We start from the raw sequence: 115,343 nt of genomic DNA on the forward strand, positions 1-115,343 counted from the left end.
TAAATTTTTATTAGATCACTGGAGGGAGGTTCCAGGAGTGAATCCGGAATTTCGCTTACAAGCACCGGCTCTTCGCCGAGATTAAAATGGACATTTTTATAGGTTATACCCTCTTTATTTTCAACAGCCATTAACGAAACCGAATCATTTCGGAATACGATAGCCAGTTCATTATCCCTGGTTTGTAGCTGTTCAGGGAAAAATAATTTCGGGGCCTCATCTGTCTTGAAATTATAATAAAACAAGTCAAAATTCCCCTGCTCAATCCGGTCTGATGAGAAAAACAAAATTGAATCGTTGTATACATACGGATACCTGTCATCTGCCGGACTGTTATATTTAAATGGATTAGCATGACCGGTTTTGGCATCCCACAAAAACAGATCAAACCCGTTTCCAACACCTTCAAAAATCATTCTGCTATATGCCTGAATATAAGCCGGTGAGTTTACATATGCACCAAACGAATTTCCTTCCCAGGGACGAATAATGCGCAGAGAGTTTCCTCTAAGATCCACATAATACAGCTGACTCTTTTTAAGCGAATAACTTAATTCAGGCATCAGGCCCGATTTTGAATTTCGCCTTAAAACAAGTCCACCATTTTGCGTTGCGGAATTTACATCACCGTCCAGCAAAATCGTTTTATGGCTCTTTTCATTTAAAAAGCCGGTTACCATTATCAGGCGACTCTCTTTAAATTTTTCACGAAGCATATCATTTTCACCTGCTTCCATATCCGACTCGTCAAGTTCCGGAAGATACTTTGCAGAATAAAAAAGTGAATCCCCATCCAGGGTCATTCCTAAAAAGATATCTGTATGCAGCCACGGACAATCGCTCACTTTCACACCTTTTACCGGACGCAATCCAAACACATCTTTCACAAGGATGGTGTCTGATGCGGAAGCATTGATGAAACCGAACAATAGCAATATGTATATCAGATGTCTTTTCATTTCTGTTCTGCGAGGTTATTATTCCTGTTTCTCTCCGGGATAGTAAAATGCAGTTGTATTTCGTGGCTTGAACCGGCAAAATTTGCCAATTCACCCACACCCATCGCATAACTGTATCCTATCCTTATAAAATCCGACAATTTTACATCAACCATAGCAATGGCTGCACTCTTCCATCGGTACGACAAACCAAGCCATGCAATATCCTTGTAAAGGAAAAAAGTTCCACCCTCATATATTGACGAATAATCTCCACGTGTTTTATAAAGCCCTGCCAGTTTCAAACGCCATGCATCATCAAGAGTGAACCAATATGATAGATTGGAATAAAGTGTCAGTTGGTTGGTAAGTTCAGAACCCGTTTCATTAGGAGCTATCTGATAGTACCCGCTTGCGCCAAAATGCAGACGCTGCACAAACAGGTTCACACCGGTTCCCACAATGGTGGAATTATAATTGTAGATATCGCTGATATGATCGACGTAAGCCGTTGTTGCATCTTCAATATTGTAATCTATCAACTGATATCCTCCCATTATTCCCAACGTAATATACGATGATGCCCCAATTCTGATATCGGCATCTACCGTAAGTCCACCGGTTCTTAAGTCACGATGTCCAAGTGATTCATTGGTTAATAATGCCCCAAATCCCAGATGTTTTGCTTTTAACGGCACATGAAAATTTACAACTGCTGTTGAAGGAGATCCTGGAAATCCGTTCCATTGGTTGGTATAAATGATGGTACTGCTGATATTTTTCTGAATGGCGTTGTATCCAGGATTAATAAATTCTATTGACTTTATCAGCTGGTTAAACTGCAACTCATATTGCCCTTTCGCAAGGGTAAAGGCACAAAAAAATATCAGGGTGATCAGTATCTTTCTCATGCGCTACTTTTTAATAACCTCCACATAATTCCTGTACTCTTTCCTCACACCCTCGTCAGTATAACTAACCGTATAATAGTAAGTGCCGGCCGGATAATTTGCAAAATCGAATTCATTCTGATAATTATCAACCTCATATATCATGTCACCCCAGCGGGTAAATATTCTGATCTTATTATCGGGGAAATACTGCAAACCACCAATAATTAACCGACTGTCGTGCATACCATCTACAACTATCAGGTCAATCAACTGGGCATCCAGTTTAAAATTCAGGTTCCCGGACGGTACGGATCTGAAACTACTACTGGTAGCAGCAAGCCGGACAAGTATCTCGCGGTCACCACCAATTTCTATGATCGTATTGTCATCTATCGGTGTCCAGTCGCCAATATCAATCTTATATTCCAGGTTATCCGAAGCCGTAGCTTTCCTGCTGTTGACATAAATTGCACCTTTATCACTAACAACATGTTGTAATTTAACAAATGGAAGTTCCGGCCTTGAAGGAATGACCACAAACTGGGATTCCGAAGCAAAATGCGTCTCGCCGTCTGATTCAATCCGGGCCTCAATCGTTACAATTGAATTATCCTGAATGATATCTGTCAGGTTGAACCAGTCTTGGTCAAGCTGATATACATCTTCTCCTACAACGACCTGCATCTCAGTTGTCAAACCTGTCAGTAATTCATTCTCATAATCAATAACCGGCCTATCCGGCTTATCCGGACGAATAGGTACCTCCAGCATATAACTCGGACTGCTGTAACTGGTATCTGTAGCTTCGTAAGCAAACCATGTATCCTTACCGGGAGACAAAGGAATAACATCATTACCAGCCTTGTTTTTCACAGTAAATCCGGCATCCAAAGACCAGATTACGGCATCTGATGCAATTTCCATTGTAGTCTCGTTATAAAAATCAATGGTAAATACAGGAGCTTCCGGACGTGCAGGAGCTATTAACGTATCTACATACGATTTAAACGACGTATCGGTTGCATATTGCAGGAACCATATTTTATCTTCCGGTTCAACCGGGATAACAACATTTTCACCCTTCAGGGAATCGGACTGATCCGGTTTGGTCCACCAGATCATTACATCCGGAATCATTCGTGATGTAACTTCATTTTCAAAATCAATTCCCATATTCAGATCCGGACGGGCGGGAATAATCAGTTCAGATATATGAGACGCTAAAGTGGTTTGCGTAGCCATCGTTCTGAAATACAGTACTGAATCGGTGTGATCCGGTTCAAGCGCCAGAACTGTAACATCATCTCCGGCAACGGCATCTCCCATATCAGATTGGGTAGCATATTCATCACTGCTACTCACCGGTTCAGCAAGCTGTTCATTATAAAAATCAATCCGATATTTGGGTCCGGAGGCCGGTGGATCAACATACAGGATCATATCCTGATTAAATTCTTTACCGATCTGCCGCATCAGGATTCCGAAATCTCCATCGGAAGAATACTCAAATTCAGTGGTTGCATCGTTACAGTTCACCCAAATCGTATCATTACTTCCTTTCGGCAAAATACTATATTGCATCAACTGTGATGTTCCGGATAAAGTGTTAGTGAGCAAATCAACGTTGACAACTTCGAAGGACAAAATGTCGGTATACGTATATGCCTGGGTTGAACTGGCGGCTTCACCATTAAACCGCTCATTATCATCATCGGCTTTTACACGCAATTTAATAACCCCGGCATCAAGGTTAATATTCCCGACTTCTACCGTAAAATCTTCAGCTACAGACCAGGTTACACCATTATCCAACGAATACTCATATGATCCGGCTTCTCCAATTCCGGTCAGTGGATCAAAAGTAAATGTATCAAACACATCATTATATGCAGTGAACGAAGGAGCTTGTGACCTTGGCTTTATCGTAACGGAATTTGGAAGTGATGCAAATGTTGAACTGGTAGATAGAATTTTAAAAACAGCAACAACTTCATTCTCATTCGAAGCCGGAATATAATCAACCAAACTCAGGCTATCTGCCACGGGTTCAAAGTTTCCGCTTATATCCCACTGGCAGCCAGTTGGAACATCGTAAATTATTTCTTTGACATAATTGATTCCAACATCCGGAGTAACCGGCCTTGCCGGAAGAATCAACAAAAGTTTATCCGATGCAAATGACGTATCTGTCGGTACTAATCTGAAATACAACGAATCAATCTTATCCTGTGGATTGAGAGCCAGTCTTGTACCTTCGCCCGCCTTTGCATTCGTCATATCACTGTTATCAGCCCATTCTATTGAATCGTTAAGAATTTCATTGGTTGCTTCATCCGGGAAGTTTATGGTGAACTGTGGCGCATCAGGTCTGGCCGGAATATATAGTTGCTGTATCTCTGAAGGAACCCGCAATGAATCGGCCACTACACGCAGATAAATGAATGAATCCTTTTTGCCCGGAATAATTCTGTAAGCATTATTCTGACCTGCTATTACGTCTTCCATATCTGATTTAGCGGATATCTGAATGGTATCAGCAACGGCTTGATCCAGATATTCCGTATAGAAATCAATGGAAAAATCAGGAGCCGGCCTTGGTGTTTCAACATCAAAAACCTCACTGAAATTCAGCGTCTTATTCTTCTGCCGTATAAACACTTTATAACCGCCATCAATTGGATAATCAACAAAAGTGGTATCGTCCAATGCAGTGATCCAGTCCCCGTTTTCACCATCTGTAGAGGTGAGACTGTATTCCATTTCAGTACTTGTTCCGGTTAATAATCCTTTTACAATATTGACATAAACCGAATCCAAGCCAATTAATGCAATGGCAGTAAATGCAACATCATTAGTCGCCGCATCGCTGGCAAAATGTTCACTACCTGCAGTATTATTTCCTTTCAGTCTGAGTTTGAAACTTCCAACAGGAATAATTATATCACCCACAAAAATTGTAGATGAATCGCATTGATTCCATGTACTACCATTATTCACAGAATATTGATATAAACCTGGGGCGGCATAGCCGGATATTGTACTCCAGGTTAAGGAATCACCTTCATCATCTATTGTCAGAATAGCAGGTGCCTGAATTCTTGGATTCAAAGTCACAGTTTTGTCAGGGGACGCAAATGAATTATCCGTAGCTTTATACCTGACCTGCAACTCATTTGCCGGTTCAACGGACGAAGGCACAAATGCTGATATATTTTCACCTTCACTTATCGGCTCATAAGAACTGTTCATATACCACTCACAGGCTTCCTCAATATTTATCAATGCCTCATTTACATAATCTATGCCCGGATCAGGTGCAGCGGGAGGATATGGAGCTGCCAGTTCAAATATAGCAGAGGCAAATTTATTGACTGATGCTTTGGTCCTGAAGAACAACGAAGTTCCCGGAGTAACAGCCACTTTTGCGCCTGTACCCTGAACAGCACTGCTCATGTCAGACATGGTACTGTATACAACAGTATCTGCTATATTTTCTGCTGTTGTTTTATTGGCAAAATCTATTGTGAATGAAGGTATCGGAGTTCTTCTTGCAGGCACAACCAGCTCATAAACTGCCGATTCAAACTGATCAATATGTGCCCTGCGTTTGAACCACATATTCTGGGATGGCGTAACCGGGATAACCGTTCCGGCACCAACATTGTAATTGGTAAACCCTGAATTCAAAGCCCATTCAACATCCGAATCAATGGTTTGATTGGTTGTTTCATTGATAAAATTAATAGTATAAGACAGAACTTCTCTGGCCGGAATAGTCAATGACTGAACTTTTGATGCTACGACATACTGAGACAATGCCGTCCTGATATATGCCGTTGTTCCGCTCGTTGTGATATTCAGTGCAGGTTCTGTAACACCATCTCCTTTTACAAAACCTGTCAAATTACTGTTCCAGGTCATCTCGTCCCCGGAATCCAATGGATCATTCAATGTTTCGTTGATATAATCTATACTGTAAGAAGGTGCATCTGCCTGCACGGCCACATTATATATCAACCGTTTATTTCCTGTGAGATCTGTCTGTCGGACGTATACTTTAAACCCTCCCAAAATATCATAGCTTATACTTGTATTGCCATTTGAACAGGTTGTCCATGTACCATTTGTTCCATTGGTTGAGTTAAGACTATACTCCATTTGATTTGTGGTGCCCGTAATTTGTGAAGCAATAAGATCCAGATCAACAGTGCTCAAATCCAAAGGAGGTGTCCCGGTAAACGTAACTGTCGATGCATAAGATTCACCTGCAAATCTTGGTTCATCATTATCGGCTGCCAATCTCAACAACAAATCACCTGCAAGAATCTGCAGATCAGAAGGAACTTCCTGCGTGATATTAGTTGTTGGCTCCCAGCTTGTATTATTAATATTGTACTCGTAATCTGAGTACTGTATATATCCAAATATAAAGCTGTAAGTAAATGAATTCGGATCGGTGGCATCATTATAAAACACAATTGTTGGTGCCTGTTTCCGTGCCGGAATAGTTAAGACCTGTGCACCTGATACAAAGGACGAAGCGGTAGCTTTAACCTTGAACACAATATTTTTAACCGGATTTCCATAACCAGGAATATAAGCTGTCAATGACGCATTGGTGAACACATCTGTAAACGGTCCTGTCACATCCCACTGACAATAGCCAGGTACATTATAAATGGTTTCATCTATGTAATTGACCTGAACCGAAGGCACATCGGGCCGTGGTGGGACAATAAGATGAAAGATCTGAGACGAGTATCTGTCCACGGATGCTTTTTTCCTGAACCAGATATCCTGTCCCGGAGTAAGTGGAAGAACAGCACCGTTTCCCTGGGTAGCACCTATCATATTTTCATTATCTGCCCAATATACATCTGTTTCCACAACTTCGTTCGTACGTTCATTAAAATAATCAATTGTAAAATTCAGATCCGGACGGGAAGGCACAGCTAATGCAGGAGATACTGCTGAAGCAAATGTAGTGCTGGTTGCCTTTGTTCTGAAATAGTAACTGGTTGACGGATCGAGAGTGATCTTTGCATCTGTTCCAGTGGTTGATCCGGTCATATCGGGTTGGGTTGACCACTCTACCGTTGTCGGAACAGGAGCAGTAGTAGTTTCATTTGTATAATCGATAGAGAATGTCGGGGAAACTGGTCTTCCACTCACATCAAGATATACCGTATTTGATTTTAAGGACACGTCAGGAACAGGAGGTTTAATAAACCACATATCCTGACCAGGTGTAATGGGAACTACCGTACCTGTTCCGGTTGTAGGATTGCTTAAATCGGATGATTTTGACCAGATAGTATTACTGTATACGATCTGATTTGTCTGTTCCTGCACATAATCTATCGTTACATTTAATGAAGGCCGCAAAGGCACATATAATTCCGGAGAAGTCTCAGATACAAAATTTGCATTTGTGGATTTTACCCGGAAGAAATAATTTGTGTCTGGCGTTAAGGGCAACTCCTGTCCGGTTCCACTCTGGGGACTGGTCATATTAGACTGATTAGACCATTCCACAGTAGTAGGCACAATTGACTTGGTTTTTTCTGTAACATAATTCGTTTCATACGAAACAGAAGCCGGTCTGTCCGGTACGTTTAATTGAAATATATTCGATTTATAGGCTACACCATCCTGTGCTTTTTTCCTGAAATAAACATCCACTCCAGGCGAAAGTGCAAGATAAGTGCCTGAACCTGATGTTGCCCCGGACATGTCTGAGTTGTATGACCATGAGTAAGCATTTGTCACAAGTTCCGAAGTATGCTCATTAGTATAATTAACCGTAAAACTGATATCCTCTCTTGCCGGGACTTCCAATGGTGCCGACACCTCCGATTCAAACTTTGTTGGTGTCGCTTTTTCCCTGAAATAATATTTTGTGGCAGGAAGAATTGAAATAACGCTTCCGGTTCCGGTATTGGGATCTGTCATTCCAGCAGAAAGAGACCACTGAACCGTTGATGGGATCAATTCATTTGTAGTTTCATTAAAATAATCAATAGTGTAAGCTGTCGGTATCGGTCTGGCAGGTACAACCAATTCATAGGGATCAGATGCATATGACGTGAACGGCAGAGCCTCCTGCATAAACCATAAATTTACACCCGGAGTTACTACAATGGACGAACCGGTTCCATGTTGAGATGAACTAAATCCACTGTTATAGGCATAAATAACCGTTGATGGTACCGCAGCATTTGTACGTTCCAGAGGATAATTAATGCCAATCGTAAATACTGGTCTGGCCGGGACAGTAAAATTAGTTGCTAAAGACGCAAATGTAGTAATTGTAGCTTTTCTCCTGAAATAATATGTTTTCTCAGGATCCAGATTAACATACGTACCGGAACCTGGTATTGAAGTTGAAAAGTCCGGTTGATTGGACCACTCAACCGTTGAAGGAACAGTAGTAGTTGTTTTTTCATTGACATAATCTATGCTATAGCTCACGGAGGAAGGTCTACCGGAAACAGTAAGAGTGAAAGGTGAAGATGCCAACGAAACATCAGCAACAGCAACCTGCTTTAAATACATATTTGTGCCTGGTGTAACCGGCACTTTAATACCAGTACCGTTTTGGGGTGAACCAAAGCTGATATTATCATCATAAATTACACCAGCAGGAACAGGCTCATTTGTTGTTTCATTGATGTAGTCAACGGAAAAATTAATGGTTGGCCTTGACGGAACAGCAACCTGATCCACCAACGATTTAAAACTGTTATCTGTGGCCTTTATTCTGAAATAATACGTTGTACCCGGGCTTAAACCCACATTACTACCGTCGCCAATTGCGGGACTGCTAAATACTGCATTATTGTCCCACTCAACCGTTGACGGAACGGTTTGTTTGGTTTTTTCATTCACATAATCCAGCGTATAATCAGTTACCACAGGACGCGTTTTTATTCGTAAACTTTGAACTGAAGACGCAACGGCAGTTGAGGTGGCGGAAGTCCTGATATACAATGTATCAGCAACTGAACCTGGATTTAATGCTACCGTTGCTCCGGTTCCCTGAACCAGACTGCTAAAATCGGCATTCCAGGAATATTCATCGGTGGCTGCTATTCCGGTTTTTGTCCTCTCGGTGTAATAATCCACTTCATACGTTGGAGCAGGCAACTGTGCAACCACAGAATAAACCAACCTGTAATTTTCCTGCAATGCAATTTGTCTGATATAAACAGGATAACCTCCTGCAGCATCAAAGCTAACAACTGTATTTCCGTTCTCAGCAGGGCTCCAGTTACCATCCGTTCCATCCGTGGAATCAAAACTGTATTCCATGGCAGTGGTAGTATTGGTAATTAGTCCTGCAGAAATATCAATACCTACACTGTTCAGATCGGTAGCAACAATACTTGAATAAGCCTTGGTTGATGCAAACTCCATTCCGGCAAACCTTAATGCTGAACTGCTTGCTTTTAAACGTACTTTTAAATCACCAATGGGAATTGCTACATCAGACTGTATTGTTGGTGAAAATGTTGTACACGGCATCCATGCAGAACTGTTGTATTTGTATTCATAATCGGATGGATTTGCAAAACCGCTCACCGGAGTAAATGTGAATGTATTGGGTTCGCTTACATCGTTGTACGAAGTAATAACAGGAGCTGCACTCCTTGGATTAAGGGTTAGTGTTTGTTGCTCAGAGCGAAACGAACCTGCTGTTGTGTCAATTTCAACGTTAATAGTTTTTACCAACTCTCCATTTGCAGGAATATAAGCTGTTAATGAAGCACCATCTGCAAGCCCCGTCATAGATCCTGAAGCATTCCATTGCGTATTGGATGCAACTCCGCTGACTGTTTCTGTCTCATAATCAATACTAACAGATGGTGTTGCAGGTCTGTCAGGTACTGCAAACGGAACTGTATCTGACGCAAACAGACTTCCATCATTTTCTTTCCAGAACCATAAATCTGTTCCCGGTGTCACACTAATAGGTACATTATTTCCCTGAACAGACGAACTCATTGCGGCATTATCTGCATACCACACATCCGTCGGAATATTTTCTTTGGTTTCTTCCAGATCATAATCAATACTATAACCTATCACTGCACGAGCCGGTGTTGTTAAGGCAGCCGAAGTATCAGATTTAAAATGTGTTACTCCGCTTTTATACCTAAAATAATAAGATGTTGAAGGATCAAGCGGTAAAGCAATATTTCCGCCAACCTGTGCACCCGACATATTACTTTGACTATCCCACTCAACTGTATCCGGAACAATTTCATTTGTAGTTTCAGCGGCATAATTTAACGTATAAGCGGGTGCCGTTGGACGGACATCGACTTCTAAATGAAAAGTATCGGAGGCAAACAAGCCGCCACCACTTTCTTTCAGGAACCATACATCTGATCCCGGCGTCACGCTAATAGGTACATTATTTCCCTGCACAGACGAACTCATTGCGGCATTATTAGCATACCACACATCCGTCGGAATATTTTCTTTGGTTTCTTCCAGATCATAATCAATACCATAACTTATCAATGCACGAGCCGGTGTTGTTAAGGCAACCGATGTTACGGATTTAAAATGATAGGCGGTGCTTTTATACCTGAAATAATACGATGTTGAAGGATCAAGCGGTAAAGCAATATTTCCGCCAACCTGTGCAGAAGCCATACTGCTTTGCGTATCCCATTCAACTGTATCCGGAACAATTTCATTTGTAGTTTCGACCGAATAATTTAACGTATAAGCGGGTGCCGTTGGACGGACATCGACCACTAACCGAAAAGTATCGGAGGCAAACAATCCGCCACCACTTTCTTTCCGGAACCATACATCTGATCCCGGCGTCACGCTAATAGGTACATTATTTCCCTGCACAGACGAACTCATTGCGGCATTATCTGCATACCACACATCCGTCGGAATATTTTCTTTGGTTTCTTCCAGATCGTAATCAGTTCCATAACTTATCACTGCACGGGCCGGCGTAGTTAATGCGGCAGATGTTTCGGATTTAAAATGATAAGCGGTGCTTTTATACCTGAAATAATACGATGTTGAAGGATCAAGCGGTAAAGCAATATTTCCGCCAACCTGTGCACCAGCCATATTACTTTGACTATCCCACTCAACTGTATCCGGGATAACCTCAACGGTCGTTTCTGCTGCATAATTTATGATATATACCGGAGCTGCCGGACGAGACGTTACAACCAAATGAAAAATCTGAGATGAGAAGTTACTACCATCTGCATCTTTTTGTAGCCAATAATCTGTTCCCGGAGTTACACTTAATGAGTCCCCAAGCCCAGGATTTGAAGCTGACATATCCGACATTTCTGAATATTTCACATCCGACGGAACAATTTCGTTAGTCTTTTCTCTGTTATAATTTACCGTATAACTTATAGTTGGTCTTGATGAAATCGGCAAGCTCTGTGATAGCGAAGCAACAGTATATTGTGTGGCCTTTATTCTGAAGTATACAGCGGTATCCTTAGTCCCAACGGCAGAAGATAAATCAAATACTGTCCCGGGACCATCGGTTTTATCGCTCCAATCCGTATGCCAGGCAAATTCTGCTGTTGCAGGAATTATTTCAGCTGTTGTTTCATTTACATAGTTAATTGTATAATCCGGAGCCGGAGCCGCAACTAGAATAGCCCTAACAAGTTGGTTGTTTGTTGTATCAGCAGCCTGACGAACGTACACATTAAATCCTCCGGCTGAATCAATAAGTAGGGTTGTTTCAGGATCACCACATATAGTCCAATTTCCATCCTTCCCATCCGTGGAATTCAGACTGTATTCCATTTCTGTTGTCGTACCCGTTAATTTGGCACTGTCAATGTGCACATCTACCCCAGAAAGGGGCAAAGCACCAACGGCTGTGAATGCAATTGTTGACGCATCGGCTTCACCGGCAAAATAATCTACACCTGATTTCAGTCGTACCAATAACTGGCCAGCTGCAAGATCTATTGCTCCTAAACTTTCAGGATTTGTACTACAAGGACCGTAGCCGGTTCCTCCATTTGTGGAATATTCATATTCTGTCGGATCAGTAAACGAACCCACATATGTCCATGAAAACTCATCGTTTACATCATCTTCAGTGATAGATGGCGCAGGATAACGTTTTGGAATTATCAACTTCTGCGTATCTGATCTGAAATGTGAATTTGCCACTGCAGAAACATAAATTAATGCAGTATCATTACCTAAAGATGAAGCCGGAATGATACCGGTTATGGATTCATTGTTTGTCAATGGCGAAAATACAGATCCCGTAGTCCATTCAACACTTCCTGTCACGTTAGTAAGCGTTTCAGAATTATAATTTATAACTACGTCAGGCGTATCCGGTCGCGAGGATATAATCAGGAAAGAGGTATCAGATTTAAAATTATAAGATGTAGAATTATAAAAAAACCATAGTGTATCTGAAGGCACCAACGTGATATAACCATAGCTATCTGACTGCATATCAGAAAACAGACTGTCATGTGCATACCTTAGCGTATCTCCATATAAGTCAGCAGTTGATTCATTGATATAATCAATATTAAGCACAGGCGCCAAAGGTCTGCCTTTTACAAGTAGAGTATCTGCTTTTGAAATCACCGTTGTATCGGTTGGCATGGTAAACAGATAAAGTGATTTAGCAACACCGACCACATCGAGACTGACTGGATTGATGTCATTTCCTGCTATAGAAGCACTTAAATCCACATTCCAGGAATAGGCATCCGTGGAAGCTAAAACTTCGTTGGTCTGCTCGAGACCATAATTAATACTATATAAAGGAGCTTCAGCTTTTGCAGGAATAAAAAATCTGGTCGTATCTGCCAGTATCGTATCACATACTATAAGTTCATAGTTACCTGTATCTGGAAATAAAAACGGGGTAGAGCCATCCTCACATACAGTCCATCCTTCGTTAATAGTATCTATACTGTATTTCATCTGAACAGTTGTCCCGCTGATCAAGCTATTCTTTATACTTATAGATACAGCAAAAGAATTTTGAATAGTTATCCAAAACAAACAAAACAGAAACAGTATTACGACAACAGACCTTTTCATAAGCGATTTACCAAGACTACCTCAATTCCTGTTAAAAACTTGTTGACAAGATACGGATATTTATCCACCTAAACCGAAAAGCCAATTTAAATTTTCAGCAAGAAAACTTTAGGGATTTGGTTACATCACCCAAGCACATGCACTTTCCAAGGTTAAAGTAATGGAATTAATAACCATTTCTTAAAACGTTCCACTTTATACAACAACTCAGAACCTTTTGTTTGTTCATTCCACACAAGCCATTTAACATTGATACAATGTAAAAATACATAAAAAGCAGGGCGCGTATAATCTTCGCCCTGCTTTAATACTACGTTATATCTCTATAATAACTACCTGTAAAATTCTTTAATACTGAAGATTTATCTTATTGACCGTAACCGAATCACCAACAGTGGTCTTCACCAGATATACGCCCTGTGGTCTTCCTGTAAGATCAAACGATTCCGCAGAATAATTAAGATTGCGGCGCTCGATAATTTTACCGGTAACATCATATATATCCACCATACAGCTTTCGTTTTGAGCAGCTTTTATATTTACAGTAAAGATACCGCTTGTTGGATTCGGGAAGGCACTTACTCCAAAGGCTGAATCTTCCGGCTTGTCATTAAGGACTACATTAAGTTTTACAAAGGAACTTTCAAGTTTTACAAACTTATCAGAGCCTTTTAAATATATCGGATTAACACTTCTGACCACCTTCTCACCTGCCTTATATATTTTGTAAGTTATATAGTCACCTTCTTCAAAACCAGGATCTTCTGCAAATGCTGATGCTGCATTAATGACAGCTGCATTTTTAGAGATATGATCCTCGGTTATTTTTACCGCACCCACACAGTTTTCGCCATCGTACACTGCGATTTCGTCATTTATCTGCAGTTCTGAGGCATCCAGTGCCAGAATATTGATGTTCATATGATCCAAACCATTACCTTCGTAGACTGTCATGAAATATGTCGGATCAGCGCTTAAGCTGTAAATTTCCTGAGACTTGTTAAACTGAGTTGAGATCGTAAGGGTTACATCAGCGTTGACATATACTTCATAACCTTCTCCAGGCCTGCAATTGCCAATATTATTGACCCAGCCACCGTAAATACCCCAGTCTTCGAGAGAATTGCCACGCTCATCCTTAACTTTCTCAAGCGTTCCATTATCAATAAGCGACTGAAATACGTTCTTAGCATCCACCTGATAATTGACCGGGAATGATATGATATTCCATCCTGCATTCAGATTGATATCCACAGGAACAGTAACCGGCAAACCCCTTAACGCCAGATTGCAGTCATTCAATACCTTTATCTTGTATCCCTCGGTACTTTTCATATTACCAATATTGTTTTTCCAGCCTCCTAAAGCCCCGAGATCTTCAAGCGTTTTACCTGATTCATCCTGAACCTTTATCAAATCACCTTCGCTAATAAGGCTGTCCAGTACATGTTTCATATCAGGATTTTCATCTAAGACGTATCCAGAAAACAGGTTCCATCCTGAAGAGAGTTCGATATTCTGATAAAAATCGGATTGAATAACGAGGTCAACAAACGATGACTCATTAAATCCATAGTGTCCATCTGTCATCCAGGTTGATACATCCTGTCGATAGTTAACCCTGGTCACAAACTTTTCGGCCTGGTCACTGATATCCCACACTTTGAAAATGATGGAATCGCCATTGACAAAACCATTCCCTGTTCCATCATCAAGTGATGCAACCAGATTGATAAGATCGTTATTCGAGGCTGCTGCCAGAGTAGTCGCACCTACACACAAATCGCCACTGAAAACAGCTATTTCATCTCCTGCCTGAAGCGGTGATTTATCCAGTGTCGCAGTCACAATATAAATATTCATATGACCAAAACCATTTTCACCATCCCAGACCGTGACAAAATGATTACCTCCTGCAGAATTTTCTGATGCCGCCATCAGATCTCCAAAACTTCCAACAAAAACCAGATTAAGAATAAATAAACTCCATGTTATCCTTCTCTTCAATAATCGTCCCATCATTTACATTTAAAACCAATATTTAACATTAATTTACCTTAACTCGTGGTCAAAGTTACAATTTATTAACAATAAATCAAATTTTGATAAATGGAATATTTGCGACACTAAATTACATATTGCTTAAAAGCCTTATTTTAAGGATATATTAGAGTATAGTTTAGATTTAATATAAATATAACATTAAAGCACAGCCAAGACTTGAAATAAATCAATCCTGACTAAGTTATATGTAAATTTTATTCGGAAGGTACTCGTAATAGTTAACCTATTTTTTACACGTTTAGAATACTATCTTTCTCCCTCATTTTCAACCACATAAACACACATCTATCCGTCAAATCAAAATCAATCAACTTGAAAACGATATTTTCAGGTTACTATTTTGTTTTAATTCTTAAAAAGTCTTAATTTTGTTCTTCTGTTGACCTACAGTATTGTTGTTGTAAGAACAATCGGAAACCTGCAACTTGCATCCATTAATAACATTTGTTCTTCTTCCCAATGAGCGATAGATTAATTAAGCTATGTTATGAATTTATTTGTACTTTTAGCCCAGCATTCTTGCTGAGAGTGAAAAGTGCCTTAACATTTTTGTTAATAAAATTCTATCCTGATGAGTAGTAAAAAGAAGATTCTGGTAATAGAAGATGATGCGGACATAGGAATGCTAATGACAACAGTACTTAACAGTAACGGGTATCATTGCGTATACACAAAAAATGGTGCCGAGGGTATTCAAAAAGCATTCGAACAAATTCCGGATCTGATATTGTGTGATATCTGCATGTCTCCAATGGATGGCTACCAGGTATTCAATATTCTTTCTGAAAGTTCATTAACCAAACATATCCCTTTTATTTTTATCAGTGGAAGAGCTGCTGCAGAAGATATCAGTCTTGGACTAAAACTTGGTGTGGATGACTATATTATCAAGCCCTTCCATAACAAAAGCCTGGTTAAAACGGTACAGACTAGACTTGAGAAACACGACAGACTGATTAGCGTGGGAAGAACACAGTTAAGAACGCTACTTGATATGATGCCTAATGCAGTCTTTTTAACTGACTGTAATTCAATCACCCAGGTTAATGAATCCTTTAAAAGGATATTTGGATATGAAGACAAGGATATTCCAAATCTGAAAATCAACTTATTATTTGACAACAGGAGCCTTAAAAACCTGCAGAATATATTACAGGACTGTAACAATAACGTACTCGATTCCTATAGTGGAGAGATAAACATTCAGTTACGGGACGGCTCAGTGCAAAAAGCTTTACTTTCACTTTCAAAAACAGACAGACATCCTACAGGAGGGAAATTTATTGGACTTATAACCCCCTTAAAAGCTAATATAAGTACCGGGTTTACCCCTAAACACATTGAGGCAATATCAAAGGTATTGAAGGATGAAAACATAGATGTAACTGACAGCCTGGTCCAGAAACTGAGCTATGTTACTACAGACAAAGAGATTAAACACAAACCGGAGCCGGATGTCATCTTTTCAAAACGGGAAAAGGAAGTTCTGAAACTATCCTGCGATGGACTGCCGATCAAACTTATTGCGGACAAACTTTGCATCTCGGATCGAACCGTAGAAAAATACAGAGCAAGTCTTATGACCAAGACCGGATCAAAAAACATTGTGGAAGTATTGGTTTACGCCATTAAGAGCAGTCTGATTGAGATTTAACTTACATCAGCAAACTACACATAATCAGTGGGTGGTGCATATTTTTTACACTATAATTCATGCATTGCATCACTGATCACTTTTTTCCTGCGATCGGAAAGTTTTAAATCATTATTTTTTTCTGTCGATTCAATATAAGTTTTAACTGCATGATCAATAAACGTATTCTGAGAATCGAATTTACGACAGGCATGACAAACCGTATGATGCATTTTCAACTGCAACTTTTCCGTGAAAGATAACTTACGAAATGACTTTTGAACTGTTAGCTTTGTTGCTTCAAGGCAGGTCAACATTATTTTATTCATCCATTCCCCCATGCCCTAACTATTAAACCAGTTTTTTTCAATACATCCACGAAGCTGCAATTTAGCCCTGTGAATTATTACCCAAAGATTAGACGATGTAATTCCCAAATCCTTACATATTTCATCCGTTGTTTTATCGTCCATATTTTTTAAAGAAAATACAGATGACCACAAATTGGGCAACCGCTCCATACAAAACGCAAGAATTTTCAAAAATTCCTCATTGCTCAGGTCCTGATCAGCATCCATACTCCAGGGCTTGGGCATCACACTTTCATCCCAGAATCCATCAGATTTGAAATAGCCTGCATAAAACTCCTGATCATCCGTACTCTCAGCAACCTTGCTTTTCACAGCCTTTTTTCTGTAGAAATCAATAATTCTGTTTTTAAGGATATTATACAGCCAGGTTTTCTCACTGCAATCCCTGCGAAAATTATTCAGGTTTTTCAGGGCTGACAAAAAAGTTTCCTGCACTAAATCTTCAGCCTCTTCCCTGTCTCCAATCCGGGCATATGCAAACCTGAACAGTTCATCACCGTACGCCTCTACCCAACACATCGGATCACAACTATATGTTTTCTGATTGCTCATTTAATGAAGGTCCACCGGTGATTTTTCGGAATGATTAATTAAATTACAAATTCAACTTCTTTGAACCAAAACGTTTTTTCACCGTCGTTTGTTGCAAGCACTAACTGACCTGACGGAAGTATTTCCTTTATCTCAGCTTCAAAAACGGCTTCACCAATTTTAAAAGGCCATTTTCCATTTTTTCGGTACAACGATTCTGTATATGCCTCATCAATCAACTCAAACTGTCTGTCCTGCAATATATTAAACCAATGAATCAGATCGAGTTGTAATTCCTTAACCAGGTTCTGAAGATTGTATGTTTCTCCGGTAATCATATTAAGACTCACAGGATTTGGCAGATTATCACCGAATACTGACTGATTGACATTTAATCCAATGCCCACTATGGTATTTGAAACTGCATTCCCGATTATACTGTTTTCAATCAGAATTCCCCCGGCTTTTTTGTCACCAATATAAATATCATTAGGCCATTTCAGCGCCACAGATGTTTCTAAAAAGCTAAGCAATTCCTTACAGGCAATAGCTGCAGCTTTTGAAATGTAAAACTGATTTGCAGGTTCCAGAAATTCAAATGAGAACCAGGTGGAACACAAAATATTCAGACCTCTCTCAGACTCCCATCTGTTTTCGGCCTGACCTCTGCCTCCCGTCTGAAAATCAGTAACCACCATAAATCCTTCAGGCAGATTATCATTGTTGGGTAAATGCGCCAGGTAATGATTCGTTGAAATTACTTCGTCAATGTAGTGAATGTGCATCCTTGAAATTGTGTTTAAAAACAAATTTATTCAGAATATTCCTTACAAAAAGGATTTTAAAGATTTAAAAAACATATTATTAGACATACTTTTAAAAAAGTTTTCACAAAAACCATTATTATGAGCATATTCTCATTAAATTTGTAATAAATATAACATATGCCAAGAAGAAGACGTTTACGAAATATAACAGCACCTCCGGGTTTCAGAGGTTATAAACCTTATGGATGTACGAGACCGAATGATTCTGTCAACTTAAACTACGAAGAATATGAAGCCATAAAACTGGCTGATTATGACCTGATGAATCATGAGGAAGCTGCTCTTAAGATGGATGTCTCCAGAGCTACATTCGCCCGGATTTACGAAAGTGCCAGAAGGAAAATAGCAGACGCCCTTGTAAATGTAAAGGAGATCAGAACCGTTTTCGGGAATGCCAACCTTAATGACAACTGGTACAGCTGCAAGGAATGCTTTACCCGCTTTACTGTTCCGGAAACCCTGGCTGAACACAACTGTCCGGTTTGCAAGTCGGATCAGGTACTTAAAATCAATAAGGAAAACTTTTCAAAATGACCTTCATGAAGACACAAGAATCAAGACAGAGGACACAAGACAATCGTTGTACGAATGTTTTTCATTATTTAAACCCGTTTCTAATATTCATTTTAATTCTGTTCGTATCGTGTAACAGAACTTATAAACCAACGGATACGGAATTGGTTTTTGCCGAACAGCCTAATATTAATATAGATGGTCAGTTTGATGACTGGAACAAAGTGGACCACGTCCGCATTTTTTCTGATGAGTTTGGAAACGTACCCAACCCAAAAGATTTAAAAGCCCAAATAAGTGCCGCATGGGCAGGAGAAGGAATTTATCTCTTCTTTGAAATTAATGATGACATAAACTATATTCATCCTGATTCCTGTTGCAAGAGCGATGCCATTGACATTTTCATATCACCTGACAAAGGGAAAGATGATATAGTGCAGTACTCCATCCCACTGACTTTTCACCCCAATGGTGATGGAATTATTTATGTGACAGATCACCGAAAGAAATGTTATCTACGATCTGTAGGACCTTCTCAAAAAGCAATGGGACACACAGAAAACGGTACAACCAAACTGGAAGTCTTTATAGCCACCGAAGCCATTGGAAAAAAGCCACAGGTTGGCTCAACGCTCTCTTTACAGATTTATGTAAATGATCCTGATAGGAAAAATGATCCCGACATGAACAGTCTTAAACTGTATGCCGGAAATTTCAGTAACGAGACTTCATTTACCCATTATCCGGTCAGGCTGGGCAAAGCAGAATCGAAACTGTATGAAACAACCAGTAAAACTACCATTACCGATGATAAGGATATTACCCTTTCAATAACAGGCTTTACAGGGAAAGGTGATCTTGCAATTTACAAAGGTGATCAGCTTGTTAAGGAGCTGCCCATAGAAAACAATGATGCCGACAAAACAGTTGAAGTCGATCCCGGAACCGGATTTGATGCTATGAACGACACATTATCCGTTGTTCTTAATGGCCAAACCATTGGTTTTCATAATCTGATAGTGTCACCACGAAAATATGTCCATATTCCGGCTCCACGGTTTTATGAATCGTTTAATATATTCCATTTAAAGGACAGGATCAGTTTCCCGGAACCTGACGGAGCTCTGTTTATCGGCAGTTCGAGTATGCGTTTATGGGGTTCGGTTCATGAAGATTTTCCTGAATTGAATGTGATTCATCGTGGATTTGGCGGATCCAACTCCAAAGATGTGCTTCTGCACATGAATGATATTGTTCTGCCCTATAATCCGGCGATGATCGTTTATTACGAAGGTGACAACGACATTGTTGACAAGTTCCCTCTGGATACCATTATCAACAATATGGAACGGTTTATCAGCGAAGCACAAGCGAACAAGGCAGATACAAAAATATACTTTTTGTCACCCAAACCATCCATAGCTCGTATGGCTTTGTGGGATCAGTACAAGGAGCTGCATCAAAAAATGAAGGACATGACAAATGCCTATAATAATGTATTTTATGTGGACGTCTCAACTCCGATGTTTAATGCTGACGGGACTTTAAAGAATGACATCTTCTGCAAGGATAACCTGCATATGGTACATAAAGGCTATATTATCTGGAAACACACCTTACGTGAAGCACTGGGGCTTTAACTACAGCATATTAACCCTTTAACGGACAGTTCCGGCATATGGATAAATACTCTCCCTCCGCTACCCTTTGCCGGAATTGTCTCATTTTATGGCCTTGCCAAATCCGATCTGTACTCCCATCCTGAATTTTCCCTGGTGAGAATGATGCGTTTTTATCCATGCAACACAGAGCTGTTTCACCCCCTGAACATACCACCATACTGGTCCACATCTTTTTACATCCCGATGCAGCACTGTTTTTAATCCTTGAGTTATCACTGCTGCGATACCGTGCATACCTGCTTTCCAGCGGCATCCAGTCTTTGGCTCTCTCTGCATCGTAAAACTGGGCGGTTTTAAGAAAGAACCGGTCTACTCCCAAATCGTATACTTTTTTTCGGGCTTCCGGAATTTCATGTTCATTGAACCGGAATACTATGAACTGAACCTCAATTAGCGGAAACACACTCTTATACTTTTTTCTGGCTTCCACCAGATTGGCAATGCCATCAAGAACATGTTGCAGTTTTCCCCGTACCCTGTACTTCGCATACGTTTCCTGGGTCAACCCGTCCATTGAAACCACAATTTTATTCAATCCATTTTCAACCAGTTGTTCTGCTTTTTCAGGTGTCAGATTCTGGGCATTGGTAGAAATAATGGAATAGATGCCGGCATCCGATGTTTCTGCAATGATCTTAAAAAGATCCGGATTCAGCAGAGGTTCACCCTGAAAATACAGATTAGCTACAATAGCATGGGCCTTTGTCTGCGCTATCACCTTTGCAGCATCCCCGGCTGACATCCAGGATGTGGCCCGTTTCAAACCGTTCATCCCGGTGACACATTCCGGACAGGACAGATTACAGCTATTTGTTGTTTCCAGGGTCAAATAGGCCGGTTTGCCACGGTGCAAATTTCGTTTCAGCAGTTTTGAAAGGCCATGTGATCCATACAAAAGAAAGAGGTTCGAAAGCCTCTTCGCAGTCAAACTGCCAAGCAAAGCCCGAACCTCTTTATGATATCCTTTCAGTAACGGCATGTATCAGGATGCGCTTTTCAGACCACTGCGCATCAACAGTGCATCGATAGAAGGTTCCTGACCACGAAAACGTTTATAAAGTACCATTGCGTTCTCGGTACCCCCTTTTTCCAGAATATTTTTTCTGAATGACGTGGCAACATCCTTATTGAATATTCCTTTTTCACGGAACAGTGAAAATGCATCGGCATCCAGCACCTCTGCCCATTTATAACCATAGTATCCGGCAGCATAACCACCTGCGAACAAATGGCCAAATTGTGTACTCATGCATACGCCGTCTATTTCAGGAAAAAGTCGTGTCGGTGCCCAGGCTTGTTCCTCGAACTCTTTCACATTGCCGTCATAAGGTTGTTCCAATGTATGCCAGGCCATATCAAGCAAACCAAAGCTTAGCTGACGTACGGATTGATAACCGGCATTAAAGTTTCGTGAATCCACGATCTTCTGAACCAGTTCTGCAGGAATGGGCTCACCAGTTTTATAATGAACTGCAAATTTATCAAGGAACTGTTTTTCAGGGCCCCAGTTCTCCATGATCTGGGAAGGTAATTCCACAAAATCCTGGAACACACTGGTTCCGGAAAGTCCCGGATAAGTTGTAGCGGCAAACATACCATGCAAAGAATGGCCAAATTCATGCAGAAAGGTCTCCACTTCGTCATACGTCAGCAGCGAAGGGGCATCTTCTGTGCTTGGCGTAAAGTTCATCACAATGGTAATATGCGGCCTGCTGTCTTTTCCGTCTTTTTTCCACTGTCCTTTAAAATTGCTCATCCAGGCACCGCCTCTCTTCCCCTTTCTGGGATGGAAATCGGCATACAACACGGCAAGAAAAGAACCATCCTGATCGTATACCTCATAGGGAATGACTTCAGGATTGTAAACCTGAATATCCCTGTTTTCTTTAAATGTTATTCCATACAGATCAGTTGCCAGGCCGAATACACCACTGATTACATTTTCAAGCTTGAAATAGGGCTTCAGCATTTCATCATCCAGATCGAACTTTTCGCTTTTCAGTTCTTCAGAATAATACGACCAGTCCCAGGGCATCAGTTCGCCCTTAAATCCAAGCACTTTAGCTTTGGCAGCAACTTCTGCTTTTTCTTTTTCAGCAGCAGGCAAGGATGCAGCAAGAAGCTTGTTCAACAATTCATAAACATTATCCGGATTTTCTGCCATGCGGCGTACCAGCACATAATCAGCATAGGTATCATAACCCAGAAGATGGGCTCGTTCAAGGCGTAACCGGGTCAGCCGTTTAACAATAGCTTCATTGTTATTTTCATTGTCCTGAAACCCTTTTTGACCGTATGCCATGTACAGCTCGTGGCGCAGATCACGGTTATCTGCATATTTCATCACGCTCACATATACCGGCATGGTAATATCCACAAGCCACCCCTCTTTGCCTTCTTTTTTAGCCTTGGAAGCCAGAATCGATTTCATACCTTCAGGTATTCCTTTCAGGTCTTCCTCGTTCGTAACCAGCTTTGTCCAGGCATTGGTTTCAGCCAGTACATGATTATTGAAATCCAGTGAAAGTTTTGACAACTCCTCGTTTATGGCTCGCAGTTTTGTTTTATCGGCTTCATCCAGATTGGCTCCGTTACGGGCAAAACCGGAGTAGGTATCTTCCAGCAATTTCGTTTGTTCCGTGGTCAGTTCCAGCTCATTTCGCTTATCATATACAGCCTTCACACGTCCGAATAATGCATCGTCCAGCGTGATATCGTTATGATACGCTGTCATTTTAGGCGACAGGATCTGAGCTATTTCCTGCAATGTGTCCGATGTTTCAGAACTCAACAGGTTATAGAACACACCCGATGTTCTTGACAACAAGCTCCCGGCATAATCCAATGCCGCAATGGTATTCTCAAACGTCGGTTCTTCTGCATTGTTTTTTATGGCATCAATTTCTTCACGCCCCTGTTTAAAAGCCTCCTCGAAGGCGGGCATAAAATCTTCATTCTTAATCTCATTAAACGGTGCGGTTTGATGAGGGGTCTTAAATTCTTTAACTAATAATGGATTCATTTCTTTTTCTTTACAAGACCATACTGCCAAAACCAGCAGTAGTAATAGTGTTTGCTTTTTCATGTTGGTGATTGTTGTGTTCAATCACAAATATACATAACAGAATGCATGCGATTTCGTTTAATCCTGTTTTTTTTGATTTTACATCCGCGAATGTTTATTCCGACCTTCCTCTGTATCGTAGTTCAACCTTTAACACGTCTATATTGTTATCAAAAATAAAATCGTATGCGGCAACACCTGATCATAGTATTACTGGCATTAAGCCTGCCCATCCTGGCCCAGGATTATCCTGACCTGTATGCTAAATCGTTGAATATAAACCAGACCGGCATGTATGTTTTGGGAGGCTGGGCATTGGCCAACATAGCCACCGGGGCCTATGGCTGGAGTAAATATGATGGCAATCAAAAATACTTTCACCAGATGAACCTCTTCTGGAATACGGTCAATCTGACCATTGCCGGCATCGGGCTTTACAGTGCCATCCATACAGATCCTTCTGTGATGAACACAAACAGCATTCTATCTGCACAACAAAAAACAGAAAATACGTTTCTGATCAATGCGGGTCTTGATGTACTCTACATGGCAGGTGGTTATTATATGATGCATCTTTCACAGAAAAAGGAAAAATACAGGGATCTGCTAAATGGTTACGGAAAGTCGGTAATGCTTCAGGGTGCATTTTTGTTTGTGTTCGACCTTGTTATGTATGGCATCCAGCACCACCACGGCAATTCATTTGGCGGTGCATTATCGCAGGTAGCTTTGTCTCCGAATGCTTTAACATTGCGGTTTGTGTTTTAACTTCTATGTTGTTTTTCAGGACCTTAATCCTTAAAAAGGGTTATAGTTACAATTTATTAGCTAAATAGTGGGGTTTAACACCCACGCCCAGTTGTTTCTTTTGAGACATCAAAAGAAACCAAAAATGTCAGCTGCAAAGAACCGCTATTATTTGCCCGTTACTATTATTTAACCAGATTTCCTTCGCTCAAAGCCGCACCCTTTGCAGCGGCCTGCACACAATCCCAATCCATTTAAAAGCAGTCAATTAACCTGTATGATTTAAATCTTTATCTCACTTTAATTATTGTTCCATTTATATTTCACAGGTACATCCGGAATGCCGTTGCCATCTACATCTTTAAATGATCCGGCATATTCTATCAGACTTTTCCACACTTTGATTTCCTGAACTCCCGGTTTTATTTTATCGCCATCAATTATGGTTGCATTAATATCCACAACAGACATACCGTCTTCCATTTTGGGAATTACTTTGAGTAATCCAAAGCTTTTCTTTTTAATCAGCGAAAGATTCCGCATCATGTAGGTATCCGCCGTTACCGCATATAATTTCTTATTCTTTTTTGAAAGATCAATTGCTTTAAATATTCCGTTTTGATCCGGCATTTTTATGGCAGCAATCTTCTTAAAGAACCCTCCATCCTCATTCCTAACGATCTTCATCCCACTTGTATGAATAAAATAGGTGGGATCATTCTTTGCCATCATCTCCAGCATTTCCAGTACCGTTTTAATTTCGTGTGCCGTAAAATACATGCGGGATAAGGCATAGCCCGGAACCTTGTCATTCCCTTCTCCCAGCGATGCCACGCTGAAAATCTGCGGCAGGGCATAGCTGCCCGGATCGAGTCCCGAACGAATCATCCCCTGGGCAATGAGCGAAATATCGGTTCCTGTCCCGTCTTTTCGATTCACATTATATTGAATAGCATCGGCAATCAGCGGCGCAATATTGCTTTTGGCTGGTTCTTCATCCATATACTGCAAAGGAAAAGCTGTTTCCAGTATTTTTTTGTTGTAATCAATACCAACGTATTTTTGCAAAGTATCTTTCAAATGCGTAAACTGTGACTCAATCTTTGTTTCCACCATACCATTTTCCCCTCTTTCACCAGTCACCGGAATCAGTTCATATTTTAGTTCAGACGGATTGTTCTTAACAAGCGTTAGCTTCCCTATACCCTTACCATAAGCTCCGGTTTGCACGATGGGTGTCCCATTATATATCAATGGCTGATCCAAACGCGTATGGGTGTGTCCGCTGATAATGGCATCAATGCCTTCGGTTTTCGTGGCCAGCTCAATATCTTCTGACATGTCCCACTCCCCTTTTTCATTTTTATAAACGCCACTGTGCGAAAGGCAGATGATAAAATCCACCTGATGCTCTTCCTTCAGAATTTTAACGATCTTTTTGGCAGTCTTAATCCGGTTCTGCAGTTTGTAGGCATATAGGTTCGGTGTATAATCGTAGGCAATATCTCCCAGAATACCAAAAAATCCGACTTTTACTCCATCCTTTTCCACAATGGTATATGGGGTTACAATGGAATCCCTGTAAAGTCCGGCCAGACCTTCATCATTTTTATTTGCTGCATAATCTATATTGGCAAGTACTAAAGACGGGCAACCTAAGGCACTGGCTTTCCTTGCATAATCTACAAAGGGTTTTACACCAAAATCAAATTCATGATTCCCGACGCTAACGGCATCATAACCCATTACTTTCATCAGGTTCAACTGAAAACCCGATTCCATCTCAATCATCTGAAACAGAGTTCCCATAAGGAAATCACCGGCATCGGCCACAAAAACCGGGTGATCTGTGTTATGCTTTTCTTTCTCTATCAATGCGGAAATCTGTGCAAAGCCACCGGTTAATGTTCCGTCTGGTGATTTTTCTTCCAGAATATGCGCATGCATATCGTTGGTATGCAAAATAGTAATGGTCTGAGAAAAAAGAGGGAAGCATATCAGACTGAACAGCACAATTATCGTGCATAGATACCTGAATTTCATAAACTATATCAATTTAAACCAAACACTAAAGTAAGTGATTTCTGTTTCTCTGGTATTTCAAATCGTTTAAATAGATTATAAAAATTATAACCATTCGATCTGAAAAAATCCCCCGTCCCGATCTAAATCGGTACACCCCCTTTTAAAAAAGGGGGACTTTCCAAACAACCAAAATGCTCTTACCTAAAACACCGGTTGCAATCCTTCCCATTTCACTTTCCAGTCTTTGGGGAATCCCGGATTATTTGTTGTATTCCCCTCATAACCGGCACACATCATGGCAACAGCTGTGAGCAGTCCGCCATTACCCGGCAGATAAATGCGCAGACGTGTACCCTGATAATTATGTCCATTGGGCAGATAGGTATTTTTCAGTACATCTTTCATCAGCAGATCAATGGCTTTATCTGGTTTTCCAAGGCGTGTAGCACTCATAGCTGCCATCGGATAATCCCAGCCCCAGGTTCTGTCCCAGTTCCAGTGCTCCTCTATATAATCAAAAGTTTTTGCCATCACAGCTGTATCCACACCAACGGTATTTGGCAGGATACCAAACGCGCCCAGTACCATCGGATGATCCGAATAGTGCTCCTCGTTGGTATAAGAATCCGGCGCACTTTCAGCCGCCAGGTATAATCCATCCTTCCGGGCGAAAGTCGGCAGGCCTTCGATCACTTTCTGCCATTCCGGATTCGGTTCCTTACCCATGCGTTCTTTCCATTGTTGTGCAATACTAAGGCCCCAGTACCAGTAGCCCAGTTCAAAAGGCGGATTCACAGTCACCTCGCGTTGTAGGCTTTCCTGAGCCGGGATCAATGGAGGCCCCAGATAATAGCGGTTATTTTCTGCATCGTAACGGGCAAAGTCAGCCATAAAATCTGCCGTGGCAAAAACGACTTTGGCATATTTATCCAGGGTGGCCTGATCAGGATGTGCACGATAGCACAACTCTGCATAATAAATGATGTGCGGCTCCTGCCAGATCAGAAATTCGCCCACACCAGACGGACTGTCATCGCCCTGATGATCAGTCATTTTGGGCCAGCGTACACCGGCATACCCCTGAATCTCTGCCTTGGTTTTGGCTTTATCATAGATGTGGTTATAATAATCCAGACTTTTTTCCAACAGATCGGTCCGGTTCCAGTAAGCCCAGTGCACACCATGCCACCAGTGCATTTCCAGATGCGGTTTGCCATACCAGCTGTTAAACGTCAGTCCCGTTTCCTGCGGTGGAAAATCCGAAGCACATTGCAGGCGTGTAAGGTATTGCGACAACACAATGCGACGTTCCAGTTCTGCAGCACGTGTATCTTTGGTTCCTGAAAAATCCACGACACCAGTGGTCGTCCAGTAATTTCCCCACATGCCAGCTGATGCCGATTCCACATCGGTGTATGCCACGGCTGTTTCAAAATTGTTGTGAGCATTAAATTCAACAGTAGCTTCAAACGTTGTATTTTCAGCATCCGGCATCAAAACAAAATAATGTGCCTTTTTCTTATTCAGGTCTGCTTTACCGGTCCATACAAGCCTTGCAAAATATACCGTAGTATCAATGGTATGTTTAAAAATCACACTGTTTTCGTCCTCAGATACGATCTCAGATTTATGTCTATCATCGTGTCCGAAGTCGCAGGCATCATCCACATGACCACCTGTCGGATAGGGGAAAATAACTTTTATACCGCTTTCTCCCTTTACAATCTTATTGGCTTCCAAACGAATTCCAATCAGGTCCTTTTCAGGGTGACAAACGGTTTGAACCATAATATTCTCACCGTTCACATCGAATGAACTGGAGATCAGACCTGACCACATATCCAGTTTCTGGTCAATATTCTTTAGCGTTTCAATCTGAACCGGTGATTTATCGTCGTTGAGTAATTCAAGGCCGACAATACCCAGATGCAGGCGGTGTGGGTTTTCGCGCAGATAATTTGCTGCGTCCCTTTTTCTTCCTGGTTCACGCCACTGTACTGCATAAGGAATCTCCCGTCCTTCCACATCGTAATATTTGTAGGTATCGCTCAGCTTGTAATCACCCGTATTCGGGAAGCTGTGCCAGCCCCACTCCGACATGGTCCCCAGGCAAACACCTTTTTCATATACCTCAGGAAAAGTCTGAAGTCCGGTAACATCTACGGTATAGGCAAAACTGCCATTCCCGACGGAAAGCGATGCCAGTGTGTCGACAGCGGTCAGTTCCACATTATGGCGAGTGACCAATGCCTTGCGGTCAATTTTAGAAGCCGTTTGTACTTTTGTGCCACACGAAGAAACCAGTACAGCCATAACCAGCAGCACCAGCATCAGGATTGAATTGGATTTTAAGGTCATATTATTGTGTTTTTAATTTTCGTTTTTCTCACACCCAAACTTTAAATGGAGCTGGTTATAAAAGAACGTCATTGCGAGGAAAGAAGCAATCTTTAGCATTTTATCAGAATCATGAGATTACTTCTACCGTCTTCAACGGTATCGTAATGACGGCGAGACAACTTTTATTTCACCCGCTGTAATGTTGCTGCCATGAGTCCGATCACCACATCGGTGGTATTGGTCATAAGGGTCAGCGATTTAAGTTCCTTATCAGGATTCAACGGCAGATCCAGAAGTGTGGCCGCACCGCCTTCAATCTTATTGGTGCCATTCTTTCTCAACACATCGTACGAATCCATGTGCCATTCGCCGCTTTTCAGATAAAGTCGTGGTGGACGTGGCGCATGCACCTCAAAGGCATAGCCATCCTCATAATAATCCTGCTCGATGGGCCACCAGTTTTCTGGACTGTTCAGCGGCAACACGGCATTTGAACCATCGGCATATTCCACCCGAACCCGGCCATTCATCATGTTCACCTGCATATGATGCATTGATCCGGCCATCAACAAATAGATATGCGATGCCTTACCGGACAAATCAACCTGTGCTGAATCCGGATAATTATCCCATTGTGATGTAAAGAGGATATTTTCACCCTCTTCTGGTGAAATGGCAAAGGGGACGCCCTGCGGTGAAGTGATTTTACCCTGTGCACCAGCTTTTTCACGAATTCCTGCATCATCAATCTCTTCTGTCTCGCGGTAGGAACACCAGTCGCCAATGCCCTGAACCGGGATGCTCAGTGTTGGATACGGTGAGCGCGGATGGTAATACTGCTCCTCAAAAATGTTGCTTACCCTGTTATTAAATGCTGTCCCCAGTGAAACAGTTTCAAATTCTGCTCCGATTGCCTTTTTTACATTCCAGTTGATGACTTCTTCCACTGTAACACTTTCTCCGGATGTCACCAATATGGTATTTGTTCCGGGAACCAGGTATTCAACAGGGACAGATTGCAACGGGGTTTCCTGACGGGGCTGTAATGTCAGTTCCTGCCTGAACGAGCCGATACTGTAAAACCCTTCAAATTCATTTTCAGAATTATTCCGGATTACAAACTCAATTTTATCTTCCGGCTGTGATTTATCATAGACAATATCAACCGGAGCCCGAAGTTCAAAGGTCAGGGGCTGCCACCAGGTCATATCGCCCTGACTGAGCCTGACAAACATAGTCCGCCAGCCTTTTTCACCACCCAGTTTTAATGCAACACCATCTTTCGATCTGTTGATTTCCCGTAATATCTTCTGCGGGTCGTTGTAATCTTTTACGGTCCACTCCTCAGAGTTTAAGCGAAGATGATCGCCAAGCGCATAAACCGGTAAAATTTCAGGTTTATTTATGGGTTTTCCGGACCATTCAACGTTAATATTAAATTCTGTAGCCTCCGGTGTTTCAATGCGTATTTCGGGTGATCCGATGGCATCCTCGTCAACCTTATAATCAAGAGGTTCTCCGTTCAACGTCACTGATTTCACCTGATCAGATGAAGCTCGTAATTTTAATAGCAGCTTCACTTTCTTCCGAAAATGAGATACAATGGTATAACTGTCTGTTTTCCCGTTACGGCTGTAATCAATTTTTATATCCGGTGTTTCCAGTTTGGCATGATCCCAGTCTTCCGGCCAACCGGGATTAACGGTAAGCTTCCCGTTCAGCATATCCGGTTCAACACCGAAAAGCCCTTCCACCAAGGCACGTGATGCCATGCCAATAGGATCAGCAAAATCGCGGTAGAGTTCACCCCGGAAGGCATCGTAATACGACAGCTGTCCGAAATTTCCAGGACTTGCTCCCATGAACATGTAATCGAGGAATGAACTTTTGGTCAGTTTGAAAGCCTTGTCCGAACGTCCTGACTGCCAGTAAGCAAGAGCAGTATGCAGCACCTCAGCCAAAGCTACGTTATTTATGGACCAGGTATACGGCATCCAGTTGGTGGTTGAAATGGTATAGTATTTTCCTGACTCCAGACCTTTTGCTTCTACAGGAATATGCGGAATATAATGGTCTATATAGTCGGTTGACTGCCAGGCCTGAAACGGATCAGCCACACCTTCATCCACCGCATGGTACACGGTCCAGACAGCGGCATCCGGATGGACCAGCTGATTACCCAGAAGATCTTTATATTCGGCAAAGCGGCCTAAATCAGACAGCCAGAGCTTTTCGTTGACAGCCCTTTTTATTTTTTCAGCCTCCGCAGCATAGGGTGCAGGATCTTTCCCAATCAGTGGTGCGAGTTGAGCTGCTATTTTGTTGGCGCGGTAGTTATATGCCGAAGAATGCGTGACATCACCACCACGGTATTGCAGGGCATCGCTGGCCCAGATACAGGCGTATGCATTGTAAAGTCCATCGTCATCCGGATCAAAACATCTTTTTTCCCATGCCAGATGACGTTCCAGTACCGGCCAGCTCTCACGCAGAAAATCCATATCGCCGGTCCAGTTAAAATGCGATAACAATTGCGATATAAACACCAGGTTCATGTCGTAGTGGTGTGGTTTATTAATACCTCCGGGTCTTCTGCTGATATACCCACTGGTAAACAAAGCGGTTCCCACCTCCTCTTTCTGGCGTGCCAGGTGTGTTTTCGGATCCGGCACACTTGGGCCGGAAAGAGGTTCTGTATACTGAGACTTAAAATAGCCGCGAAAATGCGTTTCCGCCCTGTCGTGCCAGCCCAGCCAATCTGCAGCATATGCACCACGCCAGCCGTTTAGCGGCATGCGCCAGGCTATCGCGCCATGCATGAATGATTTCCCGTCCCATACGGCATCGGCAGCTGTTGCCAGTGTGGCTCCAACAGCATTGATGTACGGATCCGGCGTTTCAATCTTTATGCGATCCTCCAGTGCCTTTCTGGCCTGATCGGCTTGAGTAAACAGTTCCGGCAGCTCATTATAATCCGGTCGGATCCTTGTATCAGGATTCACCAGGAGGAAGAAGTTTTCCTCGTCTCTGTTAAGTTTCAGTATACCTGAGATTGCAGGCAGATCTGATTTTCCGGACCTGTAAAAATCCAGTGGATTATTCTGTGACCCAGCATCACCAATCTTTATTTCCGATTGAACCGGAACAAGTCCAAAAATCCGCTTTTTCTGAAGTAGTTCAGGATGTTTCAGTTCCTCCGGGGAGGGTTTATAGTCGCTTACCTGATTATCCGAGGGTGTTCTGCCTGAGGCATAATAGAGATTGAAGCTGTTATCTTTCGTAAAGTACTCATCACCTTTACAATATTCCGGTTTCAGATAAAAACTTGATTCCGGATCAGCACCCAGATCGCCGTCCCTTGAGAACCGTTTACCGCTGGCCCCACCAAATGCCCAGAAGAGGTCCACATCACCCGGGACCTTTTCCCCAGAAACCTTCAGTATCATGCCATCAGCATCTTCCAGAGCCAGTACCTGAATATGGATCAATCCGCCTTTTAAAAGCGGATCCCCAATGATATAGGTCATTGTTCCGGCTTCATACCGGGCCTTTATGGATTCAGCCGTTATAAGCCATTTCGACGTTTCTCCTGATATCAGACCGAATTTCAGGTTTCCACCCATGCGGGGCATGTACATGGCAAATTCCGGCAGATCCCCGGCTTCAACACGAAAACCGGTATTAGATCCGTAAAGTGCCCTGTTAAACCGGTGCGTGCCATTATGGATTACAAAACCGTTCCCATCCGGCTGGTAGCGCAGCTCCCTGGTCTGATTGTGCCATTTACCTGAAGGTTTTGCTTCCTGCTCAACAGAAGCACAGGAGGCAAATAAAAAAATCAAAAAGACACTGATGGAATATTTCATCACTTTCTTAATAAAATCCTCCGATTCCGACTTATCAGTCGGAACCACCTCCTTTTGAAGGAGGACAAACGTTCTCAGAGAACGTATATAATGATACAACTTTTTCACAATATTATTTTATTTTGAACACAAAGCCACTGGATGTCTGATATTTCCCACCCTGGGATGTTGTAAAAAGATATTTTGGGAAGCCGTTTTTCATGAGCAGCTGTGGCCTTTCGAACCGTCCGTAACGACTTAAATGTTTTGGGGCCGGAGGTTGGTTGATATAATGAGCGGCTTCGTAATATGCCACTTCAGGATCGTTCCAACGAAGTCCATCGGATGATTCAAAGATCAGACCATAGTCGTGATTAAAAAAGCCCATATCCCGTGCAATCAGTTTGAAAGTATTTTTTTCGTACCACACAAATGCATCTTCCAGTTGCTCGTTGTTTCCTCTTGATGAAAAATCAATCACCGGATTACCCTCGAACTTTTTGTAGGGCCCTTCAATATTTTTAGCGATGGCCAGTCCGTACTTCCGGTTTCCCCGGATTCGTTTACCTTTGGCAGCTTCATATTCTTCGGTATTCCACGATTTATAATACAGCCAGTACTCTCCGTTCGGATGAACTAAAAGCGCAGGGTTTGTGGTACAGTGATCATCCCAGGCACCCTCCTGTCCGGCCTCCAGAAGTGGTTCATCCGTTCTTTTCCACGGACCATTCAGTGAATCTGCAACAGCCAGGCCAATGCGTTTGGTATTGGTCTTACCATTGGAGTTTCCCATATAAAACAAATAATAATTCCCGTTGACATGCTGTATGTGCGGATTATGGCAGGTTGTCGCATCAAAATAACCCGCTCTTGATGCCAAAACAGTTTCCACATGTCTGAATTCCGATTCCGGTGAATCGGCAATGGCATGTGCGATCTCACTTTTATGAATCCAGCCGCCCATTCCGTATTTGTCCGGCCAGCGGGAATAAAACACATGCACCTTTCCGTCCTCACCATAAATCGGTGTATTGCACCATACGTAGTACCCTTCTTCTTCCAGTATACGGCCGACAGGTTTCAGATGCTGACTGAAATCAGAGGCCCTGGCTTCCAATCCTGTAAAGTCATTATCCGACCAACCATATAATGCATTCCGAAAACCGGCTATCATTCCGGGAACTAAAATGGCGCCTTTTATGAAGGTTCTTCTGGTAGTCATAATTTAATGCCCTAAAAATAGCAAAAACGCAAGAGAAAGAAAACGTTTTCATGAAGACATTGGGAGGAATTTTAATTGAGAAGCTATTATTATAATATAAGGATTAAGATTATCAATGAATCATTTATTTTCATCTTGATAACTCAGGTATAATGTTATAGACTGCCCCGATAGGGCGAAGAACGTTACTTTAACTTTATAGCCCAAAGCGCCACTTTGTTTGCTTTGGGCTGAATTAAATTGGGCTTTCAGCCCGGATCAAAATGAAACATCAATAAATTTATTCCAGACCCATCAGACAAGATGATGTTATTTATCTGATTGGAAGAGTGAATACATATTTTACGGGTAACAAAAGGATACTTATTATAAATCCCTCATTATTAGCATAAAAATCCTTAAATTTACCAGAAGAAACGCCACAGAGTGGCAGATTAATTCAACCCAATGCATATTTGAGCTAGCGAAAATATCGCATTGGGCATCCATACCCTTAGATCAAACCGCCCTGATAGGGCAACTTAAACTTAAATACTATGTCACAGTCATTATCAAAACTTTATGTTCATATTGTATTTCGCATTAAAAAAGAAGGAATTAAAATACAACCAGAAATTGAGAAGGAACTATATGCTTATATAGGTTCTATTATAAAGGAGAATGAGTCTATCCCAACCATAATCAACGGAGTGCAGGATCATTTACATGTCTTTTGCATCATGTCAAAGAATATTGCACTGTCAAAACTGGTAGAAGAGATTAAACGTCATAGTAGCAGATGGATAAAAACAAAAGGTGCTAAATATAAAGCGTTTGCATGGCAAGGTGGTTATGGAGGATTTTCCGTAAGTCCTTCTCTTCACGAGAAAACAAAGAAATATATTCAAAATCAGAAATCACATCATCATAAAATGACTTTTAAAGAGGAGTATATTTTGTTTTTAAATGAATATGGAATTGAATATGATGACAGGTATGCTTGGACAGATTGAGTTAACCTGCCCTTTCAGGACGAAAAAAATTGGATCACCTGATACCCCAAAGCGCCACTTTGTTTGCTTTGGGCTTAAATTAGCTGGGCTTTCAGCCCGGAATTTAATTTCATCCATTATACAAAATACGGACTGCAAATGCAATCCGTATTTTGTAAAATAATCTACACGATTTACCTTTTTAATTCATTTAATTCTATTTTCTTTAATACCTTTCCCGACAATAACTTCTTATAATCAATATTCCACTCATTGCTATTGTCTTCTACATCCCAATACAATTCTTTAATTGAATCCAACTCTTCAACTGAATAATATTGATTAAATTCAATCCTCCATAAATAAGCCCTTTTAATTCTGTGAAAAAGAATCTCATCTGTTGTTTTAGGGAAGAAATCAATCCATTTATAAAGCAAGGCCTCATTATAGTCTATTTCTCTTTGAAATGCATTTATATCAATATCATAAGTATTAAAATCCTGAAATAATACTGAGAGTGGATGATTAATATACTTACCCTTCCGATTAATAATTACAGTATTTAAATAAGCCATTTCATCTTCAAATGATTGAAACTCCCCATTTTCTAGTTGGTAATATGAAACTGTCAATGATGAAGTATCCATTTCGGGATTTATAAATTCAATTTTTGCGTATGCAGTTCCGTTAAGGGTTTTAAAAATATACTCAGTACTATCCTGCCATTCCATGGGTTCATCTCTTCCATTAATGTAAAAACTCAATGAATCGTTTACTCCCAAATGTCTGACAAACAACTTTACAGCAATATCTTTCCCTTTTTCTCCTTCAATATTTAGTAAGGCCTTTTTATCATTCCCTGATTTGATAATTACCTCCTTACCAGGAGTATTTAGGGTAACAATTCTGGTATTATTTTCATTTATAATGTCTCTTTGAGCAACAACAAACGAAGAGCACAACGTCAAGAAATATAATAATAAAATTATTTCAGGCTTTTTCATGATAACAGGATAAAATTGTATAAATCAAATATAATACTTATTTAATTATATCACCTGTCAATATAATAAGCCTGTTGCCCTTACGGGGCGCTTTAACCGTTCCGGCTGGCAACACAGGATGGCATCCTGTGTTACAGCAGTACGTCCTTCGGACTTTTTTACATTTGATATCCCGCATTGGAAAAATTACGCCAACGGCGTAACAACACTAACCCAGGCCACTACCTTATAATTTAATAAAGATGAGAATCAAGTCGCCCTGTAAGGGCATGAGTCTAACAATAAAAAAGAAAAAACAATTCAAATATATTCTTAAATTACTCCTTCAACACATAACCCTGGTAGCTAAAATCATCTATTTTCAGCACACCGTCGCCTTTGCAGAAGACTCCGACTTTAAGATTTTTGAAACCGCGAAGTACATTATGCTGGTAACCCGAAACCTCACGGCTGGTTGGATAATAGATCCAGGATTCGCCATCTTTGCTGAAAGCCATTTGAAGGTCGTTCATTCTCCGTATCAACCTGAAAAACGTACAACCGTCTTTATTCAGGACCGGCCCCTTCCCTTTCTCTGCCCAATCCAGTGCATACATGTTTTTACCGTTTATGGCAATACCTGTATAATTCTCTTTATCGTAGTACAGAACAAAGCCATATTCCAGTGAATCATTATCTTCGTCGGCAATTAATTTTATAGTAGCATCAAAATTTACATCCGGGGTATTTGCAACCATGGCCTTAACCTTATCCTTTACCGAAGAAATATTCAGTTCACCATCAACAACAACTATTTCACCAAGATCTTTGATTCCGGCAAACTGCCACTGTGGTTTTAAAACAACGGTATTGAAAGAATCATCCTTTAGTTTAATATTTTCAAAAAACACTGTAGACGGTTCTTCTGTTGGTTTCCGTTTTAGTCTGAACCATCCATCATCCGTCCACTTTACAGGTTCAATTAAAACCTGTCGCCCTCTGTTGAGTTCATTATTTCTATAGGCATGATAGACGATATACCAATTCCCTTTAGGATCATCAAAAATGGTTCCGTGACCTTTTGACCACCACTCCTCTTTAGGAGACCAGGTTCGCAACACGGGATTATAAGCACTGTTTTCCCAGGGGCCCATCACATTTTCGGATCTGGCAGAAACAACCATATGACTTGTAGAAGGACCAGCAGTACCTCCCTGAGCGGAGGTCATAAAGTAGAGCCCGTCCTTATAAATCAGTTTTGGCGATTCCAGACAGAAACATTCAATAATCCAGTCGTTTGGGATTGGCCAACCATCATAAACTTTTGTCTTTTTTCCTACGATAGAAAGGCCATCTGGTGCCAGTTTGGCGACCCAGCCATTATTGAAATAGAGGTATCTGTCTCCTTCCGGCGTAACAATATGTCCCGGATCGATACCATTCGTCTTTAAATCTACCGGATCACTCCAGGGCCCTTCAGGATTGTCTGCTGTTACTACATAATTGGTGCCGTTTGCAGGGAAATAGATATAAAATTTCTGATCGAAGTATACCAGTTCAGGGGACCAAATATCACCAACATATTTTGTCAGGGCATACCCAATCATGGTCCAGTCCTTCAGATTTTCTGAGTGATAAATCTGTAATCCCGGAACATAATTATATGAGCAAAAGGTCATATAATAATCCTTGTCAACACGTACAATTGTTGGATCAGCATGGTCTCCACCGAAGATGTGCCAGATCTTTTGTGACCGGACCATCGGAATGATAAAAATCAACAGAAATAGTATAATACGTATCCTCTTCATAGCACCATCATTAATTGTTCCCCGCTAACAAATATAAGTTTTTAAAGGGATATTCGTAATAACCTTAACAGGATTCCATTGGAAACATTATTCTCAAACCACTTTTTTACCCAATAATTTTATGGTAAAATAAATGACAATTATCCCTGCTATCATTAACGGCAAAACAGGTATTCCTATTGCAGAAGGTATGGTTCCGAATAAAATTGCAATTAACCCAACGGTCAACGCATAAGGCATTTGTGACTTTACATGGTTAATATGATGACATCCGCTTGCAAGCGAACTCATAATGGTCGTATCAGAAATCGGGGAACAATGGTCCCCCATAACAGAACCGGCCAAAACAACAGAAACTACATTGGTAAAGATTGCCATGGTATGAACCGGATCAAGGCCGTCGTTGTGGCAGATCAGCCAGGTAGCCGGAAGGATTAACGGATACAAAATGGCCATGGTTCCCCAGGATGAACCGGTTGAAAAGGCAACCAGAGCAGCCATTATAAATGTGATGGCAGGCATCAGCCAGGGTGCCAGTTTAAAATTGATGAGTACTTTAGAAATAAAAGTTGCAGTATGCAACTGAGTTGTTATTTCGGCCAGTGACCATGCCAGAACCAAAACGGTAATAGCCGGCAACATGCTTTTGAATCCATCCAACAGGGCATCCATGGTTTTCTGAAGGGTAAGTATGCGCTGCCCAACCGAGAGAATTACAGCTACGATTACGCCCGCCAATGAAGACCACAAAAGTGCCACAAAGGAATCGGCCTCGCCGATAATTTCTGCAACCCGCTTAAAAAGAGACAGGTCGCTATGCCATATATCAGGATCAAAACCGGTTACAATCAATCCTGCTATGGTCCCAAGAATAATTACCATAACCGGAACGATACCGTTGATCCAATGGGTAGAATTTATGTGCTCCTTTTGATGACGAGATGTTTCAGTGTCCTTTCTGGCCATCTGCTCATACAGATGCATCACACCAAAATCTTTTCGCATTAAGATGATCATCAGAACAAAAATTACCGTGAACACAGGATAAAAAGAATATTTCAGTGAACTTAGAAAAATACTGTAGGCACTCTGGTCAATTCCAACCTGAATGAGCCCTTCTTTAATGTAGCTCAGTTCTGCACCTATCCAGGTAGTTACAAAGGCAATACTGGCAATTGGCGCTGCAGTAGAATCCACAATATAAGCCAGTTTTTCACGCGACACCTTTAGCCTGTCTGTAACCGGTCGCATGGTATTCCCAACCACAAGCGTGTTGGCATAATCATCAAAAAATATGAATACACCCAAAAACCAGGTTATGAGCTGACCCGAACGCGGACTTTTTGCATATTTTGCCAGCCGGTCCACCAGTCCCTGCATACCTCCATTTTTATGGATAATGCTGACCATGCCGCCGATCAGCATCGAAAAAATTATAATAGAAACATGGCCGCTATCTTTCAGAGCATCCACAAAATAAGTGTCAGCTGTAGAAAACAACCCTCTTTGCAAACCTGTCCACAAAGACATATCAGAATAATAATTGATAATAAAGGCTCCGGAAAAAATTCCGAAAAACAGCGAAATATAAACCTCCTTGAATACCAGTGCCAAAAGAATGGCGATCAACGGAGGCAGTACAGAAAGCCATAACGGCACCGGATTTACATCCACCAAAAAGCTTTGTGAGTGTGTCCGCAACCAAACTTTTTCATCTTCCTCAAAAACAATATCCCCTTTTGCTGTATTTCCTTCTACCTTCCAAGCTTCTTCAGCATCATTTATCCTGACAAGAATCGTAGTACCATCCAACGAATCATCCGAGAGTTTAAGTTTAACCGTTGCAGGAATTCCCTCAATTACCGGCCATGGTTTATGAACGTCAACAATGTTTGTCGCGACCCCGGAAAATGAAAAAACGAAAAGAAAAAAGACCGCAAAAAGGTTCCTCATAGCAAGCGTACATCAGGTTGATTATTGACTTTTTCGAGGTCTTCGGGCGTATCAATGCCCATGCTTTGATGGTGGGTTATCCCGGCTTTAATTCTAAAGCCATATTCCAGCCAGCGAAGTTGCTCCAGTGACTCAGCAATTTCAAGCGGTGTTTGTTGCAAACGTGTTATTTTTTCAAGAATATCAGTTCTATACGCATACATTCCTATGTGCATGTAATAGGTATGATTAAACAACCATTCTTTCCTGTCTAATCCACGTTGATATGGCACAACAGAACGACTGAAATAAAGGGCATTCCCATTTTCACCCCGTACCAGCTTAACTTTATTCGGATCGAATAACACCTCATATCCTTCATCTACATTAAATGGTTTGGCCAATGTCGCAATCTCGCATTCCGGATCCTTAAAAAAACCTACCAAAGTCAAAATCTGTTCTTCCTCAATAAACGGCTCATCACCCTGAATATTTATCACCACATCCACCACCTCTCCTTCGCGCTGCATGTATTTACGAACAGCTTCCTGACACCGGTCTGTACCACTTTTATGCCGTTCTGATGTCATCACCACACGTCCACCAAAATCCTCTACCGCCTCAAAAATGCGCATATCGTCTGTAGCAACCACAGCAGGAAAACCGGACTCAACAGCTTTTTCATATACCCGTTGTACCATCGGCTTACCGGCAATAAGCGCCAAAGGTTTACCCGGAAATCGGGTTGATGCGTATCTGGATGGAATAACGATAAGAATATTCATGTTTATCTGGATTATTATTTCAAAAATACGCAGATTTAGTGACTTTTCAATTTTTGCTTCAGGTATTTGTCACTTCCGCAATACACACTGATTCCTTTGGGTATAAGGGATATGGTAAAATTAGATTCCCCCAGCTGCTCGCCATCCACCTCTCCGGGTATCATACGGCGCGATTCAATGCGTACCTCTCTACCGCAAGTAGTCAGCACATGCGGATCTTTTAAAAACGATCCATTATATAATCCGCGGAGGTTTTTCAGAATGCCCCAGACTCCAATCTTCCGAATCAGTGTCATGTTAAATTCACCGTTGTCGGGAACTGCATCCGGAGCCTGCATCATTCCGCCTCCATTAAATTTACCAATGCCAATACTGACGGTAAAGATTGTTTCATTAAAACGCTGCCCGTCAACCTCGAACCGCATCATACATGTTTTATATTTGAGGTAACTGAAAGCCAGGCTCCATAAATACAACCATTTCCCCGACCAACCTTTATCCTTCATGGAATTTACCTTGTCTGCCACAACTGCATCATAACCAAATCCGGCCATGTTGGCAAAAAACCTGGTTTCTGTCGACCCGTTTTTACCCCACGTTACCATCCCTACATCCTGAAGAACAAGATTATCCTGCCGGATCACCTCAATAGATTTTTTGTAATCGTTGGGAATGTCAAATGTCCTGATCCAGTCGTTTCCTGTTCCAACCGGAATCATTGCGAGGCTAACATCATGGGCGCCTTTCACATTTACGCTCATAATACCATTTAATGCCTCATTCAATGATCCGTCGCCACCGATAATTATAAACCTTTTTTGACCCGACTTTACTGCATCACGGGCCAGTTCAATTGTATGTCCCCTATAGTTGGATTCGGCATATTCAAAATCAAAATTATACCTTTTAAGGAGGTTTAAAATCTTTTCTTTATCCTTTTCGCCACGGCGGGCGCCTGCATGAGGATTAAGAATGACAAACCACTTATGGTGTAATGGGGTTGACATAAGGCTTAAAAATATAATTTAATTATGAATTAGAAATGTCCAATGACGAATTATTTTACCACACATAATATTATCTGTTTTTTGTACTTTTGAAATATCGTGAAAACAAAAACTGAAATATTGAAATTTTTAACTGATAATGAAAGGTATTTTTCAGAGACCTTTGGCATAGTCAGAATTGGTTTATTTGGATCTTATCAAAGAGGAGATCAAACTGAAACCAGTGATATTGATTTACTTGTTGAATTTGAACATAATACCCCTGATCTGTTTGACAAAAAAATAGAACTTAAAGAGTTTATAAAACAAAGTCTGGAATTGAATGCAGACATCTGCCGCGAAAAGTATATAAAAAAAAACATTCAGACTTCAGTTTTACAAGAGACGCAATATGCATATAAAAGATCGTCATAAACTTGAAAATATTCTTGATGCCATTGAGTAAATCGAAGCTTATTCTTTAAAATTCAGAGATGCGGATGAATTTAATGCGCAAAATTTAGAATTTGATGCCACTATGATGAATTTTGTTGTTATTGGGGAAATGGTTTCAAAATTATCTGATAAGTTTATTGAAGCTCATGCCCAATTAGAGTGGCATAATATCAAAAGCTTTAGAAATATTGCAGCCCATAATTATTTTGGTATTGATGCTGAAGAAGTTTGGCAAATAATACACAATAAGATACCGGACCTTAAAAACTATATTAAAAGTACGATATAAGAAAAAAACGGACCGCAAATGCGATCCGTTCTTATATATCTGAGATATTAATTCTCTCTAATTCCTAATTGTACATTCACAACTGATTATTTGTGCCCGAAGGCAAATACTGTTTCTCTGAAAATCTCAGAAACAGTTGGATGTGGGAAAATAACTTCTTCCAGTTCTTTCAGGGTCAGTTCAGTTTCAATAGCCATACATGCGCCGTAAATCATTTCAGAACTCGGATTACCAATCATATGAACACCAAGCACTTCACCATATTTCTTTCCTACTAATACTTTGCATAAACCGTTAAAACCTTCGTTTTCCACAATAAAACGACCGGCATACGTCATCGGAAGCTTTTTCACATCATATTCAATCCCTTTCTTCTTGGCTTCGTCTTCTGTAAGACCAACAGCAGAAATTTCCGGATCGGTATAAACAACCGCAGGAATCGCGTTATAACGCATTACATCTTCCCTTCCACTCAGGTTATTTACAACCACCTCTCCTTCGCGGTAAGCGGTATGAGCCAATTGTGAAAATCCGGTTACATCGCCAGCAGCAAATACACCCGGCACGTTGGTACGCATTTTATTATCTACCTTAATACCGCCACGTTCAACTTCTACGCCAAGATTCTCCAGGCCAAATCCCTGAACATTGGCTTTACGGCCAACAGAAAGCAAAATCTTATCCGCAGATACTTTCTGCTCTTTTCCGTCTTTATCTGTAAAAATGACTTCGTTGCCCTTAACCTCCGTCACCTTGCTTTCCAGATGGAATTCAATGCCATTCTTTTCGTATTCTTTCTGCAACATGCTGCTCAGTTCTCCATCCATCGGACCCAGAATTTTGGGTAACATCTCAATGACTGTTACTTTTGTACCAATGGTATTAAAGAAACAACCGAACTCCATCCCAATAACGCCACCACCGATGATCACCAGAGATTCCGGACGTTCCTGAAGTTCAAGAATTTCGCGGTTGGTAAGGATAATATCAGATACGCCATCCACACCTTTGATTGGCGGAATAAAAGCCTCTGATCCTGTACTGATCATAATATTTTTTGCCTGATAATCCGTGCCGTCAGATTCAATATTAAAGGCATCGCCGCTTTTCCCTTTTATGTTGGCAAATGCTTTAATCACGTCAACTTTATTGGCTTTCATTTTGAACCCAACTCCGCCAACAAGTTTCTTTACAACTTTCTGCTTTCTTTTGTAAAGCGTTTCATAATTAAAGCTCACCTCACTGGTCTCAATGCCGAATTTCTTACCTTCCAGCGCTTTATGATAAAGCTTTGCACTGTAAAGCATTGTTTTGGTGGGGATACATCCTTCATTCAGACAGACACCACCTAATTCACGTTTTTCAAACAGAATAACTTTAAGGCCTTTTTCTCCGGCTCTTTCAGCGGCATCATAACCGGCCGGACCACCTCCGATAATTGCTAAATCGTACATATAAAATTTTTTATCTTAAAAACAGAACCATTAATGTATTGTTCAATGAAATATAAGCTATTGCACTTAAAAATTACCTTATCTAAAATTAGTTACCTGATAGCTACAGGAACGTAATTATTTAGAAAATTCGCCTCCTCTGAAACTAACATAAAGTTCGATGAGTGCCGTAAGCAAAACAAAAACGCTCCAACTGTTACTGCCGCGATACATTAAAACTGCCGAAAAGATGAGTGACATACCGCTAAAGATCTGAATCTGCAATAAACGACCACGTATTTTTGTCCGGTTCAGAATAAAACTGAAAACCCGGGACAACGTAAATAAACACGCACCTGCAAGGTACGCATAACTCGCGGTCTGATAATTCGAAATCTTTAGTAAGATGCCGGCTAAAACTAAAAGTGTTGAAAAATAAAAGAGGTTATTGTTGAGCTTTTGCTTGTTCATACGCCATATTAATCTTCAATTACCAGGTAAATATCCTCATTTTTCTTCTTCATCAGATATTGTTCCCTGGCAAATTTTTCCAGTGTTTCCTTATCGCCTTTCAACTCATTCAACATTCGTGTGTTCTCATCAATTTCATTAATGTAATGTTGCTTTTCCTTCTCAAGCTGATTCAGCTTTTGGTTATTTTTAACCCTGCTGACAAGATTGTATTGATCAAAAAACACAATCCAGACAATAAAAAAAGCAGTTGTAAGAACAAATTTATTCTTTACAAACGGAAATATGCGTATAAAAAAATCTTTTACACTCATGGTAATCATTTCATCACTCATGCAAATTTATTTTAATCGTTATGTAATACCATATATAACGACCGGAACTTATAAACAATTTTTCCTACTTTTGTGAAAATTTTTCAACAACACTTCAATGGATGATGTTTTTGAACATATTGTTTATTCAAAGGATGTAGTAGAGTTTGTTACAGTCGCAAACCAGTTCTGTTTGTTCGTGGAACAATCGTCTACACAATCGGCAGATGAGTTTGTGGATAAAGTCGTAAAAATACTTCCATTACTCTATCTTAAGGGCACAATGCTGCCAAAGGTTGATCGCGAATTTGAGGATCCGCTTGAACGCATTGTAACGGAAGAGGACTATATGGCTATCCGCGACTTTATTGAATATTTACTGGGAAAAAGCGATGTCTACCTCGAGGTTTTTCATCCTGAAATAAAATACAGCGATGCCCCGGTTAGGGTAAATATTTCGGAAGATATTGCCGATATTTACCAGGATATTAAAGATTTCATATCGTTGTACCAGATGGGATCAACAGAAATAATGAACGACGCACTGGCCGAAGTTGTTGATAATTTCAGAGAATACTGGGGACAGAAACTGGTAAATGTACTCCGGGCCCTCCACAACCTGAACTATAGTGAAGAACGCATTGAATCGATAGAAGAAGAGGACGACTTTTATAAACGTACTGACGTTAGCAGAAGCTTCGTCGCCAAACGACAGAACGAGTGGCGAAATGAAGAGGAGGATTTTTAACAGATGACTTATCCTGATAGTATTACAAAAGAAGAGTTAAGCAACCTGCCATTATGTGGCTTTGAAGGGAAAGTAGTTGTTGTAGATAACCAGTATCAGATTACTGAAGCACTGGAGCATCTTCAGCGGCACGATTTTATAGGTTTCGATTCTGAAACCAAACCATCGTTTAAAAAAGGTGTGATTAATGATGTCAGCCTGATCCAGTTATCAACACACAATACGTGTTATCTTTTCCGGCTCAATATGACAGGCCTCACAGACGAGCTTCGTGCGCTGATAGAAAATGATCATATCACCAAGATCGGATTATCGTTAAAAGATGATATTCGGGGATTACGCCGTCTGACGGATTTAAAGCCACGGGGATTTATCGATCTTCAGGAAAAAGTTGCAGACTATGGAATTGATGACCGCAGTCTGAAAAAAATAGCGGGTATCGTGCTTAACAAGCGTATCTCAAAAAAACAACGTCTTACCAACTGGGAAAGCGAAATACTAACAGAGGCTCAACAAAGGTATGCAGCTACCGATGCCTGGATCTGCCTCGAAATCTACAAAGAACTCATCAGCACCGAAGAATATGAGCAATTACGCTAAAGTCATTCTTAAGTCCGGCAAGGACCAATCCATAAGACGCTTTCATCCCTGGATTTTTTCCGGAGCCATCAAAAAAATTCTTGGCGAAGTGAAAGAAGGTGATGTGGTTCATGTATACGACAATAAAGATGAATTTCTTGGCATGGGTCACTACCAGCCAGGCTCCATTATGGTGCGCATTTTATCGTTCACTGAAAAAGAACCGGATGATAAATTCTGGTTCAACAAACTGCAACAGGCCTGGGAACTGCGCAAGTCTCTCGGTCTGATTTCTGAAAGCAACAATACGTACCGTTTGGTTCATGCAGAAGGCGATGGACTATCAGGTCTGATCATTGATATGTACAACGGCATTGCGGTTATGCAGTCTCATTCTCTAGGCATGTGGTTGATCCGTGAAAAACTGGCTGCCATGCTTAAAGAGCTGATGGGCGACAATCTGAAAGCCATTTACGATAAATCGGAAAACACACTCCCGTTTATGGCGGGTGCTGATCCGAACAACGCATTTCTGCTGGGTGACAGCACCGAAGATATTGCCATGGAATACGGTCTGAAATTTAAGGTTGACTGGTTAAAAGGGCAAAAAACAGGTTTTTTTGTGGATCAGCGCGAAAACCGGAAATTGCTGGAGAAATATTCTAAAGACCGAGATGTGTTGAACATGTTTTGTTACACCGGAGGCTTCTCTTTTTATGCCATGCGTGGTGGAGCCAACCTGGTGCATTCTGTTGACAGTTCGGCACGTGCCATAGATCTGACCAGGGAGAATGTGGAACTTAATTTCCCGGGTGACAAGAGGCATGATGCTTTTGCGGTGGACGCCTTTAAGTATCTGGAAGATATCAAAGATAAATATGATCTGATTATTCTGGATCCTCCGGCCTTTGCCAAACATAAAAATGTATTACACAATGCACTTCAGGGCTATAAAAAGCTGAACGCCAAAGCATTTGAACAGATCCGCAAAGGAGGTATCATCTTTACTTTTTCGTGTTCGCAGGTTGTAACCCGCGACATGTTCCGCAAAACGGTTTTCACTGCTGCGGCTCAATCAGGTCGCTTTGTACGCATTCTTCATCAACTGGAACAACCTGCTGATCACCCTGTGAATATTTACCATCCCGAAAGCGAGTACCTGAAAGGTCTCGTGCTTTATGTGGAATAAAAACAAATTATTTTGAGATTTGACGAACTGAAATTTGACGATTCTGTACTTGAAGGCATCGACGCCATGGGCTTCGAAACCATGACTCCTGTTCAGGAACAAGCCATGCCTTTTATTATGGATGGACGCGATATGATTGCCTGTGCACAAACAGGAACAGGTAAAACGGCGGCATTTATGTTGCCGGTACTGAATGCTCTGCATAAAAGTCATTCCGACACTAAAGTAAAGGCATTGGTACTGGTCCCCACGCGGGAGCTGGCCATACAGATTGATCAGCAAATCCAGGGATTTGCCTATTTTCTGAACGTATCGGCCCTTGCCATTTATGGTGGAAATGACTCCATGAACTGGGATGTACAGCGTAAAGCCATTACTTCGGGCGTGGATGTTATTGTGGCCACGCCGGGCCGTTTAATACAGCATCTGAACCTGAAATATGTGGACCTTACAGGTGTGGAACACTTTATTCTTGATGAGGCCGACCGTATGCTCGACATGGGATTTTACGACGATATCGTAAAGATCCACAAATACATGCCACAGAAAAAGCAAACGCTCATGTTTTCGGCAACTATGCCTAAAAAGATCCGTGATCTGGCCAAAACAATTTTGTATAACCCGCATGAGATAAATATTGCGATTTCGAAACCTGCTGAAAAGATCATGCAGGTGGCCTACATGCTTTACCCGAACCAAAAAATTCCGTTAGTCAGGCATTTGCTAACCAATAAGGAAATGACGAGTGTTCTGATTTTTTCATCTACCAAGTCAGCTGTAAAAGAGATGGCAATGGATCTTAAACGTCAGAAGCTTAATGCTCAGGCCATCCATTCTGATCTTGAACAAAAAGAACGGGAAGCAATACTCAGGGAATTCAGAAACCGTAAAGTACAAATTCTCGTTGCCACGGATATCCTGGCACGGGGCATTGATATTGAAAATATCGATCTGGTAATGAATTTCGATGTACCATCTGATCCGGAAGATTATGTACACCGTATTGGACGTACAGCAAGGGCTGAAAAAGAAGGCTTGGCCATAACATTTATCACCGAAAAGGACCAGGATAAATTTGCCCGGATTGAACAACTGATTGAACGGGAAATCTACAAAGCTCCGGTCCCTCCTGAATTCGGAGATACACCGGAATATAACCCCAGAAAACGCAGTGGTGGCGGGAACAGAAACTACCGTAAGAAATTTAACAAACCAGGCAACAAAGGCAAGAAACATTTTCATAAAAAGGATAATAAACCAACGCATCCTAATGCCCATCATGGTGACAAAAAACACCAGGGCAAACATCACAAGCCGGATCAGGGAAAAAAGGATTAATGCGGAAATCGGTATAATAAGTCCGGGCTGTAAGCCCAGCTTGATTAAGCCAAAGCAAAACGAGGTGGCGCTTTGGGTATCAGGTGATCCAAATTTTCATCCGCGCTGCCCCGCCTTCGCGGAGCTATGGCAGAGCAAGGAAGGGTAGGTTAACATCTAGGAAATCATGCCCCAGTTAATGCGTTTATATGAAAGTTTAGTGAGCTGTTTGGAGAAAATAATATTGGACTCCTTCTCAAGCAGAGGATCATCATCAAGCACCTTTCCTGCCTCATCACGGGCCAGTTGTAAAATCTGCCCATCCTTTGCCAGGTTGGCAATTTTCAGATCGAATGGCAGTCCGCTTTGCTGCGTTCCTTCCAGATCACCCGGTCCGCGAAGTTTCAGGTCAGCCTCCGCAATTTCAAAACCATCGGTCGTTGCCACCATTGTTTCCAGGCGCTTTCGTCCATCTTCAGAAAGTTTCGGCGATGACACCAGAATACAATAGGACTGCTCTCCCCCACGACCAACTCGACCACGCAGCTGATGCAGCTGGCTGAGGCCAAACCGTTCTGCACTTTCAATCACCATCACAGTGGCATTCGGCACGTCCACACCGACTTCAATCACCGTTGTAGCCACCATTATATGTGTTTCGCCCTTTTTAAACCGCATCATTTCCGCATCTTTTTCCGACGGTTTCATCTTTCCGTGTACCATGCTGATTTTTAAATGCGGAAAATGCTTTTTCATGTATTCATAGCCTTCTTCCAGGTTCTTGTAATCGAGCGCTTCAGACTCCTGGATCAATGGATAAACCATGTAAACCTGCTGCCCCAACGCCACCTGCTTATCAATAAATTCATTAATGGCTTTGCGTTTCTTTTCGTAAAAATGAGCCGTCTTTATGGGCTTGCGACCGGGCGGTAATTCATCAATCACCGACACATCCAGATCGCCGTAAAGAGTCATAGCCAGCGTCCGCGGAATTGGCGTAGCTGTCATCACCAGCACATGTGGCGGAACCGTATTTTTTTTCCATAAGCGTGCCCGCTGAGCCACACCAAACCGGTGCTGCTCATCAATAATTACCAGGCCCAGATTATGAAACTTCACTGTATCTTCTATCAGGGCATGTGTACCAACCAGTATCTGCATCCCGCCGTTCTGAAGTTGTTCATGCAGTATGGTCCGGTCCGATTTTTTAGTACTCCCGGTCAGCAGTCCTACTTTAACATCCATGCCATCCAACATTCCGACCAGCGTATTATAGTGTTGATTTGCCAGTATTTCGGTCGGCGCCATCATGGTGGCCTGATAACCGTTATCCAGTGCGATCAGCATCACCATAAGAGCCACCAGGGTTTTACCACTCCCCACATCACCCTGCAACAGACGGTTCATCTGTTTTCCGGATCCTGCATCCTGCCGAATTTCACGGATTACACGTTTTTGGGCATCTGTCAGTTCGAAAGGGAGACAGGTTTTATAAAAGGTGTTCAGCAGATGACCGACCGTGCTGAAAACATGCCCTTTCATACCTGCAGAGCGCCTGTTTTTTAAGCGCAGAATATTCAACTGAATATAGAACAGTTCCTCAAACTTTAAGCGTTCAGTTGCTTTTGCCAGCTTCTGATGACCCGTTGGAAAGTGAACCTCACGCAGTGCCTCGGTTAAGGTTGGGAAATGATGCTTTTGAATTAACCAGGCCGGTAACGTTTCCGTCAACCTGCTATTCATGGTTTCAAATGCGTTGATCACCAATCCGAGCATGGCTTTGGAATTCAGGAAGCTGCTTTTCATTTTTTCCGTGGTGGGATAAGCTGCCTGCAAGCCTGATGTATAAGCTTTCTTTTCTGCTTCGTCGTATTTTTCCAGTTCAGGATGAACCACATTTACCCTGCCGTTAAAAAGTGAAGGCTTCCCGAACAGAATATAATCCACATCCGTTTTCAATGATTTGGCGATATATTTTATCCCTTTGAACCAGACGAGTTCTATGGATCCGGTATCATCCGAAAAAATGGCATTTAAACGTTGTTTGTATCCTTTTCCGGTTGTATCCATTGTTTTAATCCGGCCAATCAACTGCACATAAGGCATTCCGGCTGTAATTTCCCGGACCTTAAAAAACCGGGAACGGTCAATATATTTATAGGGGAAATAATACAGCAGGTCTTCGATGGTTCCGATTCCGGCTTCCTGTTTCAGGATGATAGCCCGCTTTGGCCCAACTCCTTTTAAATAGGTTATATCTGTTTCGTGCAACTCTGCCATGGTCATGCAAAAAACAAAAATAATTAAAAGACACAAGAATCAAGTCCCGAAAAATACAAATCTATGATTTGATATTTTACGAGGATCCTCGAAAATTGAAGCAATTAAAAATTGCGAATTTTAGGGAACACAAGATTCACAAGAGTACTATCAATATGCAGAGAGTCTTCTGCGAAACTCTGCGCTTTACTCTGCAATCATCTGCGAGAAACAAAATATCTGTTACATCCTTACATCGTCAGGTTCAATAATCCTTTTCATGATGGCGTATAGGTAAACTGTATAGATCGACGGTTATTCTTTGTTCCCGAATCGGTATCGAATTCCCCAGGCCCCCTGGAGCAAACCAAATTCAGCATCCACATCATACGTGGGTTGAAGTTCAACATGCATTGAAAACCGTTTGTATTTTTCCAGTGGAATGAACTGTACGCCAACGGGAAATACTACACCTGTTAACACATTCATGTTTCCGCCAAAACCTACATATACATTATGAAACTCCTTATTAACAACATTAAAGCAGATTACCAGTTCAGGTGTAATATCGTCAAATCCGGTATTACTGTATAATCTGAGTTCAGACCAGAATCTTTCTGAGAAGTTATATGCAAGTCCTGCCTTTGACAGAGAAGAGTTGTAATATGATAAGCTTAACTGAGAATATCCTTTAGCTGAACAGAATAAAACAAAAATAAGTAAGATCAGGATTTTTTTTGAGGTTCTCATACAAACAGTATTATTCAATTGTCACCTACAAATAAAATAATACGAAACCACAAAAACATCACTGAAAACCATTAAAGTATATGTCACTGAAATCAGTGAAAAATCAGATACAAGACTTAAAATATGAATGACAGGATTATATCAATCTTTAATTAACACTTTGCGAAACTCTGCGTTTTACTCTGCGATCATCTGCGAGAAACAAAATATCCGTTACATCCTCACATCGTCAGGTTCAATAATTTTTTTCATGATGGCGTATACTGTCAATCCGGCAATGGTCTTGATGCCAAGTTTTTCGGTAATATTTTTTCGGTGGGTAATCACGGTATTGGCACTTATAAAAAGCTTTTCTGCAATTTCCTTATTGGAATAGCCCTGAGCCACGGCTCTCAACACATCAACTTCGCGGTCACTCAACACATCCGGCATCTCAGAATCTGCAGCAGATTCAGACGCATTAAAAAAGTCCTGCAATTCCTCCAGAACCTCTTTCTGATTATCTGCATTCAACACCTGATATGGTAGTGACTTATCCTTTTTAAGGTCTACACCAATCACCATAATTTTAACCTCAGAATCCAGTTTACGAAGCTTATTTACGCTTTCAGCTTTGGGTTCCGGTAAAATATCATCACTCATGATGAGATAATTCACCGGGTTTTCATGGGAAAGACTTTGAATGATACTTTTAAAATCATTCATCTCTATAATATCCGGTTCATTGCCCAGCACGCTCAGCATGGTTTTAATTCCAAACCGGCACATAAACTGTCCGGAAGCAATAATAAGCGTGTCTTTTTTGTCAGTGTGAACCATTGATCTCCAAAGCGATTTTTTCGAGTAGTTTAACTTTCGGTATCAGAACTTTATCCTCAATACGGGAATGGTCTTCCAGATCCGCTTCCAGTCGAAAGAGTTCTGTCAGCAGTTTCTGACACAGCTCCTTGCATAACAAGGGCGGAAGATACTTAATGATCAGATTCTTCAGATCGCTGAGCTTAACCTCCAGATCTTCATGATTGCGCTCATATTCCTCTATGGGCTCATGATCCAGTTCATTCTTCAGGTGAGGCGGAATCTGTGCATGTTCCACGGCTTCCTCCAGCTCGAGCACATAGGGGAATATATTCTTATCCTCCTCTTCAAGGTGTTTGACGAGTTCTGTCCTGTAGTCCCTGAAAAAATCATTTAACAGTTTAATGTTTTTATGGTTTTCCTCATTGACTGTTTCCTGCATTTTGTCAATATATCCCTGAATCTCAGGAATCTTATCTTTCAGATACCACCGGTGTGTATTGGACAAATATTTAATTATCAGCTTTGCCGGATAATTCTGCAGCTGTTCCTGCGGGAAATACTGATGGTTATGAAAAGAGTTGATGATCTCCAGAAAAAACAGCGCATTGATCCTGTTATCGTGACACACTTCAGAGATCGTTTTATTCCCAAATCCATATTCGATACCAAAGCGGCCAATGATGGGAATTAAGCGGTAATCTCTGTGGATCACATCCGCCATCTTTGTATGTTCTGTAAAAGGTAAAACCGAATTCATTATGTCAACACATTATCAGATTCATAATTAAAACGCTTTGAACTCAAATAAGTTGATCTCAAATGCAAAAGTCATATAAAAAGGATGCTGCCTGAACGAAATTTATCGGGGTGACTACAGCACATTTCCGAATTTTACGCCCACATAAACAGTTCGTGGCGTAACAGGCCCGTACATATAGGCCGGATCGCGGTCTTTTCCCTGGTCAAAATCAGACTGGTATTCATTGAACACATTCTTCACCCCACACAACCATTCCATCCGGGCATTTTTAAGCTGAATCGTATAGCTTATCTTTGCCCCAAAATCGAAAAAAGTCGGCGAAATTCTTAATTCACCAAGATCAGGATCAGTATCCGGACCGAAATACGGCACCAACATTTTCCCTGTGTAATTTCCTGTGGCTGATAAACAAATATTCTTAGCAAAGTCCCAGTCCAGGGCAAAAAATCCGTACTGGTTTGGTGTTCTGAAAAAGCGTGTTTCATTAAATTCCTGTGGTACGTCGTATTCACTTTTCTGAATTGTAAACCCGGATGTCAGTGAAATATCTTCTGCCGGTCTCAACTGGAACTCTACATTTAATCCCGCAACAACAGCGCCATCCTCTGCATTTTTACGCGTATATACCACACGACCTGTTTCATCAGGAATTCCAATTTCATTCACAAACGGATCCTGCAAACGGGTATAAAATCCTTCGAGCAGCAATCCGGTGAATACCTTGCCGACCATCCCGTTATAATCGAGCGATGCCATTACACTGTGGCTTGTTTCCTGCTTCAGATTCGGATCATTAACATTAATGACCTGACGAGAACCGGATGTTTCAATATGCAGGTCTTCATCGAATATCTGTGGCGCACGGTAGCCCTGTGAATAGCTCATGCGTGCCTGCAGATCATTTACAATTTTATACATCAGGCTCAGACGCGGACTGATGACATTGCCGCTTTTCACTTCAGAATCAGCCTTGGCATGATCCTGAATCCTGTAATGATCAAAACGGGTACCAACAGCCACCGTGGCCCTGTTAAGCTTCAATTCGTACTGTGCAAAAGCACCGGTTGTAACGGATGACTGATCCGACACAGTTGTATTTTCGGTATGAGGCACGCTCACGATTGAATCACCCGAAACAACTGCATTGGCATAATCCGGATACCCGAGTTTCTGATCTACCAGGTAACTACCGGTGTTTTCAATACCTGTTACCAAAGATGAATGATCGAAAACGGCCTTATACTGAGCACCAATATTGTACGTACGGTCTTTTGATTTACCATAATCACTTAACGAATAGTTCGCACCATAATACGAATCCCTGTTCAGAAACTGTCCGGATGCAAAGACAGATAGTATATCATACTGCCTGAAATACTGTTCGTATGTAATCGCTGCTGTTTTCAGATCGTGTGAAACTGCTTCGGCCACATCACGCTCATGCAGCGGATAATCCTGTTTGTTTCCACCTTCGCGGTTTTCATTGATGGTAAAAAAATCGAGGGCTACTTTGTTACGGAATCCCAGCTTTTGGAACAGACGTGCACCCAATGTGAGGTTTTTCATAGGAGCCAGCTCGGAATATCCGTCCCCGTTGGCATCAAACATCTGGCGATCGCGTGAAAAACCATAAATGGCCAGTCCGGTTCTCTGATCTTCTGAAACCAGTGAAGAATTGAAATTTATGGAATACTCCTGCGCTGCACCGCCGGATCCGTTTATCCCTACACCGGTCATGGTATAGTTTGAACCGACTTCATAAGCGTTACGAACCGGATCTTTCAGAATCAGGTTTATGGTTCCGGCAATGGCATTACTGCCAAACAGTGCTGAACCACCTCCACGCACCACCTCAACTTTTTCGATCATGTTCGACGGAATCAGCTCCAGACCATAAACTCCGGCCAGTCCGCTGAATATAGGACGACTATTTATCAGTATCTGTGAATACGGCCCTTCCATTCCATTCATGCGAACCTGTGTAAAACCACAGTTCTGACAGTTGTTTTCCAGACGTAATCCGGGACAGAAATTAAGGGATTCGCTCAGCGTAACAGATTGCGTGGTATTGAATAGTTTTGGCGAAAGGGTATTTACAATGACCGGTGCGTCGGTCCGTTTCATCGCGCTGCGGTCAGCCGATACCACCAGTTCATGTAAGTCCAGAACATCTTCTTCAAGATCAAACCTGATCTCAGTTTTTTCGTTGGGCCTCGTTATCACCGTTCTTTCCTGAGGCTTATAACCCACAATGCGTGTTACTATGGTCAATTCACCAACAGGCAAATCCTCCAGTTCATAAAATCCGGTTGCATCGGTAAGTGTGCCAACTGTACTCCCTTTCACAGCCACTGATGCAAAAGGTATTTCGTTTTCTCCTGAGGTTACCCGGCCTTCGATACTGGCAGATGCTTTAGTATTTTCAGCCATAGCCATATTTAATCCGACTGACAATACAGCCAGTAATACAATACGTTTCATGATTACATTTAAATCGTTAGTAATAAATTAGGATCAGCATAAATGCTGAAAAAGAGAATATGTCAGGTAAAGCTTGGAGGAGCTCTGCCCAATACGGAAGCAGAAAATGGTGTCATTACATTTCTGAACAGATCGGCTAAACGAATCAGATGCGTTTTCGCAATCTGTGCAAATGCAAAGCTTAGAAGCACAAAGAATAAAAGGTGAAGGTGATGCAGCATCATAAAATCTACCGATGTATGATGATGTGTTTTAAACGGTGTTTGTTCTGTTGTTTTATTGTATGGATGAGCATGTGTGATTACAGTTCCGTCAGGCAACTTATGTGTATGCAGGTATACCGTTTGGGTTACCACATACATGGTAAATGCTGCAAGCAAAAAACAGGAGATGGCTCTATGTAACGCTTTAACTCTCATCCTTTAAGATTTCACTACAAAGATAGAGCGCGTATTCCCGTTGGAAATACCAAGATGTTATGATTTTTTACCGAGAGCTTCACGCTTCGATTGCTTAGCGAGGGTTTCGTTACAAACGAAGCCCTCGCTTGTCGCGCAGTTCTCAAATCAACCAAATACCTGTTTAGCAGTACAAACAGCAATTCACAATCAGGGTAAGCCCATAATCAAGGTACAATAACTGTATACGTATCAAAAAAGACCGCACGCTGATATAACCTCTGCAATATCAATAGGTTAACTAATTTTAACAGTTAACTTAAAAAAACGAGACATGCGACTAAAGACCTTTTTACTCCTATTAGGAATTCTGATGTCCTTTACATTTAAAGGACAGGTAAGGACTGTTACAGGTGTTGTTACTTCTGCGGAAGACAATTCACCTATACCAGGTGTAACAGTAGTTTTGGAAGGCACCTCTTCCGGCTCCATCACTGATATTGATGGGAAATATTCCATTGAGGTACCTGCCAATGCAAAAGTCCTGGTGTTTTCATTTGTGGGAATGGAGACACAATACGTAGATGTAAGCAGTAAAACCGTTTTAAACGTGACCCTGCAACCAGCCAACATCAACATTGAAGAACTCGTAGTCACTGCTATGGGGATTAAGCGTGAAGCCAAAGCATTGGGTTACGCCACCTCCCAGGTTTCATCTGATGACATTATGAAATCAGGCGAGCAGAATGCCATTCAGGCCTTGTCCGCCAAAGCTTCAGGGGTTCAGGTGGTAAGTTCTGCCGGCGTACCGGGAGCTTCCAGTAAGATCATCATCCGCGGAAGTTCGTCGTTTACCGGCAATAACCAGCCGTTGATTGTTGTAGATGGTGTTCCTATTGACAATTCCACCATTCAGACTGTTGCCGGAGACAACCCTTACAACAAGGACCTGGAAGGTGTAGACCCGTCAAACGGTGCGCTGGACATTAACCCGGCTGATGTGGCAAGTGTAACCATACTTAAAGGTCCGGCTGCAGCAGCGCTGTATGGTGTAAGGGCAGCAAACGGCGCCATTGTTTACACGACCAAACGCGGATCCAAGGGTAAAATCAGGGCATCATACGATTATTCCCTGGAATTATCTGAGGTGAACAAACTTCCCGAATTTCAGAATGTGTATTCACAGGGCAGCAATGGAGAATTCGGTATGGATACGTATGTGAGTTGGGGTGCCAAACTATCAGACTTAGGCATTCAGCCAACAGATAATGTCGATAACTTTTTTCAGACTGGCATATCACACATTCATAACTTTTCGGTATCCGGAGGTGACGAAAAAGGTTCCGTCAGATTATCCATTGGTAATTCAAGCCTCGAAGGAATTGTACCAAATACGTATTACGACCGTACATCTGTACGTTTAACCGGCGATGCCGATGTGGCTCCAGGCTTAAAAATAAACGGAACCGCGGCATATGTTAAATCCGGAGGAAACAAAGCACAAAAAGGTAGTAACCTCGCCGGTCTTATGCTTTCATTATTCAGAACACCGGTGAGCTATAATCTGAACGATCCGGCAGAAGGCGGTTATGAAACGCCCGAAGGCGTTCAAAGAAAGTACATCGACTACTTTGACAACCCGTATTGGTCAGCTTATAACAACACGTTCAAAAACAGCCAGGACAGGTTTATGGGAAATACCGGTTTCAACTACAATTACAAATGGCTGACCCTGGATTATAAAGTAGGAATTGACTTTTATACGGATTCCAGGAAGGGAATAATCGCACTGGGTTCAAACGGTGGAGACGCAGGTGATGGCTTAGGTGAAGTAACGGAAAACATGAAACGCAACCGCGAATTCTACTCCAACTTTATCCTCTCCGCAAAACACAAATTCGGGAAAAATTTACTGGGGAATTTAAGTCTGGGTCATAACCTGAATGAACAGTTCTACCAGAACCTGTTCGGAAGAGCGAGGAATCTGTCTGCGCCTGACTTTTATAACCTGAGCAATGGCTCCGACCTTTACAGTTACGAAGAACAATATACTGTAAGAACAGCAGCATTATTTTTTATCGCAGATCTGGAATGGCAGGATATGTTATTCCTGAATGTGACCGGACGAAATGAATGGGCATCAACCCTGGGTAGTGCGAAAAAAGATTTCTTCTATCCTTCTGTTACCGGTTCATTTGTATTCTCTGAAGTATTACCGGAAAACAATATCCTCAGTTTTGGTAAAGCCAGACTTGGCTGGGCAAAAGCAGGGAACAATCCCCAGGCTTATAAATATACGTATGAAGCGTACCGAACTCAGACCTATTATACGCAACCTTCTGTAGCAGCCGGTATGACAAACGGTCTGGGCTGGCCTTACCTTGGTCAGAACGGATTTACAAGAGCGGCAACCATGGGTAACGATGAGTTGCGACCAGAGTTGACTACAGGTATTGAAGGTGGTCTCGACCTACGGTTCTTTAACGGAAGGCTTTACACTGACATTACTTATTATCATCAGACCACAACAGATATTCTGGTTCAGCGCCCGATTGCCTCAACCTCAGGCTACCAGTACATCTGGGAGAACTCCGGAGAAATGGTAAACAAAGGTATAGAGCTCACGCTAGGTATAACACCGGTTAAATCAGCTCAGTTCCGCTGGGACATTATTGGCAACTTCAGCCGAAACGTTAATGAAGTTCTTAAACTGAACGATGCCGTTGATGCTGAAGGCAATCCCGTGGTCAAAGAAATTGAGATAGAATCAGCATTTACCGGATTCGGTTCATATGCAATTGTTGGAAAACCTTACGGTGCGTTGTATTCCGATATGTGGTTACGCGATGATAATGGACTGATGGTCTGTGATGCTGAAGGGTATCCTATTATCGCTGATAACAGAGGCTATGTTGGAAACCCGTTTCCTGACTGGATGGCCAATATCCGGAATACATTTCAGTATCAGAATCTGAGTCTCAGCTTCCTGCTGGATATTCGTCAGGGTGGCGATCTGTGGGGTGGCACCATCGCCCGTTTAAACCAGATAGGACGTACAGCTATCACAGCCGACCGCGAAGGAACAATCATCGTGGAAGGTGTGAAAGAAGATGGCACTCCTAACGATGTTCCCATCACCAAGGAGGATTATTACCGCTATGTACTTGGGGATTGGGGACCCGGTGAAAATGCGCGTTACGACGGATCATGGATCCGGTTACGCGACCTTTCCCTGTCGTATAAATACCGTACAAAAGGCGCTGTTTCAAACTACATTAAAGACATCACACTCACAGCAACAGGTCGTAATTTATGGTTAAAAACCGATTATCCCGGTGTTGACCCTGAAACAAGCCTGACCGGTGCCGGATCGAATCTGAATGGTTTCGATTACTTCAATATGCCAGGTACCAAATCATATCTGTTCAGTGTAAAAGTAAACTTTTAAAAAACCGCACATATGAAAATCTTAAAATTCACAATAGGAATAGTTTGTGCTTTGGCACTCACTACAGGATGTACAGAGAGTTACATCGAAGGATACGATGTTTCGCCCAATGACCCGTCTGTGGTACCTGAGGCGAACCTGCTAACGGCTGCCGAGGTTGCCCTGTTCGGAAATGTAACAGGTGAAATGGCCCGCGAAACATCTGTTTTCATGCAAAGCCAGGCTGGCTTAAAAGACCAGTCCCTGGAGGAACATGCGCGCTACCGGATCTTTGAAGGCGACAACCAGAACGACTGGGAATCCATCTATACCGATTGGCTTGATCCGGCCTGTGACCTTATCGACAAGGCAGAAGGTGTAAATCCGTATTACAAAGGAATAGGTTTGATCCTGAAAGCCTGGGCCGGTGCTTACACCAGCGACATTTGGGGAGATATTCCGTTTTCTCAGGCCATTAAGGGACTGGAAAACCTGAATCCGGAATACGATACACAGGAAATGGTTTATCAACAGGCCCAGAACCTATTGAGTCAGGCCATTACAGAATTGAGTAAACCAGAAAGTGCTAACCTGCTTCTTCCCGGGTCGGATGACCTCATTTTCGGAGGAGATGCAGAGAAATGGATTAAACTGGCATGGACACTTAAGGCACGCTACTTCAACCGGGTCAGTAAACACTACGCCTACAGTGCAGACAGTGTACTTTATTGTCTGCAGTTTGGGATGACAGAGGAAGCTGATAATGCCATGGCTGTTTTTGGTGAAACGGCAAACAATGCCAACCAGTGGTATGCCTTTTATGTGTTACGTCCCGGATATATGGGCATGGGAGCCTACCTGGTAGACCGGCTCAAAGCGAATAGCGACCCAAGATTACCATTTTACTGTGCTGAAGATGCCAACGGGAATTACACCCCTTCTGGAATTGACACGCGTACACCTGTACTCGAAGCCAGTGAAATTGGTCCGCTGTTTAACGCTTCCGCCCAACCGGTTCCTTTGGTCACATCTTTTGAAGTCAAATTCCTGGAAGCCGAAGCTCTGTTAAGAAAAGGAAGTAACGACCTGGCAGCCCAGGCTTGTAACGATGGAATAAAAGCATCTGTTTTATGGGCTACAGGAGCTGATGCCCCGGAAGAATTTGTTACTGCCATAGCTTCTCTGACCGCTACAGACATCAATCTTGAGACGATCATCCTTAATAAATATGATGCCATGTTTACACAGCTGGAAGTATGGACAGACTGGCGCAGAACAGGTTATCCGGTTCTTACTCCTAATCCCGATCCGCTCGCCAATCAGAACGGTATACCTTTCCGATACCCGACCTGTATCAGCGAACGTAACTATAACAGCAACGCCATAGTCGTAAACAACAACTATATCAAACCCTGGTTTGCAGAGTAGGAAACACACGAAAGGGCACTTAATCGTGCCCTTTCATATTTATAACCACTTACAGGTAAAGCTTATCTACTGTAATAATCTGGTGTTGAATGTCCCTTTGAATTTATGCAAGAATTAGACAGAACCAGTAATTACTTCCCTTTCTCAAATTCGCTGGGTGAAATCCCAAACTGATCCTTAAAACATTTCGTGAAATATGATGGTGATGAAAAACCTACTTCATAGGCAATCTCAGAAATAGTTTTCCCACTTGTTTTAATCAGATTTAATGATAATTTCAATTTCACGGAGCGAACAAATTCGCTGACTGACATCCCGGTCAACTTTTTAATCTTTCTATAAACATGAACTCTTGAAAGACCCAACCTTTGACTTAATTCTTCTACAGTTAACTCTTCTTTTTCGAGATGTTCTTCAACTATTTGTGAGATTTTATTGAGAAATTTACGATCAAGTTTAGAAAGATCGCTATCGTTTTCTTCAATTAGCAACTGACCTTTATAACGTTCCTGTATTTTTTCTCGAAGTTCTAGTAACTTTTTTACCCTGATTTGCAAATGTTTACTGTTAAACGGTTTGGGGATGTATGAATCGGCACCTTCTTCCAGACCTTCAAACTTTTGCTCTTGTGAAGCCCTTGCTGTAAGGAGAATAATAGGGATATGACAGGTTTTTAAATCATTCTTCAGGGTGCGGGTTAGTTCCATTCCATCCATTTCAGGCATCATAACATCGCTAATAATAATGTCAGGTTCATCTTCACGTATCAGATCAAGAGCCTTTTTACCATTTTCAGCTTCTATAATATTGTAATAATAGTTCAAACTATCTTTTATATATTCACGTACATCTTTTTCGTCTTCAACTAAAAGAATAGTTTGCTTTTCACCAAAATCAACTTCAATATTTTTTTCTTCATTGTCCAGAACCGGATTAATATAGATTTCGTCACGTCTTTTAGGTTTGTGACCCACTGGGCGATTTCCCGATGATTTAATTTTTACCTGTTCGGTAAGATGCTTATCGCCCACCGGCAATCGAATGATAAAGATTGTTCCTTCCCCTAATTTACTTTTAACGTTAATATCTCCATGATGGAGGTCAACAAACTCTTTTGAAAGTGAAAGTCCTAATCCAGTTCCCATATTTCCAGATGAGTTTTCAGCCTGATAAAAACGATCAAAGATATGATCAATTTGATCAGTTGGAATACCGCTACCTGTATCAGAAACTTTAATTTCTATTTCCTGATTCCAAATCTTATTTATCAAGGGTTTTGAAACCTTTAAACTGATCTTTATTGTTCCATTGACTGAAGTGAATTTAATTGCATTTGAGAGCAGGTTAAAGATAACTTTATCAAGTTTGTCATAGTCAAACCATACATTTAAGCTACTTTTTTCAGAGTCAAACAGGAGCGATATCTGCTTCTTTTCGGCCAAATCAGAAAAAGATGTTATAATTTCACGCAAAAAATCAACAATGTCATAATTTGCTGCATGTAATTGCATTTTACTGTTTTCAATTTTCCTGAAATCCATCAATTGATTGATCATGTGTAACAGACGAAGTGAATTTCGGTGCATCATAGAAACCTGCATTCTAAAACGTTCTGGAATGTCTGCGGAATCGATCATATTCTCCAATGGACCTAGTATAAGAGTGAGTGGTGTTCTAAACTCATGAGAAATGTTGGTAAAGAATCGAAGTTTGGCTTGTGTTGCCTCTTCCAGTTCATCAGTTAATCTGAGGAGTTCTGTATTTTGAGAAGAAATCTCATTTTTTTGCTTTTCCAGATTAATATTTGATTGTTTGAGCTTCTTATTTGCAGAAAGATACATAACAAGTAAAACAATCATTACAATAAATAAAACCGCTAGAACAAACAGAAGTACTTGCTGAACATGGTATCTTCCGTTTAATATCTTCAGCATGTTCATTGATTTATTAATATCTGTTTGTAGCTCCGAGATATTTTGAAATTGACGACGGGTAATTTTAACATTCGATTCATCTACAATTGTTGAGGGAAGGGAATTGTATTTTTCAAATGGTTCTCCATGAAGAATTTTTGATGCTAACAGTATAGACTCTTTTCCTCCGGTTGGGTAAATTATTGTTGCAGTTAAAGTTCCGTTTTCAACCATTTCAATTCCACCATTCGGAGTTGGTAGTCCATCCACCCCAACTATAATTAAATTGGACGAATAGTTATTTTTTTTCAGCACTTCAACCGCATTAATAGCAAGATCATCGTTAAATGCAAATATTGCATCTATGTTGGGATGTTGTTTTAACCCAGATGGCAAACTGTCAGAAATAATTTTTTCATTCCAAAAAGAATGGATCTTGTAAACATTAATTAAGTCCGGATATTTATCAAGACCATCATTGAAACCTTTGCTCCTTTCTACGGCGGCGGATATTGTTTGAGCCCCCTGGATTTCCAAGGTCTTACCCGTGTAATTTAATTTTCTTGCAATATATTCGGCCGCAAATTGTCCTATTTCATAATTGTCTCCACCAACGTATGCGGTAAAGCTTTCTGAATCTATTCGACGATCAATCAGAATAACCGGTATACCTTTTTGATATACCTTTTCAATTGCCTTTTGTACAGGATTGATTTCATTGGGTGAAACAATTAAAAGATCAATGTCCATATTCATAAGTTCATCGATCTGTCTTATTTGCATTTCACTATTGTCTAACGCTTGCTTTACGATAATTGACAAATCCGGATGAAATAGCAATTCTCTCTCCATCTCAGATTCCATTTTAAGTCGCCAGTTATCTCTTTGCCCACACTGCGAAAAACCAATAGTAAATTTTTCTTTCGATGAAAGACTAAAGAATGAGAAGAAAAAGATGAAAAGAAATATGGTCGATAGTTTCTTCGTCATTTAATTTTGTTCTCTTATAATGCTTTGTGAAAATAATAATTTTAAACGATTAACAGCCCGATTGACCTGATAAAATGTAAAAAGAATTGATTTAACCAAGACGTATGTATCATATGTGATATTCATGTAACATAGGTACAAATATGCTGTTTTTCAAGCCGATAATGTTACATAATTTCAAAGATTTGTATCATGATTCAAAGTCAAATTTCTGCTTTGTCCATACTTTTGGGTCAGTGTTTTAATCCAATACATTATGAAACAACAAAGCGTTTTTTTAACTGCCATTATAATTGCCATGGGTGGTTTTCTTTTTGGTTATGATATTGCAATGATGTCCGGGACGACAGCCCAATTGGAGGAGTTGTTTAACCTCAATAACTTCTGGCTCGGGTTTACCGTAGCAGTTGCCATCATAGGAACCATAATAGGAACACTTTTAATTGGCAAACCTGCAGAGAAATTTGGCAGACGAAATTCACTTATTCTTCTTTCCGGGTTATTTACGTTTTCAGCACTTGGAAGTGCATTTTCATTCAACTGGGCCATGCTTTTATTCTTCAGGTTCGTAACAGGTATTTTGCTGGGCAGTATCTCTGTTGTAACACCGATGTTTATTGCTGAAATATCACCAGCAAAAAAACGTGGACGGCTTGTTCTCATGAACCAGTTTTTTGTAGTTACCTCCATTTTTCTGGCCTTTTTGGTCAATTATATACTTGCACAGATCATAGAAACCGGGGCATGGCGATGGATGATCGGTGTGGAAGCAATTCCTGCCGCCTCTTTTTTCCTCCTCCTCAGGATAGTTCCAGAAAGTCCGCGATGGTTGATCAATCAAAACCGCATTGATGAGGCCCTACAGGTATTTGAACGTATTAAAGCGGAAGATCCTGCAAAAGAAGTAGAAATTGTAAAAACTTCGGTTGAAACAGAGCTAAAGATGGCTCACGGCAAATTGTTTGTCAAGGAGAATAAATACCCGATTATGATAGCTATTCTAATGGCTGCCTTTAACCAACTGGCCGGCATTAATGCCATTATGATATATGCGCCGCGTGTGTTTGAAATGGCCGGGTTTGGCACTAACTCCTCCCTACTTCAGTCCATTTCTATAGGTGCAACCAATCTGTTATTCACTTTTGTGGCACTCTTTTTAATTGACCGCTATGGCAGACGTACCCTGCTGATGATTGGATCTGTTGGCATGGTTTTCTTCCTTGGCATGTTGTCAAAAGCATTTTTCACCAACAATTTCTCAGAACTGGGAGGTTATGGTGTCATGATTTATCTGATGGGATTCATTGCCTTTTTTGCATTTTCACAGGGAGCTGTATTGTGGGTGGTTATCTCCGAGATCTTCCCGAATAAAGTCCGTTCAAAAGGACAGGCGCTTGGCACATTCACACACTGGATATTTGCAGCAGCCTTAATTTGGGGATTTCCGGTATTTGCAAAAATGCCAACTATCGGTGGAGGTCCCTCTTTTGCATTTTTTGCTGTGATGATGGTCATTCATTTCTTTTTTGCATGGCGCGTATTACCAGAAACCAAAGGAAAATCACTGGAAGATATACAGGAATATTTTGAAATCAGAACTAAAAAATCAGCATGATGAAATCAGAGGGATCAAAAATATTGTGTTTTGGTGAAGTACTTTGGGACATGTTGCCAACCGGAGAAAAACCGGGTGGAGCCCCTATGAATGTAGCATTACACCTTAAAAATTTCGGACTTGATGTTGCAATGGTAAGTAAAACCGGGAATGATGAACACGGACGGATGCTTATAGAATTTATGCGGGGATCGGGACTAAACACTGATCTTATTTTCAAAGATGAAATGCTTGAGACCAGTAAAGTTTTGGTTCATATTGATGGACAACACGCCAGTTTTGAAATTTGTGAACCCGTGGCATGGGATAACATAACATTATCAGATGAACTAGTACAGATTGCAGATGGATGTAATTATATAGTATATGGCAGTCTTGCCTCGCGAAATATTAAAACACGAAAAACTTTACAGAACCTTCTAAGAAAAGACATGATAAAAATTATGGATGTCAACCTGCGCCCACCATACACAGATTCTGAAGTCATTATTCCATTATTAAAAAAAGCTGACATTCTAAAACTGAACGATGAAGAAATTATGACAATAGGATCTTGGTTTAACCAAAATGATACAATTCCACAACTAATGAAATGGATTGCAAAAGAAATGGAATTAAAAGCAGTAAGTGTAACACGTGGAGAACAAGGAGCTTTGCTTTATCAGAATGGGAGATTATACGTGCACAAAGGCTACAAAGTTAATGCCTTTGACCCGGTTGGCGCCGGTGATGCATTCCTTGCCGGGTACATTTATTCCCTGATTTCAGAGAAAGTCCCTGAGGAAAGCCTGGATTACGCCTGTGCAACCGGAGCTCTGGTAGCATCAAAAAACGGAGCTACGCCCTCATACAGTCAATTGGAAATCGAAAACATCAGACAATAAAATGCTACACCTTTTCAGAATAAAAATTATTCATACAGAAATGAGAAAAAATTTATTAACCAATAAGATAATTCTATGAGACAGAAAAACACATTAAAATTGACTTTTTTGTTAGGCATATTACTCTTATGCTCAACAAATTTGCTTGCTCAAACAATTTCAGTAACCGGAACTGTTACTGACGCAGGAGACAAAACCACAATTCCTGGGGTGAATATTGTTGTTAAGGGGACCTCCCTGGGAACAATCACGGATCTTGATGGGAAATACATCCTCAATAATATTCCTGAAAATGGAACCTTGGTATTTAAGTATGTTGGGATGCTAACTCAGGAAGTATTAATCAATGGTCAGACGACAATTGACGTACAAATGAAGCAAGATGCAATTGGACTTGAAGAGGTTGTTGCAGTTGGATATCAAAGTCAGCGTAAAGCAGACCTAACCGGTGCAGTTGAAGTTGTAAAAATGGAATCCATTAAAGATGCTAGTTTAAGTTCAGGAAACCCGATGCAAGCTCTACAGGGCAGAGTTCCGGGACTTTATATTGAAAAAACAGGAACTCCAACCGGCACAAACAGCAGAATTCTTATTCGTGGTGTCAACACCCTCGGTGATAACAATCCTTTGTATATAATTGATGGGGTGCCAACTAAAAGACCAGAGGTTTTTCAGGGATTGAGCGCAGGATCAATTGTATCAGTTCAGGTTTTAAAAGATGCATCGGCTTCATCCATTTATGGTTCACGAGCATCCAATGGCGTTGTTATCGTTACAACGAAAAATGGTTCTGACATGAAAGGGAAGGTTAATGTTCAACTAAACTCAAATTTCTCTGTCCAGACAGAAAAACCACAACGTTTTAAAATGTTAAATGCTGTTGATCGTGGACGTGCACTTTGGCAGGCATCTGTAAATGACGGCGTTGATCCTGCGGGTGGATATGGTGAGATTTATAATTTTGACTGGAACGGTGATTACAACAATCCTGTTTTAAATAGTGTAACAGTACAACCATATGTTGGAGGTGACAGAAATGTTCCGGCTGGAGATACAGACTGGCAGGACGTAACCTACGAAACAGGCTATGTAATCAATAATGAATTAACAGTTTCGGGTGGCACAGATAAATCATCAGTTTTAATGAATCTGGGGCATATTAAAAATACCGGTATGTTGAAATATACCAATTATGACAGGATTACGGCAAGAATAAATGCTCAAACCAAATTATTAAATGACAGACTTAGTTTTGGAATTAACACACAAGTTGTAACCTCAAATGAAACACTTGAAACTCCGGATCTTGGAAGTTCACCGACACCGGGATTAGCTGTCACCCTGGTTCCGACTATTCCATTGTATACCGCTACTGGAGAATTTGGCGGGCCTATCGGATCAGGATACTCAGATCGAAATAATCCGGTATTTATGCAATATCTCAACCGCTGGGATAATACAAACCGCTCCTATTTATTTGGAAGTGTTTTCGCACAGTTAGAGCCGATTAAGAACTTAATAATCCGATCAACTCTTGGAATTGACTATTCAATGGTGAAAGATAAAGATATAGAACCAAGTTTTACAAATGGTTTTATTGCCAGAAGTGTAAACTACATGCGAATATATAATAGCGATTTCACAAATGTTACCTGGTCAAATACTGCAAGATATAGTTTAAATCTGGATAAAAACAAATTTGGATTTTTAATAGGGGTTGAGGCTGTTAGTGATGATTTCCAGGATTTTACAGGTTATAAGGAAGGATTCTCTACGCAAACTGAAGACTTCTTTGTATTAAGCGCAGGAACAAGTAATGGGAACAGTTTTGGAACCGCTACCGGAAGTCGTTTATTCTCTCAGTTTGGTAAAATTGATTATAATTATGCAGAAAAATATTTAGCGTCCTTAACACTGCGCAGGGATGGATCTTCCAGGTTTGGGAAAGACAATCGTTTTGGTTTCTTCCCTGCCGCCACATTCGGATGGAGGATCAGCGAAGAAGACTTCTTAAAAAATGTAGATAAACTTTCCAATTTAAAATTTCGTGTTGGTGCCGGTAGTGTTGGCAATCAGGATGTTGGTGATTTTGCAAGTCTGGGGCTTTTTGAACCACGCTACGGAGCGACAGCCAATCAGGTTTCCTCCATCAACCATAACGACTTTTTCGATGATTACTGGAATGTAGGTTCCGCCTATTCGTTAAGTGGTGCTGATTCCGGCAACCTTCCATCCGGTTTTGTATCGGTTCAAGCTGCAAATCCGGGATTACGTTGGGAGACAACAGATGAATTAAACATAGGTATCGATTTTGGGTTATTCAATAGCGACATTATTGGCTCGTTCGATTGGTACACGCGTAAAACAAAAGACATTCTTATTCAGCCTCCTGTTGCATCCGCATTAGGTGAAGGACAACAACAGTTCTTAAATGGTGCGACCAAGATCAATAACGGTTGGGAATTCTCATTAAGTTATCGAAAAAAAGTCAACACTGATTTTTCTTATGAAATCATTGGAAGTGCAAGCCATTTTGCGGATAGAATAACAGAATTACCGGAAGAAGTACGTACTGCTTATCCAGGGAACTCGGAGCAAACTGTTTTAGGTCATTCAGAATTATCAATTTTTGGATTTGTAACGGATGGAATTTTCCAAAATCAACAAGAGGTTGATGCCCATGCAACGCAGGTTGGAGCCGCACCCGGACGCATACGATATAAAGACTTAAATAAAGACGGAAAAATTGATGCACTTGATCAGGAATTTTTAGGCACACTATTGCCAAAACTGGAATACAGTCTGCGCGTTGACTTATACTACAAAAACTTTGACTTATCATTATTCGGGTCAGGTGTTGCGGGTAAAACCGGCTATGATCCATATACTTTTTATAATGATTTTATACGAGGAAGAGACAATGTAGGTACAGGAGTATTCAGAGCCTGGACTCCACAGAATCCAACTTCAACTGTTCCCGCATTAAGTTTATCTGATAATAACAATGAAACAAGAACATCAGATTATTTATACGTAAACGCCTCTTATTTTAAAATGAGAAATTTACAGTTAGGTTACAGTTTTCCAAAAGCAACCTTGCAAAATGCACACATCGAAAACTTAAGAATATACCTGATGGCTGAAAATTTGTTCTGGCTTAAAAGCAAAGACTTTCAGGGACCTGATCCAGAACGAACAGATATAAATACCATTCCTGTTCCAACCTCCTTTTCATTTGGAGTAAACTTATCAATTAACTAATATTAAAACTCAAAGTCATGAAAATAAAATATAATAATATTTACATTATTCTCATACTCAGCATATTGCTTGGGTCATGTGAAAATTATCTCGAAACTGAGCCAAAAGGTTTTATTTCTGCTGGCAGCCCTACGGTTGAAGGCGCTGAAGGTCTTGTAACAGCTGCATATGCAGGAATAGGAAACGATGATATGATCGGGCCTATTGCAAGCATGTGGGTTTATGGAAGCGTCAGGTCAGATGATGCTTACAAAGGAGGAGGCGGAGTTGCCGATGTGGAACCGTTTAATTTTTATGAACAGTATAACTTAACTCAACCATTTCAAAGTTGGTTAGCAGGACTTCCATATACATGGGAAAATTACTACAGTGCAATTTCCAGAGCTAATTCTGCATTACGAACACTAAATCAGTTGACGGATTCCGAGTTCGAACTAAGAAAAGTTAGAATAGCAGAAGCCCGATTTTTAAGAGGACATTCTCATTTTATGCTAAAAGTACTTTTTAAATATGTTCCCTATATCACAGAAGATTTAACAAATGAGCAAATTTTAGAAACTTCAAACCGACAATATTCAAATGATGAGTTATGGAATAAAATAGCTGAAGATTTTCAATATGCTGTTGATAATCTTCCTGAGTCTCAGACGGAAATTGGAAGAGCTAACAAGTTTGCAGCTGCGGCATATCTTGCAAAGGTAAGATTATACCAGGCTTACGAACAGGATGAAAACAATCAGGTTATCAATATTAATCAAACAAGATTGCAGGAAGTTGTAAATTTAACACAAATGGTAATTGAATCTGGACAATACAGTTTACAACCAGATTTTGCGGAGAATTTCTTAAATGGTTATGACAACGGACCCGAATCCGTCTTCGCCATACAATTCAGTATTAGTGATGGAACCACTGCTGGTCGGTTAAATTTCGAAAACGGTTTGAATTATCCTCATGGTGCTCCTCAATATGGTTGTTGTGGATTTCATCAACCAAGTCAGAATCTTGTAAATGCCTTTGCTACTGATGAAAATGGTTTGCCCAAATTTGATACGTTCAACAATGTTGAACTGAGTGCCACAGATATTACTCCTGATGGTGTTACAGTTGATCCCAGGATTGATCATACTGTTGGTATGGATGGACATCCCTATAAATACAGGAATGAAGACTCATATATTTTCAGCAATAGTTGGGTTCGTGATCCCGGTGTCTATGGTCTGTTTCAAAGTATGAAAGAACAACAAGCTGCAGATTGTTCCTGCTACAAAAAGCAAGGACCTTTCATGGGTGTTTCAAAAAATATTGATATCATACGTTATGCCGATGTATTATTGATGCAGGCTGAAGCATATATAGAACTTGGACAACAGGAAAACGCAAGGCCTCTTATTAATCAAATAAGAAAACGAGCCTCAGAAAGTACTGGTCGAACCAAACTTGCAGATGGGACCGATCCATCTAATTACCTGATTTCAGAATATGACGGGGTAAATCTGGCATGGTCACAGGAAAATGCACGGATGGCATTGCGCTGGGAAAGAAGAATGGAATTCGCAATGGAAAGTCCGCGCTTTTTCGATCTTGTACGTTGGGGCATAGCCGAACCTGCTTTAAATGCTTATCTGGAAAAGGAAAAGACCAGAAAAGACTTCCTTAACAATGCCAGGTTTACGGCAGGCAGAGATGAATATTATCCAATTCCACAACGTGAAATTGATTTTACAAAAGGGTTATACAAGCAAAATGCAGGTTATTAATTTTCAAAGTTTGGAGTGACGAAAAGTCACTCCAAACTCTTTTCATTTTCAATACTTATAATGTATAATGCTATGAAACCATTTCTGACATTTGTTCTTTTTGCATTAATTGCTCTTACTAATAATTGTGACCTTAAAGAAGATGATGACAGGAGCATTGATGATATTCATTTTTGTCTTTCCGAGGGAATTTTAGATGCCCCATATGAATTACTTCTGATCAATGGAAAATATCATCTTTACTACGCATCTGCTGATAACTCCAGTGATTTTAAAGTTGGATATGCCGTGACAAATGATCTGGTGCATTGGAATCAAAACACGAATGTAATTATTGATTCTACAGTCAGGATCAATAACCTTAGTTTAGTGGTTGACTGGAATAACATGTCAGGCTTCGGGAATGATGACCAACCTGTTCTTGCATTTTATACAAATCATTTAGATTCAAAATCCAGAAAAATACAGACTAACCAGAATATTTATATATCATACAGTAATGATAATGGAATGACATGGCAGAAAGAATTGAATAACTCAATTGTTTTAAATGATTTATCCGAAGATATAGAAGACATAAAAGTTATTTGGCATGAAGAAATGCAACAATGGGTGATGCTTGTATTATCGGGATACCATATCCGGTTTTATAACTCAGCGAATCTGATAAACTGGGAATATGTTAGTTCGTTTGGAGATGCAGTGGAAGATAAATCAGGAGACTGGACCACTCTGGATTTTTCACAGGTTGGAACTGATGCGCTCAATAACAAAAAATGGGTTCTTTTTGTAAGTACGACTGCTGGTTCACCAAATAATGGTAGCGGCACACAATATTTTGTAGGTGACTTTAACGGGTTTGAATTTTCCCCGTTAACGCATAAGCCAAAGTGGGTAGATAACGGTACGGATAACTTTGCCGGTGTTGCCTTTACCAACTATTTTGAGACTGAGGAACCCAGCTACTATCTGGGATCCATCTTTAATAGCAAATATGAGGATTTTAATACAAATGAAGGAATACTGGAATCATATACTATTACACGAAAACTGAGCTTAATAAACAAATTCAACGATTATTATCTTCGTTCAGAACCGGCTAAAGCACTTGACATACCGGATAATGGAAAAATATTAATAAAAGAGCAGGACTATTCCGGAGAACTGACTTTAAATGAAAAACCGGAACTCCCGATAAAACTTAATCTGACATTTGATGTCAACAATCGAATATATTTAGACTTTGCAGAAATTTATGGGATTGAGATCACAAATAATGAAGGAACAAAAATCATAATTGGATATCACAGCTTGAGGCGGTATTTTTATATAACCTGCATTAGCCCAAAAGATGATAAACCTGAAGAAAATACAATAATTGATTATGCTTATTACGCTATCGATCAGCCTGTAATGGATATGACATTGTTTATTGATCAAAATTCAGTGGAGTTGTATGCCATTGATGGATTTATTTCAATGACTAAAAAATGTGAGGCTCTAAATAAAATTAAGCAGATAAAACTTTTCGCAACAGATGGAAAGGTAAAATTGCTAAATGGTTATCAGGTCGAACTATAAGAGAGTAAAATTTCAGACTTAAAAACAGTTATGGAAACAATAAAAAATACAAAAATAAAGAGATCATTTATTAGGATTGTAATATTGGTTTTGCTTGTATTCAGCACTTCAGTTTTTGGCCAGAATATGACTGTAATCCCTATACATACAAAAGGAACATCTTTGGTTTATTCTGTTGACAAAACCAATAGACTGGTGTTTCAGTATTACGGCTCAAGGATTGAGGATATAAAACCTTTCTACAATCAACAATCCTATCGTAAACTCGACACAAACCGCGACTTAAGTTATGAGGCTTATCCTGCTTTTGGACTGGGAAACATTAACGAGCCTGCATTTGCTGCAATCCAGTCTGATGGAAGCCTGAATACAGAACTTGAATATATAGAACACCACACTGACACATCTGTAGCAGGCATTTCTCATTCAATTATCAAATTGAGAGATAAAGTTTATGCATTAGAGATTGAACTGAACACAAAAGCCTATTATTCTGAAGATGTTATTACTCAATGGGTGAAAATTATTAATCATCAATCTGAGGCAATTATGCTTAAGCGATTTTATTCTTCTTTTCTGAAAGTGAATTCAGGAAGCTATTATCTAACTCACTTTTATGGGCCGTGGGCTGGAGAAATGCAAAAAGTAGAAGAAAAAATTGAAAATGGAATTAAAATTATTGAATCAAAGAAAGGAGTACGTACAACACAGGGAGAAAATCCTTCATTTATATTGAGCTTAGATCATCCTGCCCTTGAAAATGAGGGGATATGTTACGGTGGAGCCTTAGCCTGGTCGGGTAATTATCGTCTGTCTTTTCAAATTGATGAATGGAAAAATCTAAATGTGCTTTCAGGAATCAATCCCTTCCTTGCTGAATGGAACTTAAAACCTGGAGAAACCTTTATTACCCCGGAAATGATTTACACGTTTAGTAATAAAGGTCAGGGAAAAGTATCACGCAACTTTCACCGGTGGGGACGTAAATACGGAATGACTGGTGGATATGAACCTCACGATATTGTTCTGAACAGCTGGGAAGGAGCTTATTTTTCGTTTGATGAAAAAACACTAAACGGGATGATGGATGATGCAGCCAAAATTGGCATTGAGATGTTTGTTCTCGATGATGGCTGGTTTGGGAATAAATACCCCAGGAATAATGACAACGCAGGATTAGGCGATTGGCAAACCAATACAAAAAAGTTACCTCATGGACTCGATTATCTGATTGATCACGCGAATTCTAACGGATTAAAATTTGGCATATGGATTGAACCGGAAATGGTGAACCCAGCCAGTGAACTTGCCGAGAGACATCCTGAATGGATTGTCCAAAGCCCGGGAAGAGAAAAGATTACCTGGAGACATCAACTGTTACTGGATTTATCGAACCCGCAAGTTCAGGATTTTATATACACTATAGTAGACAGTCTTTTAACTACTCATCCTAAAATTGAATATATTAAATGGGATGCTAACCGACATGTTGAGCAGGTTGGTTCTACATATCTTCCGGATTCAAAGCAAACTCATTTTTGGGTTGCTTATACTAAGGGGCTGTATTCTGTATACGATCGAATACGAAAAAAATATCCGGATTTTGTAATTCAGGATTGTGCCTCCGGTGGTGGTCGTTTAGATTATGGCGCACTTAAATTTCATAATGAATTCTGGACTTCGGATAATACTGATCCATTATCACGGATCTTTATACAATATGGAACAAATTTGATTTATCCACCAGTAGCTACCGCGGCACATGTTTCAACCAGTCCAAATCATCAAACCGGAAGGGTTACTCCTCTCAAATTCAGGTTTGATGTGGCTATGACCGGTCGTTTGGGGATGGAACTTCAGCCCAAAGATATTAAAGGAGATGATCGTGTTTTCGCCATAGAAGCAATCAATAATTACAAAAAATACATTCGCCCACTGGTAACCGCGGGAGATCTCTACAGGTTACTGTCGCCTTATGATGAAGGAGGCTGGGCATCACTACTATATGTTGACCCAAACAAAAAAACAGCAGCGTTATTTGCCTTTAGCATTGAACCTCATTCAAGAGGATTATATCCAACCGTTAAGCTTAACGGACTTGATCCTGTAAAAGACTATACTATTAAAGAGATTAATGAAAACGGTAAGAGCCGTTTTTGGGGGAACGGTAAAACTTTTAACGGAGAATATTTAATGAATGTCGGTATTGAATTGCAAATATCCGATCAGTTTGATAGTGCTGTTTTTTTACTTAATGAAGATTAGTGGTTTTCATATTAAATAATAGTGTGCATTATAAGAAAGTCTAACAAACAAGGCTAATGACAACAAAAAAGTGCAACGGGAGAAAATAATTATCCATAGCAAGCTTACAAATAGGATATAAAATTTTTTATGTTGATATTTAAACTAAAATAGTATAAAATGAAATTATCAATAATCATATTTCTTACATTTCTTGCATTTGGCTGCAAAACGAAAACACATAAACAGGAATCAGCATACCAGGCAACTGTAACCTTCAATGAAGCTTACCGCCCACAGTTTCATTTCTCGCCCGATTCCATGTGGATGAACGATCCGAATGGCATGGTATATTACGAAGGAGAATACCATTTGTTTTACCAGTATTACCCCGACAGCACCGTTTGGGGACCCATGCACTGGGGGCATGCCGTAAGCACCGATCTGGTTCACTGGCAACATTTACCCATTGCCCTCTATCCTGATAGCCTGGGATATATCTTTTCAGGAAGTGCAGTCATCGACTGGAACAATACCACCGGTTTAGGCAATGATAATATTCCCCCCATGGTAGCTATTTATACGTATCACGATCCGGTTGGTGCTGAACAGGGCAGAATAGACTACCAGACGCAGGCCATTGCTTACAGCCTGGATAAAGGCAGAACGTGGACAAAATATGCACATAATCCGGTTTTAAAAAATCCCGGAATTATTGATTTTCGGGATCCAAAAGTGTTCTGGTATGAGCCGGATAAAAAATGGATCATGACCCTGGCGGTGAAAGACCACATCAGTTTTTATTCCTCAAAAGACATGAAATCATGGCAGCACGAAAGTGATTTCCGTTCCGATATCGCATCCTATGGCGGTGTCTGGGAATGTCCGGATTTGTTTTCATTAAAGTCAGACAACAACGAGGAGAAATGGGTACTGATTGTCAACATCAATCCGGGGGCGCCCAACGGCGGTTCAGGCACGCAGTATTTTGTGGGTGAATTTGATGGGCACACATTCACCAATGAGAACAAAGAGCTTTTCTGGATTGATTACGGAAAAGATGATTATGCCGGTGTGACCTGGTCGGATATTCCAAAGTCCGATGGCCGCAGAATATTTATGGGCTGGATGAGTAACTGGCAGTATAGTCAGATAGTCCCCACTGAAAAATGGCGCAGCGCCATGACCTTCCCCAGAACAGTGACGCTGAAAAAGGAAAACGGAAATTACAGGATACTGTCCAATCCGGTCAGGGAAATAAAGAACATTCAGGAAAAGCTCGAAATTGTATCCGATCTGAAACCAAATAAAAAAGGAAATTATTCAGGGCATCTGCCTTTCCGTTCCAGTCCTCAGGAACTTAAATTTACTATTGAAAGTAAATCTGAGAAGCTTAGTGATTTCGCATTGACCTTATCCAACGATTTTAAACAACAACTGATTTTGGGTTATAATGCAAAACAACAGCAGTTCTATATCAACCGGGACAAATCAGGCGATGTATCATTTTCAAATGAATTTACGGGCAACCATATCGCACCATTCAGTATTAACAATTCAGAAATAAAACTGCAAATATTACTCGATGTCTCCAGTATCGAAGTATTCATCAACGAGGGAGAGCTTGTGATGACTGAAATAATGTTCCCTTCACAACCATACGATCTGTATAAAATCTCCGGTTCAGATATAAAAGTTACGCAGTTTGAAGCCATCCGTCTGAAAAGTATCTGGTAAAGGCCTGAACCTGAATATTCATGAACCTGTTTTATTTTTCTTTCTGCAAACTTCACTGAAAGTGAACATTATAAGCACAGAGAGAAGAATAGACAGCTTGATTATAAATAATTGTAACAGGGATTTTTGGTTCGGGCAATCAAATTTACGTAAATTTATAATGGATGTTCCTGACTAGCTGATAGTCCTCTCCCAATGCTTTTCAGTTCAAAGAAATAACCTCAAATTAACTCACCATGTGCAGGTCTCTGCTTCGTTTTCCTTCCCTGGGAATTTTACTGTTCGGATTTGTTTTAAACATCAGTGGTCAGATCTGGAATACCCAGATTGCTGACAGTACCGGAATAGCAAAAGGATCGTACATATCCCTTGCGCTTGATAAAAATGATAACGCACATATTCTTTACCAGGATCTGGATCTACTGGACCTGAAATATGTCACCAATAAAAATGGCAGCTGGAATATTACCAACCTTGATACGTTTGGCATCAGTGGAACGGAATCTTCAATGGCAATAGACCAGGATGACAGGCTTCATATTTGTTTCCACAGAGATCCCGGATTATTAAATGTAAATAGCATTATATACGGACAGTATGCGGATAACCAATGGACCTTTGAAGAAGTAGACACTACACGCGACATCGCATTAATACAAACAGACATAAATACATATAAGGATGAAAAAGTCGGGTTGATATATGCACACCCTTCACAGGATAAACTGATATATGCAGAGAAAAACGGAACAGGATGGAACAAGGAAATAGTTGATAATAATTTTTCTTGTTTATTATCACGTCTTCTCTACAAAAAAGACGGGACGCCTGTGATTTGTTCCGGGAAGTTAGATTCTATTATAGTGTATGAACGAAATTCATCAATCTGGAAGGTTTACAGATTATATGTACCTCAAACTCCTTTATTACCACCCGTCAGAACATTTGATGCAGCCATAGACAGTGAAGACAATCTACACTTTACCCGTAATTTGATCGATACAAAATACATTACAGCCAGTAAAATAAGTTACTTTTTCTTTAACTGGGATGAAATGATTGTCCATGATCTGGGAATGAGTGGATTTGGAACGCCATTATCCATTTTTATTTCTCCTGACGATGACATCAGTATATTTACGGTGGATACTGAACCGGTAATGTACACACAGAATAACGGTCAATGGCAAAGGAACGTAATTTGCGATGATGTATCACCCTCCGGAAATGCGTCCCTTAAAATGGACAGTCATAACAACCCATACATCGCATTTTTCGGTCTCCCTGATAATGCGCCGCATAACAAGCAGTCCTATGTAATGTGCTTTCGCTATTTTTCTTCTTCGCCGGTTATTGAAACGACACCTGAATCCATCAGTTTCGGAGATGTCTGGGTCAACAGTTTTTCGGATGAATATATTACAGTTGCCAACAAAAGTAATATTCCGTTGACCGTAAAAAATATTCAACCGGAAAACACATCGGTTTTCAGCAGCATCAGTGCTTCACTCCCAAAACTAATAATGCCATGGCAATCGACGACCTTTCAACTCCGGTTCAATCCCGACCTTATTTCAGATTTTAACGACGCTATACTCATCTATTCAGATGATATCTATAACCCTGTCGATACAGTTAATGTAACAGGATCCGGGGTGGATAATGATGCTCAGGGCACCTTAAAACTTAAGGTTAACGATGTGTATTTCAGTGAAGAATATCTGGCTCTGAACTATACACAGCCAGCCGAAGATGTATCCGTTAGTTTGTATCAGAACAACATTAAAGTTGCAGGTCCGGTCACAACCGATCATAACGGTTTATCTCAACTTCCGGATCTGGCACAGGGTCATTATATCATTAAGGCATCCAAACAAATCTTTGAGCCCAATGGCAATGCCCATGAAGTTACGGTGAACCAAAACATAGAAATTGGTCCTGCGGTTAATTCAGCAAGCTTGTCTTTTCCTGATTCACTGCTCACTTTTAAATACAAATTAATGCATGACCTCAAACACATATCTCCGCAAAACTATGGACATCTTAATAACTATAGTTATGTGGGTGACTTTACCTACAAAAACAGTCTTGCCGGCATCTATGATATGATGGAAAACTGGAATCAGTACATGACGGACCAGAAAGCACAGAGTCTGGCACGACTTATTCTTGTAGAACAATTTACATACGATTTGTTTGAAGACGGAACCATTACAGGCAGTGACATGATGAATTGCTTCGGTGATCTGATTGCATACATCTACTATTCCGACGATTGGGGCATGGATCTCATAAAGTTCCTGAAGGCTATTGCAAAACTCCCGGCTGGCGGGGCGCAGGAACTTTACGACCTGCTACTTCAGATACTGATGCGGGAACTGATAAAACTGGCGGTAATTGATAATGTAGATATGACCGTAAAATTTGTTGCCGGCGAGGTTGGATATCCGGCAGCTAAACCAATTCTTGATGGATGGAAGCTTTTAAAGAAGAACTACGCCGGTTTCGGCATTCATGGTTTTTCGGAAGTAAAATGGGATAAAATTGCAGGAATGATTTTTGAGGCACTTGAAGATCCATTTATACAGCAGGCATATATTAATGCTCAAACCGGCATGTGTATTGAGAAAGCCGGACAGTTAAGCCTTAAACTGGATCAAACCGGCACGCTGGAAGATGCCATAATAAAGAAAATTGAATTCATACGTGATGAAAAAAGTGCAACGGAAACTGTCCATACTTACAGTGACGGTCTGCGAACAGCCGCTGCCTTGATGATGCAAACAGCAGCTATCCTGGACTGGATAAGCACCCTAGATCCCACCGGAATAGGAAACTACCTGGAACAGGCCGCTTTTTACATTAAAGCAAGTGCGTATGTTGAGGTAGGAACTGCACTTACCATTTCTACAGTAACCTACTTTTTAATGCCGCTGGAAATGAGAGATGCTGTCGACAAAATATATTATCCATATGGGACGAAGAACATTAATTTAAACAACACGTCATTACTGACAGCTGAGAGATCAACATCAGTGAAAACGTATACGAATCCATTATCTCTGCGGCTGAAAGAAAGTTCTATCAGCTTTAACACTGAACTTGAAACGATACGAACAAAAATAACGGACAGCCAGGAGTGGGAAGCTGTCAAGTCACTGTTTGATTTAAGAGAAGCCGAACTGGCTTATGAAAAAGAACTTAAAAATGCAATGTATCCGGTTTTATCCGGAGCTCATCTGGCACATCAAACCATACCGGGTTTTGAAACAGAATACGATACACTGGTGGCAAACTATACCAATTCTGCCATGAACCGTCTGAATGCATATCTCACCATTATTACCCTGGCAGCGGACAGCAGCAGTGCCACCAAGGAAAAAGTGCTGGCATACATCGATACGTGTATGAGCGGCGTACAGAAATTAGCAGATCAGACCAACCATGTACTTAATTTAATATCAGATCATATTCAACTGGAGGTCTGTATTGCTGCTAACAATTTATCACAAAGTGCATTTACGGTTAATGACGATGAAGAAAGTGTGGTTTCTTTTAAAGTTAAAAATTATGGTGACTCTGCAACGTCCGGTGTAAGTGCACGATTTTCTCCGGGGCCGGGACTAAGCGTACTTGGATCCGATTCGGTATATATAGGCGATCTACAGCCGGGTCAGGAGAGTGATGAACTTACCTTCACCCTCGTTTTCACTACGGATACCCTGAAACAATCCGTTTGGAATATTGACTTCACCACAACACATGGCCACTCTTTTCCGGCTGATGGCATATTGATCTATGGCAATAACACCGGCACACAGAATAAACCGCCTACACTGCCTGCAATGGTTAGCAGCTATCCCAATCCTGCAGACAACAATGTGGTATTTAAATTTGACTTAAACAGTAGAAAGCTTATTAAAATAGAGGTATTTAACCAACTCGGTCAGTTGATATCCATGCCACTCCACAAAACGGTAAGTGCCGGAGAGTACACCTTTGACTTGGGCACAGCCTTGATCTCCAACGGTACTTACCTGTGCAGGATAAGTGTTGATGATGCAGTGATTGAAACAAAACAGATTGTGGTTATCCACTAAGAAATAGTGATAATCAACAGTTATTGACGCTGCTAAGTTTTTCAGACCGACCAAATATGGTGGATCTTTCCGCCATTAACGTACAAAAAATGAAACAGCTAATGGGCAATTCCCAGAATAAAACTTAGAATGATCCGGATCTAAAGCCTTATGGAGCTTCGTTTATTGTTTTTAACTTCTGTGATAAAGTTCCACAAACAAAAAGTATTATTTTTGTTCCCTTTGAATTGAAAAACAACCAAACACACAGAGATAATGAAACATAAGTTATTCACGACAGGCATCCTGACAGCCCTTATTGTGGGTGGATGCCAAAACGGAGGTGATAAAAACATGGGTGAAAAACCACACTTTACTGCGGAGGATATGGATTTGTCCTACACTCCGGGTCAGAATTTTTACATGTACGCCAACGGCGGCTGGATGGCCAACAATCCTTTACCGGATGACAAAAGCCGCTACGGTGCATTCGACATGCTGGCCGAAGAAAACAGGGAACGGGTTAAAGGTATCATTGAAGGTGCTGCTAAAGAGCAGGCCAAAGAAGGTACCATCGCACAACAGATTGGCGACTTTTTTGCATCGGGTATGGATACTGCAGCCATTGAAGCAGCAGGATTAAAACCGGTTCAGCCTTACCTTGATATGATTCAGAACATCAGCAGCAAAGATGATCTGGTCAATGCGATCGGAAAATTGCAGGAACTTCAGATCTATCCGCTGTTTTATTTTTACGGCAGTCCGGATTCTAAAAACAGCGACATGATGATTGCCGAAATAAGTCAGCACGGACTGGGAATGCCGGATCGTGACTATTATACAGATAAAGGAGAACACGCTGATAAAATCCGCGCAGCATATAAAAACTATATCCGTGAAATCTGGATGCTGAAAGGCAGCAACGAAAAGGGTGCTGAACAAAAGGCAGATGAGATTTTCACACTGGAAAACAAACTGGCAGAGATCAGTAATACCAGGCTGCAGAACCGCGATCCGCAGGCAACCTATAACAAAGTAGATTATGCCGGATTAAAAGCCGAATATCCCGCCATGGAATGGGATAATCTTTTCACAGCAATGGGTGTGGCTGAACCAAAAGAGATCAATGTGTCGCAGCCTCACTACCTGACAGAGATGAGTAAAATGCTGGGGGCTGAACCCCTGAACACCTGGAAGGACTATCTGACATTTCATTTCCTCAGAAACATTTCCAGGTATCTGCCGAAAGCCTATGTAGATGCCAGCTTTGAATTCTACGGTAAAACATTGTCCGGTATGCCGGAACAGGAACCACGCTGGAAACGTGTTTCGGGTGCCACAAGTGGCGCGCTGGGTGAAGCTATCGGTCAGCTTTTTGTAGCACAGTATTTCCCGCCGGAAGCCAAAAAACGCATGGAAAAACTGGTTGAAAACCTGCGCATAGCCTTTGGGGAACGTATCGATCAGCTGGACTGGATGAGTGACAGCACAAAAGCTGCAGCAAAGGATAAACTGGCTGCGATCCACGTAAAAATCGGTTATCCCAATAAATGGAGAGATTACTCCGGCCTTAAGGTCACTAAAGACAGTTATGTGGAGAATGCCATCCGTTCCAATGAGCTGGATTTTAAATATACGGCTGATAAAATTGGAAAGCCGGTTGACAAAGACGAATGGCACATGACACCTCAAACGGTGAATGCGTACTATAATCCGTCGGCGAATGAGATTGTGTTTCCAGCAGCTATTCTGCAGCCACCGTTCTTCTATCTGAATGGCGACGATGCTGTAAATTACGGAGCCATCGGTGTGGTTATCGGGCACGAAATGACCCACGGCTTCGATGATCAGGGACGTCAGTTTGACAAAGCAGGTAATCTGAATGACTGGTGGCAGCCAGCCGATGCTGAAAAATTTGCAAAGCGGACAAAAGTTCTGGCAGAGCGCTACGACTCATTTATTGTTCAGGATACCATTCATGCCAATGGTGAGCTGACTATGGGTGAAAACATTGCCGACCTGGGTGGTTTGAATATTGCATTCCAGGCTTTTGAAAATACACTGAAAGGCAAAGCAGAACCGGAAGAAATTGATGGTTTCACCGCCGAACAACGGTTTTTCCTTTCCTATGCCAGAATATGGGCACAAAACATCAGGGAAGCTGAAAAACTCAGAAGGGTAAAAACAGATGTTCACTCACTTGGTGAACACCGGGTTAACGGTCCGTTGCCAAACCTTCAGGCTTTTGTAAATGCATTTAATATTCAGGAGGCAGATTCCATGTATATTCCTTTGGATATGCGGGCAAAAATCTGGTAAAACTCCATGATCCTAAAATATAAAGCCGGCTTATGCCGGCTTTTTTGTTTGACAGGTGTTCTACTGCCCCTTCAGGGCAAAGGAACTTTAGACGCATTAATAACTCCGTTGGCGTTATTTTGAAAACCGGATTTTGTTATTACGGCATGTTTCTCCAACCCATTTATTTAAAGTCCGAAGGACTTATGGCATTAACAATGGGCAATGCCCCTTGATTAAAATGTATTGGAATTCCTTTGCCCTGAATGGGCAAAAGCCCTGGCACATTTTCAGAAAACGTTTGCGGAAACGATTCCAATGGTTTTTGAGGCATTTTCATCCTTATTCCTGTGATTTCCCCTTAAAGAACCATAGTTTTGTCTTATTCAGGGTTCCTCATGTTCGGTATAATTTCATAAATTTGATAGTTTCCGAACACCCAAAAAAACAACAGTTTAACTAAAGATATCATCCGTTAAACATCTATGAACGGCAAAAGATTAACCATAACACTCATAATCTTTGTGACCTTGCTAGCTGCATGGCCGGTAAGCAGTCAGGTTGATCCTGTTCAGAAATATGGTGAGCTGTTTAAAACGGTTCAGACCCAACAGATTTTTCACGACCAGAAACGCTTTGCCGATTGCCCCGCTAAAACGGATCCTGATTCTATTCTGATCCTCTACCACAATCAAAAAGATCAACCCGGATTCAATCTGAGGCATTTTGTGGGCACGTATTTCGATACCATTCAGGCCGATACAGCAGCCATGATCCGGCACATCACCATGCTGTGGAATACGCTGACGAGACAGCCGGAAGCACAAAACCCGAATTCATCGCGTATTGCGTTACCGGAACCGTATGTGATCCCCGGAGGCCGGTTCACTGAGATGTATTACTGGGACAGTTATTTTACCATGCTGGGCCTGCAGGTCAGTGGAAGAAGCGACCTGATGGAGCACATGGTCAGTGATTTTGCATGGCTCATTGATACGTACGGACATATTCCCAACGGAAACCGGACCTACTACCTGAGCCGGTCGCAGCCGCCGTTTTTTTCACTTATGGTGGAACTGCTGGCTGAAACCAAACACGATTCGACCATTCTGATCAGGTTTCTGCCCGAAATAGAAAAAGAATATGCGTACTGGATGTCGGGAAATAAAGTTGTGAGGTATAAGCGCGGCAAGATTCTGAACCGTTATTACGATGCATTAAACACAGCACGTCCGGAATCATATCTGCATGATGTGAAAACTTTCGAAGCATCAGGTCGCGATTCATCCGTCTTCAGAGACATCCGTTCGGCTGCAGAATCAGGATGGGACTTCTCCACACGCTGGTTTAGCGACGGGGAACATCTGGAACAGATCATAACCACACAATACCTTCCTGTAGACCTTAACTGCCTGATTTATCACATGGAAATGACCTTATCAAAAGCATACCGGCTCAAAAACACTGACGGGAAATCGGAAGCATATGCAGCATTGGCAGAACAACGGAAAGCATTAATTCAGAAGGTATTCTGGAATAAGAAGAAAGCGTATTTTTTTGATTATAACTTTAAAGAGAAACAACTGTCAGAACAGGAAACCCTGGCTGGATTATTCCCTTTATTCTTTAATATTGCCACACCGGAACAGGCACAGGGTGCTGCAGACTACATCCGGAATGAGTTTCTGCAAAACGGTGGATTGGTCACTACATTAACTGAACATCGTGGACAGCAATGGGACTACCCCAACGGCTGGGCACCCTTGCAATGGATTGGCTATGTAGCCATGAAAAATTATGGCCTCAACACTCTGGCAAAAGCAATCGCAGAAAGATGGATCAGCCTGAATATGAAGGTGTACTTTGAAAGCGGGAAAATGACCGAAAAATACGATGTGGTACATCCCGATCGTCCAGGAGGTGGTGGAGAATACAACAACCAGGATGGCTTTGGCTGGACAAACGGGGTGTTTCTGAAGATGAGAGAAGAGATAAGTAGTTGGTAGTGGTTAGTTGTAAGTAATAAGTAGATAGAGTTGATTAATAACCCGGCGCTAACCCTTTAATTCTCTGAAGGGATCGCCAGCCAACGTGGGAAGGATTTTCCCCTTTAGGGGTTAGGGGTGTAGGGAGACAGATGACAACTGATTTTTGACTCAGAAATAATAAAATAAAACTGAAATTAACAATCAAATACGTATATTGAAAATGAACAAAAATCTTAACCTCCTCGGCTTACTGCTTATCATCCTGTTGACGGGAGCCTGTAACGGAGCCAAACAAAGTCAGGATCAAAGCTCATGGGAGAAACCCCGCGTTCCTGAATGGCATAAAAACGCCACCATTTACGAGGTCAATATGAGGCAATACACGCCCGAAGGAACATTTAATGCTTTTATGGATCACCTGCCACGATTGAAAGAAATGGGTGTGGACATCCTCTGGCTCATGCCAATCCATCCTGTAAGCAAAAAGAACCGGAAAGGCGAACTGGGCAGTCCGTATGCCGTTGGCGATTACTACAAAGTCAATCCGCGTTTTGGCACCATGGACGATTTCAAAACCATGCTCGACTCCATTCACGCGCTGGGCATGCACTGCATCATCGACTGGGTACCGAACCACACCGGTTGGGATAACCCGTGGATAACGGAACATCCCGACTGGTACACCAAAGATTCGTTAGGGAATATTACTGATCCCATCGACTACAACACCGGAAAATCCTGGGGATGGACCGACGTAGCCGACCTGAATTACGATAATCCGGATATGCGGATTGGCATGATCGATGCCATGAAATTCTGGATTACCGACATCGGCATTGACGGCTTCAGGGTAGATGTGGCACATGGTGTTCCGGTGGACTTCTGGGAGCAGTGTACCGATTCGTTATATGCCATTGAACCGGTATTTATGCTGGCCGAAGCTGAAAATCCCGAATTACTGAATGACGGTTCATTCGTTATGGATTATGCATGGGAAATGCATCACCTGTTGAATGACATTGCCAAATACCAGGGTGCCAACCGCAACGACGCAGCCAGGCTTGTACAGGGGAACCTGGTGGAAGGATCAGCCCAACAAGCTGATAAGAAAACAGCCATAGATATTGATTCATTGCTGGCAAAAAAAGCACGTCAGTATCACAAAGGATACCACATGCAGTTCACTTCTAACCACGATGAAAATGCGTGGGCCGGAACAGAGTTCGAACGCATGGGCAAAGGCCATCTGGCATTCGCCGTGCTGACAGCAACCTTCAACGGAATGCCGCTGGTGTATACCGGTCAGGAATCAGCCATGGACAAGCGACTGGCCTTTTTCTCCAAGGACACCGTACCATGGGATCATTATAAATATGCAGGATTTTACAAAAAACTGTTCGATCTGAAACACCGTAACCAGGCTTTATGGAACGGTAAAAACGGCGGTAAACTGGTAAAAATCCCAACAGGTAACGATGAAAACATCTATGCCTTCATCCGCGAGAAAATCGGTGATAAAGTAGTAGTTATTATCAATCTGTCATCGAAACCTCAAAAGGGAACACTTCAGGGTAACGGTTTTGAAGGAACGTACACCGATATCTTTAACAACATCAGTCTCTCGCTGTCCGAAGACATGAAACTTGACCTTAAACCATGGGATTACCTGGTTTACAGCAATAAATAAAATAATTTCTCATGAAACATACCAGCTTTTTAAAACTGTTACTTTCAGGTATGATCCTGATTACATCGAGTATTTCAGCTCAATACAGAACAGGGCTTATCAACGATGATATTGCCGTATTCTATCCTGAAAATTTCAATCCTGAAGAGAACCTGCCTTCGTTTGCACTGGTAGAAGAACCGGAAATGCAGGGAGAACTACCATCTGACTGGGATATGAATGTGGCATTCAGTGAAGCATTCGGCAAGTCCATGGCAGAAGTAGAAATTGCGCCAAACACCGACCTGTATGCCACCGGCGAGCAGACCGGAAACCTGGTGCGTAACGGAACCACACGCCGCATGTGGAATACCGATAACTTTATGTATGAACGCGACAATGGCGTACGCTTATACCAGTCACATCCGTGGGTACTTGGTGTCAATGAAGACGGTTCGGCATTTGGTGTTTTGGCAGACAATACCTGGCAAATGGAGTTATCGTTGGGAAAGGAAATCCTGTTTTCTTCTGCGGGTCCCGCCTATCGTGTATTTGTCATTAAAGGGAAATCTCCGCAGCAGGTGATGGTAAAACTGGCAAGCCTGATCGGAACCATTGAAATGCCTCCGTTATGGAGCCTGGGTTACCAACAGTGCCGCTGGTCCTACTATCCTGCCAGCAGGGTGAAGGAAATTGCTGATACATTCCGGCTCAAACAGATTCCGTGTGATGTGATCTGGATGGACATCCATTATATGGATGCCTATAAAATATTCACCTTTTCACCGGAACGATTTCCAAATCCTGAAAACACCAATGCATATCTGCATAACAAAGGCTATAAATCTGTTTGGATGATCGATCCGGGAGTAGCCAAAGAAGATGGTTACAGTGTATATGATTCCGGTACGGAGAAAGATGTTTGGGTCAAAACGAAAGACAACAAAAATTATGTAGGAAATGTATGGCCGGGCCCATGTGTATTTCCCGATTTTACACAGGAAAAGACGCAAGCCTGGTGGTCGGCGCTGTACAAGGACTACATGGCGACCGGAATTGACGGCGTATGGAACGACATGAATGAACCGGCTGTTTTTGACGGCCCCGACTTGACCATGCCCGTGGATAACATTCATAAAGGTGGTAAAAAACTACCCGAAGATGTGCATCTGCGCTATCATAACGTATATGGCATGATGATGGTAAAAGCATCACGCGAAGGTATTGAAGCGGCCAACCCTGACAAACGGCCGTTTATCCTTACCCGGTCCAATTTTATTGGCGGCCAACGCTATGCTGCCACCTGGACCGGTGATAATGCTGCACGCTGGGATCACCTGAAAATGTCGATTCCAATGAGTATTAACCTCGGATTATCAGGACAACCATTTAACGGACCCGACATAGGCGGTTTTGCCGGAAATGCCACTCCGGAACTGTGGGGACAATGGATTGCTATTGGTGCTTTTTATCCGTTTTCGCGGGCCCATACTACAGAAGACAGTAAAAACCAGGAGCCCTGGGTATTCGGTAAAGAGATAGAAGACGTGGCACGGACAGCCATTGAACGGCGCTACAGGTTATTGCCTTACTTCTACACGTTGTTTCATCAGTCGTCAGAAAATGGTATGCCAGTGATGCGCCCTGTGTTTTTTGCTGACCCGGCTGACAAAAACATCCGGAATGAACAGCAGGCATTTATGCTGGGATCCGATCTGTTGATTGTGCCCAAATGGGCCTATCGTCCGAAGCTTCCGGGAGGCATCTGGAAAACCATATCGCTGGTTGGTGAAAATTCTGAAACGGACAGTTATCAGCCTGATGTGAAACTGCGCGGCGGAACTATTCTGCCCCTGGGACAGGTGGTGCAATCCACAGCTTATTTTTCCAACGACTCTATTACATTATATGTATGCCCTGATGATAACATGACGGCTACCGGACGTCTTTACAGTGATGCCGGTGACGGATATGGTTACCGGAAAGGGGAATTTGCCTGCGATGTATTTGAAGCCAGCGCCACAGTACCGGGAACCATGACCGTAACAGTAACCCGCCAGAAAGGTGATATGAAATTTAAAAAACGGGTGTTCCGGGTTGGTGTGATCACCGGGAACGGCATGGTGTACTCTGACTGGAGTAAAAAGAAATCCATTGATGTAAAGATAAATTAAGTCTTTCTTATAAACACATACTAAAAATCCTTTACTGGTGCGGATATCCATCCGCACCAATTTATCCTTTTTTGTTACAAAGCAGAGGGCTGCCTTGAACATAACAGGCCGGAACTGTGGTCCGGGGTGAGTCAAAAAAATTTTACTGACCCTCCCTGGTTTCTTTCAAACCTGTAAGTTTTGTATTTACTGCCCTCCCTAATACTGATGCTTCGATCAGTACCATGGAGGGTGATCGGACATGTGTTTTCATTGGGGTGCGGGAAATATTTTGTCTGAAAGGCAAATCGCAATTCAACCCATGGCTACGCCATGGGTTTATAAGTCATGTAAATCCGAAGCCGCGCACAGCAGTTAAAAAATTGAAGAACGTTTTTGTCGGCTTTTTGTAGGATGTTGAAAATAGTATTTCATGACCCTCCCAATTCCCGATTTTCAATCGGTCCCGGGGAAGGTGCCTTGACAAGTGATTTTTGTTGGGACGCGATTGAATCAAATTTGCTGGTCTAATTTGTCCCTCTTTGTCACGAACTGGAACACTTTGACAGAGAGGGTTGTCTTGAACATAACAGGCCGGAACTCTGGTCCGGGGTGAGTCAAATATACTTTCATGACCCTCCCTGGTTTCTTTCAAACCTGTAAGTTTCGTATTTACTGCCCTCCCTAATACTGATGCTTCGATCAGTACCATGGAGGGTGATCGGACATGTGTTTTCATTGGGGTGCGGGAAATATTTTGTCTGAAAGGCAAATCGCAATTCAACCCATGGCACAGCCATGGGTTTATAAGTCATGTAAATCCGAAGCCGCGCACAGCAGTTAAAAAATTGATGAACGTTTTTGTCGGCTTTTGGTAGAATGTTGAAAATAGTATTTCATGACCCTCCCAATTCCCGATTTTCAATCGGTCCCGGGGAAGGTGCCTTGACAAGTGATTTTTGTTGGGACGCGATTGAATCAAATTCGCTGGTCTAATTTGTCCCTCTTTGTCACGAAATGCAGTGGAGTGATAGAGAGGGTTGTCTTGAAAATAACAGGCCGGAACTCTGGTCCGGGGTGAGTCAAATAAAATTCATGACCCTCCCAGGATTAATCAAACCTGTAAGTTTTGTATTTACTACCCTCCCTAATCCCGATCTGCAATCTGGCCCAGAAAAAGTGATCTGACATGTGTTTTCATTGGGGTGAGGAAATACTTTGCCAGAAAGGCAATTCGCAATTCAACCCATGGCACAGCCATGGGTTTATAAGTCATGTAAATCCGAAACCGCGCACAGCAGTTAAACAATTGAAGAACGTTTTTGTCGGCTTTTTGTAGGATGTTGAAAATAGTATTTCATGACCCTCCCAATTCCCGATTTTCAATCGGTCCCGGGGAAGGTGCCTTGACAAGTGATTTTTGTTGGGACGCGATTGAATCAAATTTGCTGGTCTAATTTGGCCCTCTTTGTCACGAGGTGGAACCGAGTGAGAGAGAGGGTTGTCTTGAACATAACTGAACTTGCTACATTTGAATGAACAATTGGTTACATAAATTTGCATTTAGAATTTACCTTGATTGGTGGATCTTCATTAGTTCCTGTATTATAGCAATAGTAATTACCTCGTTAACTGTCGGATCACAAGCAATAATAGCTTCAAATCCAAATCCGGTTGAAAGCTTAAGGGACGAATAGAAATTATAATTTTGAAAATTAGTAACTATGCCCGGTTGCCAACAGGGTTTAGATGTTTTATTAAAAAAACAAGGAATTTTATACATTTGTACTATCAAAAATCAAATAGTAAGCAGTGATGAGCATATAAACACTTTCATAAAATAGATAAAAAGCACAGTAACCTATTTTGCTGTGAAATTTTCATTTATATAACGAAAGAAATTATGTTATCTCTACAGAACGTTTCATATAAACATCCGAATAAAGACTTACTGTTTGAAACTATAAATCTTACCGTAAGCAATCACCAAAAAGTAGCCCTGATTGGCAATAATGGTATTGGGAAATCAACTTTGTTGAAACTAATAGCAAATCAGCTATCACCACATGAAGGGCAAATAATCGTTGATGCCAGGCCCTACTATATTCCTCAGATTTTTGGTCAGTACAACGATCAGACTGTTGCACAATCATTGCAGGTTGAAGCCAAACTCAAAGCCCTGAAAGAAATATTGAAAGGGAAAGTATCAGACAAAAATTATGCGCTCCTGAATGATGACTGGTCAATAGAGGAACGGTGCAAAGAGGCACTGGACTATTGGCAAATCAGCAATTTGGATTTATCTCAAAAAATGGGGACGCTAAGCGGCGGGCAAAAAATGAAAGTCTTACTTGCCGGAATTTTTATTCACCAGTCCGGACTGGTCTTACTGGACGAGCCCAGTAATCATCTGGATATTTCGGGCAGGACACTTTTGTACCGTTATATTGAATCTACAAAGAGCGCTTTGGTTATTGTCAGCCACGACAGAAAATTGTTAAACCTTTTAAATACAGTTTGCGAATTGGGCAAACATGGCATATCAGTTTATGGCGGGAATTATGAATTTTATGCGCTTCAAAAACAAATAGAAAACAATGCATTAGCCCAGGATATTCAAAGTAAAGAAAAAGCCTTGCGAAAAGCACGAAAAAAAGAGCAGGACACGTTGGAACGGCAGCAAAAACTAAATAATCGGGGGAAAAAGAAACATGCAAAAGCAGGAACGCCCAAAGTAATGATGAATAAGATGAAAAACGATTCAGAAAACAGCACTTCAAAAATAAAAAGTGTACACGCTGAGAAAATTGGCGGTATTTCACGGGAATTGCAGGTGCTGCGTTCATCTCAACCTGATATTGATAAAATGAAATTCGATTTTGACAATTCAGCATTACATCAGGGCAAAATAATGTTTACCGCCACAAATATTAATTTCAGTTACAGCACGGAACCACTCTGGAGTGAAAATCTAAACTTTCAAATCAGAAGTGGAGAGCGTCATGCATTGAAAGGCTTGAACGGTTCGGGAAAAACAACTTTAATAAAACTGATTTTAGGTGAGTTAGAACCACAAACAGGAACTATTTACAGGGCAAATGCAAGGTCGGTTTACATTGACCAGGACTTTTCAATGATCGACAATACACTAAATGTTTACACGCAGGCTCAACGTTTCAACGTATCATCTTTGCAGGAACACGAGATTAAAATCAGGCTCAACCGGTTTTTGTTTCCCAAAAATGACTGGGATAAACCTTGCAGTGCGTTAAGCGGTGGAGAAAGAATGCGCTTAATGATTTGCTGTTTAAATATTAAAAACCAATCTCCTGACATTATGATATTGGACGAGCCTACCAATAACCTGGATATTCAAAACATTGAAATCCTGACAACAGCCATAAATGAATACAGAGGTACCCTGATTGTCATTTCACACGATGAATACTTCCTGGAACAATTAAACGCAGAACAAACTATAGAACTTTAACATAGACCCTGAAATGAAATATTGCAGCTTAATTGTATATAAAAGATTCTGGAAGGAAAGTCCTATCTTTGAGACTGGTACATTGATAATCTGCGTCGCGGTTTGACAGAAATTCACTTAAAATGCCAAACATTTCATATACTTATCCACTAGCAACAAGCAAAAAACGACACTACATATGGGATATTTAAGAGAATATTACGAAAAAATTATAAAACTTAAAGAAGCAGAATGGGAATTCATTGCTGCTCATTTTAGCAGAAAAGTCTTTGATAAGAACGAAATAATTACCCAACAAGGTGAGACAGAAAAATTTTTATCTTTCATCGAATCAGGCATTGTGAGATTTTATATTCCGGATGATGAAACTGATTTGACTTTTAATTTCAGCTTTAACAGAGAATTTACTTGTGCTTATGATTCCTTTCTGACTCAGACTCCTTCAGAATATGAATTGCAGGCCTTAACTGAAACAATCGTCTGGCAGATTTCTTACGCCGATTTACAGAAAGTCTATACACAAACTAAAGCGGGAAATTATTTAGGACGTTTTGCCTCTGAAAGATTATTTTTAGAAAAAAGCAAGCGGGAATTATCATTACTAAAATATAATGCCAAAGAAAGATACCTGCGATTGTTTAGCGAACGACCAGATATCTTAAAATTTATACCGATGAAATACATCGCTTCGTACATTGGGATTACACCACAAGGACTGAGCCGGATTCGAAGGCAAATTAGTTAACATGGGTTCATTGAATGTTTGATAGGTTCTTTAGAATTTTACCGGATAAACTAAAGAATTATAAAACATGAGATTACCAATTTTGTCCTTAGGGCATAAAATACTAAAAGAAAAATGTGAAAATATTAATCCGGATTATCCAAATCTTAACGAACTAATTAGTGATATGTGGGAAACGATGCAAAAAGCTAACGGATGTGGGCTTGCTGCCCCCCAAATAGGGCAACCAATCAGGCTTTTTATAGTAGATAGCAAATCGACTTATGACAATATTGAAGAATCCGACAGGAAAGCATATTATGGGAACGATGATAAGGGAATAACAGAAACATTTATTAATGCTAAAATTATTAAGCATTCCGGTCACTTTTGGGAAGATGAAGAAGGTTGTTTAAGCATCCCGGACTTGTCTCAACCGGTAAAAAGGCCCTGGACAATTACGATAGAGTATGATAATCCATATTTTGAAAAACAAATACGAACATATAGTGGAACAACTGCCAGAATAGTCCAACATGAATATGACCATACCGAAGGGATTTTGTATATTGACCATCTGAAACCATTAAGAAAGAGGCTAATGGACGCAAAACTAAAAAGGATAATAAAAGGACAGGTTAAAACGAAATATCCAATAAAATTTGTAAAAAATGCCAGACACTAACACGTGTATAAGTAATGGCAGGTAAAGTATAAAATTAAGGTTCACAACCCGCTTAAAATCCGCAACAGTCCACTTAACTCACAAACAATGAAGGCATTGAAGACCATATTATTCACTGTTATTTTAATCTCTTTTAATAACTGTGCAAATCATACGAATACCTGGTATACCATTGAAAAAATTGATAAGAATACCTTCATCATTTCAGAGCCGAATAGTTCTCAGAAAAACTCCTGCTTCTTAATTGTAGGCGACAACAAAGCATTTCTTATCGATGCCGGTTCAGGAGAAAATAAAAACGAATCGATACATAAAACCGTTTCAAAACTGACAAACAAGCCGGTTACATTGATTTTATCACATTTTCATTTTGATCATATCGGATGTATAAATGAATTTGACAGCATTGCAATCCTTAGTGACCAGGTCCCAAATAAGGATCAACTTACAGATACTTCTTTATGCCTGACAAAGCGGGAAACATTATATCAGGATTCAGTTTTGATAAAAACAATTTCCCTGATTGACACACAAAAGGATTTGAATTTAGGGAATCGCGAAATTCAAATCCTGTACACTCCGGGTCATTCCCCCAATTCAATAACCGTTATTGATAAAGCTAACAGATATATCTTTGCCGGGGATCTGATTTATAACGGATTGCTTCTTATAGATGACATGGAAAATTATCTGCGTAGCATCGATCTCATTCTGTCAAACAGCAACGATAATTTTAAACTTTATGGTGCACATGGAAGACCTCAGGGAACCTATAACAAACTGATTGAGCTTAAACAGACACTCACAGATTTCAGATCGGACAGCCTTTCATATAAACCTGTTAAACAAACAGACTTTTATGGCTCAACAAAAAATATTTACAGAGTTGGGGATATCTCATTTATAAACGGATACACTGATGTTTTCTTAAATGATTAATCATAAAAACAATACGGCGATTTGTGTACTGCTGCGAGGATTACTGCAAACCAAAGCATAGACTGAATAATTGAATGTGTCGATAAAATACGTGAAGGAATATATTGTATTCTTAAAACAATTTATAATTTCTGACTTTTGAACCCATGTATTGCTTAAATTTAGAAAAATGAAAAAGTCAGTTATTATTTTATCGCACATTGGATTTTGGTTAATGATTTGGTTTCTAATCTTTACAATTACGAACTTGATTCCAATGTTATTGCCTTCCAAAGATTTTAACCCACTCACTAACTGGGAGGCATATACAAGTGCTGCACTTACTGTTGGAATACTTTCGGTTCCATTTTATATTTTTTTCTTTTACACTAAGCTGATCATAAAAAATGTAAAATTCCTAATCTATCCACTTTTGTTAATCGCACCTTTTTTCATTGGACATGTAATTTGGGGAGAAAATAATTCTTATAAGTATATGGACGCCTTGATGACTCTAGTGGTTATACTGTTATTTGGTTTTTTGGGTGGCTTATTTCAATTTTTCACAGATTGGTTCAAGAAAAACAGATTAAAAACAGAACTTGAACGTAAAAATTTTGAGAGCAATTTCGCTTTACTTCGTTCTCAAATCAATCCTCATTTCTTGTTCAATACATTGCATAATATAGACACTTTAATATATGACAATCAGGATAAGGCTTCGAAATCGTTGGTGAAGCTTTCGGACATTATGCGATACATGCTAAAAGATGCCAAATCAGATTTTGTTGAATTACAGAAAGAACTGAACCATTTAGAAAATTATCTGGCTTTGGAACAATTAAGACTTAAGACGGAAAAGTTTCTGAATTACAGGATAAATGTCAATGCTGACGGACTAAAAATAGCGCCCATGATGTTGATTCCGTTTGTTGAAAACGCCTTTAAACACTCCGTTGATTCAGGTACTGAGAATGGGATAATGATTGATATAAGTCTGGAAAACAAAACGCTGATTTTTGTTTGCGAGAACCGGTTTGACCATTCCGACACAGACAAAGATAAAGTTCACGGGATAGGCCTAGAAACCGTAAAAAAACGCTTAGATTTGATCTACAAAACCAAACATCAGTTAACAATCAATACTGACAATTCAGTTTTTAAGGTTAAGCTGGAAATAGAACTCAATGAAAATTAACTGTATTGCTATAGAAGATGAACCATTGGCTCTAAAGAAAATTAAGGAATTTATAGAGCAGGTTGACTATCTGAATTTACTGGAAGGATTTGATAATGCCGTTGATGCCATCGGATATCTGAAGCAAAATGATGTCCATCTGATTTTCCTTGATATCAGGATGAAAAAGCTTTCCGGCATACAATTTCTGGAAGCTCTCCAAAGCAAACCCAAAGTAATCATCACTTCGGCCTATGATGAGTTTGCACTAAAAGGATATGAATTAGATGTGGCAGACTATCTTTTAAAACCATTCTCATTTGAGCGCTTTTTAAAGTCAGTGGATAAGGTTTATCATCAGTTAAGTGAAACAGCAGGTAAAAATTCAAATGAATACATTTTTGTAAAAACAGAATATCGTATCGAGAAAATTGAAATTAAAGACATCCTCTATATCCGGGGTATGAAAGATTATTTGCAGATTCATACCACTGATAAAAAAATAATGACCTTGCAGACATTCCGTAATTTACTGGAGATATTACCGGATGCCGATTTTCAAAGAGTTCATTATTCCTATATCGTTTCAATTTCGAAAATTGAACATATTGAGCGGAACAGAATACGTATCGGTAAGGATTTAATTCCGATTTCTGACAGTTACAAAGACGCATTTTATGGCATCTTAAAGGAAAGAAAATTATTATTATAAATCGGTTATCAAACACAAAGCATGATGCTTCCCATTATCAATCCAAATTACTAACTTAGCCGGTATAATTTTTGATAAATAACTATGGGCAGCATTTTTTCATTGATCATCTATCTGGCTTTGGGTATTATTCTTGTTGTGGGTATTGGCCTTTCTATTCAGGTGAGCAGAAATAAGAACAAAGAAAAAGACACCTGAAGATCTGCTACTTTATTCAAAGTTGTTGGTGTGGATATCCATCTACACTTTATATGCATGCCGGAGCGAATATCCACCTACCCTATACAATTACCTCATTTCCATCTTATTCAACCAAATAAATAAACTTATTTATTTAAAGCTGCCGGATTTTTATTATTTTTAATGCTGAATCTGAAAAGCCCCTTTTGCACCAAGCAAACGCTCTGACTAAAACCCATCATTAAACCGATGAGTCTTGCAAAAAATAAATTACCAAATCAATCACACATTACCATTAAAGTACTATAAGCAAATCATTTAACAAAAATTACCTACAGGAGATATAAATACACATGTGATTTATACAACCGTTAGCTGCAACCGTAAAAAAGACAAAATGATAACGAACAGACCTAAATATCTTTCCGACAATATTGATTTTTATAACTCATTTCCACAGGGGTTTAATCTCGACATTGATTATAAAACTTTACCTCCATTATTAAACTTTGACTTTCATACATTAAATGGAATTCTTCCGTTAACAAAACCTCGATTCGAATTTATTGGAGAAAATAGTACTGTTGACGGTAAACGAGGAACAACAATTGAAGTAAATCCTAGTCCGATTGAATACGAATATTACAAAAGCATTGGAGTTACTGAATTTCAGGCGATTTCTATAATTTTTAATTTTTACGCTTTTAATAAAGTTGGAGAGAACGAAATTTTAGGAAAACCATATAGCGTTTCATTAATTCCAATGGAAAAGAATGGTAAAATTGACACTTGGAATATAGACTTGCTGAAAACCTTTGACTTAAGAGAGTTATGCCAAAGAGGCGGTCATGTCTTTACTGACTTTAATCCAATTAAAGGTTGGTATTCAGGAATGGCAATGCACTATTCACTATTTTCTAAAATGCCAAGTACAACGCATTCTGACAGTATTGGTTTTCAGTGGGGAATGTACTTCCTGTCTCCAATATTTGACAAGAAAGATGTAATTATGGCTGAAAATCATACTTATAGCAGACCAATAAATGCAAAATACAGAAAATATAAAACAAATCTTTACTATAAAACATTTCCAGATACAAGACCCAGAAGAATCTGGGGATGCGATTCTCCTATTGAATTATTTTTATTACAAGGATTTCATATTAGAGGACTCTCTCCAGAAATTCAAATGAGTATCTACAAAACTGGAGAAATCATTCCAAATTATTTTAAAATGCAAGAAGATGAAATTTGGCTAGGAGAAGAAAAGCTAATAACGGCAGCAGACTTTTTCTTTTCCGACAATAAACTTGCAATATTCTGTGATGGTTCTGAATTTCACGATGAAGCAAAAGATAAAATTATAGACTCTAAACTCGCTGATTTAGGAATCAAAAGCATGAGATTTTCGGGAAAAGAAATAACAGAACAAATTGAGAGTGTATTAGACAAAATAGAAAAAGAATTAAAAAACGGCAGCAGCTAACACGTGGTATAAGGCATGGCTGGGTTCGTGCGGATTCGACAAGTCGAATCTCGTCCCAACCTCAGTTTCGGTCGGACACTCCGACTCTCGTCTGACCGCCACGACCTCATACCACCACCGTTACCAACAAGGTGAAAAAGATGCAATTGCAAAGTATAACAAATGAAAATAACCTTAATATATCCGTATTATACAGAGAAAATTAGATCTACAAATAGAGTAGAATTTCCTCCACTAGGTTTATTATATATTGCAAGTGTAATAGAATCAATGGGACACCAAATCAATGTAATTCCGATAGAGAACATAAACATTGATTTAAATACATTTGAAACTGTAGACATTATAGGTTATGGTATAACATCCTCTGTCACTTATCCATTATTTCGCGAAATAAATGACAAATTACGAGATAAAGCTGAGTTCTTCATTTCAGGGAATTGTCATACGAACTTTTTCCCAGAAATGGTATTGAATGAACTTAATTTGGATAAAGTATTCGTTGGAGAATCAGAAAATACACTCTATAAATTCATTAAAAATCCCAACCACAAAAAAGAAAAAATAATTGGAGATAAAGTTGATTTGGACAGTATCCCAATGCCAGCAAGACACCTTTTGCCCGACTCACTTATTTACTTAAATAGCCGAGTTGGGGGAAAGTTGAATAATGTTATTAGTATGGTGTCTTCACGTGGCTGTTTAAATGATTGTACTTTCTGTGCCATCTACAATAAAAAATCCATACGTTATAGATCACCTGAGAATTTCGAGAATGAAATTATACAATTAAAAACATATTATCCCAAAGTAACAGGCATTGTTTTATTAGATGAGAATTTCACAATTAGTAATGAACATGTATTGAATATATCCAAGATTCTGAAAAAACATAATCTTCCATTCGAATGTAATTCGAGAGTAGATACTTTAAATGAAGAAAATATAAAGACATTAACAAATAACGAATGTGCAGAGGTTCGAATTGGGTTAGAATCAGGCTCTACCCAACTTTTGAAAAAAATGAATAAGAGAATGACTCTGTCACAAGTTGAACAAGTTTTAAAATTGTGTAAAACTAAAGGATTAGCGGTAAAACTTTACTTAATGCATGGTTTTCCCGGAGAAAATATGCAGACCACAAATGAAACTATAAAATTTATTGAGCAGAATAAAAAAAGTATAAATAGAATTGCGTTATATAGATTCTCTCCTCTTCCAGGTTCAAAAATTTTTAATTCATCAAAAATTAATAAAAGAAGCTGGGAAGATTATACAATTTATATGAATGATTTACATTGGTATGGATCGGAAGAAGACTACAATGAATTAAATTTATCATATTCAAAACTTAGCGAATATTTAAATCAAACTTTTTATAAATGAACCAAAACATAAATATTTTCATAGGCTCATCCGTTGAAGGTCTGGAATTGGCGCATAAAATACAAGAAAAGCTTGACTATGATGGCTACTCTGTTTGGATTTGGGAAGACGTTTATAATCTTTCAACCCAAACATTGGAAAGACTTGAAGAAATTAAAGATCAATATCATTTTGGAATATTTATTCTATCGGCAGATGATTTAGTTATGAAAAGAAATGAAATTCAATGGTCTGCCCGAGATAATGTGCTTCTTGAATTAGGTTTTTTTATGGGATTCATTGGGAGGAAAAGATGTTTTATTGTAATGCCAAGAAATATCGACATAACGATACCATCTGATATTTCTGGCTTAACTCTGGCTACTTATGATCCAAAAAAACAACTTACTAGTGCAATTGGTCCTGCAATAAATAAGATAAGGGAATCAATCAAAGAGCTTTTATTGAATTCTGACCTAAATATGCCAATTCACTATTATAATTTTCGTAATATAGATTCTTATACAGAAGAAATTTCAAAGTCAACAAATAGAATTTTTATTTTATCGCTGAGAACAAGAGGCTTTATCGAAGACCACAAGTCTGATAATGGAGAAAGGTTGCTTAATGCATTGAAGAATGGAACAAAAATTCGAATATTGCTATTTGACCCATATATTGAATTAAAAGATTCCAAATATTTACCAACAAAAACAGGAGAAATTCTATCAATTTTTTCTGGAGACGGAAAATCTCAAGAGTCTTGGCATGAATCTCTAACAAGAACGTTAGATTTTGTAAACTTCATTGAGACCAAAGGGACTGAAATGAAGTATTCTGGCTCAATTGAAGTAAAGTTTCACTGCTCTCCAATAATAACAATGCTTTTTTTCATTGATAACAATTTATATTTTGGACCATATCTATTAAACTCTGACCATATAAAATCTCCGACATTTAAAATCAATTTACAACATCAATTATTTAATAGATATTTGAATCATTTTAATGATCTTTGGAATGAATCAAGATTAACTAGAGAAATCTACTAATGCATTTAAATAGTTTACCATATTATTTTGAAGATGTTTTAAAGGTTGACGAGGTTAAAAGATTAAGCGGTATTAGATTCCACGGAACATTGTCATTTTTTAAAAAAAACAACAACTTTTCAAGTCGTTTAGAACATTCTATTAAAGTTGCTGAATTTGCATATCACATATCAGATAAGCATAATTTTAATAACGATATTACGGATGCATTCATTCTATCTGCATTGTTACACGATATTGGACATTTACCATTTTCTCACATTTTAGAACCTTTATATAGGTCTTCATCGTTGAATTATCACGAAGGAGTCACTAGTTTAATCATAAGGAGATTAATAGCCAAAAATGAACAAATAAGAAAAATATTTAACGATAAAGTATTATCAATTTGCTTATCGCTTTTTAATCATTCAAATGAATATTCAGTTCTTGAAAACTTATTATTTGGTTTTTTATCATTAGATACAATTGAAGGCATTGATAGAGCTTGCAAACCATTAGACAAGGAAGAGTTGACCTATGATCCTTTGAAAATAGTTGACAACATAATAATCGACGGTAATAACATATTAATTTCCAATGAAGCAATTTCAGAAGTTTTAAAATTTAGAGATGTAAAGAAAAATTTATACAATAATTATATTTCTTCAGAAAAAGCAATATCTCTGAGTGCCATGATTATAAAAGCTTCTCAGATAAGTTTGTCAGACAAAAAACTTATTAAAGATTTACCAAAACTTAATGACTTTCAAATTCAAGATATGATGTTAGAAAACGAATTTTCTAGAGAAATAATTGGAATGATTGTTAATAAAAACTTATTCGAAAAATTACCCCAAAATATAGATGAGCTTGAAACTAGCAACGAAAATACCCTAACAGCGTATGTTAATGAATTTGAATACAGATTTAATGAAAATAAGATAGATTCTTTACAATACTGTTTTAATTCTAAATTTTCTGAGAATTTTTTCTTGTTAAGTGACATAGTACCTTTTTTAAAATACTCTAGAATTTTTAAAGAAGAACCAACAATATATATCCCTTCAAATACAAAATCAAGTATGTCATTTGATATCGAAAAATTGAAAGCGCAGGATAGGTTTACATGGTGGTAACATCGTTATCTATTATTTATGATTAGTCTGGAAATTCATTTATCACAATACAAACAAAACACCCAGTTGCTAACACAGTACATATTGCAGGGCGGGGTTCGGTGGTACGCCAACTGCGGATTTTCGCATCGCAGTTCCACGTCCGCCGGCTGGCGGACAGGAACGCTCTTCGAAATCTGCAACGACAATTACAAGTGACCGTTGTACAAAAAATTTAAAAAAGATGGATAAAGATAAATTTCAGATACTTCAACTTCTTGTAGATATATCCGAAAAAGAAAGTGATAGAACATGGAAACGTTATTCTATAATGTTAACGATAAACAGTGCATTAATTTCATTTTTCACTTTTTCAGGAACTGAATTGGACTTGTATGTAAAAATAGCTTTTTGTCTTTTTGGAATATTTTTTTCAGTAATATGGAGATACATAATAATAATCTCAAAATATTATGAAAAAAGATGGCATCTTGACATAGAGGCATTAATAGGAGAGGACGAAATGTTAAATAAATACATAAAAGCTAGACCAGCTAAATCTGCTAGAATACCCAAACCTATAAAGCTTAGTTCTACAGGATTATCAAAACTCATACCAATAGGATTTATCATTTTATGGATTTTATTTATTGCTAATGAAATAGTAAAATTCTGTTTATAACAAAAAATATAGTGCATTTGGCAGATAGTGCTAAAAATGCAGATGGTAGAAATTAATTAATATAATAGTAAATTGAAAGTGTTGAGAATTGTAATGCCAAACGCACCATATTCAAACCGTTACTGGCCATTTTTAAAAACCAATTTGACAGGAAAATGCAACCATAAAAAGGAATATGACATCTTGATTAAAACGAAATCTTAAAACCTACAAATTATGAAACAGTTAATCAAATATTTCTGCTTAGCGAGTATGATTTTGTTTCTTATGTCTTCCTGCGAAAAAGACGATCCTGAAGTGAATCATCTCAATGACAACGATTTCATCAAATCAGAAGTATCAAATGATAATATCATTTCCAATTATAAATACAACGCTATTAGGAAAATTGCCGAAACAGAGGAGATATATTTTTACAACAAATATCTGTACGACAATGATGGCAGACTAACTAGCCGTGAAACCGCTATAGACCCATCAGTGTTATCTTCTTCGTTGCCAACTGAAAAAACAGAATTAATGACCGGGGAAAACAGTTCCATATCGAGTCGCCAAATTTTTAAATATGATGAAAATGGGAGGTTATTGGAAATTGAGAATTATTTTAAAACAGAAGAAGATAAATTTGAGTTACGGTCAAAACAGAGTTTTGAATTTATTGACGGGAAAATTGTAACAAGGAATATACACAATGAAAATGGAGAGATTACACAATTTAATGTTTATGAATATGACGAAAACTGGAACGTAAAAAACGAAAAATATTACAGTTACCTTTCTACTGAAAGCACCCAGCCAAAATTGATAAGTGAAAAATCCTTTAAGTTTGATAATAAGAAGAATCCTTTCAAAATTCTCAATGAACTGGGCAGTCCTGGACTTTTCACAAATTCAAATAATATAATTGAAACAAATCTGATCAGACATGAAGAAGTTCCGGGGTTTGAAAAATATTCAACCAGTACGACATCCTATGAATATAATCAAAATGATTATCCGATTAAGGTCATAACTGAAAACAGTGAATATGAATACAGATATTAAAAACCTCTTCGAAATCCGCTACAACATCTACCAACCGTTAGCGGTAAGATTGAAGAAAACAAAAGAATATAGAAATCAGTGGATTAATCAAGAAAACCAAAAATGAATAAAAAAGTATTATTATTTCTTGCACAAGGATTTGAAGAGTACGAGGCGGGTGTATTCACTGACGTAATTGGCTGGAGTAGAATATTAGGTAATGAGCCAGTGGACATGATTACCACCGGACTTAGACCTGAAATAAAATGCAAATGGAATTTTAATGTTCGTCCTGAAATTGAATTTGACAAAATCAACATCAATGACTATGACGCATTAGCAATACCAGGTGGATTTGAAGATGCTGGTTTTTATGAAGATGCGTTTGATGAACGGTTTTTAAATTTGATACGGGATTTCGATAAAGATGGAAAAATAATCGCAGCTGTTTGTGTAGCAGCAATTCCAATTGGGAAATCAGGAGTTTTGAAAGGTAGAAACGCAACTACTTATGATTTGTCTAACGGATTTAGAAGGAAACAACTTGCAGATTTTGGAGTAAATGTTCAAGACAAGCATGTTGTTGTTGACAAAAACATTATAACGTCGACTGGACCAGCAACCGGACTAGAAGTTTCATTTAAATTATTGGAAATGTTGACTTCTACAAAAAATGTTGATGAGATAAAAAAACATATGAGATTTACAAACAAATGACAAAAAAGCCAGTCTACAACAAATTGTCATATGGGAAGCAGCCACAACGAAATTATTGGAGACACAGAGATTGGAATAGACCAATCAGATAATAAAAACCAGAACACATTAAAAACAGGCATACATTATGAGTACCAAACAGCTATGTTACATTATTTTATTTTTTACCGTATCGTTTTCGTTGAAGGCACAAAATGAGGTGATAAAAATATGGCCAAAGCTGGCACCAGGCACTGAGGGCATGGAGAATAACGAACAATGGAGAGACAAAAGATCCGTGACAAATGTTTATCAGCCCGATCTGACTGTTTTTTTGGCTAATGGGCAAACTGAACTCACACCTGCAGTAATCATATTCCCTGGAGGAGGTTACAATCAGGTTGTTATGGCAAAAGAAGGCTATAAAATTGCAGAATGGCTCAACGAACACGGCATTACAGCTTTTGTTCTTAAATATCGATTAAATCGTGATGCAGCACTAAGGGATGCACAAAGAGCGATGAGTCTGATTCGATCAGATGCTGCAAAATATAATATTGACAGAAATAAGATCGGTGTTATTGGTTTTTCTGCCGGTGCACATCTTGCGGGTAATCTTTCCGCTAATTACCTTACCCGGGCATACTATGACCCGATTGATACAGTATCATCCAGACCTGATTTTATGATAGGAGTCTATAGCAGCTATCAGGGAATTAAATGTCATGAGAATTTCCCTCCAACATTTCTGGTTCATGCAGGAAATGATTTAAAAGCACCAGTGCAGGGATGTGTTGAACTGTATTTAGGTCTACTCGCAAATAAGGTTCCGGCAGAGATGCACATATACGAACATGGTGGACATGGTTTTGCTTTGGAAACAAATAAAGGAGAGGCGATAACAAGTACAGTAATGGATTGGTCAGATCGTTGCATAGAATGGCTTAAATTAAGAGGGATTCTAAAAATGGACTAACTCACGAATGAATTGATTTATTTCAAATTGCCAGAGCCAATGTGCAAATTCCTGCCATAGATTAATATTAACAATAACATCAGTATACAAAACTTTGTAAATTGCGGTTTCTTTAGTATGCGCAGCCCGTATTCACGCCTGATCGTCTTTCGTGCTAATCGAACGGACAATCACGCGAAATCAACTACAGCAATCCAGAATCTAATGTTGCTTCAACTTTGGAAAAAATACTTCGCAGTGTAGTTAATTTGGAATTTAATATACTAACTGATTAAACAGTTAATTTAAAAGAGAATTTCAAATGGAAAATCTAAGTACCAATGAATGGAAAATTTTTAAGGGAGCAGGCTGGTTATTAGGAATTGTGCTCTCAATTGTAAGTGCACTTGTTGTATTCACCTTATCTAAAAATTTGGCTGCTGCTGTTTCAGCGGCTTTACCAATTGGAGTTTTTGCAGGAATTAGTATAGAGCAAAAATTTCAGGGGGAAAATGAGGCAATCAATCCTGCGAAAACTAACATAATGATTGGTTCATTACTACTTGGTTTTATCATTTTCGTTGCACTTTATATTATTCTTCAACTTTTATAACTCGTTTTAACAGCGTGCAGGATCAAAGAGAAATAGAAAATGAATTTGTAGAAAAAATCCATAGGCATCAAGGGATTTTGCATAAGATTTGTTTTGTATATTCAAATTGCAATGCTGATAAAGAAGATTTATATCAGGAAATTGTTTTGCAATTATGGAAGTCATACCCATTATTCCGAAAAGAAGCAAAATTTTCAACCTGGATGTACAGGGTTGCACTAAATACAGCAATCACATTAAATAAAAAAGCTGTCCTCTTTGAAAATACCAAAGCCCTATTGCGTGATGATATGGCTATTGAAGATGTTACTGACTATTCCGAAGACATTAAAATTCTCTATATCGCCATTTCAAAACTGAGCAAGATAGAAAAGGCTGTTATTCTGCTTTGGCTTGAAGAAAAAGGATATAGTGAGATTTCTGAAATCGTTGGGATATCCGAAAAAAACGTAAGCGTAAAATTAGTACGAAGCAAAAAAAAGCTTGCAAAAATCATTAAAAAGCTGTGCTGATGCAAAATTTAGATTTAAGTAAATATCAATTAGCCTGGAAAAATGAAAAATCATTTCAAGCAGAAAAACTTTCTGCCATTGAAATTCAAACGTTTATGAAATCAGCTTCAAAAATTGTGGGTCAATACAAAAGGTCTTTAATTTTTGATATAGTATTAAAAAGCACCTTACTCATTTCATTTATTGCACTAATTTTTCTTCTGAAAAATCAATCAGTTGCCATTTTTACCAATTCATTTTTTATTTCCATAACCACCCTTGGAATAATCTGGCAGGCAAAAGTTTACAAAAAAGTTTATAAAATAAGTCTTGCAAAAGAACGTCTAATAGATCTATTAAGAGCCTATATTGACTTTTACAATGTGCACTATATTAAATCCATATTTGTGAATGCCTTATCAAGCACTTTATTTTTTCTTAGTGGCTCTCTTTTTTATCTCTACTTCAAATACGACCAAATCCCACCTTTTGAAATAGACGATTTTATTGTTTTAACCATGGGAATCATTTTAAGTTATGGTATCAGTGCTTTTGCACAAATACGACAAACCAATTTTAATATTAAGCAATTGGAAGGTTGCCTGGTTGAAATTGAAGAAAATACAAGAAATGAAGCAAGCATTAAAAAATTTAAAACGAACAGGATAAAAAATATAGCCACAATTGGAATTGCATTGATTTTAGGAGTGATATTATTACTCTTTATGTTATACACCTTTATTAACAACTGATAATCAACTGAATACACAATTGCCTTATTAGCAACCTGATGGCGAAGTGTTTCAACTACGGCACTTCACCCAGACAGGTTCAGATATCCATCTACGCTCTCATAATTACCTCCTTTCCACCTTATAAACTAAATAAAGAAACGCATTCATTTTAAGCTGCCGGATTTTTATTATTTTTAATGCTGTAACTGAAAAGCCCCATTGCACTAAGCAAACGCTCTGACTAAAACCCATCATTGAAACCGATGAGTCTTGCAAAAAATATATTACCACATCAATTACAAAAGCTATTAAAACACTACAATTGAACCAGTTAACAAAAATAATTTACAGGGAATATTAATACACATGTGATTTATACAACCGTTATGCGCAAGCATATAAAAAAACAGCATTTCAATACTATAATGACCAATAACCATAAGATTTGGTCATTATAGTATTAAAACCTACTTTTGAAATAAAAAATGTTTACACGGACAATAGAAAATACCATAAAAGAAAAATTCAAAAGTGGTAAAGCTATAATCATAGTTGGCGCAAGACAAGTTGGAAAAACAACTTTATTAAAAAAAATTCTGGCGGATAAAGATTTTTTGTTTCTTGATGCTGATGACCCATCAACAAGAAGCCTGCTTCAAAATCCTACGACAGAACAAATAAGGACATTTCTAGGAAATTACAAATATGTGTTCCTTGACGAAGCTCAACGTATTCCGGGAATTGGGCTAACATTAAAAATAATCACTGACCAATTTAAGGATGTTCAACTATTTGTCAGTGGTTCTTCTTCTTTTAATTTAGGGAATGCTCTAAATGAGCCGTTAACAGGCAGAAAATGGGAATACGAATTATTTCCTGTTTCGTGGGAGGAATACGAAGATAAAATTGGATTAATCAAAGCAGAGCAGCAAATCGAAAACAGATTATTGTATGGGTTTTATCCGGAAGTAATAAATAATCAAGGTAAAGAACGAGAAACTCTAAAAAATCTCGTTACCAGTTATTTATATAGAGATATTCTTGCTTTTTCAGATATCCGAAAACCTGAAGTTCTCGACCAACTACTGCAAGCTTTAGCTTTACAGATGGGAAGTGAGGTTAATTATAATGAATTATCTCAACTCATTGGAGTTAACAAAATTACAGTGCAAAATTACATTGACATTTTAGAAAAAGGCTACATCGTTTTTCGTCTCAATAGCTTTAGCAGAAACTTAAGAAATGAAATTAAGCAAAATCGCAAAATCTACTTTTACGATAACGGCGTTCGAAATATGATTATTGGTGACTTTAAATCGTTAAACCTAAGACTTGACAAAGGAGCTTTATGGGAAAACTTTCTTGTGTCGGAAAGACTAAAACAAAATATCTACAAAGACACATTTGCTAGAATCCATTTTTGGAGAACGCAGCAACAGCAGGAAATCGATTTTGTTGAAGAAAAGGACGGAGAAATCACTGCATTTGAGTTTAAATGGAAAGATAAAAAAACAAAATTTCCTCAAAAATTCTTAGATGCTTACAATGCAAATGGATTTGTAATTGACAGGGATAATTTTAGAGAATTTGTAAAAATAAAGAATTAAATGCCAGGGCATAACAATCGGAATATGTCATTGCCGGTTTTGCTGGTAACTGAGGGTTCATCACCCGCATCTACTTCATCCCTGCTTGACAAGAAATCATCCGCAATCAGCTGCTAATCATACAATTTCATGTTATGTGGCATAAAAAAGACGAGAAATGAGACTCATTAACATTATACTGATTCTTTTCACAATGATTTATCTAAATTAATTGAACCTAATGAAATGAAAATAATTGCCGGACATTGGGTGTCTTTAGTAGGATATTGAAAGGATGAAAAAGGTAAGGTGAATTCCGATATTTTAATTATACATGACCCGGGTAGTGGATTAAATTATACGGCTAATGATTTTGTACAATTAAAGCTGTGTGATAGCGACTTTAAGGCAGATAAAAAGAATTTCAAAAATCACTATGAATTAATGAATTTTGATTGCACAAATGGCGCCGACAATATATTTCTATCTGGAATACTTAGTTTTAAATTAAAAAAATAATTACAAATGATTCAGGTATCAACAGACAAAACAAGACTGGATATTAACAGAATACATCAGTATTTATCCACAGAATCATACTGGGCAAAGAACAGGGACATAGACATTGTTAAACGGTCCGTTGAAAATTCCCTTTGCTTTGGATTATATTCCGATGATCAACAGATTGGATTTGCAAGAGTGGTAACCGATTATGCCGTTTTTGCGTGGATAATGGATGTATTTATCCTAAAAGCTTTCCAGGGAAGAGGATATGGAAAAATGCTGATGCATGCGATAATGACGCATGAGAAACTTCAAAACCTTCAGCGTTGGGGACTCGGAACAGATGATGCACACGGGCTTTATCAACAATTCGGATTTACGTCCTTAAGTAAGCCTCAGAACATGATGGAAATTACACGAAAAATTACAACGAATACTTAAAGCGACACTCAAATCATAGTATAATTCAGCGGATGATGATAGCTAAGAAACCATTTTTAACCGTACTATTCCTCATCCTGGCAACATTTGTTCAGGCTCAGGACGAAAACCATTTTCAGGAACGATTGATAAAACTTGATACTGCATTATGCCAAAGGATCCGGGAAAGTGATGCCGGTGCATCCATCATCATAACGCATAAAAACCAAATCATTTTCGAGAAATATCTGGGCTATGCAAATTTTGAAAAAGAGGAAAAACTTAATTCAGATCATGTGTTGGGTATAGCCTCCATGTCGAAACAATTTTTGGGAATGGCAACCCTAATATTGGCCGAAGAAGGTAAAATTGATCTGGACAGGGAAATTAAGGACTATTTGCCGGATTTACCTGTTGATAACCGTCATATAAAGATCAAGCAGTTGCTATCGCACACCAGCGGCTTACCGGAGCTTACTCAGAGTGATGAATTCATGAGCAAGATCTCTGAGAAGCACACCGTTGAGGAAATAATAAGCATTGGCTTAAAGGGTAAATACAGAAGTGAACCGGGAGAAAAGTACATGTATTGCAATACCGGTTATACCATAATGACTGCCCTAATTGAACAGCAGAGCGGAATGAATTTTTCTGACTTTCTGCACGAGAAGATCTTTGTCCCCCTGGCTATGAACCATACCTACTCATGCGATTATAACCACGATGCCACCAATGCGGTTCAACGGTATTCCCTTGATTCAACCGGATATCACCATGCCAATATAATGCATTTTTCAAACCTTATCGGAGGAGGCGGTATTGTCTCCAATGTCCACGATATGGCACAATGGAATATGGCATTGGTATCAGGACGCAGTTTACCTCCAAATTATACCGACATATGGAAGCCGGTTCTCTTAAATTCCGGCGAATCTACCGGCTATGGATTAGGAATGGGAGTAAGCTCCTACAAAGGCAGAACATTTTATTACCATCCCGGTATGGGAGATGGTATGAATGCCATCAACCTGATATTTCCTTCGGAAGAAATCACCATTACGGTAATTCGAAATGTATTTCCTCCCAGGGTATCTTCCAACGAAATAGCATTACTGGCGGCTGACTTCCTGTTCGAAGATTAAGGATATTGATAATGTTTTACAGATGAACCGGAATAAAAAGAAAGAAAGCTTCCGGGTTCAGGAGAAGCTTTCTTGTTTCAATGTTTTATGAGAATACTATTCTAATCTAGTATTGTACCAAAGGTATAACATCCTGAACCTACAGAAATAAAATTTCTATAACCAGCATTAAATAATCAGCAAACGGGGGAATTTTACAGGTAAACGTGATTTATACTTAGCTTTTATTCAGTATAAGATCCACAACGGCTTTACGCACGGAATCCATACCGAAATCTTCAGGTTTTAGCAATTCCGGTTTAATAAATGCATATTCTGACACGTCATCAGCTGCTTTAATCACAGACAAATCCCTGACCTTAGCCTTAAACACAAGGTCAATGGTATGGACAAACAAACCGGAATACGGATATTTATTGGCAAGTGTAAAACAGAATTCCGGATCGTAAGCCTCCACATTCAACTCTTCTTTAACTTCACGAACCAGAGCATCTTCAGCACGCTCTCCGGGCATAATAAAGCCACCCGGCAAATCCAGTTTACCTTTGAACGGTTCATATGCCCTTTTAGTGACCAACAACTCACCATTATCATTTTGTACAATAACAATCACCGATCCGGAAGCATTAAAGAAATAGATAAACCCGCAACTTTTGCACTTTATGGCAGTATTTTCTTCATGGGGTTCTATCTCTTTCGATCCACACCTAGGACAAAAAGAAAAAAGCTCTATTGGTTCAAGAACAGTATTTTTACTCATGTTTCTGCTTTAATTTGCAACCAATTACAGAAATTTTGTTTTAAACTGCAATTTCATTATTTTTAATAATTCCAAATGTCAAAAATACTTTTAAATTAGCCTTTTTGATACTAATTTTGCAGTCAAAATAACTTCTCTATCACAAACATTTTCTGAAATGGACATTATATCAAAAATCGTTGACAAGGCAAAGGCCAATCCTCAACGGATTGTATTACCCGAAGGGACCGAAGAACGTACGTTAAAAGCAGCAGACATTTTGCTTGGTGATGCAATTGCTGACATCATACTCATCGGCAACCCGGATGAGATTAAATCGCTGGCAAAACAATTTAGCCTTAACAACATTGACAAAGCTACTATTGTTGATCCGGAGAACCATGAAAAAATGCAGGAATATGCAGATTTACTGTTCGAAATTCGTAAAAACAAAGGTGTTACACCGGAACAAGCGCTTGAACTCACAAAAAATCCGTTATATCTTTCCTGTTTAATGATTAAGAACGGGGACGCAGACGGTGAGGTTGCCGGCGCCATGAACGCAACGGGTGATGTACTTCGTCCTGCCTTTCAGCTGGTAAAAACCATGCCGGGTGTAAGTGTGGTTTCTGGTGCATTCCTCATGTTCCTACCGGATAAAAAATGGGGTGACGACGGCCTGCTTATCTTTGCAGATGGCGCTGTTCATCCTGACCCTACAGCGAAAGAACTGGCCGAAATTGCTGTAACAACCGGAAAAACCATGCGTAGTATCGTGGGACTGGAACCAAGGATTGCCATGTTGAGCTTTTCAACAAAAGGATCGGCCAAACACGATATGGTAACCAAAGTGGTAGAAGCAACAGCTATGGCCAAAGAGATGGCACCGGATATGATGATTGACGGTGAACTTCAGGCTGATGCTGCCATCATACCGGCTATTGCCAACAGCAAAGCTCCCGGATCACCCATTGAAGGAAGAGCCAACGTGCTCATCTTCCCTTCACTGAACGTAGGCAATATTGCATATAAACTGGTTCAGAGGTTAGCTAATGCTGAGGCTGTGGGTCCGGTTTTGCAGGGAATGGCAGCTCCGATCAACGACCTTTCACGCGGTTGTTCGGTGGATGATATTGTTAAACTGGTAGCCATTACAGCTAACCAGGCCATGGGAATGAAATAGTTTAAGACATAAGATAAAAGACACAGGAATCAAGCGAGACACAGGTGTCATAAAGAAGCTTTTTCTTACATCCTGATACTTGATACATGATACCTGATACTGAATATGGTAGAAATAATTTAAAATATGTCAGATATAATCATTGAACCCATAGAGAAATATGGGTTAAGCAAAAAATCATCGAAGAAAACACTGTTTTCTAAAATCGGTATTATCGGTTGCGGGCAGGAAGGGCAGAATATTGCACGAATTGCTGCCATCAGCGGGCTGGAGGTCATTTTTATTGAAGTGAACCAATCCAAAGTACAACTGGCAATCGACAATATCAGTAAGGAACTGGACAGCAGGGTTGAAAACTGGGGTTTAACACCTACGGAAAAGAAAGTTATCCTGCAACGCATTTCAGGTGCTGTAACCTACGACAAACTTATTGGTTGTGACTTCGTGATAGAAGCGGTAAGAGCCAATGACAAAACAGGGGAACGGTCAATCGAAGTTCGTAAAGAAATTTTTAAACGGGTTGAGAAGGTCGTTTCTCCCGACTGTATCATTGCTACAAATGCAACTACTGTTATTATTACAGAACTTGCTTCTGAGCTTGAGCACAAGGAACGCTGCCTGAGTATTCACTTCATGGTATCATCTCCTGAAGCACGAATTGTAGAGGTTGTTAAAGGTGTGTATACATCCGAGGCCGTTTATAACAAGGTAAGCCACTTTGTGAAGCTGGTTAACAGAAGTATTGTTCCGGTTCAGGAATCCGTAGGTTTGGTAAGCATTCGTTTGTTTATCACATTACTGAACGAAGCATGCGATACACTGATGGAAGGTGTAGCTTCGAAAGAAGACATCAACAAGCTCACCAACGTGGGGTTTGGAATCCGTCACGGTATTTTTCATCTGGCCGACATTATGGGGCTGGAAAAAATTGTTCGCTGGGGTAATAACCTCTTCGAAGAATTTGGTGAAACCAAATACAAACCATCTCCTCTTATCAAGCGTCTGGTAAGAGCCAAACACGGTGGTGTAATCGATGGCCATGGATTCTTTAAATATGATGAAAACGGTAAACGCATTCCGGAATAACAACCTGAAAAGTAAGCAAAAATGAAGATATTAGTATTAAACTGCGGTAGTTCATCCATAAAATACAAACTGATCAATATGACCGATAAGGAGGTCATGGCAACCGGTGTGGTTGAAAAAATCGGACTGAAAGGATCGTTTTTAAAGCACAAACGTTCAGATGGCACTAAAGCGCAGCTGGAAGGAGAAATTCTTGAGCATCAGGTTGGTATTGAGTACATTCTTGGTGTATTACTGAGTGAAAAATATGGTTCTATAAAAGATCTGGAAGAAATTGATGCAGTTGGACACAGGGTGGTTCATGGTGGTGAAGCCTTTAATTCAAGTGTATTTATTACCGATGAGGTCATCACAAAAATGGAGGAATGTATCGACCTTGCTCCTTTACACAATCCACCTAACCTGAAAGGTATTTATGCGATGCAGGAGCTCCTTCCCAATGTCCCACAGGTGGGTGTTTTTGATACGGCCTTTCATCAGACCATGCCGGATTACTCGTACATGTATGCCATCCCGTATTCATTATATGAAAAATATGGCATCAGGCGTTACGGTTTTCACGGAACCAGTCACCGCTATGTATCAAAACGTGCCTGCGACATACTAGGTGTGGATTATACAACTCAGAAAATCATCACTTGTCACATGGGCAACGGTGCATCTATTACAGCCATTAAAGATGGAAAATCCATGGATACTTCCATGGGATTTACGCCGTTGGAAGGTCTTATTATGGGAACCCGCTCCGGCGACCTTGATATCGGTGCTGTAAATTATATTATGGATCGCGAGAACATCGGAACGCGTTCAGCCAATACGTTGTTTAACAAACACAGTGGATTACTGGGGATTTCAGGTGTATCATCCGACTCACGTGAAATTGAAGAAGCGGCATACAAAAACAACAACAAACGTGCGCTGCTTGCCATTGAAATGTTCAACTACAGGGTAAAAAAATACATTGGATCGTACATTGCTGCCATGGGTGGAATTGACATCCTTGTCTTTACGGGCGGCATCGGTGAAAACTCGGATCAGCATCGTGAAGATATTCTGAAGGACATGGAATACCTTGGCCTTACCATTGATAAATCTAAAAACGATGGCATGCGTGGTAAAGAAATGGTGATCAGCAAACCTGAATCTAAAGTGAAAGTGATGGTTGTTCCAACCGACGAAGAACTGATGATCGCACAGGATACGCTGAATATCATCACAAAAATGAAGAAATAAGCAATAAATAAAAACACGACCCCAAAGAGGATCCCTGAAATTCGGGGATCCTCTTTTTTGCATATTAACATATCCCGGTCGGGATGAGCCAGATCAGAACATCCGGCCAAAGAACTGTTCACTGACTCATCTACCAAACAGGTATCTCACCGACAGGGCAAAGTTCGACAGAAAAACAACATCATAATAACTGTCAAAATACAAAGCATCTCTTGTATCAAAGGAGATTTGAACCGGAAAGTCAAAAGTATAGTTCAGACCAGCCTGAATGCCGCCACCGTTAAAATAGTGTTTTTCCGATGATTCATATGGTTTGGCATATGCCGAATTAAAATAGAGCCCCGACCCTATACCCGGTCCGGCATACCAACATAATCCGGGTTTATTCTTAAACGGAAATACAAAATGGTAAGCAATAAAAACATCAGTTGCAGCGCCTCTCGTACATACGAGCAATCCGGCATCAACTTCAAGCTGACTTTTTTCAAATGCATGCCGGAAGCTTCCTTCCAGCGTAATATTGTCAAAACTAAGACCTGCCCTTAAACCCAGACCATTGCTTTGAGCTGATGCAGGAAGAATTGCCGGCATGCAGATTAACAATGAAAAAACGAAGACTTTCATATGTGTTGTATTGAGGGTTAAAAAATCACATGCTCCTGTTTGGGAATTTATAAAATATTCCCGGCACAAAATACCCTACCTAACAATAAGCTTTTTGCTGATCCAAACATCACCCATCTTAATCCGGCACAGGTATATGCCACGTTCCAATGATGATATATCCAAAAACCACTCATTAAAGTCTGTATTACATTTTTGATCCAGTAGCTTTATCCCTCTCAGATCAAATATCTGAACA

At 40.0% G+C, this 115,343-nt stretch carries 79 protein-coding genes (2 of these 79 running past the window's edge); 48 read left to right on the forward strand and 31 right to left on the reverse strand.

Annotated elements, in window-relative coordinates:
• The 4 genes from ACE1ET_RS17180 to ACE1ET_RS17195 form a co-directional block, all read right to left on the reverse strand.
• Positions 1-959 carry the 5' portion of a hypothetical protein gene (locus tag ACE1ET_RS17180; protein WP_375729659.1) on the reverse strand. It extends 814 nt beyond the left edge of the window, so the window shows 959 of its 1,773 coding nt (coding positions 1-959); the start codon lies at positions 957-959; its stop codon lies beyond the left edge, outside the window.
• The gene (locus tag ACE1ET_RS17185; protein WP_375729660.1) at positions 956-1,849 is read right to left on the reverse strand and encodes a PorP/SprF family type IX secretion system membrane protein; all 894 of its coding nucleotides are present in this window, start codon (positions 1,847-1,849) and stop codon (positions 956-958) included. The genes ACE1ET_RS17180 and ACE1ET_RS17185 overlap by 4 nt, the downstream gene beginning before the upstream one ends.
• 3 nt (positions 1,850-1,852) lie before the next feature.
• Positions 1,853-12,787 carry a T9SS type B sorting domain-containing protein gene (locus tag ACE1ET_RS17190; RefSeq protein WP_375729661.1) on the reverse strand — a complete coding sequence of 3,645 codons (10,935 nt, stop codon included), beginning with the start codon at positions 12,785-12,787 and terminating at the stop codon, positions 1,853-1,855.
• Between the two features lie 468 nt (positions 12,788-13,255).
• On the reverse strand, positions 13,256-14,929 hold the full coding sequence (locus ACE1ET_RS17195) for a T9SS type A sorting domain-containing protein (protein ID WP_375729662.1): 1,674 nt from the start codon (positions 14,927-14,929) through the stop codon (positions 13,256-13,258).
• Positions 14,930-15,542: 613 nt separating this feature from the next.
• On the opposite strand from ACE1ET_RS17195, the gene ACE1ET_RS17200 reads away from it, so the two are divergent.
• Positions 15,543-16,625 (forward strand): response regulator, encoded by a 1,083-nt coding sequence (locus tag ACE1ET_RS17200; protein WP_375729663.1) that lies wholly within the window; start codon positions 15,543-15,545, stop codon positions 16,623-16,625.
• Positions 16,626-16,675: 50 nt separating this feature from the next.
• Here the strand turns inward: ACE1ET_RS17200 and ACE1ET_RS17205 are convergent, their stop codons facing one another.
• From ACE1ET_RS17205 to ACE1ET_RS17215, 3 genes are read right to left on the reverse strand one after another with little or no spacing between them, the layout of a single operon-like run.
• Positions 16,676-16,945, reverse strand: coding sequence for an anti-sigma factor family protein (locus tag ACE1ET_RS17205; RefSeq protein WP_375729664.1), 270 nt, complete (start codon positions 16,943-16,945; stop codon positions 16,676-16,678).
• A gap of 3 nt (positions 16,946-16,948) precedes the next feature.
• A complete protein-coding gene (locus ACE1ET_RS17210; protein ID WP_375729665.1) occupies positions 16,949-17,527 on the reverse strand; it encodes a sigma-70 family RNA polymerase sigma factor in 579 nt (192 codons plus the stop codon).
• Positions 17,528-17,565: 38 nt separating this feature from the next.
• Positions 17,566-18,291, reverse strand: a complete 726-nt coding sequence (locus ACE1ET_RS17215; RefSeq protein ID WP_375729666.1) for a biotin--[acetyl-CoA-carboxylase] ligase — start codon at positions 18,289-18,291, stop codon at positions 17,566-17,568.
• Positions 18,292-18,450: 159 nt separating this feature from the next.
• Here ACE1ET_RS17215 and ACE1ET_RS17220 point away from each other — a divergent pair, with 159 nt between their 5' ends.
• A complete protein-coding gene (locus tag ACE1ET_RS17220; RefSeq protein WP_375729667.1) occupies positions 18,451-18,867 on the forward strand; it encodes a DUF134 domain-containing protein in 417 nt (138 codons plus the stop codon).
• Positions 18,868-18,872: 5 nt separating this feature from the next.
• The gene (locus tag ACE1ET_RS17225) at positions 18,873-20,486 is read left to right on the forward strand and encodes a GDSL-type esterase/lipase family protein (RefSeq protein ID WP_375729668.1); all 1,614 of its coding nucleotides are present in this window, start codon (positions 18,873-18,875) and stop codon (positions 20,484-20,486) included.
• A gap of 10 nt (positions 20,487-20,496) precedes the next feature.
• Here the strand turns inward: ACE1ET_RS17225 and ACE1ET_RS17230 are convergent, their stop codons facing one another.
• Complete coding sequence (locus ACE1ET_RS17230) at positions 20,497-21,507, reverse strand: radical SAM/SPASM domain-containing protein (RefSeq protein ID WP_375729669.1); 1,011 nt, start codon at positions 21,505-21,507, stop codon at positions 20,497-20,499.
• 3 nt (positions 21,508-21,510) lie between these two features.
• Entirely contained in the window at positions 21,511-23,613 is a 2,103-nt protein-coding gene (locus tag ACE1ET_RS17235; protein ID WP_375729670.1) for a M3 family metallopeptidase, read from the reverse strand.
• 165 nt (positions 23,614-23,778) lie between these two features.
• Here ACE1ET_RS17235 and ACE1ET_RS17240 point away from each other — a divergent pair, with 165 nt between their 5' ends.
• Positions 23,779-24,360, forward strand: coding sequence for a DUF6992 family protein (locus ACE1ET_RS17240; protein WP_375729671.1), 582 nt, complete (start codon positions 23,779-23,781; stop codon positions 24,358-24,360).
• 279 nt (positions 24,361-24,639) lie between these two features.
• Here ACE1ET_RS17240 and ACE1ET_RS17245 read toward each other — a convergent pair whose 3' ends face one another.
• The 4 genes from ACE1ET_RS17245 to ACE1ET_RS17260 all read right to left on the reverse strand — a co-directional run bounded on the left by ACE1ET_RS17245 (position 24,640) and on the right by ACE1ET_RS17260 (position 33,771).
• Complete coding sequence (locus ACE1ET_RS17245) at positions 24,640-26,382, reverse strand: bifunctional metallophosphatase/5'-nucleotidase (protein WP_375729672.1); 1,743 nt, start codon at positions 26,380-26,382, stop codon at positions 24,640-24,642.
• Positions 26,383-26,565: 183 nt separating this feature from the next.
• Complete coding sequence (locus ACE1ET_RS17250; protein WP_375729673.1) at positions 26,566-28,722, reverse strand: hypothetical protein; 2,157 nt, start codon at positions 28,720-28,722, stop codon at positions 26,566-26,568.
• A 164-nt stretch (positions 28,723-28,886) separates the two neighbouring features.
• A complete protein-coding gene (locus ACE1ET_RS17255; RefSeq protein WP_375729674.1) occupies positions 28,887-32,678 on the reverse strand; it encodes a DUF4450 domain-containing protein in 3,792 nt (1,263 codons plus the stop codon).
• Between the two features lie 4 nt (positions 32,679-32,682).
• Complete coding sequence (locus tag ACE1ET_RS17260) at positions 32,683-33,771, reverse strand: glycoside hydrolase family protein (protein WP_375729675.1); 1,089 nt, start codon at positions 33,769-33,771, stop codon at positions 32,683-32,685.
• 536 nt (positions 33,772-34,307) lie between these two features.
• On the opposite strand from ACE1ET_RS17260, the gene ACE1ET_RS17265 reads away from it, so the two are divergent.
• Positions 34,308-34,763, forward strand: a complete 456-nt coding sequence (locus tag ACE1ET_RS17265) for a transposase (protein ID WP_375729676.1) — start codon at positions 34,308-34,310, stop codon at positions 34,761-34,763.
• Positions 34,764-34,936: 173 nt separating this feature from the next.
• On the opposite strand, the gene ACE1ET_RS17270 is transcribed toward ACE1ET_RS17265, so the two are convergent.
• The 5 genes from ACE1ET_RS17270 to ACE1ET_RS17290 form a co-directional block, all read right to left on the reverse strand.
• Positions 34,937-35,746 carry a hypothetical protein gene (locus ACE1ET_RS17270; protein ID WP_375729677.1) on the reverse strand — a complete coding sequence of 270 codons (810 nt, stop codon included), beginning with the start codon at positions 35,744-35,746 and terminating at the stop codon, positions 34,937-34,939.
• A gap of 317 nt (positions 35,747-36,063) precedes the next feature.
• Positions 36,064-37,536 (reverse strand): family 43 glycosylhydrolase, encoded by a 1,473-nt coding sequence (locus ACE1ET_RS17275; RefSeq protein WP_375729678.1) that lies wholly within the window; start codon positions 37,534-37,536, stop codon positions 36,064-36,066.
• A gap of 93 nt (positions 37,537-37,629) precedes the next feature.
• Entirely contained in the window at positions 37,630-39,489 is a 1,860-nt protein-coding gene (locus ACE1ET_RS17280; protein WP_375729679.1) for a Na+/H+ antiporter NhaC family protein, read from the reverse strand.
• The gene (gene kdsB / locus ACE1ET_RS17285) at positions 39,486-40,253 is read right to left on the reverse strand and encodes a 3-deoxy-manno-octulosonate cytidylyltransferase (RefSeq protein ID WP_375729680.1); all 768 of its coding nucleotides are present in this window, start codon (positions 40,251-40,253) and stop codon (positions 39,486-39,488) included. The genes ACE1ET_RS17280 and kdsB overlap by 4 nt, the downstream gene beginning before the upstream one ends.
• Before the next feature lie 35 nt (positions 40,254-40,288).
• Complete coding sequence (locus tag ACE1ET_RS17290; protein ID WP_375729681.1) at positions 40,289-41,260, reverse strand: diacylglycerol/lipid kinase family protein; 972 nt, start codon at positions 41,258-41,260, stop codon at positions 40,289-40,291.
• Positions 41,261-41,380: 120 nt separating this feature from the next.
• On the opposite strand from ACE1ET_RS17290, the gene ACE1ET_RS17295 reads away from it, so the two are divergent.
• Entirely contained in the window at positions 41,381-41,674 is a 294-nt protein-coding gene (locus ACE1ET_RS17295; protein WP_375729682.1) for a nucleotidyltransferase family protein, read from the forward strand.
• Positions 41,675-41,705: 31 nt separating this feature from the next.
• Positions 41,706-41,984, forward strand: a complete 279-nt coding sequence (locus tag ACE1ET_RS17300) for a HepT-like ribonuclease domain-containing protein (protein WP_375729750.1) — start codon at positions 41,706-41,708, stop codon at positions 41,982-41,984.
• 86 nt (positions 41,985-42,070) lie between these two features.
• Here ACE1ET_RS17300 and lpdA read toward each other — a convergent pair whose 3' ends face one another.
• The 3 genes from lpdA to ACE1ET_RS17315 form a co-directional block, all read right to left on the reverse strand.
• On the reverse strand, positions 42,071-43,438 hold the full coding sequence (gene lpdA, locus ACE1ET_RS17305) for a dihydrolipoyl dehydrogenase (RefSeq protein WP_375729683.1): 1,368 nt from the start codon (positions 43,436-43,438) through the stop codon (positions 42,071-42,073).
• Between the two features lie 117 nt (positions 43,439-43,555).
• Positions 43,556-43,888, reverse strand: coding sequence for a hypothetical protein (locus tag ACE1ET_RS17310; protein ID WP_375729684.1), 333 nt, complete (start codon positions 43,886-43,888; stop codon positions 43,556-43,558).
• 8 nt (positions 43,889-43,896) lie between these two features.
• A complete protein-coding gene (locus ACE1ET_RS17315; protein ID WP_375729685.1) occupies positions 43,897-44,223 on the reverse strand; it encodes an FtsB family cell division protein in 327 nt (108 codons plus the stop codon).
• Positions 44,224-44,320: 97 nt separating this feature from the next.
• Here ACE1ET_RS17315 and ACE1ET_RS17320 point away from each other — a divergent pair, with 97 nt between their 5' ends.
• From ACE1ET_RS17320 to ACE1ET_RS17335, 4 genes are read left to right on the forward strand one after another with little or no spacing between them, the layout of a single operon-like run.
• Entirely contained in the window at positions 44,321-44,950 is a 630-nt protein-coding gene (locus ACE1ET_RS17320) for a DUF5063 domain-containing protein (protein ID WP_375729686.1), read from the forward strand.
• Positions 44,951-44,953: 3 nt separating this feature from the next.
• Complete coding sequence (locus tag ACE1ET_RS17325) at positions 44,954-45,550, forward strand: 3'-5' exonuclease (RefSeq protein WP_375729687.1); 597 nt, start codon at positions 44,954-44,956, stop codon at positions 45,548-45,550.
• Positions 45,534-46,718, forward strand: a complete 1,185-nt coding sequence (locus tag ACE1ET_RS17330) for a class I SAM-dependent rRNA methyltransferase (RefSeq protein ID WP_375729688.1) — start codon at positions 45,534-45,536, stop codon at positions 46,716-46,718. Before ACE1ET_RS17325 ends, ACE1ET_RS17330 begins: the two co-directional genes overlap by 17 nt.
• A 12-nt stretch (positions 46,719-46,730) precedes the next feature.
• Entirely contained in the window at positions 46,731-48,056 is a 1,326-nt protein-coding gene (locus ACE1ET_RS17335) for a DEAD/DEAH box helicase (RefSeq protein ID WP_375729689.1), read from the forward strand.
• Positions 48,057-48,212: 156 nt separating this feature from the next.
• Here ACE1ET_RS17335 and recG read toward each other — a convergent pair whose 3' ends face one another.
• From recG to ACE1ET_RS17365, 6 genes are all read right to left on the reverse strand, one after another.
• Positions 48,213-50,315, reverse strand: coding sequence for an ATP-dependent DNA helicase RecG (recG, locus tag ACE1ET_RS17340; protein WP_375729690.1), 2,103 nt, complete (start codon positions 50,313-50,315; stop codon positions 48,213-48,215).
• A 294-nt stretch (positions 50,316-50,609) separates the two neighbouring features.
• Positions 50,610-51,044, reverse strand: coding sequence for a hypothetical protein (locus ACE1ET_RS17345; RefSeq protein WP_375729691.1), 435 nt, complete (start codon positions 51,042-51,044; stop codon positions 50,610-50,612).
• Between the two features lie 213 nt (positions 51,045-51,257).
• Positions 51,258-51,863: a response regulator transcription factor gene (locus ACE1ET_RS17350; protein WP_375729692.1), complete on the reverse strand. Its 606-nt coding sequence runs from the start codon at positions 51,861-51,863 to the stop codon at positions 51,258-51,260.
• On the reverse strand, positions 51,850-52,602 hold the full coding sequence (locus ACE1ET_RS17355) for a hemerythrin domain-containing protein (protein ID WP_375729693.1): 753 nt from the start codon (positions 52,600-52,602) through the stop codon (positions 51,850-51,852). Before ACE1ET_RS17355 ends, ACE1ET_RS17350 begins: the two co-directional genes overlap by 14 nt.
• A gap of 114 nt (positions 52,603-52,716) precedes the next feature.
• Positions 52,717-55,086: a TonB-dependent receptor gene (locus ACE1ET_RS17360; protein ID WP_375729694.1), complete on the reverse strand. Its 2,370-nt coding sequence runs from the start codon at positions 55,084-55,086 to the stop codon at positions 52,717-52,719.
• A gap of 62 nt (positions 55,087-55,148) precedes the next feature.
• Positions 55,149-55,505: a hypothetical protein gene (locus ACE1ET_RS17365; RefSeq protein WP_375729695.1), complete on the reverse strand. Its 357-nt coding sequence runs from the start codon at positions 55,503-55,505 to the stop codon at positions 55,149-55,151.
• Between the two features lie 313 nt (positions 55,506-55,818).
• On the opposite strand from ACE1ET_RS17365, the gene ACE1ET_RS17370 reads away from it, so the two are divergent.
• Both ACE1ET_RS17370 and ACE1ET_RS17375 read left to right on the forward strand, forming a co-directional pair.
• Positions 55,819-58,932 carry a SusC/RagA family TonB-linked outer membrane protein gene (locus tag ACE1ET_RS17370; RefSeq protein WP_375729696.1) on the forward strand — a complete coding sequence of 1,038 codons (3,114 nt, stop codon included), beginning with the start codon at positions 55,819-55,821 and terminating at the stop codon, positions 58,930-58,932.
• 12 nt (positions 58,933-58,944) lie between these two features.
• On the forward strand, positions 58,945-60,339 hold the full coding sequence (locus ACE1ET_RS17375) for a SusD/RagB family nutrient-binding outer membrane lipoprotein (RefSeq protein ID WP_375729697.1): 1,395 nt from the start codon (positions 58,945-58,947) through the stop codon (positions 60,337-60,339).
• Positions 60,340-60,470: 131 nt separating this feature from the next.
• On the opposite strand, the gene ACE1ET_RS17380 is transcribed toward ACE1ET_RS17375, so the two are convergent.
• On the reverse strand, positions 60,471-63,242 hold the full coding sequence (locus ACE1ET_RS17380) for a hybrid sensor histidine kinase/response regulator transcription factor (RefSeq protein ID WP_375729698.1): 2,772 nt from the start codon (positions 63,240-63,242) through the stop codon (positions 60,471-60,473).
• 256 nt (positions 63,243-63,498) lie between these two features.
• Between ACE1ET_RS17380 and ACE1ET_RS17385 the strand changes: the two genes are divergently transcribed.
• From ACE1ET_RS17385 to ACE1ET_RS17540, 32 genes are all read left to right on the forward strand, one after another.
• Positions 63,499-64,857, forward strand: coding sequence for a sugar porter family MFS transporter (locus ACE1ET_RS17385; RefSeq protein ID WP_375729699.1), 1,359 nt, complete (start codon positions 63,499-63,501; stop codon positions 64,855-64,857).
• Entirely contained in the window at positions 64,854-65,741 is an 888-nt protein-coding gene (locus ACE1ET_RS17390; RefSeq protein WP_375729700.1) for a carbohydrate kinase family protein, read from the forward strand. The genes ACE1ET_RS17385 and ACE1ET_RS17390 overlap by 4 nt, the downstream gene beginning before the upstream one ends.
• A 75-nt stretch (positions 65,742-65,816) precedes the next feature.
• Positions 65,817-69,002 carry a SusC/RagA family TonB-linked outer membrane protein gene (locus ACE1ET_RS17395; protein WP_375729701.1) on the forward strand — a complete coding sequence of 1,062 codons (3,186 nt, stop codon included), beginning with the start codon at positions 65,817-65,819 and terminating at the stop codon, positions 69,000-69,002.
• A gap of 17 nt (positions 69,003-69,019) precedes the next feature.
• A complete protein-coding gene (locus ACE1ET_RS17400; RefSeq protein ID WP_375729702.1) occupies positions 69,020-70,762 on the forward strand; it encodes a RagB/SusD family nutrient uptake outer membrane protein in 1,743 nt (580 codons plus the stop codon).
• Between the two features lie 72 nt (positions 70,763-70,834).
• The gene (locus ACE1ET_RS17405) at positions 70,835-72,343 is read left to right on the forward strand and encodes a glycoside hydrolase family 32 protein (RefSeq protein WP_375729703.1); all 1,509 of its coding nucleotides are present in this window, start codon (positions 70,835-70,837) and stop codon (positions 72,341-72,343) included.
• Positions 72,344-72,373: 30 nt separating this feature from the next.
• Entirely contained in the window at positions 72,374-74,608 is a 2,235-nt protein-coding gene (locus ACE1ET_RS17410) for an alpha-galactosidase (RefSeq protein WP_375729704.1), read from the forward strand.
• 159 nt (positions 74,609-74,767) lie between these two features.
• On the forward strand, positions 74,768-76,324 hold the full coding sequence (locus tag ACE1ET_RS17415) for a glycoside hydrolase family 32 protein (protein WP_375729705.1): 1,557 nt from the start codon (positions 74,768-74,770) through the stop codon (positions 76,322-76,324).
• Between the two features lie 236 nt (positions 76,325-76,560).
• On the forward strand, positions 76,561-80,424 hold the full coding sequence (locus ACE1ET_RS17420) for a T9SS type A sorting domain-containing protein (RefSeq protein WP_375729706.1): 3,864 nt from the start codon (positions 76,561-76,563) through the stop codon (positions 80,422-80,424).
• Positions 80,425-80,679: 255 nt separating this feature from the next.
• On the forward strand, positions 80,680-82,722 hold the full coding sequence (locus tag ACE1ET_RS17425; protein ID WP_375729707.1) for a M13 family metallopeptidase: 2,043 nt from the start codon (positions 80,680-80,682) through the stop codon (positions 82,720-82,722).
• Between the two features lie 464 nt (positions 82,723-83,186).
• Positions 83,187-84,707: an alpha,alpha-trehalase TreF gene (gene treF, locus ACE1ET_RS17430; RefSeq protein ID WP_375729708.1), complete on the forward strand. Its 1,521-nt coding sequence runs from the start codon at positions 83,187-83,189 to the stop codon at positions 84,705-84,707.
• 202 nt (positions 84,708-84,909) lie between these two features.
• The gene (locus ACE1ET_RS17435) at positions 84,910-86,376 is read left to right on the forward strand and encodes an alpha-amylase family glycosyl hydrolase (RefSeq protein WP_375729709.1); all 1,467 of its coding nucleotides are present in this window, start codon (positions 84,910-84,912) and stop codon (positions 86,374-86,376) included.
• Between the two features lie 11 nt (positions 86,377-86,387).
• Entirely contained in the window at positions 86,388-88,529 is a 2,142-nt protein-coding gene (locus ACE1ET_RS17440) for a TIM-barrel domain-containing protein (RefSeq protein WP_375729710.1), read from the forward strand.
• A 1,882-nt stretch (positions 88,530-90,411) separates the two neighbouring features.
• Positions 90,412-91,998 carry a ribosomal protection-like ABC-F family protein gene (gene abc-f, locus ACE1ET_RS17445; protein WP_375729711.1) on the forward strand — a complete coding sequence of 529 codons (1,587 nt, stop codon included), beginning with the start codon at positions 90,412-90,414 and terminating at the stop codon, positions 91,996-91,998.
• Positions 91,999-92,176: 178 nt separating this feature from the next.
• Positions 92,177-92,743, forward strand: a complete 567-nt coding sequence (locus ACE1ET_RS17450) for a Crp/Fnr family transcriptional regulator (protein WP_375729712.1) — start codon at positions 92,177-92,179, stop codon at positions 92,741-92,743.
• Positions 92,744-92,810: 67 nt separating this feature from the next.
• A complete protein-coding gene (gene def, locus ACE1ET_RS17455) occupies positions 92,811-93,407 on the forward strand; it encodes a peptide deformylase (RefSeq protein ID WP_375729713.1) in 597 nt (198 codons plus the stop codon).
• An 87-nt stretch (positions 93,408-93,494) separates the two neighbouring features.
• Complete coding sequence (locus ACE1ET_RS17460; RefSeq protein ID WP_375729714.1) at positions 93,495-94,346, forward strand: MBL fold metallo-hydrolase; 852 nt, start codon at positions 93,495-93,497, stop codon at positions 94,344-94,346.
• Between the two features lie 169 nt (positions 94,347-94,515).
• Positions 94,516-95,523, forward strand: a complete 1,008-nt coding sequence (locus ACE1ET_RS17465; RefSeq protein ID WP_375729715.1) for a sensor histidine kinase — start codon at positions 94,516-94,518, stop codon at positions 95,521-95,523.
• Positions 95,513-96,214, forward strand: coding sequence for a LytR/AlgR family response regulator transcription factor (locus tag ACE1ET_RS17470; RefSeq protein WP_375729716.1), 702 nt, complete (start codon positions 95,513-95,515; stop codon positions 96,212-96,214). Before ACE1ET_RS17465 ends, ACE1ET_RS17470 begins: the two co-directional genes overlap by 11 nt.
• Before the next feature lie 577 nt (positions 96,215-96,791).
• Positions 96,792-97,880: a DUF559 domain-containing protein gene (locus ACE1ET_RS17475; RefSeq protein WP_375729717.1), complete on the forward strand. Its 1,089-nt coding sequence runs from the start codon at positions 96,792-96,794 to the stop codon at positions 97,878-97,880.
• A gap of 162 nt (positions 97,881-98,042) precedes the next feature.
• Complete coding sequence (locus ACE1ET_RS17480) at positions 98,043-99,266, forward strand: B12-binding domain-containing radical SAM protein (RefSeq protein WP_375729718.1); 1,224 nt, start codon at positions 98,043-98,045, stop codon at positions 99,264-99,266.
• The gene (locus ACE1ET_RS17485; protein ID WP_375729719.1) at positions 99,263-100,297 is read left to right on the forward strand and encodes a TIR domain-containing protein; all 1,035 of its coding nucleotides are present in this window, start codon (positions 99,263-99,265) and stop codon (positions 100,295-100,297) included. The genes ACE1ET_RS17480 and ACE1ET_RS17485 overlap by 4 nt, the downstream gene beginning before the upstream one ends.
• Positions 100,297-101,415, forward strand: a complete 1,119-nt coding sequence (locus ACE1ET_RS17490) for an HD domain-containing protein (RefSeq protein WP_375729720.1) — start codon at positions 100,297-100,299, stop codon at positions 101,413-101,415. Before ACE1ET_RS17485 ends, ACE1ET_RS17490 begins: the two co-directional genes overlap by 1 nt.
• Before the next feature lie 223 nt (positions 101,416-101,638).
• A complete protein-coding gene (locus ACE1ET_RS17495) occupies positions 101,639-102,076 on the forward strand; it encodes a RipA family octameric membrane protein (protein ID WP_375729721.1) in 438 nt (145 codons plus the stop codon).
• Positions 102,077-102,292: 216 nt separating this feature from the next.
• A complete protein-coding gene (locus ACE1ET_RS17500) occupies positions 102,293-103,120 on the forward strand; it encodes a hypothetical protein (RefSeq protein ID WP_375729722.1) in 828 nt (275 codons plus the stop codon).
• A 102-nt stretch (positions 103,121-103,222) separates the two neighbouring features.
• The gene (locus ACE1ET_RS17505; protein ID WP_375729723.1) at positions 103,223-103,816 is read left to right on the forward strand and encodes a DJ-1/PfpI family protein; all 594 of its coding nucleotides are present in this window, start codon (positions 103,223-103,225) and stop codon (positions 103,814-103,816) included.
• 127 nt (positions 103,817-103,943) lie between these two features.
• Positions 103,944-104,771: an alpha/beta hydrolase gene (locus tag ACE1ET_RS17510; protein WP_375729724.1), complete on the forward strand. Its 828-nt coding sequence runs from the start codon at positions 103,944-103,946 to the stop codon at positions 104,769-104,771.
• A 301-nt stretch (positions 104,772-105,072) separates the two neighbouring features.
• Positions 105,073-105,363: a hypothetical protein gene (locus ACE1ET_RS17515; RefSeq protein WP_375729725.1), complete on the forward strand. Its 291-nt coding sequence runs from the start codon at positions 105,073-105,075 to the stop codon at positions 105,361-105,363.
• A gap of 14 nt (positions 105,364-105,377) precedes the next feature.
• Positions 105,378-105,875: an RNA polymerase sigma factor gene (locus tag ACE1ET_RS17520; protein ID WP_375729726.1), complete on the forward strand. Its 498-nt coding sequence runs from the start codon at positions 105,378-105,380 to the stop codon at positions 105,873-105,875.
• Positions 105,875-106,606: a hypothetical protein gene (locus tag ACE1ET_RS17525; protein WP_375729727.1), complete on the forward strand. Its 732-nt coding sequence runs from the start codon at positions 105,875-105,877 to the stop codon at positions 106,604-106,606. The genes ACE1ET_RS17520 and ACE1ET_RS17525 overlap by 1 nt, the downstream gene beginning before the upstream one ends.
• Before the next feature lie 467 nt (positions 106,607-107,073).
• The gene (locus tag ACE1ET_RS17530) at positions 107,074-108,195 is read left to right on the forward strand and encodes an ATP-binding protein (RefSeq protein ID WP_375729728.1); all 1,122 of its coding nucleotides are present in this window, start codon (positions 107,074-107,076) and stop codon (positions 108,193-108,195) included.
• A 504-nt stretch (positions 108,196-108,699) separates the two neighbouring features.
• Complete coding sequence (locus tag ACE1ET_RS17535; RefSeq protein ID WP_375729729.1) at positions 108,700-109,119, forward strand: GNAT family N-acetyltransferase; 420 nt, start codon at positions 108,700-108,702, stop codon at positions 109,117-109,119.
• A 32-nt stretch (positions 109,120-109,151) separates the two neighbouring features.
• A complete protein-coding gene (locus ACE1ET_RS17540) occupies positions 109,152-110,240 on the forward strand; it encodes a serine hydrolase domain-containing protein (RefSeq protein WP_375729730.1) in 1,089 nt (362 codons plus the stop codon).
• 217 nt (positions 110,241-110,457) lie between these two features.
• Here ACE1ET_RS17540 and ACE1ET_RS17545 read toward each other — a convergent pair whose 3' ends face one another.
• Positions 110,458-111,000 carry an NUDIX domain-containing protein gene (locus ACE1ET_RS17545; protein WP_375729731.1) on the reverse strand — a complete coding sequence of 181 codons (543 nt, stop codon included), beginning with the start codon at positions 110,998-111,000 and terminating at the stop codon, positions 110,458-110,460.
• A gap of 157 nt (positions 111,001-111,157) precedes the next feature.
• Between ACE1ET_RS17545 and pta the strand changes: the two genes are divergently transcribed.
• The 3 genes from pta to ACE1ET_RS17560 all read left to right on the forward strand — a co-directional run bounded on the left by pta (position 111,158) and on the right by ACE1ET_RS17560 (position 114,481).
• A complete protein-coding gene (pta, locus tag ACE1ET_RS17550) occupies positions 111,158-112,162 on the forward strand; it encodes a phosphate acetyltransferase (RefSeq protein ID WP_375729732.1) in 1,005 nt (334 codons plus the stop codon).
• 126 nt (positions 112,163-112,288) lie between these two features.
• Entirely contained in the window at positions 112,289-113,248 is a 960-nt protein-coding gene (locus ACE1ET_RS17555) for a 3-hydroxyacyl-CoA dehydrogenase family protein (RefSeq protein ID WP_375729733.1), read from the forward strand.
• Positions 113,249-113,269: 21 nt separating this feature from the next.
• Positions 113,270-114,481, forward strand: a complete 1,212-nt coding sequence (locus ACE1ET_RS17560) for an acetate/propionate family kinase (protein WP_375729734.1) — start codon at positions 113,270-113,272, stop codon at positions 114,479-114,481.
• Between the two features lie 126 nt (positions 114,482-114,607).
• Here the strand turns inward: ACE1ET_RS17560 and ACE1ET_RS17565 are convergent, their stop codons facing one another.
• The gene (locus tag ACE1ET_RS17565) at positions 114,608-115,105 is read right to left on the reverse strand and encodes a hypothetical protein (protein ID WP_375729735.1); all 498 of its coding nucleotides are present in this window, start codon (positions 115,103-115,105) and stop codon (positions 114,608-114,610) included.
• Between the two features lie 75 nt (positions 115,106-115,180).
• Positions 115,181-115,343: the final stretch of a YVTN family beta-propeller repeat protein gene (locus ACE1ET_RS17570; protein WP_375729736.1), read on the reverse strand. Its footprint extends 2,222 nt past the window's final position; the window shows 163 of its 2,385 coding nt (coding positions 2,223-2,385); the start codon falls outside the window, past its right edge; it ends in the stop codon at positions 115,181-115,183.

It is taken from the genome of Quyinboa mangrovi (assembly GCF_042219825.1).
Lineage (GTDB): Bacteria > Bacteroidota > Bacteroidia > Bacteroidales > UBA5342 > JBHJHP01.

Excerpts from the sequence above, each read along its gene's own strand:
- ACE1ET_RS17185 (WP_375729660.1), bottom strand. The coding sequence starts at position 1,849 with ATGAGAAAGATACTGATCACCCTGATATTTTTTTGTGCCTTTACCCTT.
- ACE1ET_RS17190 (WP_375729661.1), bottom strand. The coding sequence starts at position 12,787 with ATGAAATACAGTATAGATACTATTAACGAAGGATGGACTGTATGTGAG.
- ACE1ET_RS17195 (WP_375729662.1), bottom strand. The coding sequence starts at position 14,929 with ATGATGGGACGATTATTGAAGAGAAGGATAACATGGAGTTTATTTATT.
- ACE1ET_RS17200 (WP_375729663.1), top strand. The coding sequence starts at position 15,543 with ATGAGTAGTAAAAAGAAGATTCTGGTAATAGAAGATGATGCGGACATA.
- ACE1ET_RS17205 (WP_375729664.1), bottom strand. The coding sequence starts at position 16,945 with ATGGGGGAATGGATGAATAAAATAATGTTGACCTGCCTTGAAGCAACA.
- ACE1ET_RS17210 (WP_375729665.1), bottom strand. The coding sequence starts at position 17,527 with ATGAGCAATCAGAAAACATATAGTTGTGATCCGATGTGTTGGGTAGAG.
- ACE1ET_RS17215 (WP_375729666.1), bottom strand. The coding sequence starts at position 18,291 with ATGCACATTCACTACATTGACGAAGTAATTTCAACGAATCATTACCTG.
- ACE1ET_RS17220 (WP_375729667.1), top strand. The coding sequence starts at position 18,451 with ATGCCAAGAAGAAGACGTTTACGAAATATAACAGCACCTCCGGGTTTC.
- ACE1ET_RS17225 (WP_375729668.1), top strand. The coding sequence starts at position 18,873 with ATGAAGACACAAGAATCAAGACAGAGGACACAAGACAATCGTTGTACG.
- ACE1ET_RS17230 (WP_375729669.1), bottom strand. The coding sequence starts at position 21,507 with ATGCCGTTACTGAAAGGATATCATAAAGAGGTTCGGGCTTTGCTTGGC.
- ACE1ET_RS17235 (WP_375729670.1), bottom strand. The coding sequence starts at position 23,613 with ATGAAAAAGCAAACACTATTACTACTGCTGGTTTTGGCAGTATGGTCT.
- ACE1ET_RS17240 (WP_375729671.1), top strand. The coding sequence starts at position 23,779 with ATGCGGCAACACCTGATCATAGTATTACTGGCATTAAGCCTGCCCATC.
- ACE1ET_RS17245 (WP_375729672.1), bottom strand. The coding sequence starts at position 26,382 with ATGAAATTCAGGTATCTATGCACGATAATTGTGCTGTTCAGTCTGATA.
- ACE1ET_RS17250 (WP_375729673.1), bottom strand. The coding sequence starts at position 28,722 with ATGACCTTAAAATCCAATTCAATCCTGATGCTGGTGCTGCTGGTTATG.
- ACE1ET_RS17260 (WP_375729675.1), bottom strand. The coding sequence starts at position 33,771 with ATGACTACCAGAAGAACCTTCATAAAAGGCGCCATTTTAGTTCCCGGA.
- ACE1ET_RS17265 (WP_375729676.1), top strand. The coding sequence starts at position 34,308 with ATGTCACAGTCATTATCAAAACTTTATGTTCATATTGTATTTCGCATT.
- ACE1ET_RS17270 (WP_375729677.1), bottom strand. The coding sequence starts at position 35,746 with ATGAAAAAGCCTGAAATAATTTTATTATTATATTTCTTGACGTTGTGC.
- ACE1ET_RS17275 (WP_375729678.1), bottom strand. The coding sequence starts at position 37,536 with ATGAAGAGGATACGTATTATACTATTTCTGTTGATTTTTATCATTCCG.
- ACE1ET_RS17280 (WP_375729679.1), bottom strand. The coding sequence starts at position 39,489 with ATGAGGAACCTTTTTGCGGTCTTTTTTCTTTTCGTTTTTTCATTTTCC.
- kdsB (WP_375729680.1), bottom strand. The coding sequence starts at position 40,253 with ATGAATATTCTTATCGTTATTCCATCCAGATACGCATCAACCCGATTT.
- ACE1ET_RS17290 (WP_375729681.1), bottom strand. The coding sequence starts at position 41,260 with ATGTCAACCCCATTACACCATAAGTGGTTTGTCATTCTTAATCCTCAT.
- lpdA (WP_375729683.1), bottom strand. The coding sequence starts at position 43,438 with ATGTACGATTTAGCAATTATCGGAGGTGGTCCGGCCGGTTATGATGCC.
- ACE1ET_RS17310 (WP_375729684.1), bottom strand. The coding sequence starts at position 43,888 with ATGAACAAGCAAAAGCTCAACAATAACCTCTTTTATTTTTCAACACTT.
- ACE1ET_RS17315 (WP_375729685.1), bottom strand. The coding sequence starts at position 44,223 with ATGAGTGATGAAATGATTACCATGAGTGTAAAAGATTTTTTTATACGC.
- ACE1ET_RS17320 (WP_375729686.1), top strand. The coding sequence starts at position 44,321 with ATGGATGATGTTTTTGAACATATTGTTTATTCAAAGGATGTAGTAGAG.
- ACE1ET_RS17325 (WP_375729687.1), top strand. The coding sequence starts at position 44,954 with ATGACTTATCCTGATAGTATTACAAAAGAAGAGTTAAGCAACCTGCCA.
- ACE1ET_RS17330 (WP_375729688.1), top strand. The coding sequence starts at position 45,534 with ATGAGCAATTACGCTAAAGTCATTCTTAAGTCCGGCAAGGACCAATCC.
- recG (WP_375729690.1), bottom strand. The coding sequence starts at position 50,315 with ATGGCAGAGTTGCACGAAACAGATATAACCTATTTAAAAGGAGTTGGG.
- ACE1ET_RS17345 (WP_375729691.1), bottom strand. The coding sequence starts at position 51,044 with ATGAGAACCTCAAAAAAAATCCTGATCTTACTTATTTTTGTTTTATTC.
- ACE1ET_RS17350 (WP_375729692.1), bottom strand. The coding sequence starts at position 51,863 with ATGGTTCACACTGACAAAAAAGACACGCTTATTATTGCTTCCGGACAG.
- ACE1ET_RS17355 (WP_375729693.1), bottom strand. The coding sequence starts at position 52,602 with ATGAATTCGGTTTTACCTTTTACAGAACATACAAAGATGGCGGATGTG.
- ACE1ET_RS17360 (WP_375729694.1), bottom strand. The coding sequence starts at position 55,086 with ATGAAACGTATTGTATTACTGGCTGTATTGTCAGTCGGATTAAATATG.
- ACE1ET_RS17365 (WP_375729695.1), bottom strand. The coding sequence starts at position 55,505 with ATGAGAGTTAAAGCGTTACATAGAGCCATCTCCTGTTTTTTGCTTGCA.
- ACE1ET_RS17370 (WP_375729696.1), top strand. The coding sequence starts at position 55,819 with ATGCGACTAAAGACCTTTTTACTCCTATTAGGAATTCTGATGTCCTTT.
- ACE1ET_RS17375 (WP_375729697.1), top strand. The coding sequence starts at position 58,945 with ATGAAAATCTTAAAATTCACAATAGGAATAGTTTGTGCTTTGGCACTC.
- ACE1ET_RS17380 (WP_375729698.1), bottom strand. The coding sequence starts at position 63,242 with ATGACGAAGAAACTATCGACCATATTTCTTTTCATCTTTTTCTTCTCA.
- ACE1ET_RS17385 (WP_375729699.1), top strand. The coding sequence starts at position 63,499 with ATGAAACAACAAAGCGTTTTTTTAACTGCCATTATAATTGCCATGGGT.
- ACE1ET_RS17390 (WP_375729700.1), top strand. The coding sequence starts at position 64,854 with ATGATGAAATCAGAGGGATCAAAAATATTGTGTTTTGGTGAAGTACTT.
- ACE1ET_RS17395 (WP_375729701.1), top strand. The coding sequence starts at position 65,817 with ATGAGACAGAAAAACACATTAAAATTGACTTTTTTGTTAGGCATATTA.
- ACE1ET_RS17400 (WP_375729702.1), top strand. The coding sequence starts at position 69,020 with ATGAAAATAAAATATAATAATATTTACATTATTCTCATACTCAGCATA.
- ACE1ET_RS17405 (WP_375729703.1), top strand. The coding sequence starts at position 70,835 with ATGAAACCATTTCTGACATTTGTTCTTTTTGCATTAATTGCTCTTACT.
- ACE1ET_RS17410 (WP_375729704.1), top strand. The coding sequence starts at position 72,374 with ATGGAAACAATAAAAAATACAAAAATAAAGAGATCATTTATTAGGATT.
- ACE1ET_RS17415 (WP_375729705.1), top strand. The coding sequence starts at position 74,768 with ATGAAATTATCAATAATCATATTTCTTACATTTCTTGCATTTGGCTGC.
- ACE1ET_RS17420 (WP_375729706.1), top strand. The coding sequence starts at position 76,561 with ATGTGCAGGTCTCTGCTTCGTTTTCCTTCCCTGGGAATTTTACTGTTC.
- ACE1ET_RS17425 (WP_375729707.1), top strand. The coding sequence starts at position 80,680 with ATGAAACATAAGTTATTCACGACAGGCATCCTGACAGCCCTTATTGTG.
- treF (WP_375729708.1), top strand. The coding sequence starts at position 83,187 with ATGAACGGCAAAAGATTAACCATAACACTCATAATCTTTGTGACCTTG.
- ACE1ET_RS17435 (WP_375729709.1), top strand. The coding sequence starts at position 84,910 with ATGAACAAAAATCTTAACCTCCTCGGCTTACTGCTTATCATCCTGTTG.
- ACE1ET_RS17440 (WP_375729710.1), top strand. The coding sequence starts at position 86,388 with ATGAAACATACCAGCTTTTTAAAACTGTTACTTTCAGGTATGATCCTG.
- abc-f (WP_375729711.1), top strand. The coding sequence starts at position 90,412 with ATGTTATCTCTACAGAACGTTTCATATAAACATCCGAATAAAGACTTA.
- ACE1ET_RS17450 (WP_375729712.1), top strand. The coding sequence starts at position 92,177 with ATGGGATATTTAAGAGAATATTACGAAAAAATTATAAAACTTAAAGAA.
- def (WP_375729713.1), top strand. The coding sequence starts at position 92,811 with ATGAGATTACCAATTTTGTCCTTAGGGCATAAAATACTAAAAGAAAAA.
- ACE1ET_RS17460 (WP_375729714.1), top strand. The coding sequence starts at position 93,495 with ATGAAGGCATTGAAGACCATATTATTCACTGTTATTTTAATCTCTTTT.
- ACE1ET_RS17465 (WP_375729715.1), top strand. The coding sequence starts at position 94,516 with ATGAAAAAGTCAGTTATTATTTTATCGCACATTGGATTTTGGTTAATG.
- ACE1ET_RS17470 (WP_375729716.1), top strand. The coding sequence starts at position 95,513 with ATGAAAATTAACTGTATTGCTATAGAAGATGAACCATTGGCTCTAAAG.
- ACE1ET_RS17475 (WP_375729717.1), top strand. The coding sequence starts at position 96,792 with ATGATAACGAACAGACCTAAATATCTTTCCGACAATATTGATTTTTAT.
- ACE1ET_RS17480 (WP_375729718.1), top strand. The coding sequence starts at position 98,043 with ATGAAAATAACCTTAATATATCCGTATTATACAGAGAAAATTAGATCT.
- ACE1ET_RS17485 (WP_375729719.1), top strand. The coding sequence starts at position 99,263 with ATGAACCAAAACATAAATATTTTCATAGGCTCATCCGTTGAAGGTCTG.
- ACE1ET_RS17490 (WP_375729720.1), top strand. The coding sequence starts at position 100,297 with ATGCATTTAAATAGTTTACCATATTATTTTGAAGATGTTTTAAAGGTT.
- ACE1ET_RS17495 (WP_375729721.1), top strand. The coding sequence starts at position 101,639 with ATGGATAAAGATAAATTTCAGATACTTCAACTTCTTGTAGATATATCC.
- ACE1ET_RS17500 (WP_375729722.1), top strand. The coding sequence starts at position 102,293 with ATGAAACAGTTAATCAAATATTTCTGCTTAGCGAGTATGATTTTGTTT.
- ACE1ET_RS17505 (WP_375729723.1), top strand. The coding sequence starts at position 103,223 with ATGAATAAAAAAGTATTATTATTTCTTGCACAAGGATTTGAAGAGTAC.
- ACE1ET_RS17510 (WP_375729724.1), top strand. The coding sequence starts at position 103,944 with ATGAGTACCAAACAGCTATGTTACATTATTTTATTTTTTACCGTATCG.
- ACE1ET_RS17515 (WP_375729725.1), top strand. The coding sequence starts at position 105,073 with ATGGAAAATCTAAGTACCAATGAATGGAAAATTTTTAAGGGAGCAGGC.
- ACE1ET_RS17525 (WP_375729727.1), top strand. The coding sequence starts at position 105,875 with ATGCAAAATTTAGATTTAAGTAAATATCAATTAGCCTGGAAAAATGAA.
- ACE1ET_RS17530 (WP_375729728.1), top strand. The coding sequence starts at position 107,074 with ATGTTTACACGGACAATAGAAAATACCATAAAAGAAAAATTCAAAAGT.
- ACE1ET_RS17535 (WP_375729729.1), top strand. The coding sequence starts at position 108,700 with ATGATTCAGGTATCAACAGACAAAACAAGACTGGATATTAACAGAATA.
- ACE1ET_RS17540 (WP_375729730.1), top strand. The coding sequence starts at position 109,152 with ATGATGATAGCTAAGAAACCATTTTTAACCGTACTATTCCTCATCCTG.
- ACE1ET_RS17545 (WP_375729731.1), bottom strand. The coding sequence starts at position 111,000 with ATGAGTAAAAATACTGTTCTTGAACCAATAGAGCTTTTTTCTTTTTGT.
- pta (WP_375729732.1), top strand. The coding sequence starts at position 111,158 with ATGGACATTATATCAAAAATCGTTGACAAGGCAAAGGCCAATCCTCAA.
- ACE1ET_RS17555 (WP_375729733.1), top strand. The coding sequence starts at position 112,289 with ATGTCAGATATAATCATTGAACCCATAGAGAAATATGGGTTAAGCAAA.
- ACE1ET_RS17560 (WP_375729734.1), top strand. The coding sequence starts at position 113,270 with ATGAAGATATTAGTATTAAACTGCGGTAGTTCATCCATAAAATACAAA.
- ACE1ET_RS17565 (WP_375729735.1), bottom strand. The coding sequence starts at position 115,105 with ATGAAAGTCTTCGTTTTTTCATTGTTAATCTGCATGCCGGCAATTCTT.